Annotated in this window: 101 protein-coding genes and 1 tRNA gene (1 of these 102 only partly in view); 82 read left to right on the forward strand and 20 right to left on the reverse strand. The window is 29.8% G+C overall.

All coding sequences use genetic code 11. The features are described from left to right. The 8 genes from WAO74_RS11175 to WAO74_RS11210 form a co-directional block, all read left to right on the forward strand. Nucleotides 1-867, forward strand: partial view of a transporter gene (locus tag WAO74_RS11175; RefSeq protein ID WP_422162148.1) — the 3' portion only. The gene continues 150 nt to the left of window position 1, outside the view; only the last 867 of its 1017 coding nucleotides appear in the window; its start codon lies beyond the left edge, outside the window; the stop codon is at nt 865-867. Between the two features lie 4 nt (nt 868-871). Next, a complete protein-coding gene (locus tag WAO74_RS11180; RefSeq protein ID WP_422162525.1) occupies nt 872-1993 on the forward strand; it encodes a GTP cyclohydrolase in 1122 nt (373 codons plus the stop codon). 83 nt (nt 1994-2076) lie between these two features. After that, a complete protein-coding gene (locus tag WAO74_RS11185; protein ID WP_422162150.1) occupies nt 2077-2784 on the forward strand; it encodes a 16S rRNA (uracil(1498)-N(3))-methyltransferase in 708 nt (235 codons plus the stop codon). Between the two features lie 133 nt (nt 2785-2917). Then, nucleotides 2918-3952 (forward strand): helix-turn-helix domain-containing protein, encoded by a 1035-nt coding sequence (locus tag WAO74_RS11190; protein ID WP_422162152.1) that lies wholly within the window; start codon nt 2918-2920, stop codon nt 3950-3952. A 104-nt stretch (nt 3953-4056) separates the two neighbouring features. Next, nucleotides 4057-4593, forward strand: coding sequence for a DUF3575 domain-containing protein (locus WAO74_RS11195; RefSeq protein WP_422162154.1), 537 nt, complete (start codon nt 4057-4059; stop codon nt 4591-4593). Nucleotides 4594-4701: 108 nt separating this feature from the next. Next, entirely contained in the window at nt 4702-5343 is a 642-nt protein-coding gene (locus WAO74_RS11200) for a DUF4159 domain-containing protein (protein ID WP_422162156.1), read from the forward strand. Between the two features lie 128 nt (nt 5344-5471). Further along, nucleotides 5472-6401 (forward strand): bile acid:sodium symporter family protein, encoded by a 930-nt coding sequence (locus WAO74_RS11205; RefSeq protein WP_422162157.1) that lies wholly within the window; start codon nt 5472-5474, stop codon nt 6399-6401. Next, nucleotides 6391-7443, forward strand: coding sequence for a lysophospholipid acyltransferase family protein (locus WAO74_RS11210; RefSeq protein WP_422162159.1), 1053 nt, complete (start codon nt 6391-6393; stop codon nt 7441-7443). Before WAO74_RS11205 ends, WAO74_RS11210 begins: the two co-directional genes overlap by 11 nt. Before the next feature lie 126 nt (nt 7444-7569). Here the strand turns inward: WAO74_RS11210 and WAO74_RS11215 are convergent, their stop codons facing one another. The 8 genes from WAO74_RS11215 to WAO74_RS11250 form a co-directional block, all read right to left on the reverse strand. After that, the gene (locus WAO74_RS11215) at nt 7570-10488 is read right to left on the reverse strand and encodes a glycoside hydrolase family 3 N-terminal domain-containing protein (RefSeq protein WP_422162161.1); all 2919 of its coding nucleotides are present in this window, start codon (nt 10486-10488) and stop codon (nt 7570-7572) included. Then, nucleotides 10485-10781: a type II toxin-antitoxin system RelE/ParE family toxin gene (locus WAO74_RS11220; RefSeq protein WP_422162163.1), complete on the reverse strand. Its 297-nt coding sequence runs from the start codon at nt 10779-10781 to the stop codon at nt 10485-10487. Before WAO74_RS11220 ends, WAO74_RS11215 begins: the two co-directional genes overlap by 4 nt. Next, nucleotides 10769-10951 carry a hypothetical protein gene (locus tag WAO74_RS11225; RefSeq protein ID WP_422162165.1) on the reverse strand — a complete coding sequence of 61 codons (183 nt, stop codon included), beginning with the start codon at nt 10949-10951 and terminating at the stop codon, nt 10769-10771. Before WAO74_RS11225 ends, WAO74_RS11220 begins: the two co-directional genes overlap by 13 nt. Nucleotides 10952-10985: 34 nt before the next feature. Continuing rightward, the gene (locus WAO74_RS11230) at nt 10986-11471 is read right to left on the reverse strand and encodes an ABC transporter ATPase (RefSeq protein ID WP_422162167.1); all 486 of its coding nucleotides are present in this window, start codon (nt 11469-11471) and stop codon (nt 10986-10988) included. Nucleotides 11472-11506: 35 nt separating this feature from the next. Further along, nucleotides 11507-12394, reverse strand: a complete 888-nt coding sequence (locus WAO74_RS11235; protein ID WP_422162169.1) for a carboxypeptidase-like regulatory domain-containing protein — start codon at nt 12392-12394, stop codon at nt 11507-11509. Nucleotides 12395-12410: 16 nt separating this feature from the next. Beyond that, nucleotides 12411-13151, reverse strand: a complete 741-nt coding sequence (locus WAO74_RS11240) for a hypothetical protein (RefSeq protein WP_422162170.1) — start codon at nt 13149-13151, stop codon at nt 12411-12413. A 4-nt stretch (nt 13152-13155) separates the two neighbouring features. Then, nucleotides 13156-13983 carry an exonuclease domain-containing protein gene (locus WAO74_RS11245; protein ID WP_422162171.1) on the reverse strand — a complete coding sequence of 276 codons (828 nt, stop codon included), beginning with the start codon at nt 13981-13983 and terminating at the stop codon, nt 13156-13158. Nucleotides 13984-14080: 97 nt separating this feature from the next. Further along, nucleotides 14081-14935 carry a PPK2 family polyphosphate kinase gene (locus WAO74_RS11250; protein ID WP_422162173.1) on the reverse strand — a complete coding sequence of 285 codons (855 nt, stop codon included), beginning with the start codon at nt 14933-14935 and terminating at the stop codon, nt 14081-14083. Between the two features lie 298 nt (nt 14936-15233). Here WAO74_RS11250 and WAO74_RS11255 point away from each other — a divergent pair, with 298 nt between their 5' ends. From WAO74_RS11255 to WAO74_RS11265, 3 genes are read left to right on the forward strand one after another with little or no spacing between them, the layout of a single operon-like run. Then, nucleotides 15234-15386, forward strand: a complete 153-nt coding sequence (locus WAO74_RS11255) for a hypothetical protein (protein WP_422162174.1) — start codon at nt 15234-15236, stop codon at nt 15384-15386. Between the two features lie 5 nt (nt 15387-15391). Further along, on the forward strand, nt 15392-16180 hold the full coding sequence (locus WAO74_RS11260) for an SGNH/GDSL hydrolase family protein (RefSeq protein ID WP_422162175.1): 789 nt from the start codon (nt 15392-15394) through the stop codon (nt 16178-16180). Next, nucleotides 16162-16662 carry a cupin domain-containing protein gene (locus tag WAO74_RS11265; protein ID WP_422162177.1) on the forward strand — a complete coding sequence of 167 codons (501 nt, stop codon included), beginning with the start codon at nt 16162-16164 and terminating at the stop codon, nt 16660-16662. Before WAO74_RS11260 ends, WAO74_RS11265 begins: the two co-directional genes overlap by 19 nt. On the opposite strand, the gene WAO74_RS11270 is transcribed toward WAO74_RS11265, so the two are convergent. After that, complete coding sequence (locus tag WAO74_RS11270; protein WP_422162179.1) at nt 16663-17076, reverse strand: DUF2721 domain-containing protein; 414 nt, start codon at nt 17074-17076, stop codon at nt 16663-16665. 127 nt (nt 17077-17203) lie between these two features. Here WAO74_RS11270 and WAO74_RS11275 point away from each other — a divergent pair, with 127 nt between their 5' ends. The 5 genes from WAO74_RS11275 to WAO74_RS11295 all read left to right on the forward strand — a co-directional run bounded on the left by WAO74_RS11275 (nt 17204) and on the right by WAO74_RS11295 (nt 22094). Continuing rightward, nucleotides 17204-17812 carry a M15 family metallopeptidase gene (locus tag WAO74_RS11275; RefSeq protein WP_422162180.1) on the forward strand — a complete coding sequence of 203 codons (609 nt, stop codon included), beginning with the start codon at nt 17204-17206 and terminating at the stop codon, nt 17810-17812. A gap of 80 nt (nt 17813-17892) precedes the next feature. Continuing rightward, nucleotides 17893-18564: a hypothetical protein gene (locus WAO74_RS11280; RefSeq protein WP_422162182.1), complete on the forward strand. Its 672-nt coding sequence runs from the start codon at nt 17893-17895 to the stop codon at nt 18562-18564. A 128-nt stretch (nt 18565-18692) separates the two neighbouring features. Then, nucleotides 18693-19682, forward strand: a complete 990-nt coding sequence (gene pdhA, locus WAO74_RS11285; RefSeq protein WP_422162183.1) for a pyruvate dehydrogenase (acetyl-transferring) E1 component subunit alpha — start codon at nt 18693-18695, stop codon at nt 19680-19682. Nucleotides 19683-19685: 3 nt separating this feature from the next. After that, nucleotides 19686-21341, forward strand: coding sequence for a 2-oxo acid dehydrogenase subunit E2 (locus WAO74_RS11290; protein ID WP_422162185.1), 1656 nt, complete (start codon nt 19686-19688; stop codon nt 21339-21341). Nucleotides 21342-21407: 66 nt separating this feature from the next. Continuing rightward, nucleotides 21408-22094: a GNAT family N-acetyltransferase gene (locus WAO74_RS11295; RefSeq protein ID WP_422162187.1), complete on the forward strand. Its 687-nt coding sequence runs from the start codon at nt 21408-21410 to the stop codon at nt 22092-22094. 9 nt (nt 22095-22103) lie between these two features. Here WAO74_RS11295 and WAO74_RS11300 read toward each other — a convergent pair whose 3' ends face one another. The 3 genes from WAO74_RS11300 to WAO74_RS11310 all read right to left on the reverse strand — a co-directional run bounded on the left by WAO74_RS11300 (nt 22104) and on the right by WAO74_RS11310 (nt 27637). Next, nucleotides 22104-23075, reverse strand: a complete 972-nt coding sequence (locus WAO74_RS11300) for a Gfo/Idh/MocA family protein (RefSeq protein WP_422162190.1) — start codon at nt 23073-23075, stop codon at nt 22104-22106. 2 nt (nt 23076-23077) lie between these two features. After that, the gene (locus WAO74_RS11305; protein WP_422162191.1) at nt 23078-24802 is read right to left on the reverse strand and encodes a sodium:solute symporter; all 1725 of its coding nucleotides are present in this window, start codon (nt 24800-24802) and stop codon (nt 23078-23080) included. A 342-nt stretch (nt 24803-25144) separates the two neighbouring features. Then, nucleotides 25145-27637, reverse strand: coding sequence for a PIG-L family deacetylase (locus WAO74_RS11310; protein WP_422162192.1), 2493 nt, complete (start codon nt 27635-27637; stop codon nt 25145-25147). Nucleotides 27638-27813: 176 nt separating this feature from the next. On the opposite strand from WAO74_RS11310, the gene dnaN reads away from it, so the two are divergent. From dnaN to WAO74_RS11340, 6 genes are all read left to right on the forward strand, one after another. After that, nucleotides 27814-28932, forward strand: a complete 1119-nt coding sequence (dnaN, locus tag WAO74_RS11315) for a DNA polymerase III subunit beta (RefSeq protein WP_422162194.1) — start codon at nt 27814-27816, stop codon at nt 28930-28932. A 350-nt stretch (nt 28933-29282) separates the two neighbouring features. Then, nucleotides 29283-29879: an ACP phosphodiesterase gene (locus WAO74_RS11320; protein WP_422162196.1), complete on the forward strand. Its 597-nt coding sequence runs from the start codon at nt 29283-29285 to the stop codon at nt 29877-29879. Then, a complete protein-coding gene (gene ggt / locus WAO74_RS11325) occupies nt 29876-31561 on the forward strand; it encodes a gamma-glutamyltransferase (RefSeq protein ID WP_422162198.1) in 1686 nt (561 codons plus the stop codon). Before WAO74_RS11320 ends, ggt begins: the two co-directional genes overlap by 4 nt. A 13-nt stretch (nt 31562-31574) precedes the next feature. After that, nucleotides 31575-32345, forward strand: coding sequence for a hypothetical protein (locus WAO74_RS11330; protein ID WP_422162200.1), 771 nt, complete (start codon nt 31575-31577; stop codon nt 32343-32345). A 30-nt stretch (nt 32346-32375) separates the two neighbouring features. After that, nucleotides 32376-32792 carry a VOC family protein gene (locus WAO74_RS11335; protein WP_422162201.1) on the forward strand — a complete coding sequence of 139 codons (417 nt, stop codon included), beginning with the start codon at nt 32376-32378 and terminating at the stop codon, nt 32790-32792. Nucleotides 32793-32871: 79 nt separating this feature from the next. After that, complete coding sequence (locus WAO74_RS11340; protein ID WP_422162203.1) at nt 32872-36114, forward strand: S41 family peptidase; 3243 nt, start codon at nt 32872-32874, stop codon at nt 36112-36114. A 12-nt stretch (nt 36115-36126) separates the two neighbouring features. Here the strand turns inward: WAO74_RS11340 and WAO74_RS11345 are convergent, their stop codons facing one another. Next, nucleotides 36127-37614 carry a PLP-dependent aminotransferase family protein gene (locus WAO74_RS11345; protein ID WP_422162205.1) on the reverse strand — a complete coding sequence of 496 codons (1488 nt, stop codon included), beginning with the start codon at nt 37612-37614 and terminating at the stop codon, nt 36127-36129. Between the two features lie 81 nt (nt 37615-37695). Here WAO74_RS11345 and WAO74_RS11350 point away from each other — a divergent pair, with 81 nt between their 5' ends. The 14 genes from WAO74_RS11350 (at nt 37696) to WAO74_RS11415 (ending at nt 53413) form a co-directional block, all read left to right on the forward strand. Continuing rightward, entirely contained in the window at nt 37696-38202 is a 507-nt protein-coding gene (locus WAO74_RS11350) for a GNAT family N-acetyltransferase (protein ID WP_422162206.1), read from the forward strand. Next, nucleotides 38202-38492 (forward strand): DUF1272 domain-containing protein, encoded by a 291-nt coding sequence (locus tag WAO74_RS11355; RefSeq protein ID WP_422162208.1) that lies wholly within the window; start codon nt 38202-38204, stop codon nt 38490-38492. The genes WAO74_RS11350 and WAO74_RS11355 overlap by 1 nt, the downstream gene beginning before the upstream one ends. A 1-nt stretch (nt 38493) precedes the next feature. After that, a complete protein-coding gene (locus WAO74_RS11360; RefSeq protein WP_422162209.1) occupies nt 38494-39153 on the forward strand; it encodes a pyridoxamine 5'-phosphate oxidase family protein in 660 nt (219 codons plus the stop codon). 49 nt (nt 39154-39202) lie between these two features. Next, entirely contained in the window at nt 39203-40480 is a 1278-nt protein-coding gene (locus WAO74_RS11365; protein ID WP_422162211.1) for a hypothetical protein, read from the forward strand. Nucleotides 40481-40527: 47 nt separating this feature from the next. Next, the gene (locus tag WAO74_RS11370; RefSeq protein ID WP_422162213.1) at nt 40528-41610 is read left to right on the forward strand and encodes an AI-2E family transporter; all 1083 of its coding nucleotides are present in this window, start codon (nt 40528-40530) and stop codon (nt 41608-41610) included. 6 nt (nt 41611-41616) lie between these two features. Further along, the gene (locus tag WAO74_RS11375; protein WP_422162215.1) at nt 41617-42792 is read left to right on the forward strand and encodes a class I SAM-dependent methyltransferase; all 1176 of its coding nucleotides are present in this window, start codon (nt 41617-41619) and stop codon (nt 42790-42792) included. Nucleotides 42793-42982: 190 nt separating this feature from the next. Continuing rightward, a complete protein-coding gene (gene fdhD / locus WAO74_RS11380) occupies nt 42983-43789 on the forward strand; it encodes a formate dehydrogenase accessory sulfurtransferase FdhD (RefSeq protein WP_422162217.1) in 807 nt (268 codons plus the stop codon). Then, nucleotides 43782-46073 carry an FdhF/YdeP family oxidoreductase gene (locus WAO74_RS11385; protein WP_422162219.1) on the forward strand — a complete coding sequence of 764 codons (2292 nt, stop codon included), beginning with the start codon at nt 43782-43784 and terminating at the stop codon, nt 46071-46073. The genes fdhD and WAO74_RS11385 overlap by 8 nt, the downstream gene beginning before the upstream one ends. Before the next feature lie 7 nt (nt 46074-46080). Then, nucleotides 46081-47604, forward strand: coding sequence for a hypothetical protein (locus WAO74_RS11390; RefSeq protein ID WP_422162221.1), 1524 nt, complete (start codon nt 46081-46083; stop codon nt 47602-47604). Between the two features lie 37 nt (nt 47605-47641). Beyond that, nucleotides 47642-49270 carry a beta-N-acetylhexosaminidase gene (locus WAO74_RS11395; RefSeq protein ID WP_422162223.1) on the forward strand — a complete coding sequence of 543 codons (1629 nt, stop codon included), beginning with the start codon at nt 47642-47644 and terminating at the stop codon, nt 49268-49270. An 8-nt stretch (nt 49271-49278) separates the two neighbouring features. After that, on the forward strand, nt 49279-50373 hold the full coding sequence (locus tag WAO74_RS11400) for a mevalonate kinase family protein (protein WP_422162225.1): 1095 nt from the start codon (nt 49279-49281) through the stop codon (nt 50371-50373). 8 nt (nt 50374-50381) lie between these two features. After that, complete coding sequence (locus tag WAO74_RS11405) at nt 50382-51254, forward strand: sugar phosphate nucleotidyltransferase (protein ID WP_422162227.1); 873 nt, start codon at nt 50382-50384, stop codon at nt 51252-51254. Between the two features lie 52 nt (nt 51255-51306). Then, complete coding sequence (locus WAO74_RS11410) at nt 51307-53115, forward strand: sodium:solute symporter family protein (protein ID WP_422162228.1); 1809 nt, start codon at nt 51307-51309, stop codon at nt 53113-53115. Between the two features lie 85 nt (nt 53116-53200). Continuing rightward, nucleotides 53201-53413, forward strand: coding sequence for a hypothetical protein (locus WAO74_RS11415; RefSeq protein ID WP_422162229.1), 213 nt, complete (start codon nt 53201-53203; stop codon nt 53411-53413). Between the two features lie 143 nt (nt 53414-53556). Here the strand turns inward: WAO74_RS11415 and WAO74_RS11420 are convergent, their stop codons facing one another. Beyond that, the gene (locus WAO74_RS11420) at nt 53557-54807 is read right to left on the reverse strand and encodes a tetratricopeptide repeat protein (RefSeq protein WP_422162230.1); all 1251 of its coding nucleotides are present in this window, start codon (nt 54805-54807) and stop codon (nt 53557-53559) included. A 23-nt stretch (nt 54808-54830) separates the two neighbouring features. Beyond that, entirely contained in the window at nt 54831-57338 is a 2508-nt protein-coding gene (gyrA, locus tag WAO74_RS11425) for a DNA gyrase subunit A (RefSeq protein ID WP_422162232.1), read from the reverse strand. A gap of 264 nt (nt 57339-57602) precedes the next feature. Here gyrA and WAO74_RS11430 point away from each other — a divergent pair, with 264 nt between their 5' ends. The 7 genes from WAO74_RS11430 to WAO74_RS11460 all read left to right on the forward strand — a co-directional run bounded on the left by WAO74_RS11430 (nt 57603) and on the right by WAO74_RS11460 (nt 69279). Then, a complete protein-coding gene (locus WAO74_RS11430) occupies nt 57603-60170 on the forward strand; it encodes an ATP-dependent Clp protease ATP-binding subunit (protein ID WP_422162234.1) in 2568 nt (855 codons plus the stop codon). A 240-nt stretch (nt 60171-60410) separates the two neighbouring features. Continuing rightward, nucleotides 60411-62612 (forward strand): catalase/peroxidase HPI, encoded by a 2202-nt coding sequence (gene katG / locus WAO74_RS11435; protein ID WP_422162235.1) that lies wholly within the window; start codon nt 60411-60413, stop codon nt 62610-62612. 105 nt (nt 62613-62717) lie between these two features. Further along, nucleotides 62718-63065 carry a hypothetical protein gene (locus tag WAO74_RS11440; RefSeq protein ID WP_422162237.1) on the forward strand — a complete coding sequence of 116 codons (348 nt, stop codon included), beginning with the start codon at nt 62718-62720 and terminating at the stop codon, nt 63063-63065. A 186-nt stretch (nt 63066-63251) separates the two neighbouring features. After that, entirely contained in the window at nt 63252-63944 is a 693-nt protein-coding gene (locus WAO74_RS11445) for an ABC transporter ATP-binding protein (RefSeq protein ID WP_422162239.1), read from the forward strand. 30 nt (nt 63945-63974) lie between these two features. After that, the gene (locus WAO74_RS11450) at nt 63975-66479 is read left to right on the forward strand and encodes a TonB-dependent siderophore receptor (RefSeq protein ID WP_422162240.1); all 2505 of its coding nucleotides are present in this window, start codon (nt 63975-63977) and stop codon (nt 66477-66479) included. Nucleotides 66480-66484: 5 nt separating this feature from the next. Then, the gene (locus WAO74_RS11455; RefSeq protein ID WP_422162241.1) at nt 66485-67930 is read left to right on the forward strand and encodes an ABC transporter permease; all 1446 of its coding nucleotides are present in this window, start codon (nt 66485-66487) and stop codon (nt 67928-67930) included. A gap of 2 nt (nt 67931-67932) precedes the next feature. Next, on the forward strand, nt 67933-69279 hold the full coding sequence (locus tag WAO74_RS11460) for a DUF3526 domain-containing protein (protein ID WP_422162243.1): 1347 nt from the start codon (nt 67933-67935) through the stop codon (nt 69277-69279). Nucleotides 69280-69323: 44 nt separating this feature from the next. Here the strand turns inward: WAO74_RS11460 and WAO74_RS11465 are convergent, their stop codons facing one another. The 4 genes from WAO74_RS11465 to WAO74_RS11480 are packed head-to-tail and all read right to left on the reverse strand — an operon-like array spanning nt 69324 to nt 73616. Then, nucleotides 69324-70487, reverse strand: coding sequence for a sigma-54-dependent transcriptional regulator (locus WAO74_RS11465; protein ID WP_422162245.1), 1164 nt, complete (start codon nt 70485-70487; stop codon nt 69324-69326). A gap of 5 nt (nt 70488-70492) precedes the next feature. After that, nucleotides 70493-71356 carry a mechanosensitive ion channel family protein gene (locus tag WAO74_RS11470; RefSeq protein WP_422162247.1) on the reverse strand — a complete coding sequence of 288 codons (864 nt, stop codon included), beginning with the start codon at nt 71354-71356 and terminating at the stop codon, nt 70493-70495. Beyond that, nucleotides 71357-72682, reverse strand: a complete 1326-nt coding sequence (locus tag WAO74_RS11475) for an ABC transporter permease (RefSeq protein ID WP_422162249.1) — start codon at nt 72680-72682, stop codon at nt 71357-71359. It lies immediately after the preceding gene. A gap of 4 nt (nt 72683-72686) precedes the next feature. Then, nucleotides 72687-73616, reverse strand: a complete 930-nt coding sequence (locus WAO74_RS11480; RefSeq protein ID WP_422162251.1) for an ABC transporter ATP-binding protein — start codon at nt 73614-73616, stop codon at nt 72687-72689. Between the two features lie 138 nt (nt 73617-73754). Between WAO74_RS11480 and WAO74_RS11485 the strand changes: the two genes are divergently transcribed. The 8 genes from WAO74_RS11485 to WAO74_RS11520 all read left to right on the forward strand — a co-directional run bounded on the left by WAO74_RS11485 (nt 73755) and on the right by WAO74_RS11520 (nt 83274). Beyond that, complete coding sequence (locus WAO74_RS11485) at nt 73755-74618, forward strand: T9SS type A sorting domain-containing protein (protein WP_422162253.1); 864 nt, start codon at nt 73755-73757, stop codon at nt 74616-74618. Nucleotides 74619-74737: 119 nt separating this feature from the next. Continuing rightward, a complete protein-coding gene (locus WAO74_RS11490; protein WP_422162254.1) occupies nt 74738-75193 on the forward strand; it encodes a MarR family winged helix-turn-helix transcriptional regulator in 456 nt (151 codons plus the stop codon). Between the two features lie 16 nt (nt 75194-75209). After that, nucleotides 75210-77615 (forward strand): 3-hydroxyacyl-CoA dehydrogenase/enoyl-CoA hydratase family protein, encoded by a 2406-nt coding sequence (locus WAO74_RS11495; RefSeq protein ID WP_422162255.1) that lies wholly within the window; start codon nt 75210-75212, stop codon nt 77613-77615. An 84-nt stretch (nt 77616-77699) separates the two neighbouring features. Next, nucleotides 77700-78890, forward strand: coding sequence for an acetyl-CoA C-acyltransferase (locus WAO74_RS11500; protein WP_422162257.1), 1191 nt, complete (start codon nt 77700-77702; stop codon nt 78888-78890). 19 nt (nt 78891-78909) lie between these two features. Next, complete coding sequence (locus WAO74_RS11505; protein WP_422162258.1) at nt 78910-80721, forward strand: acyl-CoA dehydrogenase family protein; 1812 nt, start codon at nt 78910-78912, stop codon at nt 80719-80721. A gap of 92 nt (nt 80722-80813) precedes the next feature. Then, nucleotides 80814-81704 carry a septum formation inhibitor Maf gene (locus WAO74_RS11510; protein ID WP_422162260.1) on the forward strand — a complete coding sequence of 297 codons (891 nt, stop codon included), beginning with the start codon at nt 80814-80816 and terminating at the stop codon, nt 81702-81704. 100 nt (nt 81705-81804) lie between these two features. Further along, nucleotides 81805-82749, forward strand: a complete 945-nt coding sequence (locus WAO74_RS11515; protein WP_422162262.1) for a M28 family peptidase — start codon at nt 81805-81807, stop codon at nt 82747-82749. Between the two features lie 78 nt (nt 82750-82827). Continuing rightward, a complete protein-coding gene (locus tag WAO74_RS11520; RefSeq protein WP_422162264.1) occupies nt 82828-83274 on the forward strand; it encodes a KTSC domain-containing protein in 447 nt (148 codons plus the stop codon). Between the two features lie 94 nt (nt 83275-83368). Here WAO74_RS11520 and trxB read toward each other — a convergent pair whose 3' ends face one another. Then, nucleotides 83369-84316 (reverse strand): thioredoxin-disulfide reductase, encoded by a 948-nt coding sequence (trxB, locus tag WAO74_RS11525; RefSeq protein WP_422162526.1) that lies wholly within the window; start codon nt 84314-84316, stop codon nt 83369-83371. A 188-nt stretch (nt 84317-84504) separates the two neighbouring features. Between trxB and WAO74_RS11530 the strand changes: the two genes are divergently transcribed. The 31 genes from WAO74_RS11530 (at nt 84505) to WAO74_RS11680 (ending at nt 114399) form a co-directional block, all read left to right on the forward strand. After that, a tRNA-Pro gene (locus WAO74_RS11530) sits at nt 84505-84579 on the forward strand. A gap of 203 nt (nt 84580-84782) precedes the next feature. Beyond that, on the forward strand, nt 84783-86060 hold the full coding sequence (locus WAO74_RS11535) for a site-specific integrase (RefSeq protein WP_422162265.1): 1278 nt from the start codon (nt 84783-84785) through the stop codon (nt 86058-86060). 362 nt (nt 86061-86422) lie between these two features. After that, entirely contained in the window at nt 86423-88042 is a 1620-nt protein-coding gene (locus WAO74_RS11540; RefSeq protein WP_422162267.1) for a serine hydrolase domain-containing protein, read from the forward strand. 31 nt (nt 88043-88073) lie between these two features. Further along, complete coding sequence (locus WAO74_RS11545; RefSeq protein WP_422162269.1) at nt 88074-88820, forward strand: hypothetical protein; 747 nt, start codon at nt 88074-88076, stop codon at nt 88818-88820. Between the two features lie 94 nt (nt 88821-88914). After that, nucleotides 88915-89379 carry a DinB family protein gene (locus WAO74_RS11550; RefSeq protein WP_422162271.1) on the forward strand — a complete coding sequence of 155 codons (465 nt, stop codon included), beginning with the start codon at nt 88915-88917 and terminating at the stop codon, nt 89377-89379. Nucleotides 89380-89475: 96 nt separating this feature from the next. Beyond that, nucleotides 89476-90225 (forward strand): hypothetical protein, encoded by a 750-nt coding sequence (locus WAO74_RS11555; protein ID WP_422162273.1) that lies wholly within the window; start codon nt 89476-89478, stop codon nt 90223-90225. Between the two features lie 37 nt (nt 90226-90262). Further along, nucleotides 90263-90772, forward strand: coding sequence for a nuclear transport factor 2 family protein (locus WAO74_RS11560; protein WP_422162274.1), 510 nt, complete (start codon nt 90263-90265; stop codon nt 90770-90772). A 144-nt stretch (nt 90773-90916) separates the two neighbouring features. Beyond that, nucleotides 90917-91777, forward strand: a complete 861-nt coding sequence (locus WAO74_RS11565; protein WP_422162277.1) for an alpha/beta fold hydrolase — start codon at nt 90917-90919, stop codon at nt 91775-91777. Nucleotide 91778: 1 nt separating this feature from the next. Beyond that, nucleotides 91779-92408, forward strand: a complete 630-nt coding sequence (locus WAO74_RS11570) for a GyrI-like domain-containing protein (RefSeq protein WP_422162279.1) — start codon at nt 91779-91781, stop codon at nt 92406-92408. Between the two features lie 10 nt (nt 92409-92418). Continuing rightward, nucleotides 92419-92742: a hypothetical protein gene (locus WAO74_RS11575; RefSeq protein ID WP_422162280.1), complete on the forward strand. Its 324-nt coding sequence runs from the start codon at nt 92419-92421 to the stop codon at nt 92740-92742. Nucleotides 92743-92744: 2 nt separating this feature from the next. After that, nucleotides 92745-93323 (forward strand): hypothetical protein, encoded by a 579-nt coding sequence (locus tag WAO74_RS11580; protein WP_422162282.1) that lies wholly within the window; start codon nt 92745-92747, stop codon nt 93321-93323. Then, nucleotides 93310-94272, forward strand: coding sequence for a hypothetical protein (locus WAO74_RS11585; protein WP_422162283.1), 963 nt, complete (start codon nt 93310-93312; stop codon nt 94270-94272). Before WAO74_RS11580 ends, WAO74_RS11585 begins: the two co-directional genes overlap by 14 nt. 285 nt (nt 94273-94557) lie before the next feature. After that, entirely contained in the window at nt 94558-95004 is a 447-nt protein-coding gene (locus tag WAO74_RS11590; RefSeq protein WP_422162284.1) for a nuclear transport factor 2 family protein, read from the forward strand. Between the two features lie 285 nt (nt 95005-95289). Then, on the forward strand, nt 95290-96408 hold the full coding sequence (locus WAO74_RS11595; RefSeq protein WP_422162286.1) for a T9SS type A sorting domain-containing protein: 1119 nt from the start codon (nt 95290-95292) through the stop codon (nt 96406-96408). A 32-nt stretch (nt 96409-96440) separates the two neighbouring features. Then, nucleotides 96441-97211: a DUF1835 domain-containing protein gene (locus WAO74_RS11600; protein ID WP_422162288.1), complete on the forward strand. Its 771-nt coding sequence runs from the start codon at nt 96441-96443 to the stop codon at nt 97209-97211. Between the two features lie 16 nt (nt 97212-97227). Then, a complete protein-coding gene (locus WAO74_RS11605) occupies nt 97228-97890 on the forward strand; it encodes a hypothetical protein (protein WP_422162289.1) in 663 nt (220 codons plus the stop codon). 41 nt (nt 97891-97931) lie between these two features. After that, the gene (locus WAO74_RS11610; protein WP_422162291.1) at nt 97932-98408 is read left to right on the forward strand and encodes a YybH family protein; all 477 of its coding nucleotides are present in this window, start codon (nt 97932-97934) and stop codon (nt 98406-98408) included. A 35-nt stretch (nt 98409-98443) separates the two neighbouring features. Further along, nucleotides 98444-99292, forward strand: coding sequence for a LytTR family transcriptional regulator DNA-binding domain-containing protein (locus tag WAO74_RS11615; RefSeq protein ID WP_422162292.1), 849 nt, complete (start codon nt 98444-98446; stop codon nt 99290-99292). Between the two features lie 114 nt (nt 99293-99406). Next, nucleotides 99407-100003 carry a hypothetical protein gene (locus WAO74_RS11620; protein WP_422162294.1) on the forward strand — a complete coding sequence of 199 codons (597 nt, stop codon included), beginning with the start codon at nt 99407-99409 and terminating at the stop codon, nt 100001-100003. A 10-nt stretch (nt 100004-100013) separates the two neighbouring features. Beyond that, nucleotides 100014-101153, forward strand: a complete 1140-nt coding sequence (locus WAO74_RS11625) for a serine hydrolase domain-containing protein (RefSeq protein WP_422162296.1) — start codon at nt 100014-100016, stop codon at nt 101151-101153. 27 nt (nt 101154-101180) lie between these two features. Continuing rightward, on the forward strand, nt 101181-102446 hold the full coding sequence (locus WAO74_RS11630; RefSeq protein WP_422162298.1) for a glycosyltransferase: 1266 nt from the start codon (nt 101181-101183) through the stop codon (nt 102444-102446). A 10-nt stretch (nt 102447-102456) separates the two neighbouring features. Beyond that, nucleotides 102457-103164, forward strand: a complete 708-nt coding sequence (locus WAO74_RS11635; protein WP_422162300.1) for a hypothetical protein — start codon at nt 102457-102459, stop codon at nt 103162-103164. A gap of 30 nt (nt 103165-103194) precedes the next feature. Further along, on the forward strand, nt 103195-104040 hold the full coding sequence (locus WAO74_RS11640; protein ID WP_422162302.1) for an RteC domain-containing protein: 846 nt from the start codon (nt 103195-103197) through the stop codon (nt 104038-104040). Nucleotides 104041-104305: 265 nt separating this feature from the next. Continuing rightward, nucleotides 104306-104584, forward strand: coding sequence for a helix-turn-helix domain-containing protein (locus WAO74_RS11645; protein WP_422162304.1), 279 nt, complete (start codon nt 104306-104308; stop codon nt 104582-104584). 33 nt (nt 104585-104617) lie between these two features. Then, the gene (locus WAO74_RS11650) at nt 104618-105154 is read left to right on the forward strand and encodes a hypothetical protein (RefSeq protein WP_422162306.1); all 537 of its coding nucleotides are present in this window, start codon (nt 104618-104620) and stop codon (nt 105152-105154) included. 71 nt (nt 105155-105225) lie between these two features. Beyond that, the gene (locus WAO74_RS11655) at nt 105226-105885 is read left to right on the forward strand and encodes an ATPase (protein ID WP_422162308.1); all 660 of its coding nucleotides are present in this window, start codon (nt 105226-105228) and stop codon (nt 105883-105885) included. Between the two features lie 332 nt (nt 105886-106217). Then, nucleotides 106218-107312 carry a Fic family protein gene (locus tag WAO74_RS11660; RefSeq protein ID WP_422162310.1) on the forward strand — a complete coding sequence of 365 codons (1095 nt, stop codon included), beginning with the start codon at nt 106218-106220 and terminating at the stop codon, nt 107310-107312. Between the two features lie 503 nt (nt 107313-107815). Then, nucleotides 107816-109042 carry a DNA cytosine methyltransferase gene (locus tag WAO74_RS11665; protein ID WP_422162312.1) on the forward strand — a complete coding sequence of 409 codons (1227 nt, stop codon included), beginning with the start codon at nt 107816-107818 and terminating at the stop codon, nt 109040-109042. Beyond that, nucleotides 109035-111239 (forward strand): ATP-binding protein, encoded by a 2205-nt coding sequence (locus WAO74_RS11670; protein WP_422162313.1) that lies wholly within the window; start codon nt 109035-109037, stop codon nt 111237-111239. Before WAO74_RS11665 ends, WAO74_RS11670 begins: the two co-directional genes overlap by 8 nt. A 9-nt stretch (nt 111240-111248) precedes the next feature. Further along, nucleotides 111249-112688 carry a hypothetical protein gene (locus tag WAO74_RS11675; protein ID WP_422162315.1) on the forward strand — a complete coding sequence of 480 codons (1440 nt, stop codon included), beginning with the start codon at nt 111249-111251 and terminating at the stop codon, nt 112686-112688. Nucleotides 112689-112716: 28 nt separating this feature from the next. After that, complete coding sequence (locus WAO74_RS11680) at nt 112717-114399, forward strand: hypothetical protein (RefSeq protein ID WP_422162317.1); 1683 nt, start codon at nt 112717-112719, stop codon at nt 114397-114399. The last annotated feature ends 944 nt before the right edge of the window (nt 114400-115343 follow it).

Raw genomic sequence — 115343 nt, forward strand, 5'->3', positions numbered from 1 at the left:
AGCAATTTTTTTTATAGAAACACATCTATAGAACCCACATTTTCTAGACCACAATCGTTTGGAGCAGATTTACTTTTTAGAACTAGCTTTTTGCTAGAAAGACTTGAGTTGAATGCAAATATTAGTTATCAAAGAGATAAAGTTGCTTTTAAAAATGTTTTTACTTCTCATTATTTTGATAGCGGTTTAAGTGAGTTTACAATTGGGGCTAAATATTTAATTTATCAACAAGAATACGAAGACAAAAGCAAAGAAGTAAGAAGTTGGAAAAATAGATTTGCCTTCGATACAAAAAGATTGATACCTTCTGTTGCCATTTACGCTGGCTTAAATACAGATTTTGTAAATGATGCCTATAAAACAGGAAGCATGTCACCAAAATTGGGTGTTTTATTGCAGAATAATTTAAGTTCGGATTTTAATATCATCACGAATTTCTTTTATGATAAAATAGGAACAGATTTCACAGAATATTCTTACATTATAACAGGAACCTATAACTTTAACGATTATTGGTCAGGTTTTTTAGAAAATCAAGGTATTTTTCAAGAATTTCGAACTAATTCGAATATTGGTGTTGGTTTGGCTTACTTGTATAACAAAAATTTACAAATAAATGCATCTTCTAGGTTTTTGTTGGAAGGCAATGCAGAAGGTTTTTATGCTGGTTTAGGAGTTTCTTACAGAATTGACAAACATAGAGATGGGTATAAAGAATTGGATGAAAATGGTAAAGAAATAAAAGACTCACCAATTTCTAGATATAATAAAGAAAATAAAGGCTTTTTTGGCAGACTTTTTAGTGTTTTTAGCAAAAAAGAGAAGAAGAAAAGTTCTAGAAAAAGAACCAAAAGAAGAAGAAATTAAGAAAATGATTACTTTAAAAAAAGTGAGTTCTAAAAAGGAAATGAAGGCATTTGTACTATTTCCTTTTTCTCTTTACAAAAACAATCCCTATTGGGTTCCTCCAATTATTAAGGATGAAATAGCTAATTTTAATCCCAAAATAAATCCTGTTTTTGAGAATGCTGATGCTCAGTTTTTTTTAGCTTATAGAGATAAAAAAATTATTGGGAGAATTGTAGCAATCATCAATTGGTTTGAAGTTGAAAAGCAACAAATTAAAAAAATGCGTTTTGGTTGGTTTGATGTAATTGATGATATCGAAGTTTCAAAAGCACTTTTAAATAAGGTTAAAGAAATTGGTTTAGAAAATAATTTAGAATTTATAGAAGGTCCAATAGGATTTAATAATCTTGACAAAACTGGCGTTTTAATTGATGGTTTTGATCATATAGGCACCATGATTACTTGGTACAATCATCCTTATTATAAAGAACATTTAGAACAATTAGGTTTTGTAAAAGAGAAAGAATATTTAGAAAACAAGTTCAAATTTAAAAATGTAGATGCTGTTTATTTTGATAGAGTAAGCAATATTATCAAAAAGCGTTTTAAACTAAAAGCACTAGATTTTATCAAAACCAAAGATATACTGCCTTATGTTGATGAAATGTTCGAGGTTTTTAGTGCAACGTATTCTAAGCTTTCCACTTTTGTACCAATTTCTGATGCACAAATTGCCTTTTTTAAGAAAAAATATATCTCGTTTATCAATCCAGAATATATAAAATTTGTGGTGAATGAGCAAAATAAACTAATTGCATTCGCTATTGTAATGCCCTCTTTTTCAGAAGCATTGCAAAAATCTAAAGGAAAATTATTTCCATTTGGAATTTTTCATTTATTACATGCAAGAAAACATGCAAAAGATGTTACTTTTTATTTAATTGGTGTGCATCCAGAGTATCAAAATAAAGGAGTAACTGCTGTTATTTTTGATCAATACACAAAAGTTTTTACTAAAAAAGGAATTGTAAATTGCATTAGAACTCCTGAATTAGAAGAAAATGAAGCCATTCGAAAAATATGGGAAAAATTTAAACCAATAACTCATAAAAGACGAAGAACTTATAGAATTAATATTAGTTAATGGTTGATAGTTTTTGGTTTAAAACTAAAAACTTTGAAACTTTGAAACTTTGAAACTTTGAAACTTTGAAACTAATTTAAAAAATGCAACTATTCTACAATTCTGAAATAAATAAAAATATTAAAGAAATTACTTTTGATAAAATTGAAAGCAAGCATATAGTGCGCGTTTTAAGAAAAAAAGAAGGAGATGTATTACAAATAACAAATGGAAAAGGGTTTTTGTTTGATGCAAAAATTACCATTGCCAGCGATAAAAAATGTATTGCCGAAATTATTTCTTTCGAAGAAAAACCAACACCTTGGAACTACTATTTACACATTGCAATTGCGCCAACAAAGTTAAATGATAGAATGGAATGGTTTTTAGAAAAAGCTACAGAAATTGGTATTGATGAAATTACACCTATTATTTGTTCTAATTCTGAAAGGAAAGTTGTAAAATTAGATCGATTTGAAAAAATAATTCAATCTGCTATGAAACAATCTTTAAAGTTTACGTTGCCAAAATTAAACGAGCCTATTAAATTTAACGATTTTATCAATCAAAATTTTGATGCAAAAGTTTGTATTGCTCATTGTGAGGAAACTGAGAAAAACTTGTTAAAAGATACTGTAAAGCCAGCAGAAAAAGTAATTATTTTAATTGGTCCTGAAGGCGATTTTTCATCACAAGAAATTAAAAAAGCGTTAGATAAAAAATTCATACCTATTTCTTTAGGAGAAAGTAGGTTAAGAACAGAAACTGCTGGTTTGGTTGCTGTAAATTTGGTTTCTTTTATCAATCAGTAATCACTATGTTCGTCCAAAAAGCTAAAATCTGTTTGTGAAAGAAATATTTAACCTCTTCCTATTAATAAGTGCCTTACATGGTTTTTTGTTCTGTTTTATTATTCTTTTTTCTAAAAACGGAAGAGAAAAAAGTATGGTATTTATTAACTTATTAGTTCTTACCATATCTTTAAACAACATACAATCTTGGGGTATAGAAAAAGATTTTTTTATAGAAAATTTCTTTTCAGAATATGTACACATTCCTTGGCACTTTTTAATTGCACCATTTTTTTATATGTTCTTAATTTATTACCTAGAAATTAAAGAAAAAAGTATCAATATTTTAAAATTTATAATTCCTTTATTTATAGTTTTAACAGCTCTTAGAATTAGTTTTGTGTTTGTATATAATGACACAAATAATACAGATTTTGAATACCTACTAGAAAAATACAATACCTTAGAAGAGTTTTTTAGCTTGATTTTTTCTTTAACAATCTTTGGATATTCTTATTACATACTATCAAAAAAAGAACTGCTTTTTACCAAAATTTTATCTTTCGATAATTTAAAATGGATTTATATTTCATTTAAAATTGGTACTTCTGCTTACGTTTTTTGGATTAGCGGAATTATAATTGCCATTGCTCTTGATTATAAAGAGTTCATTTACGCTTATTACCCTTTGCGTATTTTAACTACAATCTTAATTTATTGGGTTGGTTATCAAGCTCTTTTACAATTACGATTGTTAAAAGAAAGAAAAGATTTACGTGAAAAACTTAATTTTCCGTCAATTAATAATAAAGAAGTTGAAATTTCTGAAGCAAAAGATGCTGATAAGAAATTATTATTTGATAAAATTGAAACTTTGCTAACAAAGAAAAAACTATTTACACAACCAAAGCTTACAGTAGAATTCTTAGCAAATGAAGTCGATGTAAATTCGAATAAATTATCGAATTGTATTTATCTGTTTTCAGAAAAAAATTTTAACGATTATATAAACGAATATCGAATTGAACTTGCAAAAAAGTTATTGATAGATAAAACTTATAAAAACTATACAATAACTTCTATAGGTTTAGAATCTGGTTTTAATTCTAAATCTTCTTTTTATCACACTTTTAAAAAGCAAACAGGACTTACGCCTTCAGAATATCAAAAATCGGTTATTCAAAATTAGTCCCAAATTTCACAATTTAGTCCAGAATTCTTTTAAAACAAGGAATTCTGGACTTATTATTTTTAATGATTTCTAAATTTGGCCGAAATTAAAATCACTAAATTATGAAAAAATCAATTGTACTATTTTTACTATTTACCTTAACATTAACTAGTTTTTCACAAGAAAAAACAAATGAAACCAACAAAAAAAATGAACTAAAATTAGACGTATTCGACCTCGCTTTTTTCTCTGCTTTAGATGTAGGTTACGAAAACTTATTCAGAGACGAAATGAGTTTTGGGCTTTCTATGTTTATCAATTTTAAGTCTAGTGAAACTTACTATGAAAAATTTGCACTCACGCCCTTTTACAGATTTTACTTTTTTAACAATCAACAAAAAGGCGGTAAAGGAAATTATGTAGAAGTCTTCTCGAAATTTGCTTCAGGTAATAATTTAGATTTAGAATATTTAAATAATTCTAAGTTAGATGATAGTTATTTTGATGTAAATCTTGGTATTGCAGTTGGAAAAAAGTGGATTAGCAATACTGGTTTTGTTTTAGAAATATCTTTTGGTGGTGGAAGAAATTTAGGCTTTAGTGAAGCCTCACCAGAATATGCTTTTAGAGGTGGTGTTTCTTTTGGATATCGTTTTTAATACATTTTATAAATAAATATCATAAAACGCTATTAAAACTTAATAGCGTTTTTTAGGTATTGAAAATCGAAAATTACTATCTTGCTATCAATTATTTTTAAATAGTTCATGAAACAATTTATAGCAATTTTATTTTTTTGGGTTTCAGTTTTTACAAACGCTCAAGATGTTGCCATTTTAAAATATAATGGTGGTGGAGATTGGTATGCAAACCCCACTGCAATTCCGAATTTAGTGGCGTTTACAAATCAAAATATAAAAACGAATATTTCTGAAAATCCGATAAGTGTTGCAGTAAATAGTGAGGATATTTACAACTATCCTATTTTGTTTATGACAGGTCATGGAAACGTATATTTCTCTGATGAAGATATTACCAATCTAAAAAATTATTTAATTTCTGGCGGATTTTTACATATTTCAGACAATTATGGTTTGGACAAATTTATAAGAGCAGAACTTAAAAAAGTATTTCCGAATTTAGAGTTGCAAGAAATTCCAAGTAATCATCCTATTTACAATCAAACCTTTAAATTCCCTGAAGGGATACCTAAAATTCATGAACATGATAAAAAACCAGCACAAGGTTTTGGTTTATTTTATGAAGGCAGATTAATTGTTTTCTATGATTATGAAACCGATTTAAGTGATGGTTGGGAAGACGAAATAATACACAACAATCCAAAAACAGTTCGTGAAATAGCTTTGAAAATGGGTTCTAATATTATTGAGTACGCTTTTACAAATTAAGAATTTGGTACATGGTTGGTGGTTTTTGGTTTTTAGTTTTTAGTTTTTAGTTTTTAGAAATTCCTATACAAAACAAACTTATCAACTTTGAAACTTATCAACTTTGAAACTTTGAAACAATAAAAAAAATGCAAAACCAAATAGACATAGATTCCATAAAAATAAACTTCGATGCAAGTGGTTTATGGGTTTTAAATATTGCAATTGCAGTAATTATGTTTGGAGTTGCTTTGGCAATAACTGTAGATGATTTTAAACGACTTTTTAAAAACCCTAAAATAGTTTTTGTGGGTGTTTTATCGCAATTTATATTGTTACCTGCTTTTACATTTTTAGCTATTTTAATTATAAAACCTCATCCAAGTTTTGCTTTGGGAATGATGATGATTGCAGCTTGTCCTGGAGGAAATGTTTCTAACTTTTTTAGTAAAATGGCTGGAGGAAATGCTGCTCTTTCAGTGAGTTTAACTGCTTTTGCAACCTTAATTTGTATTTTTATGACGCCTTTTAATTTACAATTTTGGGGAAGTATGTACGAACCCACAAACGAAATATTAAAAACGGTTGAACTAAATTGGGTTGACTTATTAAAACTAGTTTCTCTAATTTTAGGGATTCCATTAATTTTAGGAATGTTGATAAAACATTACCATTCAGAAATGGCAGGTAAAATAGAAAAGGTTTTAAAACCTTTATCTATGTTGGTTTTTATAGCACTTATTTTTGTCGCTTTTTCTCAAAATTTAGACGTATTTATAAACCATATTCATAATGTCTTATTCTTAGTTATTTTCCATAATATTTTTGCTTTTATATTGGGCTTTTATACTTCAAAGCTTTTTAAATTAAACGAAAAAGATTGTAAAACGATTTCCATGGAAACTGGAATTCAAAATGGAGGTTTAGGATTACTACTTATTTTTGGTTTTTTTGATGGTTTAGGAGGTATGGCTTTATTAGCTGCTTTTTGGGGAATTTGGGATGTATTTTCTGGTATGGCTTTGGCCACTTTTTGGGGTAGAAAAACAAATAAATTAGCATTAAAAAATGACCATTAAAAAAGTTTGGTACGAAAGCGTAAAACTTTTTTTAAAAATTAGTTTAGAGTTTTACGCCAAAGAAATAAAGGTTTCTGGCAAAGAAAATATTCCAAAAAAGGGAGCTATTTTATTTGCTATTAATCACCCAAATGCTTTGATGGATCCTTTGTTTGTAACTTCACAAAACCCAAGAGAAAATCATTTTTTAGTAAGAGCAGATGTTTTTAAAAAACCGCTAGTAAAAAAGGCTTTGGCTTCTTTAAATTTAATGCCCATTTATAGAATTAGAGATGGTAGACAACAACTTTCTAACAACGAAGAAGTTTTTGAAAAGTGTTTCGAAATTCTAAAAAACCAAGAAACTTTATTCATTTTTCCTCAAGGTGGGCATTCTAGAGATAGAAATATAAAACCTTTAAGTAAAGGATTTACAAGAATTGTTTTTGGTGCCTTAGAAAAATATCCTGATTTAGAAATTGTTGTTATTCCTGTAGGAATTACTTATCAGAATTCTTCATCTTACCCAAGTAAAGTATCTGTAAAATATGGAACAGCAATTGACTCCAATTCTATTTATAAAGAAAATAATCCTGCAAAAGCCATTAATATTTTAAAGGAAGAAGTTAGCAATCAGCTAAAAAAATTAACGGTTCACATCCCTGAAGATGAAAATTACCAATCGATTTTAAAAAATTTAAATGATGCAAATGTAGATTATACTGATGTTGAAAAAGCAAACAAAATAATTGCTGAAAATAATTTTTCTGAACCTGTAAAAAGGCCTGTTAACTTTTTAAAACCAGTATTTTATATCATTTTACTAAATAGTATTTTCCCATACTTACTTTGGAAAAAAATAGGCAAAAACATTCAAGAAATTGAGTTTGTGGATACCATGAAATATGGCGTAAATGTTTTAAGTTTTCCGTTTTTTTATGCTTTACAAGCATTTGTCATCAGTTTTTTTTGGGGAGGAAAATTAGCAGTAATTTACTTTATCTCTTCTATTTTATTGGTTTTTATGTACACTAAATTTTCTGTTACAAATACTGAAGATTGATAGATTTGCATTTAGCTTGCAAACAAGTTTAGCCATGATTGAAGCAACTGTTTAAGCTCTTTTGAGGAACGAAAAAAGCGAGTGCGATACTGAAACAAGTTCAGCACAGGAAGCAGGAAATAGCTTCTAATCTAAAATAGCATCTTGTATAGTTTGTTGAATTTTAGTACGCATGTTACTTCTTATTAATGCTCTATTATTCATGTTTGGGTAGACTCTGTTAGATAAAAAAACATACACAATTTCACTTTTGGGATCTGCCCAAGTATACGTACCTGTAAAACCTGAATGCCCAAAACTTTCGTCTGAAACACAACCGCAAGTTGCTGTTGCCTTCTCTTTTGGGTCTGTTTGTGGTTTATCGAAACCTAAACCTCTTCTATCATCTTTATAATAACGTGTGTTAAATTTATCTATAGTTTCCGCTTTTAAATAACGTCTACCTCCATAAAAACCTTTTTGCAAATACATTTGCATTATTTTGGCTACATCATTTGCATTCGAAAATAAACCTGCATGGCCTCCAACTCCACCTAACATTGCTGCACCCATATCATGCACATTTCCTTGCAATAATTGATTTCTATAGTAATCGTCTTTTTCTGTTGGCACAATTGCAGATTTATTAAATTTTTCAAGTGGTAAATACGTCATTCTATTTGCGCCCAAAGAACTATAAAATTCGCTATCTACTAGTTTGTTTAGAGGCTTTTTATATTTTTCTTCTAACACTTCTTTAAATAAATAATAGCCTAAATCGCTGTATTTGTAACCTTCTCTATCTCTTTGGTCTGCTTCTTTTATGTATTTGTAAATACTGTCTTTATAGGTCTCTTTGATGTATAAATTTTCGGCGACTTTTATATTGTATTTCTGTGATTTTTTTCGATTGTAAAACTCGTCTGAATTTAAACCAGTTGAACTATCTTGAGTCGCTTTATAAAAAGGAATCCAAGCTTTTAATCTGCCATAATGAGATAGTATTTCTTTTACAGAAACAGATGCTTTATTGGAATTTGCAAAGCTAGGTAAGATGTCTTTTACACTTGCAGATAAAGATATTTTACCTTCCTCTTCTGCTTTCATTATTAAAGGTAAAGAGGCTAATATTTTTGTTAAAGAAGCTACGTCGTAAATATCTGAATTTTTAACTTTTAAAGAGTTTTCATCTGAATGATGACCATAACTTTTCTGAAATATTACTTTACCTTTTCTAGCAACCAACACTTGAAATCCGGGCGCCATTTTTTCTTTTAAAATAGTATCTGCAAAAATGTCTATTTCTGCTAATTTAGTAGAAGACATTTTTACATCTTCTGGTATGCTATATTGCAATCTACTTAAACTAAAAGTGGTTATTCCTGTGCCTACTTTAAATTCATTTTTTATAGAAACTGGCAATTTACCATTTGCTTTAATTGCCCCAAAAATAATTTGAGCAGAAATTTCTTGAGATAATTTACTGTTCTGATAAGAAACAATTATAGACTCGATATTTGTAAAGGTTTTTAATTGTAATAAACTGTAAGGACTTGTAAAAACGTCTAAAATCACATTTTTTTCTCTTGCAATTTCTTGCAACCAAACCAATTCTTTATCAGTGAATTTGTAACTTTTCCAAGGATGATCATTAGACTTATGAAAGCCTATAATTACTTTGTTATAAGGTTTTAACTTTCGCATTAAACCATCTAAATTCGTGTCTGAAATAACATCTACTTTTGTGTAATTTTGAAGCATTTCTAAAAAATAATCACCATAGTCATCTCCTAATTTTACATACGCAATTTTTTGAAATTCCAAATTTGATAAAGGGATATTTTGCTTTTCATCTTTAACCAAAGTTATTGCATTTTTCAGCAATTCTCTATGCAACAATTCGTCTGCTATCGTATTTAAATCTTGCTGTAAATTTTGAATTTTAACAGGCTCATACTTGTTTAAACCCATCCAATATTTTGCCTTTAATATTTTACGTACAGAAAAATCTAAACGATCTTCAGTTAAAGTTTTTAAAAGGATCGCCTGTTTTATTAAGCGAATACTTGCAGGCACATCTTGTGGAATTAATAACAAATCATTCCCAGCTTTTATAGCTTCTAAATCTATTTCTGCAGAAGTTGCATAATTGGTTGCACCTCTCATGTTTAAACCATCTGTAATTATTAAACCATTAAAACCTAATTCTTGTTGCAACAAATTAGTTACCACATTTTTAGATAATGATGTTGGCAAATTTGTGTTCGATTCTAAACTTGGTATGTTTAAGTGCGCTGTCATTACACTTCCAATTCCTGCATCAAAAACCTTTCTGTAAGGGTATAGTTCTATAGAATCTAATCTTGCTTTATCAAAATCTAACAGAGGTAATGTATGATGAGAATCTGATGCAGTATCTCCATGACCTGGAAAATGTTTTGCATTTGCCATGACTCCGTATTTCTGTATACCTTGTGTAAAAGCGATGGCTTTTTTAGTTACGTTTTCTTTGCTTTCGCCAAAAGATCGATTTCCAATAATTGGATTTAATGGATTGATATTGATATCTACAACAGGCGCAAAATTAACATGGATTCCCAAACGCTTGCAATGTTTTCCTAAATGCTCACCAAATTTTCTTACTAAAGAATCGTTCTGAATGGCGCCCAAAGTCATGTTCCAAGGAAATTTATAGGTATTTTGCAAACGCATGTCTAAACCCCATTCACCATCAAAACCAATCATTAAAGGTACTTTAGAAAGCGCTTGATATGTATTGTTTAAAGATGCTTGCTTTTCTGGTGTTCCTTGCATAAAAATTAAATTACCAACTTTGTATTTGGTAATCATTTCTGTAATAAAATCTTCGTGTTTTTTATCGAGATTAGAATAGGCTTGCACCATAAACAACTGACCTATTTTCTCATCAATAGTCATGTTACTTAAAATAGAATCCACCCAAATTTCTTGAGCTTCATAATCTTTAGTTCTTAACGGATCTATGGTTTGCGATTGCATTTTATAAATAAAAGCAATTATAAAAATTAGCAATATTTTTGTTTTCATTTTATTCTTCGTTGTAAATCTCTTGCTCCATGATGCACCATCAAAATATGTATTTTATCAGATGATGTATGCTTATAAATAATTCTATAATTACCTTCTATTATCTCTCTAATTTCAGGTTGATTTATCTCTTGAACAAGTTTACCAATTTGAGGTTTAGTATATAAAATTTTGGTACTATCTTTAATTCTTTCAACTTGTAGACGAGCATATCTTTTGGAGTCAATTGCAATATATTCGTAAATTTCTTTTAAGTCTGTTCTAGCATCCTTTAACCAAACTATTTGAACCATTCCTTCATTTCATTTTCTAGTTCTTCTTCTGAAATAAAATCATTGTTTTCTGAGGCTTTTATTCTCTGTTCTAACTTATCAATAAATACTAGTTTATCAATTAAATCATCAATATGAATTTCATTAGGAAATTTAGAAATGTGTTCTTGAAGTTTTTCTTTCGTAATCATAAAAGATATTTTTATTAAAGGTAATAAACAATTTCTATACCAAGAAACGTTTGTGCCAACTTTGTTTTGCTGGTATTTCCCAGTTATTTTCAAAATCTTCTTTTGTAGTGACCAAATTATTAAAAACAACAGTTTCATTAGTAATTTTATGCTCTTTTGCAAATTTTTGAAAATCGGCTAATTTCACTAAATTAATGTTTTCATGATCCTTAAAAGCGATGTTCATTTTATCCATGAAATCTATTTGTAATTCATTTTCTAAGCTTTGTACAAAACGCACTGAACTATCTATAGAACAACCAGAAACATTGTTAAAACTCTCATCTACTGCTAAAACTAAAAACTGATTGTATTTAATTGTAAAAGAGCCTTTTAAACTATCTCCATGACGTGTCCATTTTTTTATAAATTGCTCGGCTTCTGTAGAAATGTAAACTACTTCTTTTTCAGTGAATTCTCTGTTAGATTGATAAATCCAAACTCGAGAATTGTTGGGTAAATTTTTATATTCTGTAAACATATTCTACGATGTTTATTCGTTTTATTTGGGTTTAATTAATTGGATAAAGTTAATGAAATTGCAGGCGCATATTTTTCCATTTGCTTAATTTTATTTAAGGGCGATAATTGCCAATTTCCTTTTACAAATAAATACATATTATCATTTCTATCTTTCTTATTGTAACTGGTATAGCCAATTATTGGGGCATAATAAAATTCGTTTTCTGTGTCTATTTCGTTTTTGCCATATTCGTTAAAAGGAATAAAGAGTTTTTCAAAAGCGATAAAAAGTCCATTTTTTGGCATTTCTAAATTGTAATTTTTAATATCTACTGTTACTTTTTCTTGTCCATTTTCTATTTCTACAGGTAAATTCACGTTTAAAATATCATCTTTTGGTAAACCTGTTTTTTCATCTTTATTAAAAATACGAATTCTAAATTTTGCCTTTTTTCTATGATTCGATCTTTTTGCAAAATGAATGTCAATGGTTTCTAAATAACTGCAACATTTTACTCTTTTATCGTTTGGGAAATATTTTGCCAACATTCTCATACCAGAAGTATGCACACCTTCTACTCTATTTTTTACTTCACCTAAAACAACTGATTGATCTATTTGTTTGGTTAAAACAATTTCCTTTAAAAGGATATTTAACGATTGTACATACACTATTTTTTGATAAATATCTTTCGCAAAAACAATCGTGTCTTTGTAATTTAAACAAGAGATATGCACTTTAGCCTCTAGATATTTCTTATCTAAATTCATAGAAAATGTTCCATCTTCATTTGTGGAAACACCTTTGTTCGAATTTAAAAAACTAAGATTTGCATACACTACAGGTTCTCTAGTTTCTTCATCTAACAATTTCCCTTTGAACGCAATATTTTGAGAAAAAACAGATGTTGAAATCAATAAAAATAAAAGTAGTTTTTTCATATTTAGATTAAAAAAATTAGTATTCTATATTAACAAAATTTAAAATATCTCTTTTCATCTTAACCATTGGAGTTTGATAAATTGTAGCTATACCATTTTCTGTAACCTCATATTTAATGCTAACTTCATGATTTGATTTTACTTCTATTGAGAAACTAGCTTCAACATTTTCTCCTTTCCATACCAAATAATTATATTCTTGACCATTATATTGGTATGTTTCGTTTTTGTTGCCAAGGTTAATAATTTCAGAAGCATACATAAAAGTACTGTTAGATTCATCCTTATATATGAAATCTAAAATTTCAATTTTATCTAGATTATTTTTATTGCCTATGTTTTTTATATTGATATTTACATTCGTAAGTTTATTTACTTTGATTGTTAATTCATCTTTTTTTAATAACTCTTTAATTGTAGTTTTATTTATATGACCAGTTTCATAAGAACTAAGTGGACTATAACTTACATAAAACTCAAACTTATTAGTTAATTCCTCATAAGGAATTAATATATCAAAAGAATTATTAATCACTTCTATCTCTCCATTAAAACCTTTTTTACATAGTGTTAGATTATATTCACCCTTATATTCAACGCATGTATTATAAGAAATATAAATAAAATTTATTAGTTCATTCGTCTCCTCATCAACTACTTTTGCTTTTAAAGAAAAATATTTTATATTAGAATTAATATCTTCTTCTGATTCACAAGAACATAAAACGAATATTAAAATTAATAGAAAAACCCTCATAATTTTACCTCAAATTAAATTTCTTCTGCAAAGCCGCTAATTTATCAGCATCAGACATGGTTTCTTTTGGCTCAGACATTCTATCTTTTATTTCTCTCAACACTTTTTTTGTGTACAAAGGAAAATCTGCATTTTGTATCCAATTATGATATCCTGGGTTTTCAATTAATACTTCTTCTACAGTTCTCCCTTTGTATTTTCCGAAAGAAAAAATTTCTTGTTTGTCATCATTCATTAAAATAAAACCAGCAAAATCGGCTCTTTCTCCATGAGTGGAATACTCACTTAAAGCATCAACCGTATTTCCAATATCTTCATATTTATCTAATTGTGCTAATAAAATCTCGAAAGTTGCATTGGTATCTGCTTCTGCTCCATGAGCGCCTTCCAATTCTTTTCCACAATAAAATTGATAACCAGCACCCAAAGTTCGTTGTTCTTTTTTATGAAAAATAACTTGCACATCAATGGCTTTTCTGTTTTTCATATCAAAATCGATTCCTGCACGCATTAATTCTTCTGCCAATAAAGGAATATCGAATCTGTTCGAATTAAAACCAGCCAAATCACAATCCATAATCATTTTACTAACTTTTGGAGCTAACTCTTTAAAAGTAGGCTCTGTAACTACTTTTTCGTTTGTAATTCCATGAATATCTGAAGCTTCAACAGGAATTTCTATCTCAGGATTTACCAACCAAGTTTTACTCTCTTTATTCCCATTAGGAAACACTTTTAAAATTGATATTTCTACAATTCTGTCTGTTGCAATGTTTACACCAGTGGTTTCTAAATCGAAAAATACAATGGGTTTTGTTAGTTTTAAATTCATTTCTTGTTTTGTATTTCCTGCAAATGCAGGAATCTATTAATTAAACTTCTTGATTACTTTTTAAAGATTCCTGCTTTCGTAGGAATGACAGTCTACTCTATTCTTTGTTTAATTCCGCTTTAAAATCGTCTATTTGCAGCAAAATTTCTGGTTCTAAAGCCGGTTCTTTAAAATTACATTTTTCCAATTCTTCTAACAAAATTTTGGCTAAAATGATTCTTGCTGAATCTTTATCGTCTGCAGGAATTATAAACCAAGGCGCATTTTCTTTCGATGTTCTGTTTAGTAAATCTTCATAACAAAATTGATATTTATTCCACAATCTGCGTTCTTTCAAATCTGCTTTAGAAAATTTCCAATTTTTCTCTTGAATATTTAAACGCCTTAATAATCTATTTTTTTGTTCGTCTTTAGATAAATTCAAGAAAAACTTTAAAACAACAGTTCCATTTTTAGTTAAATGATTTTCAAAATCATTGATTCTCTCCATTCTATTTTGATAAAATGCATCATCTAAATCTTCTAAACTCGTAACTGCAGGAATATTCTCACCAAAAATATATTCAGGATGCACTCTTGTAACCAAAACATTTTCATAATGTGTTCTATTAAAAACACCTATTTTACCTTTTGGTGGCAAAGCAATATAATGTCTCCACATAAAATCGTGTTTCAACTCTAATTCTGTAGGCACTTTAAAACTATGCACTTGCACACCCCTGGCGTTTACATCCTTAAAAACCTCCCTAATAAGGCTGTCTTTGCCAGAAGTATCCATGCCTTGCAAACAAATTAGCACACCATATTTACCCTCTGCATACATGGTGTCTTGCAATTCACTTATTTTTTTTCTACATTTTTTCAGTTTTTTCTTTGCATCATCAATTACTTCTTTTGTAGAAAAATCGGTTAGTTTTATTTGAGAAGAAACTTTGTATTTATGTAAATTCATTTGCTATCTAATTAAGGCTTAAAGATAGAAAAAATAGTGGTTTTAGCATCAGTTTTACCCTATCATTTATAAACTAAGAGATAAACTTATTTGTTAAATCTTGGTCAAAAAAAAGCAATTTTATAAAATGAAAAATAGAATTATTTAGGAATTTACTATTGGGATAATTTTTAAAATTATCTTTCTACTGATAAAATTGTTGATAAATTCAAAATTAAACTCGAAATAATAAGGGAATGATTTAGCTTGTCTGTTAACTTAAAATCTGATAACTTAGCTGAATAACCCTTTCTAAAAAATGCCAAAAAAAGGAAAAGCAAAAAACACTGTTAATAAAGTGAAACATACCAAATTAATGAATAGAAAAATTAATAAGGTAAAGTTAGAAAAACAGCAAAATAAGGAACGTTTAAAGGCAATTATTAAAAAAGCAAACGAACAAAATAATTAACCACTGTGAGTTTAAAATATTATTTAGGCTGTATAATTTCTTTTCCGCTTTTGCCTATTATGTATTTTCAAGGCAAAAAAATTAGACAAAATGTTCCCAAACTACCTGAAGCCAGGGAGCCTACAGGTTATTTAAAAACAACATCTGAAAAAACCTTAAAAATTTTAGCTATAGGAGAAAGTACCATTGCTGGTGTTGGTGTAGATTTTCATGAAAATGGTTTCATTGGTTCTTTGGCTAAAGAAATATCTGTAGAAAAAAATATCTCCATTTTATGGCGAGTTTATGCCAAAAGCGGTTATACTGCAAAATTAGTTCGCAAAAAAATAATTCCGGAAATTGAAGATTCTAACGCAGATATTATTGTAATTGGTTTGGGTGGAAATGATGCTTTTAAACTAAACTCTCCAGATTTATGGATGCTTCAAATTAATCAATTAATAAAATCTTTAAAAAGAAAATTCCCAAAAACGCCTATTTATTTTACAAATATGCCACCCATAAAGGAGTTCCCTGCGTTTACAAAAACCATCAAATTCGTAATCGGAAATTTGGTAGAGATTTTAGGTGAGCGCCTAAAAAGAAAAACAGAAAATAAAGAAAATGTATATTTTAACGATGAAACTATAACCTTAGAAAATTGGCAAGAACGTTATAATTTGGGAGATGATATTTCCATTTTTTTTAGTGATGGAGTACATCCTTCTAAATTAACGTATCAAATTTGGGGAAAAGACATGGCTAAATTTATCATAAATTCGAATAGTTTTAAACAATGGATGCAAAAGAAATAATAGCTTTTTTTGACTTGACCTCACATCCTGAAGGTGGTTATTTTAGAGAAACCTATAGAAGTGAAGGCGAAATTTTATCAGAAAATTTAGGTGATGAGTTTAAAGGAAATAGAAATTATTGTACCAGTATTTATTTTCTATTAACATCCCATAAATCCTCTGCTTTTCATAAAATAAAACAAGATGAAATTTGGCATTTTTATACAGGCACCACTTTAAAATTACATTTAATTTCACCAGAAGGAAAATACTCTTTTGTACTTATTGGAAATGATTTTAAAAACAATGAAATTCCACAGTTTACAGTTCCAGCAAATTATTATTTTGGGGCAGAAGTTGTAAAAGAAAATTCATTTTCTTTTGTAGGTTGTACAGTTTCTCCAGGTTTCGATTTTAGAGATTTTGTATTACCAAGTTGCAAAGAATTAACTTCAGAATTCCCTAATCATTCTGCCATTATTCAAAAACTTACACATCATTAATTACAGTTTCTTTTTATTTAAATGCTCTTCGATATCTGCAATATGATGTTTTAAAGCTTCTGCAGATATTTGTATTTCTCTAATCAATAAAATTAAGGAAAGCAACAATAAAATCAAACCAAAACCAAAAGCCCAAACTGCAATTAATTGATAACCCACGTAAATTAAAAACATCGTTAACACACAGAATAACAGACTTGTAATTCCGAAAATTTGCATCCATCTTGTTAAATTTAAACGAAGTTTTAAGTTTTGAATTTGTCTTAACAAAGAATCGTCTTTCTTCTCTAAATATTTATCGTGCAAATTTCTAATTACAGAAGCGTAGGCTAAAAATCGATTTGTATAGGCAAGCATTATTAATGAAATTGCAGAAAATAATAATGCTGGTGTTGTTAAAGTGAGTTGTTCCATATAAAATCAAAATTAAAGAATATTTTCAAATTAATAATTACTTTATATTTTTCTTTATTTTTGATGCATGAAAACATTGATTTATATTCTACTTTTTAGTTTTTATCAGATTTTTACTGCTCAACAAATGCCAAAAGAATTTGTTTATTTAGAGGATATAGAAAGTTCTATTCAAAAAGATTTAAGATATTTAAGTGATAAAAATTTTATAGGAAAACCAATTGATGGTTATCAAAATAATTGTGTTATTGTTAGTAAAGAAACTGCTATTGCTTTAAAGAAAGTACAAACTATACTTTTAGAAAAAGGTTATTCTTTAAAAGTATTTGATACTTACAGACCTCAACAGGCTGTAGATCATTTTGTTAGATGGGCAAAAGTATTGAATGACACCTTAATGAAATCTGAATATTACCCAAATGTACCAAAATCGGAATTATTTAATCAAGGTTATATTGCTTCAAAATCTGGACATACAAGAGGTAGCACAGTCGATTTAACAATTGTTGATGTACAAACTCAAAAAGAATTAGATATGGGAAGTCCTTATGATTTTTTTGGAGTTGAATCCCATCCTTTTTATTCAAAAATATCAAAAAATCAAAAAGAAAATAGAATGTTGCTTCGAAAAGTAATGCTAGAAAACGGCTTTAAACCTTACGAAAACGAATGGTGGCATTTTACTTTAAGAAACGAACCTTTTCCTAATACCTATTTCAATTTTGTAGTTGAATAAGTAGTTTTAACAAAACTGAAACGATATCTTTAAAAATCGGCATTATCTTTGCAGTTAAGTTATTATAAATTTTATTTAGAATGAACTCTTTTTTTAAACCTTCCACCTTTATCATCTTTCTTTTATTGACCTTAAATTTATCTGCACAAATGGATACGAATAAAGGAAGTAAAGAAAAAGGAAAAATAAAAGCTGTTATAGAAACAAATTCTAAAGAAGCTGTAAGACCAAAATCCATAGAATTAAATGGTTCTGGTGGTTTTGAAAAAGCGTTTGATGCAGAAAAAGAAAAGTTAAAAAAGCAGCAAGAAGAGGATAAATTAAATAATAAAGATATACTTACCCAAGCAAAATTAAATGAGCAACGTTTTTTAAAGACTTTCCAAAAAATTAATGGGCAATATATTATTCCGAAAATAGACCAAGATTTGGGAAGTATTAGAACCAATTCTACAAGTGTAAATATTATTTGCAGAGATTATCAATATCCAGATGGAGATCGAGTTACTATTTATGTAAATGATATTCCAGTTATTTACAATATTACACTTACTACAAGTTACCAAAAATTTAATATTCCATTAGAAGTAGGTGTCAACAAAATTGTGATTGAAGCTTTAAATCAAGGCACCTCTGGGCCAAACACAGCCGCCTTTAAAGTGTTTAATGACGCAGGAATCCTCATATCTTCTAACGAATGGAATTTAGCTACAGGTGCTAAAGCTACGTTACTGGTAGCAAAAGACAAATAAAAAGCTAACGAAATCGTTTGCGAAAAATTTAAAAACTCAAGTTTTTTTATTCCTTATAAAACCATTATTTTTGTAGTTAAGTTCTTACGTTAAGAATTTAATTCACAAACAAACAACAATTTCTAAGAATGAAAAAAATCACCAAACAAACCTATTTAGATTGGTACAAAGACATGCTTTTCTGGCGTAAGTTCGAAGACAAATTAGCATCTGTCTACATTCAGCAAAAAGTTAGAGGTTTCTTGCATCTTTACAATGGGCAAGAAGCAATTTTAGCTGGTGCATTGCATGCAATGGACTTAACCAAAGATAAAATGATTACTGCTTACAGAAATCACGTTCAACCAATTGGTATGGGTGAAGATCCTAAAAAAGTAATGGCAGAATTGTATGGTAAAGTTACTGGTACCTCAAAAGGAATGGGTGGTTCTATGCATATTTTTTCTAAAGAATTCCGTTTTTATGGAGGTCATGGAATTGTTGGTGGTCAAATTCCATTAGGTGCAGGACTTGCTTTTGCAGATAAATATTTTGGAAGTGGTGGAGTCACTTTAACGTGTTTTGGCGATGGTGCTGCAAGACAAGGTTCTTTGCATGAGGCCTTTAACTTAGCAATGCTATGGAAATTACCTGTAATTTTTATTTGTGAAAACAATGGTTATGCAATGGGTACTTCTGTAGAAAGAACTGCAAATCATACAGATATTTGGAAACTTGGTTTAGGTTATGAAATGCCTTGTGGTCCTGTAGATGCCATGAACCCTATTAAAGTTGCAGAAGCTGTAGACGAAGCTTTGGAAAGAGCAAGACGTGGAGATGGACCTACATTTTTAGAAATGAAAACATACAGATATAGAGGTCACTCAATGTCTGATGCACAACATTATAGAACGAAAGATGAAGTTGAAGAATACAAGAAAATTGACCCCATAACCCAAGTAAAAGATATTATTTTAGAAAAAGGGTATGCTACAGAAGAAGAAATTTCTGTAATAGATAAAGAAGTGAAAAGAATGGTGAAAGAATGCGAAAAATTCGCAGAAGATTCTCCTTATCCAGAAACTCAGCAATTATATGATATGGTATACGAACAAGAAGATTATCCTTTTATAAGTTAAAATATGGCTACAGTTGTAAATATGCCGCGTTTAAGTGATACCATGGAAGAAGGTGTTGTGGCAAAATGGTTAAAAAAAGTTGGAGATAAAATAGAAGAAGGAGATATTTTAGCAGAAATCGAAACTGATAAAGCTACAATGGAGTTCGAATCTTTTCACGAAGGAACTCTCTTACATATTGGTATTCAAGAAGGTGAAACTTCTCCTGTTGATAAGTTATTGGCTATTATTGGTAAAGAAGGTGAAGATATTTCTGGTCTTTTAAAGGGTGATGTTCATCAGAAGAAAGAAGATTCTAAAGATGATAACAAAGAAAAAAATTCTTCAGATGATAAAAGCATTGCAGATACCTCAAGTTCTAACGAAGTTGAAATACCAAAAGGGGTAAATGTAGTTACTATGCCACGTTTAAGTGATACCATGACAGATGGTACTGTAGCTTCTTGGTTAAAAAAAGTAGGTGATAAAGTTGAAGAAGGAGATATTTTAGCAGAAATTGAAACAGACAAAGCTACTATGGAATTTGAATGTTTCTACGAAGGAACCATATTACATATTGGTGTTCAAGAAGGAGAAACTGCACCTGTAGATAGTTTACTAACTATAATTGGCCCTAAAGGAACAGATATTTCTGCAATTATTAAAAATGGAGGAGCAGTCTCAATTTTAGAAAAATCTTCATCAACTGAAAAAGTTGAGGAAAAAGCTGAATCTAAAAAAGAAGAGAAACCATCTAATGAATCTGAAAAACCTCAATCTTCTAGTAACAATGCTGGAGGTAGAATTTTTGCATCTCCATTAGCAAAAAAAATTGCTGCTGATAAAGATATTAATTTATCGGATGTACAAGGTTCTGGAGAAAATGGAAGGATTATTAAAAAAGATATAGAAAATTACACACCTTCTGCAGCAGTTAAAATAGAAACTCCTGCTCCTGCTTCTTCAATTACAGCTGCTAGTGTTTCTATTTCTGGAGAAGAAAAATCTGAAGAAGTTAAAAATTCGCAAATGCGTAAAGCAATTGCAAAATCTTTAGGAAATTCTAAGTTCACATCACCAGATTTCAGTTTAAATATTGAAGTGGATATGGATAATGCTATGGCTTCTAGAACAACTATAAACTCAATACCAGATACCAAAGTATCTTTTAATGATATGGTTGTAAAAGCTTGTGCAATGGCATTAAAAAAACATCCACAAGTAAATACATCTTGGACAGATGCCCACACAATTTATCACAGACATATTCATGTTGGTGTTGCTGTTGCTGTAGAAGATGGTTTGTTAGTACCAGTTATAAAACACACAGATCAATTGAGTTTAACTCAAATTGGAGCAAGTGTTAGAGATTTAGCTGGTAAAGCAAGAAACAAGAAAATTTCTCCAGCAGAAATGCAAGGAAGTACATTTACAGTTTCTAATTTAGGAATGTTTGGTATCGATAATTTTACATCAATTATCAATCAGCCAAATTCTGCTATTTTATCTGTAGGTGCAATTGTTGAAAAACCTGTGATTAAAAACGGACAGATAGTTGTTGGAAATACAATGAAATTAACATTAACCTGCGATCACAGAACTGTTGATGGCGCAGTTGGTGCTCAGTTTTTACAAACTTTAAAAACATTTATAGAAAATCCTGTTACAATGTTAGCATAGATTTTTAAAAAATTATTTCAATAAAAGGCTCGCCAATTGCGAGCTTTTTTTATACATTTATTTCTGATGAAAAACTTGGATAAAAAACTTCAAAATCCTGTTTGGTATTCTCTAAAAGAAACTCATAAAAAGTTTTTAATAGAGTTTGAAGGTGTACAATTTTATAATCCTGACATTTGCAATTTTGGCGCATTTTTTAATGAGTGCGATACAGAGAACGCACTAAATGAATATGCGAAAATTGCTAACAACTTTTTTATAGTATCTGAAAATCAAAAAGCAATCATAGACAACAATACTATTATTTTAGTGAAAAAAATTAATGGTTGTCAAATGGTTTTGACAAATTTAATAGAGGTAGATATTACAGAAAAAATTGTTAGATTATCAGAAAAAAACATTGATGAAGTTTATGATTTAATATGGTTAGTGATGCCTGGTTATTATCAAAAAAAAGGAGTTTTAATGGGTAATTTCTTTGGTATTTTTAAAGATAATAAACTAGTTGCTATTACAGGACAGAGAATGCAAACTGATGATTTTATAGAAATTAGTTCTGTAGTAACACATCCTAATTACACAAAAAGAGGGTATGCAAAACAACTAATATATTATACAACTAAAGAAATTTTAAAAGAAAAAAAGTTGCCAATTTTACATACGAATAAAGGAAATTTTGCAATACTTCTTTATGAAAAATTAGGGTATAAAATAACAAGAGATATGAATTGGTGGCATTATAGAAAAAAATAATTTTTTTTATCAATATTCCAAACCGATAATTTTTCGAACATCATCTAAAGTACGCATCAACTTTTTAGAAAATTCAAAAGTCATAATATTACTTTCTTTTTTATCATCTCTTAATAATTGATTAAAATGTGCTGTTTCAAAATTATAACCAATAGTTTTGTAATTAAAATCGATAATTTCTTCCTTATTATCTTTGATAATAGTTACTGTAGAGGGTTCATGAAAACGACTATTTATAATAATTTTAGCATCACTAAAAGTAAAAATTGCTTCGGTTTTGGTTTCTTCTAACAATGTACTTTTTAAATATGCTTTTGCATTTTTATAATCAAAAATCATTGAACAACTTGAATCTGCTCCATTTTTAAAAAAAGTAGCATTTGCGTTGATTTTAGTTGGAGTTCCTAAAGCAGACAATGCAGCAAAAATGGGATAAATACCAATATCTAACAAAGAACCTCCACCAACCTCTTTTTTAAAAACTCGGCTATCTGTGTTATAAGGTGTATAAAAACCAAAATCGGCTTCTAGTTTATTTAATTTTCCAAATTTTTCATTCTTAACAATCTCCAAAACATACTTATAATGAGGCAGAAAATAGGTCCATAAAGCTTCCATTAAAAGTGTATTATTTGCTTTAGCAATAGCAATCATTTCTTCAACTTCTTGTAAATTCATGGCAAAAGGTTTTTCGCATAAAACAGCTTTTTTATTTTGCAAACAAAGTATAGCATGTTCTTTATGAAAACTATGTGGAGTTGCAATATAAATGGCATCAACCTCTATGTCTTTTGCTAAAGCTTCATAAGAATTGTAGGCATTTTTTGCATTGAATTTCTGAGCAAATTCATCAGCATTTTCTTGACTTCTAGAAGCTACTGCAAAAAACTCAGTGTTTTCTATAGTTGCTAAATCTGTGGCAAATTTATTGGCTATTTTTCCACAACCAATAATTCCCCATTTTATGGTTTTATTTTTCATAGTTATTGAGTTCCTAATGTTTCTAAGTCATCTACTTTAGGTTTAGAAGGAATAAAATTTTGAAGTATAATTGCAATTCCCATTACTAAAACACAACCTAATAAATTTAACCATAAATAAGGCAACCAATCTAAAAAGTAAACACAAATAATAATTATTTGTGTAATTAAAGCAGCAATAAATACAGCATTTCCTCTTACATATTTAATAAAAAATGCCAATAAGAAAATACCTAAAACATTCCCATAAAAAATAGAACCAATAATATTTACCAACTGAATTAAATTATCGAATAAATTGGCAATACAAGCTACTGAAATGGCGATTATTCCCCAAAGCAACGTAAACCATTTAGACGCTTTTACAAAATGCTCATCGCTTTTTTCTTCTTTAACATTTCGTTTATACAAATCCATAGCAGTTGTGCTGGCTAAAGCATTTAATTCTGATGCGGTTGAGGACATTGCTGCAGATAAAATTACAGCTAGTAGAAGGCCAATTAATCCTCTTGGTAAATTGTTTAAAATGAAATGAATAAAGACGTAATCTTTATCATTCGATTCAATTTTTTTATAATCTTTTCGTTCATTTAATTTATCTATAATCTTTTTAGCAGATTCTTTTACAGCCAAATCAGCTTTGTTTAATTCCTGAACAGTCTGTTTTTCATTGACTTGAAAACCATCAGCAAAAATAACTTTTTTAGTATTTTCTATTTCGATGTGTTTGGCTTCTAAATCTTTGTAATCTTGTGCATAGATCGATTTTTGAACTTCTTCATTGGCACTTGGATTAAAGTTTAAAGGAGCAGGATTAAATTGATAAAAAACAAAAACCATTACACCAATTAACAGAATAAAAAATTGCATTGGCACCTTTAACAATCCATTAAATATTAAACCTAACTGACTTTCTCTTACAGATTTTCCAGACAAATAACGTTGAACTTGACTTTGATCTGTCCCAAAGTAAGAAAGCATCAAAAAAGTTCCTCCTAAAATTCCTGTCCAAACTGTGTATCTGTTACTTAAATCAAACGAAAAATCGAGCACTTTCATTTTATCACTTGCGCCTGCAATTTCCAACGCTTTTGTAAAAGTAATATCTTGTGGAAGCTGACTCATAATCATATAAAATGCAATCAGCATTCCTATAAAAATGATAATCATTTGTTGCTTTTGAGTAACATTTACAGCTTTTGTACCTCCAGAAACTGTGTAAATAATCACCAAAAATCCGATGATAATATTTAGCATTAACAAATCCCAACCCAAAACTGCAGATAAAATAATTGCAGGCGCAAAAATGGTAATTCCAGCAGCTAAACCTCTTTGAATTAAAAATAAAATAGCAGCTAAACTTCTTGTTTTTAAATCGAATCTACCTTCTAAAAACTCATAAGCTGTGTAGACTTTTAGCTTATGATAAATTGGGATAAAAACCACACAAATAATAACCATTGCAATTGGCAGCCCAAAGTAAAATTGCACAAAACCCATTCCACTGTGAAACGCTTGTCCTGGTGTAGATAAAAACGTAATTGCACTTGCTTGAGTAGCCATAACAGACAAACCAATGGTCCACCATTTCGAATCACTTCCACCTTTAATATAATCTGTTACATTACTGTTTTTTCTGGTAACATATGTACCATAAGCCACAATAAAAATGAGTGTAATTGATAGAATTATCCAATCTAAACTATGTAATTTACTTTCTATTTCCATCAATTAAACAGTAAAATAATTGGTAATTAAATAAAATACAAGAATGTAAATTACGTTGGCAATTAAAACCAATGAATATTCTTTTTTCCAAACGTATTTTTCGTCGTTCATTTCTTATTTTTTTTTGAAGCTATTTCCAGCTTTCCACTATATCTTTTTGCGAAAAGCAAAAAGGATGTCGTTTCAATCTGGGCTAAACTAATTTGCCAACTTTTTGTCATTCCTACAAAATTGAAAGTTTATTAAACACCAAATTTTAGATTACTGCCTAAGCAGGAATGACAAACTTTCAAAATTTTTAACTTTCTAACTTTCTAACTTTCTAACTTTCTAACTTTTAAACTAATTTTTGCCAACAGATAACATATTTGCAAATAATTTATAAGCTCCAGAAACACCTGCAGGCATTTCTCTAAAGAAGCTTAAACCTGTATACATATAATTTCCTTTACCATATTTCGCAATTAGTAAACTTCCATTTTTGGGTGTTTCTCCTTTATCATTCATAGATAAAATAGGAGTATATTCTGCACTCCATTCCTCAGGAAAATACAAACCTCTTTCTTGCACCCAACCTTTAAAATCGTTTTGAGTTATTTTGTTTGGATAGTTTAAAATTGGGTTGTTTTCATTTAAAATTCGAACCTCTGAAAACTCATCTGTAACTCTATCTCTGCCTAACTTTAAATTAAAAGGAGCTCCAATATCAACACCTCTATTTGTATTGTATTGCACAATCATATTTCCTCCCTTTGCTACATATTCTAATAGAAATTTTTGCTTAAATTTTAACTCATCAACTACATTATAAGCTCTAATTCCAAGAACAATTGCATCGTATTTTAATAAATTTTTCGCATTAATTTCTTCAGGATTTATCTCTTCTACAGAATACCCAATTTGCTGTAAACTTTCTGGAATAGCATCGCCTGCTCCCTGAATATAGCCAATATTTGTGCCTGAAGTTTTAATATTTAAACGAACTATTTTAGCTTCAGAATTTAATAAAACCGATTGTTTTGAAATATGATTGTAATTGATTTCAACCAACTCTTTTTGGTAAGCTTTACCATTTGAAGTTGCAACAACTTCCAGTTTTCCTTCAGATTGATTTTTTGGAGGAGTTACTAAAAACTCAACCACTTTTTTATCATTTTTTTGCTGAATTACAAAGTCAATTTCTTTAGGCGAAACTGTCCACAATTCTGGAACTTTCAAACTTACTTTTCCTGAAACTTTGTTTGCTCCTGCTCTGACTTCTACAGCAACCTTTTTTGCATTATCATTAGAAAAAATAAGGACTTTGTCTTTTAGTTTTGTGGTAACCAAAGGTAGAATTTCAAAGGGCTCATAAATTTCTCCCTTATCACTTTCTGCATATTTTCTAATCACATCTTTGATAAATGAAATAGGCGTATTTTCAATCAAAAAATTGAACTTTACTTTTATATTTCTTGGAGTTTCTGGCAAGCCAATTAATTGCTGTTTTTCCACTTTATACATCCCCAAAGTTCCTTCTGAATTTAACCAATAAGGACTCGTATAATTTTCATCCGAAGAAATAAAAACAGACTGTTTTATATTCGCTTCTTTGTTGTTTGCCAAAGGAATCTCTTTAATTTCTTTTTTTCCTGAATGAGAAGTTTCATAAGAAATAAGCTGAACATCAACATCGCTTCTATTTATGAGTTCAAAATCAACATTTATGTTACTATTTGGAGTTGCTGATGAACTTTCTGCAGATGCTTCTAAATACAAACCTAAACAAGCTTCTATAATTTCTTTGAGTTCTTTTTCTTTAATTTCTCGCCAATGATTGTCTTCTAAATTTTGAATCATTTTGTAAGCTTCCATCAATTTTAAAATGTGCTTTGACGGATTTACAAAATCGAAATTATCTTCAATATCATATAAAATTTCACCAATTTCTCCTCCACCTTTTAAACGATTCCAAGTAGTATTAATTCCAGAAAAAATATCGTTTTTATCTTTTAACTCATCCCCTTTCAAAAACTCAACATATTCATTTTGTTCTCCTCTAGAAGTTAACCTTCCAAAACCTTGACACAAATGCTGACTGCTTGCCATAGATGCTAATTCGTTGTTAGACAAACCTTTTAAAGGATAATAAACACCTACATCAAGAGTTGTTAACTTACCTTTTGTGTCTTTTTCAAAATCTTCTTGATTTCTATAAAACCATGAAGATGTGTTAAAAAACAAACGTTTTGGTTGCCAAACATTGGTGAATTTTAATTGTTCTGGAAACTTAGTTTTATCGTTTACCAAATCAAAAGCTTCTATACTTAACATTGCAGAAGTCGTATGATGACCATGTGTAGAACCTGGAGTTCTATGGTTAAATCTATTGATAATTACATCTGGCTTAAAGGTTCTAATTGCCCAAACTACATCACTTAAAACTTCCTTTTTATTCCAAATTTCTAAAGTTTCATCTGGATGTTTCGAATATCCAAAATCGTTGGCTCTTGTAAAAAACTGTTCTCCACCATCAATACTTCTAGCTGCTAATAATTCCTGAGTTCTAATAACGCCCAACAATTCTCTAATTTCTGGACCAATTAAATTCTGTCCTCCATCTCCTCTAGTTAAAGATAAATAACCAGTTCTGGCTTTTACATTATTTGCTAAATAGGCAATTAAACGTGTGTTTTCATCATCTGGATGCGCAGCAATGTACAAAGCTGTTCCTAAAAAATTTAGTTTTTGAATTTTCTCGTAAATCTGATTTGTGGTTAATTTTTCTGGTTTTTGAGCAAAAACAGCTATAGAAATCAGTAAAAATACTGAAATTGAAAGTAAAGTTTTCTTCATTTTAAATAGTTGATAACAAGCAAATGTAGGTTTTTAATGAGTAAAAAATAAGCTCTTAACATAATTATAACGTTTTACAATGCATAGAGGAAAATGCTCATAACCTGTTAATAAAATAATTTTTAAAGTCGCTTATTAAGGTTATATTTGTATTTCTAAAATTAAGAAAAAAATCAATGAAATTTATTGTATCAAGTTCACAACTTCTAAAACAATTACAGGTTTTAGGTGGCGTAATTAATAGCAACAACACTTTGCCAATTTTAGATAATTTCTTATTTGAATTGTCTGAAAACAAATTAAAAGTTTCAGCATCAGATTTGGAAACTACCATGAGTTCTGTGGTAGATGTAGAAACAGATAGCAGAGGTTCTATAGCAGTTTCTGCTCGTTTATTATTAGATACTTTAAAGACTTTTCCTGATCAACCTTTAACGTTTAAAACTGAAGGTGATAGTAAAATTGAAATTATTTCTGACCAAGGAAAATATGACATGGCTTATTTTGGTGGTGACGAATTCCCAAAAGCGGTTTCTTTGCCTTCGCCAAGTAAAACTGTTATTCCTGCTCATATTTTAGGAACTGCAATTTCGAAAACTATTTTTGCTGCTGGAAATGATGATTTACGTCCAGTAATGAGTGGCGTTTTCTTTCAGTTTAGCTCTCAAAGTTTAACGTTTGTTGCTACTGATGCTCATAAATTGGTAAAATATTCTAGAACAGATGTTACTGCAGATCAAACTGCAGAATTTATTATGCCAAAGAAACCTTTAAATTTATTAAAAGGTATTTTGGGTGGTTCTGAAACTGATGTTACTATTGAATATAATGATGCCAACGCAAAATTCACTTTTGATAATGTGGTTTTAGTTTGTAGATTAATTGATGGAAAATATCCTAATTACGAGGCTGTAATTCCGAAAGAAAATCCAAACAAATTAACTGTTGACAGAGCTTCTTTCTTAAACTCTGTAAGACGTGTTTCTATTTTCTCTAGCAAAACTACACACCAAATTCGTTTAAAAATGGCAGGAACAGAATTAAATATTTCTGCTGAAGATTTAGATTTTTCTAACAAAGCAGATGAACGTTTAAGTTGCGATTACCAAGGAGATGATATGCAAATTGGTTTCAACTCTCGTTTTTTAAGTGAAATGTTAAATAACTTGAATTCGAACGAGGTTTTAATTGAAATGTCTTTACCAAACAGAGCTGGAATTTTAACACCTATTGATGGGACTGACGAAGGCGAACAAGTTACAATGTTGGTAATGCCAGTGATGTTAAATAACTAGATTAGATTATTAGAATCTTAGATTTATAGATATTTAGAAAACCACAACTTAATTGTTGTGGTTTTTTCTTTATTTTTAAAAAGTGGATAAATTAAGTTTGATAAAGAAAGTATTTGGTTATTCATTGATGTTTCTTGGTTTATTATGCTTTATAATAATTGGAGGAGGTTCAATGAGATTCAGGGGTAAAACTAGAAGCATACATGGCTCTATGAATGAAGACTTAATATTAATAGGAGTTTATTTATTAATCCCCATTTTAGGTTTTATATTAATGAAGATTGGTTATAACATCGTAACTAAAAATGATAAAAAAAAATAGCTAAATTAGTATAACTTATCTTTATCAAATGAATTTCCTAGCACACCTCTACTTATCTCAAAATAACACCAACATTATGATTGGTAATTTTATTGCAGATCATGTTCGAGGAAATAATTTTACTCATTTTAATGCTGAAATTCAGCAAGGAATTTTTCTCCACAGAGAAATTGATACTTTTACAGATGCACACAAAATCGTAAGAAAAAGTAAACGACGTTTACACAAACGTTACAGACATTATGATGGCGTAATTATCGATATTTTTTATGATTATTTTTTAGCAAAAAACTGGATCAAATACTCAGCCATTCCTTTAGATATTTATACAAAATCTATCTATGATTTGTTTGATAGAAAATCATCAGAATTACCTTTAAAATCTCAACAATTTATTAAATATATGATCGAATATAACATCTTATTCAATTATCAATTTAAAGATGGAATTGCCAAAGTTTTAAATGGAATGAACAACAGAACAAAAGGCAAATCGCAAATGGATTTGGCCATTGAAGATTTAACAGAATTACAATCAGAATTTGAAGAAGATTTTATACTTTTCTTTCCAAATTTAATTGAATTTTCAAATCAGAAATTAAAAGAAATTCAGTCAGTAATATGAAAAAAAAATACACACTTTTAGTCATCCTTTTTTTATCAATATTTTATTCTTGTAAAAAAGAAAAAACCTTAGGCTTAATTGCAGAAAAAGCAATGGTTGTTTCTGCTAGAGTCGAAGCCTCCAAAATTGGTTCAGAGATCCTAAAAAAAGGCGGAAATGCTTATGATGCAATGATTGCAACTCATTTAGCATTGGCAGTTGTGTATCCTGTTGCTGGGAATATTGGAGGTGGAGGTTTTATGGTTTATAGAAATAATGATGGTACAAAAGGCGCTCTAGATTTTAGAGAAAAAGCACCTATTTCTGCTCATAAAGATATGTATTTAGATTCGCTAGGAAATGTGATCGAAAATAAAAGTGTTTTAGGGGCACATGCAGTTGGTATTCCAGGTTCTGTAGCTGGTATTTTTGAAGTTTATAAAAAATTCGGGAGTTTGCCTTTTAAAGATTTAATTCAACCTTCTATTGATTTGGCAAGAAACGGTTTCAGTATCACAAAATTAGATGCAGAAGATTTAAACAGCGACAAAGCCGAATTTAAAGCTGCTAATAATTACCAAACTATTTTTGAAAAAGATTGGGTAGAAGGCGATGTTTTTAAACAAGAAGAATTAGCAAAAACCTTGGAAAGAATTCGAGATTTTGGAAAAGACGGATTTTACAAAGGCGAAACTGCTAATTTATTAGTGAATTACGTTACAGAATTAGGTGGAATTATAACACACGAAGATTTAGAAAAATACCAAGCTATTTGGAGAAAACCAATTGAGTTTTCTTACAAAGATTACAACATTACTTCTATGACTTTACCTGCAAGTGGAGGCGTTTGTTTGGCACAAATTTTAAAATCTATAGCATCTTATGACTTGTCTGAAATTGAGCATAATTCCACAAAATACATTCAATTAATAACAGAAGCTGAAAGACGAAGTTATGCAGACAGAGCTCATTATTTAGGTGATATTGATTTTGTAAAAGTCCCTTTAGATAGTTTAACAAGCACAGATTACATCAACAAAAGAATGGGCAATTTTTCTTGGGATAAAGCCACACCTTCATCAGAAGTTTCTCAAGGTAAAATCTTAGGCTATGAAAGTGATGAAACCACTCATTATTCAATTGTAGATCAATTTGGAAATGCAGTTTCTGTAACCACTACTTTAAACACTGGGTATGGTTCAAAAGTTTTGGTAAAAGGTGCTGGTTTTTTCTTAAATAACGAAATGGACGATTTTTCTAGCAAACCTGGAGTGCCTAATGTGTATGGTTTGGTTGGCTCAAAAGCAAACGCAATTGAAGCAGAAAAAAGGATGTTGAGTTCAATGACACCAACTATAGTAGAAAAAGATGGAAAACTTAAAATGGTTTTAGGAACTCCTGGAGGTTCCACAATTATCACTTCTGTTTTGCAAAATATTTTAAATGTGGTAGATTATAATATGGGCATGCAAGAATCTGTAAATCAGCCACGTTTTCACCATCAATGGTTACCAGACCAAATAACAATGGAACCCAATGGATTTGATGAAAAAACAAAAGCAAAACTAGAATCTTTAGGCTATCAAATACTAGAAAGAAACTCTTTAATTATTGGAAGAGTTGATGCAATTTTAGTTTTACCAAATGGAAAATTAGAAGCTGGAGCAGATAAAAGAGGTGATGATGCAGCTGTTGGGTTTTAAATTAAAATTGGAAATGAAGTTAATCATAATATCTATTTTATTATTTTTAATAGGCTGTAAAAGCCAGGAAATAAAAAAATTTTCTATTAAAACAATAAATGAAATAAATACAAAATTTTCTAATAATCAATATCAATTTCCAATATTGGAGGGTAAAAACGAAATATCAGTTAAAATAAACTCTCAAATTATTAATGATTTATTAGATTTAGATATTAACAAACCTCATCAAAGTATTTTTGAAAATAAATGGAGTACTGAGGAAAATCGAATGCCATCACTTTCTTTCTTAGAATATAAAATTAATATTTTAAATTCTAAATTATATTCAGTCACATTTGATACAGAAGGTTGTGGAGCTTATTGTGAAGAATATTCAATTTCTTATAATTTTGATTTGTTAAATGGAAATAAGATTGTTTTAGATTCTATATTAACTGAAAATGGGAAAAAATTATTTTTAGAAAAATTAAATATTCAAAAAAAGAATATTCTAAAAACAACTATTGGAAAATTAAAAAAAGAGCAGATTTCAAGTACTTTAGAAAATGATATAGAGGATAGGATAGAACTTTTGGAGAATTGTTTGAAAAATACTTTTATGTCTTCTTTTGAATATCTAGATTTTAAATTTAAAAAAGAACATATAATTTTATTTTCTGATAGATGCTCTAATCATGCAATGAGAGCTTTGGATGAAATTGGTGAATTTGAATATACTTTTAAAGTTGATGAAATAAATAATCTTTTAAATGAATATGGTAAGCAAATTTTAGTTTATTAAATTTTTAAATTATAATAATAAAATCAAACAATGACACAACCATTCCACTTGGCAATTCCAGTACAAAATTTAGAAAAATGCAAAACCTTTTATAGAGATATTTTAAACTGCGAAGAAGGCAGAAGTTCTGATCATTGGGTAGATTTTAATTTCTTTGGTCATCAATTAGTTATTCATCAAAAAGATGATTTTAAAGCAAACAGAATTTCAAATCCTGTGGATGGGCATGATGTTCCTGTTCCACATTTTGGAGTTGTTTTAACTTGGGAAGATTGGCATACTCTATCAGAAAGATTAAAAGCTGCAAATACTAAATTTGTGATTGAACCTGGAATTCGTTTTCAAGGAAAAGTAGGTGAACAAGCCACCATGTTTTTTAACGACCCAGAAAATAATGCTCTAGAATTCAAAGCATTTAAAGATATGAGTCAGTTATTTGCAAAGTAATTCATCAATAAATTTTTAAAAATCAATAATGTAAAATTGATTTTTTATCTTTAAAATTCGAAACTCAAACTTTATCATCATGAAAAAAATACTCATTTTATTAACAGTTTTCATTTCATATACAAGTCTTTCACAAAACACTCGTTTATTAAGGCAACCAACTCTTTCTAAATCAGATATTGTATTTGTTTATGGCGCAGATTTATGGAAAGTACCTCTAAATGGTGGTGATGCAATTCGTTTAACAAGCGATACTGGAAATGAATCTGATCCGCATTTTTCAAAAGAAGGCCAATGGGTTGCTTTTACAGCAGAATATGATGGAAATACAGATGTATTTTTAGTTTCTATAAATGGTGGTGAGCCTAAAAGATTAACTTATCATCCAGCTAGAGATTATGTGCAAGGCTGGACACCTGATGGAAAAATTTTATTTCGTTCAGACAGAGAATCCAGACCAACAGAAACCAATAAATTTTATACAATTTCCACAAAAGGTGGCATGCCAGAAGCTTTTGAAATTCCAAGAGCTGCTTACGGACAAATTTCTGATGACAATAAATACATTGCGTATACACCCATTACTAGTTGGGATGCAGAGTGGAGAAATTATAGAGGTGGACAAGCAATGCCCATTTGGATTGTGGATTTAAAAACCAAAGAATTGATGAAAACACCGCAATTAGATGGCGAAAGACATGTAAATCCTGTTTGGTTTAAAGGTGATGTTTTTTACATTTCTGAAAGAGATTACACTGCCAATATTTGGTCGTACAACATCCAAACAAAAGAAGAAAAACAAATTACGTTTCATAAAAAATTTGATGTTAAAAATATAGATGCCAATGAAAATGGAATCGTTTATGAACAAGGGGGTTATTTACACATGTTAAACCCAGAAACCAAAGTTTCCAATCAAATGAACATTACTGTTCAAGGAGATTTAAACTATTCTAGAGTAAGATGGATGAACGTTTCAGGTAGAGATTTAACAAACCCAAATGTTTCTCCAAATGGGCAAAGAGCTATTTTTGAATATCGAGGAGAAATTTTTACAATTCCTAAAGAAAATGGTACTTGGCGAAATTTAACCAACTCTTCTGGAGTGGCAGATCGTTCTCCAATTTGGTCTCCAAAAGGAAATAAAGTAGCTTGGTTTTCTGACAAAAATGGTGAGTATGAATTGGTAATTGCAAATCAAGATGGCGAAAACCAAGAGTTTATAAAATTACCAAATCCTACTTTTTATTTTCAACCAGATTGGTCTTCAGACGAAAAACATATAGCATATACTGATACCAATTTTGTGATTTGGCTCATCAATACAGAAACCAAAAAAATTACAAAAGTTGATGCTGATAGCTATGCGCATCCAAACAGAACAATGAATCCGAAATTTTCTCCTGATGGAGATTGGATTGCCTATGCTAAGCAAAATGCTTCCAATTTTAAATCAATTTTTGCATACCAATTAAGTACCCAAAAAATTGTGCAAATTACAGACCCAATTGCAGATGCAATTTCGCCTGTTTGGGATGTTTCTGGTAAATATATTTACACTTTAGCAAGCACAGATTATGGTTTACAAACAGGTTGGTTAGACATGAGTTCTTACGACCCAAGTGTAACAAGAGCTTTATATGCTGTGGTTTTAAGTGCCAATGATAAAGCACCGATTTTACCAAAAACAGACGAAGAAGAATTAAAAAAAGAGGAAGAAAATAAAGACGATAAAAAATCGGAAAAAGAAAAAACAGACAACAAAACAGTTATAGATGAAAACGGTTTGTTTAATAGAGCTGTTCCTTTAAAGCTACCTTTAAGAAATTATGTGGCTTTACTGGAAGGTCCAAAAGCCAAAATATTTATTGCAGAATCGATTCCAAATACTCCTGGTTTAACCGTTCATAGTTATGATATCGAAAAAGAAAAAGCATCAGAATTTGCAACAGGTGTTTCTTCTATGAACGCTTCTTTCGATAGAAATTCAATCTTACTTTCTAAAAGAGGCAATTGGAGTTTGTCTAGTACAAAAGGCGAAAAAGAAGGAAAAGAATCGTTAAAAACAGACCTAAAAATTCAAGTAGATCCGAAAGCTGAAGCCCATCAAATTTTTAAAGAAGGTTGGCGTTTTATGCGCGATTTTTTATATGTAGACAATGTTCATGGAGCTCCTTGGGATGATATTTATGAATGGTATTCACCTTGGATTGATGATGTAAAACACAGATCTGACCTTAATTATGTGGTAGATATTATGAGTGGTGAAGTTGCAATTGGACATTCGTATGTTTCTGGTGGAGATTATCCTGATGTAAGCAGAGTTCCTGTTGGTTTGTTAGGGGCAGATTTAGAAAAAAAAGACGGTTTTTATCAATTTAAAAAAATATACAAAGGAGAACGTTGGAATCCGAATATTGATGCTCCTCTTGGTTTGCCAGGAATCAATGTAAATGAAGGCGATTATTTAATTTCAATCAATGGTGTTTTGTTAAAAGAAAACATGAATCCTTATCAATTATTAGAACAAACTGCAGGTAGAGAAATTTACATAAAAGTGAATGGCAAACCATTAGAAAAAGATGCAAGAACCATTTTAATAACACCAACTTCAAGTGAAAGAGATTTACGTTCTGTTGATTGGGTAGAAGGTAACAGACGAAAAGTCGATCAACTTTCTGGAGGAGAATTAGCCTATGTGTATGTTCCGAATACAAGCAATCCTGGTTTTACTTCTTTTAATAGATATTATTTTTCTCAACAAGATAAAAAAGGAGTTGTCATTGATGAGAGAAATAATGGTGGTGGTTCTGCTGCAGATTATATGATTGATATCATGTCTAGAGAAGTAGTGGGTTATTTTAATTCTAAATCTGAAAGCAGAAGACCTTGGACAACACCAATGGCTGGAATTTGGGGACCAAAAGTGATGATTATAAACGAAAGAGCAGGTTCAGGTGGAGATTTACTACCTTATATGTTTAAGGAGAAAAAATTAGGGCCTTTAGTAGGTACAAAAACTTGGGGAGGTTTGGTTGGAACTTGGGATACTCCACGTTTTATTGATGGTGGAAGAATGGTTGCTCCAAGAGGTGGTTTTTACGATGTTGATGGCAATTGGGCTGTTGAAGGTGAAGGAGTTGCTCCAGATATTGAAGTGCACCAAACTCCAAAAGAAGTGTTGGAAGGAAAAGACCCACAGTTAGAAAGAGCAATTGAAGAAGCTTTGCGTTTATTAAAAACAAATGAGTTTTTCCCTAAACCCGAACCAAAAGCACCTATTCGTTCTAAAAGACCAAAAGGGTATAAAAAAGATAACTAATAAAATAAATATTTACAGAACTTTAGATGAAAGTTCTGTAAATATTTTTTTCATTCTGTTAATCAACTCATAAATTTCTTCCTCATTGTAAGTGGCAAAACCAACTCTTATGGAATTATGACCAATGTTCGCATTGTCATAACGTTGCCATTCACCTATTTCCAATTGATGATTTTTAGCAATTTCTGAAACCGTTTTCCAAGAATATTCTTTGTATAATGCTACCCAAACAGCCATTCCTCCTTTCGGAATTTCGAAAGATAAAATATTTGTAAAGTTTTCAATTAAAAGTTTGCAAAACAAATCTCTTCTTGTTTTATACACTTTCATTACTTTTTTAATATGCCTGTCTAAATCACCATTTTTTATAAACTCTTCGAAAGTTAATTCTAACAAGGCATCTCCTTGCCTATCTATAAATCTTCTTTGATTTGCAGCTTCATTTACAAATTCTTTTGCGGCAATTAAGTAGCCAATTCTAAAAACTGGAGCAACAGTTTTACAAACAGAACCAATATAAATTACATTTCCATTCGTATCATGGCTTGCAAGAGGTAAAATTGGAGAATGATTGTAATTAAAATCATAATCGTAATCATCCTCAATAATGGCAAAATTGTATTTCTGAGCTAAATTTAATAAATGAATTCTTCTTTCTGCTGATAAAGTTACAGTTGTTGGATGATGATGATGAGAAGTTACATAAACCCCTTTTATTGATTTTTTCTTACAAATTTCCTCAATTTCATCTGTAACCAATCCATTTTCATCCACAGAAACTCGTAATAAATTTACTTTTTGCTGCAAAAAAGAAGTGTCTGCAGATGCATAATTTGTTTCGCCAACTATTAAATTATCATCCTCTTTTAATAATAACTTAGCAGCTAAATGAATGCCCATTTGACTGCCTCTTGTAATTAGTATATTTTCTTTATCAATGTTTAATCCACGAGTTTTATTTAAGTAATTAGCCAACGTTATTCGCAACTTTTCATTTCCAAAAAGTGATCCATAAGACATGTCTTTGTAGATATTTTTTCTGCTACAAATACGTCTATAAATTCTTGCTAAATCTTCTGTAGGGGTTAATCTTGCATCAGAAATGCCATCATTCAAATACATAAAACCCTCTTGAGGTATAAAATATTTTCGATTTAAACTAGCATCTTTATAAAATTGAAATCCTGATTTTTTTAGATTTAAAATAACATTGTTTTCTAGAAAATCTTGTTGCTGTAATTCTGGCAAATTTCCATGTACAAAAGTTCCTTTTTTAGGAACACTCTCAACCCAACCTTGTAAATGCAGTTCTTCATAACAAGCTACTATGGTTTTTCTATGTACTTCTAACAGTTCAGACAATGTTCTACTACCAGGTAATTTGGTTTTGGGCAACAACTTTCTTTCTTTTATCAAGTTGATAAATTGATTTGCCAATTGCAAATATAAAGCTTGTTCTTTTTTTCTATTTAGTTGAATGCTTGTTTTATAAGGAAACATAAACTGGACTATTATTTATTTTTATTCTGGACGATTCTAGAAGTCCATAAATATACTACTTTTAACTCATAAACAACTCATATGATTCGACTTGAACCTTTTGAAAACTCAGATTTTTCTAGATTAATAAATTGGGTTCAAACCGAAGAAGAAATGATAATTTTTAGCGCAGACCTTTTTACATTTCCTATTACAAATAATCAGTTAAGCCATTATTTAAATGCATCAAACAGAATTATTTATAAAGTTTTAAATGTAGAAACAGGAGAAATTATTGGACATGCAGAATTAAATAATATTAATTTTAAAAGTAAAAATTCAAGAATTTGTAGAGTACTCATTGGTGATAAAAAATATAGAAATCATGGTTTTGGAACTCACATAATTAATGAACTTATAAAAATTGCATTTAACAAACTAAAATTACATCGGTTAGATTTGGGTGTATATGACTTTAATCTGCAAGCCATAAAATGCTATAAAAATTGTGGTTTCGAAATTGAAGGATTATTAAAAGAAAACGTAAAATTTGAAGATGCCTATTGGTCGACTTACAACATGAGTATTTTAAATAAAAACCATTTATAATGTTACAAATTAAGCCCAATTGCGAACATTGCAATAAAGATTTACCAAATAAATCTAATGAAGCAATGATTTGCTCTTTCGAATGTACTTATTGTAAAAGTTGCGCAATCGAAATTTTTGAAAACGTTTGTCCAAGTTGTTTTGGTAATTTTGTTCCACGTCCAATTCGTCCATCAAAAATGATTGAGAAATATCCAGCATCAACAAAAAAAGTTTACAAACCTAAAGATTTAGAATTAGCTAAAATAAAATCAGAAAAATATAAAAACTGTAACCCTCAAAATCGATAAAATGAAAGAATACAAACAATCAAAATTAAACAGAATAAAAAGAGGTGCAAACAGAGCAACTTACGATGTAGAAAAAATAAATTCCATTTTAGATGCAAGTTTTATTGGCTATGTGGGTTATGTTTTTGAAGGTAAAGCAATTACAATTCCTATGGCTTATGGCAGAATGGATAACAAAATTATTTTGCATGGCTCTAATGCCAACAGAATGTTAATATCACTTTTAAAAGCTGGTGAAATGAGCATAACAGTAATGCATTTAGATGCTTTGGTTTTGGCAAGATCTGGCTTTCATCATTCAGTAAATTATAGATCTGCAACATTATTTGGGTCTGTAAGAAAATTAGAAGAAAAAAAGGAAAAAGATGACGCGCTTTTTTGTTTTATGGAACACATGATGAAAGGAAGGTGGAATGGAATCAGAGAAATGAACCAAGCTGAATTCGATAGAACTTTAACCATTGAAATGACTATAGAAACTGCCTCAGCAAAAATTAGAGATGTGGGTGTTGCAGATGAACCAGATGATTATGACTTAAATGTTTGGGCGGGTTTAGTGCCTATAAAACAAGTGGCAGAATACCCAATTCCTGATAAAGGAAAACCGGAACAGATGGAAATTCCAAAACACGTTTTAGATTATTATCATCAAAATAAATAAAGGAATCGTTAAAAAGTGATAAATTAGCTATTTAAATTATCATTTTTTTATGAAGACGTTTTTAAAGATTTTGGGAGTTATCATCCTTTTAATTATAGGTTTTGTTACTGTTTATTATTTCATAAATAATGAAGATGTACCAAAGGGCAAAAAAGGAATAGAAGCAGATGGTTTAGCAATTAAAATGTTTAATGCAATAAACCACGAATCTTTTGAAAACACAGAGGTTATAGAGTGGAGTTTTAGAAATGTACATTTTTATAAGTGGTATAAACAAAAAAATATTGTTGAAGTTTCTTGGGATGAAAACAAGGTAATTTTAAACACGAAAGACACCTCAAAATCAGAAGTTTTTATCAACAATAAAAAAACTGAAAACAAAGAAATAGTTCAAAAAGCATTCAATTTTTTTAACAACGACTCTTTTTGGCTAGTGGCTCCATATAAAATTTTTGATGCTGGAACAGAAAGAAGCATTGTAAATTACCAAGGCAAAGATGCTTTAATGGTTACTTATACTTCTGGTGGCTCAACTCCTGGAGATTCTTATCTTTGGATTTTAGACGAAAACTACTTCCCTACTTCTTATAAAATGTGGACATCCATTATTCCTATTGGTGGAGTTTCTGCAACTTGGTCTGGATGGAAAAACACTGAAGCTGGTTTAAAATTACCTACAAAGCATACCCTCTCATTATTTGGAATGGAAATTCCTATGGGAAATATAAAAGCCTATAATGAAGAGGCTAATATTCTTGCTAACAATATTTTAAAAGCCATAAACCATGAAGCTTACCAAAAAACAAAGGTTTTAGAATGGAGTTTTGCAGGCAGAAGATCTTTTAAATGGAACAAAGAAAAACATATTGTAGATGTTTCTTGGGATTCAATTCGTGTAAATTTATATCCGCAAGAAATAGAAAAAAGCATGGTGTTTTTTAACGAAAATCAATCTGAAAAAGCAGATTCTATTATTGTAAAAAAAGCATGGGATATTTTTAATAACGACTCTTTTTGGTTGGTTGCACCTCATAAATTATTTGATGATGGTGTTCTAAGAAATATAGAAATTGTAGATGAAAAGCAAGCTTTAAGAGTTACTTACACAACTGGAGGCACAACTCCTGGAGATAGTTATGTTTGGCTTTTAGATGAAAATTATGTTCCTAAAAGTTACAAAATGTATCTAAAAAATGGCAGAATGAATGGAACTCCTGCAACTTGGGAAGATTGGATTACAACAGAAAGTGGTGCTTTATTGCCAACAAACCACACATTTGAAAATGGAGGTAAATTAAGTATGGGAGAAGTAAAAGGATACAATTAATCTATGAACAACGATTTACTTATTTAAATTTTAGTGGATAATAAAATATGACATCAAAAACAATAGCAAACGGAATTTTAAGAGCAATCGCAATTATTCTAGGAGTATTTCTACTTGGCTACTTTTTAATAAAAATTCAGTCTGTAATTATTTATATTATTATTGCTGCAATATTATCTTTAATTGCAAGACCAATTATTTACTTTTTAAGAAAAAAATTCAGGTTTCCAAATACGATGGCAGTGGTAACTACTATGTTCTTAATGCTTAGCTTATTAACTGGAATTATTTTACTCTTTATACCTTTAATAACAGAACAAGGTAAAAGTTTATCTCTTTTAGACGTAGAAGAATTACAAAATAACATGCAAGACATTTTTAATCAAATAACGGATTACTTTTCTGCAAAAGGATTTGATATTTTAAAGGAAATGAAAAAAATAAAATTCTTAAAGCAATTTGAAGCTATTCCAAATTTATTAAATGATATTTTATCTACACTAGGCTCTATAAGTGTTGGGTTATTTTCTATTTTATTTATTACTTTTTTCTTCATGAAAGATCGCCAATTATTAAAGAATGGATTATTAACATTAATACCAGATAAATCTGAAAATCGGTTTTCAAAGTCTTTAGAGGTTATTAATCATCTTTTATCTCGATATTTTCTGGGTCTTGTATTTCAAATCACCATACTCTTTGTTATTTACACAATTATCTTACTAATTTTCGGCATTAAAAATGCTGTTGTAATTGCCTTTCTCTGTGCTTTGTTAAATTTAATACCTTATATAGGCCCATTAATTGGGGCTATTTTAATGAGCGTTTTATCTATGACTAGTAATATTGAGTTAGACTTTCAATCGCAAATATTACCAACAACAATATATATTATGATAGGTTATTTTATAGCTCAATTAATAGATAATTTTGTGAGCCAGCCGATAATTTTTTCCAAAACTACAAAATCACATCCTTTAGAAATTTTTCTAGTTATAATTATTGGTGGTCTTTTGTTTGGAATTGTTGGTATGATCACTGCTGTGCCAACGTACACTGCTTTAAAAGTTATTTTAAAAGAATTTTTATCGGAAAACAAGATTGTAAAATCATTAACCAAAGACATTTAATTTCTTTTGAATAAAGCAGTTTTACAACCAGAAGTTCAACAATTTATCAACGATAACTTAAAATCTGATATTACAAAACTGATTTTAAAAGGCAGTCCTTTTGATGCTATTTCTGTGCAAGAATTGGCAAATCAAATCATAGCAAAGCAAAAATCTGAGCAAAAACTTCCTACTTGGTTTTGTACTGAAAATATTTATTATCCTGCTAAAATTAGCATTGAGCAAACATCTTCTGAAATTGCTGCAGCATACAAATCGAAAATCGTTTCAGGAAACTCAATTATTGATATTACCGGAGGTTTTGGCATAGATGCGTTTTACTTTTCAAAACAATTTACCAATGTACTTCATTGCGAAATAAATAGTGAGTTATCAACAATTGTAAGGCACAATTATCAACAATTAGGTGCAGAAAACATTGATACTTTTTCTGGTAATGGATTTGATTTTTTAAAAAATACTGAGAATAGTTTCGATTGCATTTATATAGATCCATCTAGAAGAAATGATGCAAAAGGAAAAGTATTTTTATTAAAAGATTGCCAACCAAACATCACCCCAAAAATTGATTTTTTCTTTTCTAAAGCGTCTAAAATTCTTATTAAAGTTTCTCCCATTTTAGACATTACAAACACTATAAACGACTTAAAAAATGTAAAGGAAATTCATATTGTTGCTATAGATAATGAGGTGAAAGAACTCCTATTTTTATTAGAAAAAGAGTATAAAAAAAGTATCGAAATAAAAACAATAAACTTTAAAAAGCATTTATCAGAAACCTTTGACTTTCCTTATTTAGAAGAGGTAATATCTGAGTATTCAGAGCCTCTCTCCTATTTGTACGAACCAAATTCGGCCATTTTAAAATCTGGTGGTTTTTATCAAATATCAAAAAAATTAAATCTCTATAAACTTCATCAACATTCTCATTTATACACATCAGAAAAAATGATAGATTTTCCAGGTAGAATTTTTAAAATTTTAAATGTTATTTCTTACGATAAAAAAAACCTGAAAAATTTATTCTTGGATAAAAAAGCAAACATTACCACAAGAAATTTCCCTAAAACTGTAGCACAAATTAGAAAAGAAACAAACCTGAAAGAAGGTGGTTTTAACTACTTATTTTTTACAACTAATCTTAAAAATATTTTGAAAGTAATTGTATGCGAAAAAATATAAATTGTTAATAAAATTCTTTAGTTTAATTTTTTCTTTACTAAAATATTTAGTTATATTTGCTCAAGCTTTATGTGTTTTATTTTTAGGGGTATAAGACGCTAAAGAGTAAAGTCTCGATTCTATATCGAGACTTTTTTTATTCTACAAGTTTTTTGATTAAGTTTGTAAAGAAAGTTTTACAAAATATTTCATGCAATCTACAAGCTATCAAGGGTTAAAAATTACTGATAATCAACAATTATTAATTGATGATTCTTTAGTTTTAGAAGCTCCTTTGCAAATAAATATTAATAGCGAAGCCTATACTATTGTAATGAGAACTCCTGGAAACGATTTCGAATTAATTAGAGGTTTGCTATTTGCAGAAGATATTTATAAAAAAGAGAAACCACTTATTCTAAAAATTATTAAAAGTGATGCTCAGGTTAATCTAATCATAAATGCAGAAATTCTAGAGACAGACTTAGGAAAAGGGTATCTTAACAAAAGAACATTGCTTTCAGTTTCTTCTTGTGGAATTTGTGGTAAAAAAGAAATAAAAGATATACATGTTGATGGTGAAAAACTATCAAAAGAAATAAACTTTAATGCAGAAGAAATTCATGAAATGTTCATGGAAATGAAAAAATTTCAGGATACTTTTAAATTAACTGGTGGAAGTCATGCAGCTGCTATTTTTGATAAGAAAAAACAATTGCTAAGTATTAAAGAAGACATAGGAAGACACAATGCTGTAGACAAAACAATCGGAAATTTACTTATAGAAAATAACTTAGAAAAAGCGAACTTTTTAATTGTAAGTGGCAGAGTTTCATACGAAATTGTAACCAAAGCTTTTATAGCTAAAATTCCGATAATTGTTGCTGTTTCTGCCTGTTCTTCTTTAGCCGTAGATTTTGCTAAAGAGTTTGGAATTTGCTTAATAGGTTTTACTAGAGAAAGAAAAATGACAATTTATTCTAATCCTAATTATATGAATACTTTAATAAATGTCTAAAAAAACGAATGCTCAGCCACCAGAAAATTTAACAGAAATAGAATTAAAAGAGATTCCTAAATCTTCTGTTGGTTTTAAAGCAATTTTATCTTCTTTCAATCATATTAAAAACGAAATAGGCATCGTAAAAGGTATTGGTTTATTAAAAAAACTAAATCAAAAAGATGGTTTCGACTGTCCAGGTTGTGCTTGGCCAGATCCAGATGAAAAACGTGCTTTTTTAGCAGAATACTGTGAAAATGGTGCAAAAGCAGTTGCAGAAGAAGCTACTAAAAATAGAGTTTCTCCATTATTTTTTTCAACTTATTCAGTAAGTAATCTTTCAAAACTATCAGATTACGAAATTGGCAAAAAAGGTAGAATTACGCATCCTGTATATTTGCCTGAAGGTGCAAATTATTACAAACAAATTTCTTGGGAAGAAGCTTTTAAAATGATTGGAGAAGAGTTAAACTCTTTAAACTCTCCTGATGAAGCCATTTTTTATACTTCTGGTAGAACCAGTAATGAAGCCGCTTTTTTGTATCAACTTTTTGTAAGACAATTTGGAACAAACAATTTGCCAGATTGCTCTAACATGTGTCACGAATCTAGTGGAGCTGCTCTTTCAGAAACTTTAGGTATTGGCAAAGGCTCTGTTACTTTAGACGATTTTAACCATACAGATTTAATAATTGTTATTGGGCAAAATCCAGGCACAAATCATCCTAGAATGTTAAATGCTTTGAGTGATGCAAAGAAAAAAGGAAGTAAAATAATTACGATAAATCCACTGCCAGAAGTAGGTTTAATGAACTATAAAGACCCACAAAACCCATTAAAATGGATTGGTTCTGGGCAAAAGTTAACCGATTTGTTTTTACAAGTTAAAATTAATGGGGATGTTGCTTTGTTAAAAATCATTTTAAAATTGATGGTGAAACACGAAGAAGATTTTCCTTACACTGTTTTCGATTACGATTTTATTACAAAAAAAACTTACGGAATTGAAGATTTATTAAACGATTTAGAAACTTATTCTATCGATTATTTATTACCTCAAACTGGCTTATCATTAGAACAAATTAATGAAGCTGCAAACTTAATTATTAACAACAAAAAGATAATTATTTGTTGGGCTATGGGTTTAACACAACATAAAAACTCAGTCGATAATATTAGAGAAATCGTAAATATTTTACTCCTAAAAGGTAGTATTGGAAAAAAAGGTGCTGGCACTTGTCCAGTTCGTGGTCATTCTAATGTTCAAGGAGATAGAACTATGGGAATTTGGGAAAAACCACAACACGAATTTTTAGATAGTTTAGAAAAAGAATTTCGTTTTAAAGCACCAAGAAAACATGGTTTAGATGTAGTAGATTCAATTAAGGCTATGCACAATAAAAAGGCGAAAGTGTTTATTGGTATGGGTGGAAATTTTGTTTCAGCAACTCCAGATACAGAATACACAGCAGATGCTTTACGCAACTGTAATTTAACCGTTCATGTATCAACAAAACTAAACAGAAGCCATTTAATTCATGGAAAAAAAGCACTTATTTTACCTTGTTTAGGACGTTCTGAAAAAGATTATCAAAATGGTGGAGAACAGTTTGTTTCTGTAGAAAATTCTATGGGAGTTGTACATTCTTCGAAAGGGCATTTAAAACCTTTGTCTGAAGATTTGTTAAGCGAACCTGCAATTGTAGCTGGTTTAGCAAATGCAACTTTAAAAAACTCCACCACTAATTGGACAAAATTAGTTTCTAATTACGATTTTATTCGTGATAAAATTGAAGCTACAATTCCTGGTTTTGAAAATTATAACCAAAAAGTAAGGCAAAAAGGTGGTTTTTATTTACCCAATAATGTAAGAGATAATAATTATGATGATACTTCTAATGGAAAAGCAAATTTTAGCGTTAATTTACCTTCAGATATTGTTTTAGAAAACAATCAATTTATAATGATGACGATTAGAACTCACGATCAATACAACACGACTATTTACGGTTTAAATGATAGATATAGAGGAGTTTTAAATGAAAGAAGAGTTATTTTTATGAATCCTGAGGATATGAAAAATCTAAAAATTGATAAATTAGATTTGGTAGATTTAACTAGCCATTTTAACAATGAAACTAGAGAAGCAAAAGGATTTTTAGCAATTCCTTACAGTATTCCAAAACAATGCACAGCAACTTATTTCCCAGAAGCAAACGTGTTAGTTCCTATAAAAAGCACTGCAAATATTAGCAATACTCCAACTTCTAAAACTGTAATTATTACAATTCAAAAAAGATAACTTCAATATGAAAAAGTTTTTATTATTACTCGTAATCGTACTTTGTATTCAAAGTTTAGTCGCTCAAGTTGATAAAATTCCAAAGAAAAAAACTCAAGAAGCTTTCGGAAAATTAGATTTCTTGTCTATTGATATGCCAGAAACTGATATTCCCAATGAAAAAAATATGGGTTTTACAGGTATTCATTATAACTTAATGTTAAACGATTGGGCTTATGCTGGTTTAGGAATTTATGGAGCAGTTTCAGGTAATAGAGGTGGCTTTTTTACTTTGGGAGTAAATGCAGGAATAAAAAAATATTTAGGCGAAAGTTTTTATATAGATTCTGGTTTCCATTTTGGTGGTGGTGGTGGTGCAGGAGCTCCAGATGGTGGTGGAGCTTTTATTTTGCCTCACTTTAATTTAGGTTATAATTTTAAACATTTCTCTGTAAATTCTGGCTGGAGTTATGTAAACTTTTTTGATGGTGGAGAGATAAAAAGTCATCAATTTAATGTTGCTTTAGAGATTCCTTTGGATTATGATTACGCTGATTTTGAGGCATCAGAAAATGAATTTGAAATAATTGATTTAAAGAAATCAGATTGGAATGTAAATTCCAAAAGAACATCCTTAATGCTTCATTTGAATACGTTAAAAATAAATGGAAATACCCAAGGTATTAATAACGGAAAAACAATAAAATTAGCTGGTTTTGAAATAGCTAATTATTTTGCGAAAAACTGGTTTGCTTTCGTAAAAGTAGATGGTGCTTTTGATGGCATAAAAGCAGGTTATATGGATGTTTTTTTAGGAGGTGGTTATCATTTATCACTCAACAAAAACAGCACAAATATTTTAGCGAAATTTGGAGCTGGTGCAGGTGGTGGAGGTGGTGTTGATACACAAGGTGGTTTTTTAATTTATCCAGACTTATCAATTGAACAAAGAATTTTTAATGATATTTTTATCTCTGTAAATAAAGGTTTTGTGATGTCTCCTAATTCACATTTTTACACGTCTTCTTTTGGAGTTGGTCTAAAATATTACGTGGAAAGAAATGGAGTAATTAATGATCATTCTTACTCTGAAGGAAAGTTTAAAGGTTTAGACGTGATTGTAAAACAAGATGTCTATTTTAATGCAAAAAGAGATGGACAGCCCACAGAAGATTTACACCAAATATCACTTCAAGTTAATTTAAATCTTAATAAAAACATATACTTAGCTGGTCAAACATCGTTTGCAAATTTTGGAAATGCAGGTGCTTATGCAGAAGGAATTGTTGGTTTGGGTGCTAATACAAATCCTTTTTTAAATGATAAAATGACCATTTTTGCACAAGCTTTAGCAGGTGCAGCTGGTGGTGGAGATATTAGTACTGGTGAAGGTTTAATTCTAAAACCAAGTGCTGGCTTTAATTACAAACTAAATAATAGCTTAGATTTTAGAGCTGCAGGAGGTTATGTAAAAGCTAAAGGAGGTAGTTTAAGTAGCACTTTTATCAACTTCGGAATTAATTATCATATATCATTTTTAAAATTAAATTGATTAAAACACTATTTTTAAAAATTAAATTTTTGTTCAAATGAAACTCACAAAAACCCTAACCATCTTTTTTGTAATAATCTTAAATTTTAAATCCATTCAATCGCAAGAAATTCATATTGTACCTCGTCCACAAGAAATTATTTTTTCTGGAAATACTTTTAAAATTGATAAAGAAACGCAAATTGTATTTTTAGAAAACACTAAAAAAATTGCTAATGACTTTCAAGAATATTTAAAAAGCGATTTTAATTTAACAACATCGACAACCAATTTTCAGGAATTAAAAAAGAATTATATTCAATTTAAACAAGATGAAAGTTTATCTGATGAAGGTTATGAACTAACCGTTTCTGAAAATGAAATTCTAATCTGTGCGCAAAATAATACAGGTTGGTTTTATGGTTTACAAACCTTAAAACAATTAATTTCTTATAACTCACAATATTCTAAATACGAGAATACCATCGAACTAAAAACTTTAAAAATTAAAGATTCTCCTAGGTTTAAATGGAGAGCTTTTATGCTTGATGAAGCTAGATATTTTAAAGGTATGGAACAAGTAAAATTGCTTTTAGATGAAATGGCATTTTTAAAAATGAATATATTTCACTGGCATTTGGTAGATGACCAAGGTTGGAGAATAGAAATAAAAAAATATCCCAAATTAACAGAAATAGGTTCTAAAAGAAAGAGCACTCAAATTGGTCCCTTAGAATGGGAAAGTCCAATTCAATCTGCAGAACCGCATGAAGGTTTTTACACACAAGAACAGATTAAAGAAATTATTTTGTATGCAAAAGAAAGGCATATTACTGTTGTTCCAGAAATAGAAATGCCTGGACATTCTACAGCTGCAATTGCTTCTTATTCTTGGTTAGGAACTTCTAAAAAAGAACTTGAAGTGCCCATTAAATTCGGCGTTGATAAAGATGTTTACGATGTTACTGAGCCAAGAGTAATTCAGTTTTTAAAAGATGTTTTAGACGAAGTTATGGAATTATTCCCGTCAAAAGTTATTCATATTGGTGGTGATGAAGTAAAATATAACCATTGGAAATCTTCCAGTTCTGTTCAAAAATATATGGCAGAAAATAACTTAAAAACTCCTGCAGATTTACAAGTATATTTTACCAATAATATTTCGAATTACTTGCAAAGTAAAGGAAAAAGAATGATGGGTTGGAATGAAATTATGGGACATAATTTACATTTTTATCAAAATAAAAATGATACAGAAACTACTCAGAAACTAGCAAAAGAAAGCATAGTGCATTTTTGGAAAGGAGATGTAGAATTAGCAAAAACAGCCGCAAGTAATGGATATGAAATTGTAAATTCTCTGCATAATTACACTTATTTAGATTATCAATATAAAAACCTACCACTTTCAAAAGCCTATTCTTTTGATCCAATTCCAGAAAAATTAGAGGCAAAATATCATAACAAAATAATTGGATTGGGTTGCCAAATGTGGGGTGAATGGATTCCAACAAATGGCAATATGCATTATCAAACTTTTCCAAGAATTGCTGCTTATGCAGAAATTGGATGGACACAAAAAGAGAATAAAAAATTTAATACTTTTAAATTAGCTCTAAAAAAATTACAAGAAAGATGGACTGAGAAAGAAATATATTTTGCTCCTGATGAATTTGTAGAAAAATAATAAACAGTTTGAAAAAATTTACCTCCATTGCTCCAGGAAGAACATGCTTGTTTGGAGATCATCAAGATTATTTAGGCTTACCAATTATTGCATGTGCAATTAACAGACATATTACCTTAAATGCCGTTCAGAATAACACTCGTTTTTTTCAGATTGATTTACCAGACATCCATAAAAAAAGAAACATTAAAATTGATGAAGAAATTTTGGAACTAGAAAAGGAAGATTATTTTCAATCGGCTTTAAATGTTTTAAAAAGATACAATTGCATACCAACTTCTGGTTATGATGTTTTAATAACAGGCACAATTCCCATAAATGCTGGCACCTCAAGTTCATCTGCAGTGATTGTAGCATGGGTTCAGTTTTTAATAAAAGCTTTTGGAACAGCAGATTTACTAACCTCAGAAAAAATAGCTCAAATTGCTTATGAAGCTGAAGTTTTAGAATTTAATGCTCCAGGTGGAAAAATGGATCAATACAGTATTGGTTTAGGAAACATCATCTATTTAGAAACTGGAGAAAAATTTTCTTATCAAGTTTTAAAAGCACCTTTAACTGGTTTAATTATGGCAGAATCTGGAGTTCCAAAAGAAACTTTAGGTTTGCTAAAAAGATTAAAAACCAATTCTTGGGATGCCATTAATGAAGTAAAAAGTAATTTTCCAAATTTTAAATTAGAGGATTCAAAACTAGAAGATTTACAAAAATATTTAGCTGTTCTAAATGATAATTTAAAACCATATTTCGAGGCTGCTGTTGGTAATTTCGAAGTAACTAAAAAAGCTCTTATAGAGTTTAAAAAAGAAGAATTAAATATGATAAAAATTGGTGAGTTAATGAATCAGCATCATCATTATTTAAAAAATCTTTTAAAAATAACGGTTCCTAAAATTGATGCTATGATTAATACTGCTTTAAAAGCAGGAGCTTTAGGAGCAAAAATTGTTGGTTCTGGTGGTGGTGGAAGTATCGCTGTTTTATCTCCTAAAAATAAAGAAAAAGAAATTATGGAAGCCATTTTAAAAGCTAGTGCTAAAGATGTTTACCATGTTTCTGTTGATGAAGGAGCAAGAATTTTTGAAACAAACGAATCTCTATAAATTAAAAAATGCACGATAATCTAATTATTTTGGCTGGTGGAATTTCTTCGAGGATGAAAAAACCTTCGACTTCTAACTTAGTAAATGATGATGAAAATAATCAGGCAAACGAACGAAGTAAAAGCCTGATTAGTGTTGGAAATGAAGGAAGACCTTTAATGGATTATCTGTTATACAATGCAAAAAAAGCGGGTTATAAAAACATTTATATTGTGATAAATGAAAAAGGAAATTTGTTTAAAGAGTTTTATGGAAAAGAAAAGAAAAATAACCATTTTAATGGATTAAATATATCATTTCCAATTCAATACATACCAAAAAACAGAATAAAACCTCTTGGAACAGCAGATGCTGTTTTTCAAGCAGTTGAGCAGTTTTCAGAATTAAATAAGCAACAATACACAGTTTGTAATAGCGATAATTTATATTCAGAAAAATCTCTAAAATTGATGAGAGAAACTGAAAATTTAAATGCCTTTATTTCTTATGATAGGGATGCTTTAGAATTCTCTCTGGAAAAAATTTATTCTTTTGCTATTTTAAATTTAGACTCCGAGAAAAATTTAAAATCAATTATTGAAAAACCAAGTTTTGAAGAAGCTGAGGAGTATAAAGATAAAGATGGAAAAATAAGAGTGAGCATGAATATTTTTAAATTTGATGGAAAAATAATATATCCATATTTAAAAAATTGTCCTGTACATAGGGTTAGAAATGAAAAGGAAATTCCTACAGTTGTTTTGAATTGTGTTGCAGATTTTCCAAAGGCTTTTAAAGGAATTCCATTGTCAGAACACGTACCAGATTTAACTGCTAAAGACGATATTTTTATCATTAAAGAATACCTTAAAAAGCACTATCCTGCAAAATTAATTTGGTAATTATTAAATAATTATATTGCATATTTACATTTAGAAAATAAAACCAAACTCGATGATAACCTTAAGTACTTTAGATTATATTTTAGTCATTAGTTTTTTCGCAATCACCTTATTTATTGGAATTTATGTTTCTAAAAAATCAGGAAAAGACTCTACAGAATATTTTTTATCAGGTAGAACAATGCCTTGGTGGTTATTGGGTGTTTCTATGGTTGCCACAACTTTTTCTACAGATACTCCGAATTTTGTTACAGATATTGTTAGAAAAGATGGTGTATCAGCAAATTGGATGTGGTGGGCTTTTTTAATAACAGGATTATTAACCGTTTTTGTGTATGCAAAATTATGGCGCAAATCGAATGTAAAAACCGATATTGAATTTTACGAATTACGTTATGGAGGAAAACCTGCAAAGTTTCTAAGAGGATTTAGAGCCTTATATTTAGGATTACTTTTTAATGTTTTTGCAATGGCTGGTGTAACTTTGGCTGCCATAAAAATAGGAAGTATTATGTTAGGGCTTCAACCTTGGGAAACCATAGTTTATGCAGGTACAATTACAGTTGTTTTTAGTGCTTTAGGTGGTTTTAAAGGAGTCGTTTACACTGATTTTTTATTGTTTTTTACGGCAATGGCTGGAGCAATTGGAGCTGCCTATTATTTGGTAAATCTACCAGAAATTGGAGGAATTCAAGCTCTAATTACGCACGAAAATGTTGTAGATAAATTATCGATTCTACCCGATTTTTCCAATACTGAAGCTGTTATGACTTTATTGATAATCCCTTTGTCTGTTCAGTGGTGGAGTTCTTGGTATCCTGGAGCAGAACCTGGAGGAGGTGGTTATATAGCACAAAGAATGTTAGCGGCTAAAGATGAAAACCATGCAATAGGTGCTACTTTTTTCTTTAACATAATGCACTATGCTTTACGTCCTTGGCCTTGGATTTTGGTTGCTTTAGCATCTCTAATTATCTATCCAGATATTGCAAGTATCCAAGAGGCCTTTCCTAATATTTCAGAAGATAAATTAGGTCATGATTTAGCGTATTCTGCCATGTTAACTAAATTACCAAGTGGCTTATTAGGTTTAGTTTTAGCCTCGTTAGTAGCTGCATATATGTCTACAATTTCTACACATCTAAATTGGGGATCATCTTATATTGTAAATGATTTTTACAAACAACATATTGATAAGAATGCTGATGAAAAGAAGCAAGTTTTAGTCGGAAAAATATCAACAATTATTTTAATGATTTTTAGTGCATTGTTTGCTTTGTATCTTCAGAATGCAAAACAACTTTTTGATATTATAATTATGTTTGGAGCAGGTACAGGTTTAATTTTTATTTTAAGATGGTTTTGGTGGAGAATTAATGCCTGGAGTGAAATATCTGCAATGATTGTTTCTGGAATAATTTCATTAATTTTCTCTACTGATTACATAAGTACTACTTTTTTTGGTATTGAAGGATATTTTCCTAGTTGGGCAAAATTTCCAATCATAGTTTTAATAACAACAATTATTTGGCTGGTAGTAACATTTTTAACAAAACCAGAAAATCAAATTGTTTTAGAAAATTTTTATCTGAGAACAAATCCTGGTGGTCCTGGATGGAAAAAAGTACTCAATGATTCTTTTTCTAAAGATTTAAAACAAAAAAGTAATGATAATTGGAGCGTTCCCTCTGGTATTTTGGCAATGCTTTTAGGTTGTGTACTTATTTATAGTTGCCTTTTTGCTACTGGTTACTTTATTTATGGCAACTATTTTAATGCAATTTTTATCTCTTTAATAGCTGTATTTGCTGCTTTTTTACTCATAAAAACTTGGAAAAAAATAAAATCAGATATTTTGTAAATTAAAAATAAATAGAATTTCTTTTTGAAGTTTAAAAAAATATACTACTTTAGCAAAACTTTTAACCCCTTAAACCCCCAAAATTATGGATAAAGATACCATAAGACAGCTATTTGTTCTATTAATTACATCAGTTATTTTGTATTTCTCTGGAAATCACTTAATGAGTATTGGAAATTTAAATTCTATTTTCGACGGATTAGTAGTCATGATTTTCTTTTTTGCATTTTTTCCTTTTTTAAGCCTTTCATTAGTTTTTATTGGAAGATTATTTAGAGTTGTTTTAAGTCCAAGATAGTCTTAGGATTTCAAACGAACAGTTTAGTACAACTAAAAAATGCAGTTTATTAAGGTACTTGTTATTCTTAATAAAGTAAAAAAAACAGGCAACCTTAAGGTTGCCTGTTTTTTTTACTTTATTAAGAACTTTTTTCTATAAAATTAATCTTGTCCTATCATTTTTTTATAAACTGGTCTTAAAGCATCTGCTTTCTCTGTCATTAAAAGATTGTCATATATATTTAATAGAGATTTTACAGTATCTTCAGACCTTTTTATTTCATCTGCTTTTTCTAAATATGGCAATGCTTTCTTGTATAATTCTTTTTGTTTTTTCTCTAACTCATCATATTTTTTAAAGTTAGATAAACTTTTATTCATTTCGTCAACAATTTGTTGTTCCTCAGATAAAATTGCTATTGCTAAATTCATGTAAGCATCTCCATAATCAGACTTTAACTCAATTGCTTTTTTATAATATTTTATTGCATCATCAATTTTATTTTCGTTTTGATTTACAACACCTAGATTAAAATATAATATTGGATTATTTGGGTCTAGTGCGATTGCTTCTTCCATCAACTTACCAAACTTATCCATTTTTTCAAGCTTAATATATAATTGAGCTTCATTCAATATTAAATTTAAATCTTTAGGATTTGATTTTCTAGCTTCTTGGATCGCAACAATAGCCTCGTCTGTTCTATCTAAAGCAATTAATACAAAACCAATGTTTTTCACAATATCAGCTTGTTTAGATTCAGAGTTTTGCTCTGTTGGATTTGAATATTGCCCAAACTTAACAACAGCATCTCTATTTTCTTTAGTGCCTAAATTTTCTTCTTCTCCAGTTTCTTTATTAACTGCGAAATACTCAGTGGTAATACCTGTATAGCCTAAATCTTGTAAATTTTTATAGTATTCCAAAGACTTGTCATATTCTTTAGCTAATGATGCACTCACTGCTGCATTATATAAAAAAGAGGTATCATTAGGGCTTAACTGGTACGTTAAATAAAAATTCTCAGCAGCATTTTTATAATCCTTGTCATTATTATAGAAATCTATGGCTCTTTTAGAAACTGTTTGAATTAATTGATTTAAAACTGGTTCTGCCTCTGAAGTATACTTAGCTTTTCCAGAAGCTTTTTCAACTTCAAATAATTTATTATAGGCCTCTGCTGCTTTTTTTACATCAGATTTACTGTAAACTGACCCCTTTAAAAAGTAATACCAAGCTTCATATTTTTCTTCAACATTTGCTTCTGCTGCTTCCAAAGTTGCAAGTGTTTGTTTAGCAAGCTTATAGTCTTCCTTTTTAATTGCTTTTTCTATGGTTTTTAATTCGTCTTTTTGTGCAAAAACTCCAATTGTCATTAAACCTAAAGAAATCGCTAGTATTTGTTTTTTCATTTTGTTTATGTATTAATTAATTTTTATTCCTGATTTTCGTTTGTATCATTTTCAATTTCCGTGCCATTTTCGTTTTCATCATCTTCTTCTTCATCTTCATTCACAACTTTAGCAACTGCTGCAATACTATCATCTGCTTTAATATTTATTAAACGTACACCCTGTGTTGCACGTCCCATAACTCTTAAATCTTCTACAGCCATTCTAATAATGATTCCAGATTTGTTAATAATCATCAAATCATTAGAATCATCCACATTCTTAATAGCTACTAAATTACCAGTTTTTTCAGAAATATTTAAAGTTTTAACTCCTTTACCTCCTCTGTTTGTAATTCTATATTCGTCTACACTAGAACGTTTTCCATATCCTTTTTCTGAAACTACAAGGATATCAGTTTCTGTATCATTAACAGCAACCATACCAATTACTTCATCTTGATCATGTTGTAAAGTAATTCCTCTTACACCTGAGGCAGTTCTTCCCATTGGTCTCGTTTTTGCTTCTTCGAAACGAATAGCTTTACCAGATTTTAGGGCTAGCATAACTTGGCTGTCTCCTGTTGTTAATTTTGCTTCTAATAACTCATCACCATCTTTAATAGTAATTGCATTAATACCATTTGTTCTTGGTCTAGAGTATTGCTCTAAAGAAGTCTTTTTAACTTGACCTTTTTTGGTAGCCATAATTACATAATGACTATTTACATAGTCTTCATCTTTTAAATCTTCTGTTACCAAAAATGCTTTTACGCTATCATCTTGTTCAATATTGATAAGGTTTTGCATTGCTCTACCTTTGGTGTTTTTACCACCTTCTGGTATTTCATAAACACGCATCCAGAATACTTTTCCTTTTTGTGTAAAAAACATCATATATTGATGATTAGTACCTACAAATAAGTGTTCTAAAAAATCTTCATTTCTAGTTGTTGCTCCTTTTTGACCTCTTCCTCCTCTATTCTGAACTTTATATTCTTCAAGATTTGTTCTTTTTAAATATCCAGCATTAGAAATTGTTACAACAACACTTGTATCAGGAATCATGTCTTCGATTCGCATATCTCCTCCTGCATATTCTATTACAGATCTGCGTTCATCACCATATTTATCTTTTATGTGAAGTAATTCATCTTTTATAATTTGATAACGTCTTGGCTCATTTATCAAAATGTCTTTTAAATCTGAAATCGTTAGCATAATTTCGTCATATTCAGAACGCAACTTGTCTTGTTCTAAACCTGTTAACTGTCGCAAGCGCATTTCTACAATTGCTTTGGCTTGAATTTCTGTTAATTCGAAACGCTCCATTAACTTTTCTCTAGCTTCATCTGCATTAGAAGATGCTCTAATAATTGCAATTACCTCATCAATATTGTCTGATGCAATAATTAATCCTTCTAAAATATGTGCTCTTGCTTCTGCTTTCTTTAATTCATATTCAGTTCTACGAACGATTACTTCATGTCTGTGTTCTACAAAATAATGAATTAACTGTTTTAAATTTAATTGCTCTGGTCTACCTTTTACTAAAGCAATATTATTTACACTAAAAGAAGATTGTAATTGGGTGTATTTAAATAATTTATTTAAAACGATATTTGGAATTGCATCACGTTTTAAAACGTAAACCACACGCATTCCATTTCTATCAGATTCGTCTCTAATATTAGCAATGCCTTCAATCTTCTTATCATTTACCAATTCAGCAGTTTTTTTAATCATTTCTGCTTTGTTAACTTGGTAAGGTATTTCTGTTACAATAATGCACTCACGCCCTTTAACCTCTTCTATATTAGCTTTAGCACGCATTACAATTCGCCCACGACCTGTATGAAAAGCATCTCTTACACCATCATAACCATAAATAATTCCACCTGTTGGAAAATCTGGCGCTTTTACATGCTGCATTAACTCATCAATCTCAATATCGTTATTATCTATGTAAGCAACTGTTCCGTTAATTACTTCCGTTAAATTATGAGGCGCCATATTTGTTGCCATTCCAACTGCAATTCCAGAAGCACCATTTACTAATAAATTTGGAATTCTGGTTGGTAAAACTGTAGGCTCTTGTAAAGTATCATCGAAGTTCAAACGATGATCTACTGTTTCTTTTTCGATATCAGCTAACATTTCTTCTGATATTTTTTGCATTCTTACCTCAGTATAACGCATTGCAGCAGGAGAATCTCCATCTACAGAACCAAAGTTTCCTTGTCCATCTACCATCATGTAACGAACACTCCAACTTTGAGCCATCCTTACCATAGAATCATACACAGATGTATCTCCATGAGGATGATATTTACCTAATACTTCCCCAACAATTCTTGCTGATTTTTTATAAGCTCCTGTAGCTTTAATCCCTAACTCGTGCATACCATACAAAACCCTTCTATGAACTGGCTTTAAACCATCTCTCACATCTGGTAATGCTCTAGACACAATAACTGACATTGAATAGTCTATATAAGCAGATTTCATCTGCTCTTCAATGTTAATTGGAATTAATTTTTCACCCTCTGCCATATATATTTCTGATTACAATTAATTGATTTTTTTAAAACAAGGCAAGATACTACTTCTTCTAATATTTACAAAGGTTTTGAGCCAATGAAAGCTTTATAGTTATCAACATTTTTTAATAATTTTTAACTATATTTTATTTGCTTGATTTCTAAGAGTTTTCTATCTTGTGGATATGAAGTCAAAGTGTCAGTTTTTAATATTGGCATCTTTTTTGTAATTATTTTGCAAAAAAAAGGACTAAATTTACATCAATAAGAAAAGAATATGGACGATAATTTTTCACCAAAAGTAAGAGATGTAATTACCTTCAGCAAAGAAGAGGCATTACGTTTAGGTCACGAATTTATAGGAACTGAACACTTACTATTAGGTTTAATAAGAAAAGGAGAAGGAAAGGCAATAGAAATATTAACTGCATTTGATGTAGACTTAAATCTTTTGCGAAAAAAACTAGAACAATTAAACCCTCCAAATCCTGCCTTGCAAGAAGGTACAGAAAAGAGGAGCTTGCATTTAACAAGACAAGCCGAAAAAGCACTGAAAACAACTTTTTTAGAAGCAAAACTTTACCAAAGCGATTCTATAGATACTGCCCATTTATTGTTGTGTATTCTTAGAAATGAAAATGACCCAACAACGAAGTTAATTCAAAAATATAGAGTTAATTATGATGAAGCAAAAGCCCTATATAAAGAGTTGCATGTTGATGACAAGATTGTAGATGTAGATTTGCCTTTGAACCCAATTGCAGAAACTCCTTCAGATGATGAATATGCTTCTGAGAAATCGAATCCTTTTGAGCAAAAAAAACCTACCACAGCTAAAAAATCTAAAACTCCTGTATTAGATAATTTTGGTAGAGATTTAACATTCCTGGCAGAAAATGGGAAATTAGACCCAGTAGTTGGTAGACAAAAAGAAATTGAAAGAGTTTCACAAATTTTAAGTAGAAGAAAGAAAAACAATCCAATGTTAATTGGAGAGCCAGGAGTTGGTAAATCTGCAATAGCAGAGGGTTTAGCTTTAAGAATTGTAGAAAGAAAAGTATCTCGTATTTTATTTGATAAGCGAATTGTTTCTTTAGATTTGGCAAGCCTAGTTGCTGGCACAAAATATAGAGGTCAGTTTGAAGAAAGAATGAAAGCTTTAATGAACGAGCTTGAAAAAAATGATGATATTATTCTTTTTATTGATGAAATTCATACCATAGTTGGTGCAGGTGGTGCAACTGGTTCTTTAGATGCATCTAACATGTTAAAACCAGCTTTGGCAAGAGGAGAAATACAATGTATTGGAGCAACCACTTTAGACGAATTTAGAACAAATATAGAAAAAGACGGCGCTTTAGAACGTCGTTTTCAAAAAGTGATTGTAGATCCTACATCTGTAGAAGAAACAATTCAAATATTACAAAATATTAAAGGCAAATACGAAGAGCACCATCATGTAAATTATACAGAAGAAGCCCTTGAAGCATGTGTAAAACTTACACATAGATACATGACAGACAGGTACTTACCTGATAAAGCAATTGACGCTTTAGATGAAGCAGGTTCTAGAATTCATATTACAAATATTGTAGTTCCTAAACAGGTTTTAGAATTAGAGGCACAATTAGAGATAATAAGAGACAAAAAAACAAAAGCGGTTAATGGTCAGAAATATGAGGAAGCTGCAAAGTTAAGGGATGATGAAAAAAATATTGAACTGGCTTTAAATTCAGCTCAAAAACAATGGGAAGAAGATTCTAAATTAAACAGAGAAATTGTTACAGAAGACAATGTTGCAGAAGTAGTTTCTATGATGACAGGAATTCCTGTAAATAGAGTTGCTGAAGCAGAAAGCCATAGATTGCACGAATTACCTCAATTAATAAAAGGAAAGGTAATTGGACAAAATGAGGCTGTAACTAAAGTTGTAAAAGCAATTCAAAGAAATAGAGTGGGTTTAAAAGACCCTAATAAACCAATTGGTTCTTTTATTTTCTTAGGGCAAACTGGAGTTGGTAAAACACAATTAGCTAAAGTTTTAGCGCGTGAATTATTCGATTCAGACGATTCTTTAATTAGAATTGACATGAGCGAATACATGGAAAAATTTGCTATTTCACGTTTAATTGGAGCACCTCCAGGTTACGTTGGTTATGAAGAAGGTGGTCAATTAACCGAAAAAGTTCGCAGAAAACCTTATTCTGTAGTTCTTTTAGACGAAATAGAAAAAGCGCATCCAGATGTATTTAATATGTTGTTACAAATTTTAGATGATGGTTTTATAACGGATAGTTTAGGTAGAAAAATTGATTTTAGAAATACCATAATTATCATGACATCTAACATTGGTGCGCGTCAATTAAAAGATTTTGGTGGTGGAGTTGGTTTTGGAACATCATCTAAAACAGAACAAGCAGACGCAAATGCAAAAGCTGTAATTGAAGGAGCTTTAAAGAAATCTTTTGCACCAGAATTTTTAAATAGAATAGACGATGTAATTGTCTTTAACGCTTTAGAAAGAGAAGATATTCATTCTATTATAGATATTGAATTAGAGAAACTGTTAAGAAGAATTTCTGATTTAGGCTATACTTTAGAGCTGAGTGAAAAGGCAAAAGATTATATTGCTGATAAAGGGTTTGACAAAAAATATGGTGCAAGACCTTTAAATAGAGCCATTCAAAAATACATAGAAGACGCTTTGGCAGAAGAAATTGTAAATTCTAAACTCACTGAAGGTGATACTATTTCTATGGATTTAGATGAAACTAAAAACGAACTTACAATCAATATTAAAAAAGGTTTTAAAAAACCAGAGACAAACTCAGAAACTAAGGCTTAAGTAAAAAGTTCTTTAGGATAGCAAAATACCTCAAAAATGTTGGACCATTTTTGAGGTATTTTTTTGTTTATTTCATTTGGCAGAATTTCTATGTATCTATAGATACCTAAAAAAAATTAATTTCCATTATCACATATTTACCACAAAGACTATCAGTTTTACTTATTTTAAAATAAGAATTATAGATAAAAATTATTTAAAATTTTATTGTAATTTTGAGTCCAATAAAAATCGCAATCAATGAGCAATAATGGAAATTATAACATAAATGGAGACACAGCCAAGTGTCCATTTATGAGTGGAAGTCAAAAAAAATCAGCTGGTGGAGGAACTAGTAATAGAGATTGGTGGCCCAATGAATTAAAATTAAATATTTTACGTCAAAACGCACCAAAATCTAATCCTATGGGAGAAGATTTTGATTATGCAGCCGCTTTTAATAGCATAAATTATGATGAACTTAAACAAGATGTTATTCATTTAATGACAGATTCTCAAGATTGGTGGCCAGCAGATTATGGGCATTATGGAGGCTTTATGATACGAATGGCTTGGCACAGTGCAGGAACTTATAGAGTTGGTGATGGACGAGGAGGAGCTGGTTCAGGAACGCATCGTTTTGCACCTTTAAATAGCTGGCCTGATAATGGAAATTTAGACAAGGCTCGTTTATTATTATGGCCCATTAAAAAGAAATATGGCAATAAAATTTCTTGGGCAGATTTAATGATTTTAGCGGGTAACTGCGCTTTAGAATCTATGGGCTTTCCTACTTTTGGTTTTGCAGGAGGAAGAGAAGACGTTTGGGAACCAGAACAAGATATTTATTGGGGAAGTGAAACAGGATGGTTAGATAATGATGAAAGATATGATACTTCTGATGGAGATTTAGAAGGACATCTTGGAGCTGTACATATGGGATTAATTTATGTGAACCCTGAAGGACCAAATGGAGAACCAGATCCTTTAAAATCTGCACATGATATTAAAATAACGTTTGGTAGAATGGCCATGAATGATGAAGAAACTGTAGCTTTAGTTGCAGGTGGCCATACTTTTGGTAAGGCGCATGGTGCTGCAGACCCAGAAAAATATGTGGGTGCTGAACCACATGGAGCATCTATCGAAGAAATGAGTACTGGTTGGAAAAACACTTTTAAATCTGGTGTTTTAGATGATACCATTACAAGTGGAATTGAAGGGGCTTGGACACCAAACCCAATACAATGGGATGCTGATTATTTTGATGTACTTTTAAATTACGACTGGGAATTAACGAAAAGTCCTGCAGGTGCTCATCAATGGACACCAAGTAATGCTGATGCCAAACAAGCACCAGCTGCTGGAGGAAATGGCACTCAAGCCTTGATGATGACTACTGCAGATATGGCTTTAAAAATGGATCCTACTTATAGAGAAATCTCAGAACGTTTTCATAAAGATCATAAGGCATTTGAAGATGCTTTTGCTCGTGCTTGGTATAAATTAACACACAGAGATATGGGACCTATAGATAGATATTTAGGTCCAGAAGTACCAAAAGAAGAATTAATTTGGCAAGACCCAATTCCTAAAGTAAATTACACTTTAAGCGATGCTGATATTGATGCTTTAAAGAAAATGATTTTAGCTTCTGATTTATCTACTTCAGAATTAGTTAAAACCGCTTGGGCTTCGGCTTCTACTTATAGAGGTTCAGATAAACGCGGTGGTGCAAACGGAGGAAGAATAAGATTAGAGCCACAAAGAAGTTGGGCAGTAAATAATCCGAATGAACTAAACAAAGTCTTAACTGTTTTAGAAGGAATTCAAAAAGAATTTAACGGAACAGTTTCTATGGCAGATTTAATTGTTTTAGGTGGAACAGTAGCTGTAGAGGATGCCGCAAAAAAAGCAGGCTACTCAATTTCAGCTAACTTTACTCAAGGAAGAGGAGATGCTTCTCAAGAACAAACAGATTTAGAATCTTTTGGCTATTTAGAGCCAATAGCAGACGGTTTTAGAAACTATATGAATCCTAAATTAGATGTTGCTGCTGAAGATTTATTAGTAGATAGAGCTAATTTACTAACACTTTCTATTCCAGAAATGACTGCTTTAGTTGGTGGATTAAGAGTTTTAGGAGCAAATTTTGATGGTTCTAAAAACGGAGTTTTCACGGATAAGGTAGGTATTTTAACCAACGATTTCTTCGTTAATGTTTTAGATTTCTCTTTAACTTGGAAAGCTGCAAACGCAGATGAAAAAGAATTTATTGGTAGAGATAGAGCTACAGGTGCTATGAAATTTCACGGAACTCGTGCAGATTTAATTTTTGGTTCTAATACAGAATTAAGAGCTGTTGCTGAAGTTTATGGTGCAAATGATGGTGAAGAGCGTTTTGTAAATGATTTTGTAAAAGCTTGGACTAAAGTGATGAACTTAGATCGTTTTGATTTATAAGAACTTACCCACTTACAAATTTAAAAAATCGGATTAATTTCCGATTTTTTTTGGTTTTGCACCAAAATAATTTAGAAAAATTAAAAATAATTTTATATTTGCTCCGTGAAAAATATTAAAGGAACAATAAGTACTTTTTTAGTGATTGTCATTTTTATGACACATCTTGTTGCTCTTCTGCATAATTTTAATCATATAGACAAACATCATTTTGATGAAAAATCAGAAAAATCTTCTTTAGTTTTTAAAACTGATGATAAATCAAATTCAAATGAATTATGTGATATTTGTAATATTTATTTGGATATGGATTTAAAGGAATCCAAAATTGTTAATTATGTAATAATAACACCCCAGTTTATTACAAATAAAATTTCACAACAAGAAGAACATTTTATTCCTCTTATACTCTATCAAAAACAATCTAGAGCACCACCTTATCAAATTTCTTAATACAAAAAAAACGATCCAGTTTTAATTTCTAGACTATAATTACGCTTTTTTTCAAAAAGCTTATTATTGAGTTCAGTTGTTACATTTGGTTTGTTTCTTTGTATGTAGTATTTATTCTAAAATGCTAAAAAATACTGTTCTTCATTTTAAAGAACACAATCCACAATTTTATAAAACAACATCTTTATGTTAGAAGCTAAAATGCTTTCTATGCACTATAATGAAAAAATAGCGCTGAATGAATTAAGTTTTTCTGTAGCTCCAGGTGAAATTTTTTGCTTATTAGGGCAAAATGGAGCAGGTAAAACTACGACTATTAATATTTTTTTAGGTTTATTAAAACCAAGTTCTGGCAAGGCATTAATAAATAATATTTCTGTAACAGAAAATAATGCTACTAAAAACTCCATTGCTTACATACCAGAAATTGTGCAGTTATATGGCAATCTATCTGGTTTAGAAAATTTAGATTTTTTTAGTCGATTAGCAGGTTTTAAATACGGTCAACAAGAACTTGAAAAGTATTTAGCTAAAGCTAATTTGCAAACAAATGCATTTAAAGAAAAGCTGAGCACCTACTCTAAAGGAATGCGTCAAAAAGTAGGTATTGCAATTGCTTTGGCTAAAAATGCTTCTTATATTTTAATGGATGAACCAACATCTGGTTTAGATCCTAAAGCATCAGTAGAATTTGCAAAAGTATGTAAAGAATTATCCGCAGATGGTGTTGGTATTCTTATGGCTACTCATGATATTTTTAATGCTGTAAATATAGGGTCAAAAATTGGGATAATGAGAGAAGGCAGTTTAGTTCACGTAACTGAAACCTCAAAAATATCTGCTCAAGAACTTCAAGATTTATACATAAAAACAATTTAATTAAACTCAAACAATAATAAATAACAAATAATGAAATTTAAAAACATCATATTTGCAATACTATTTTTAGCAGTACAAATCACTTTTGCTCAATCCAAAATTGCAGGAAAAGTTTTAGATAAAAATAATAATCCAATTTTAGGAGCAAACATCACAATAAAAAAGAACAATTCAATACAACAAGGAACATCAACAGATATTGATGGAAACTTTAGTATACAATTAAAAGAAAAAGGAGCTTATAATTTAAAAATAACATTTATTGGTTTTAATACCTATACAAAATCTGTTGATATTAAAACAAATGAAGATTTCAATTTAGGTAGTATAACACTTTCAGAATCTTCAGAATCTTTACAATCTATAGAAATTGTTGGTAGAACTCGAAAAGATTACAATAGTGATTATTCTTTTTCCGCTACCAAAATAGCTATTAAAAATAAAGAATTACCACAAGCAGTGAGTACTGTAACTAAAGAACTTATTGATGATCGTTTAGCATTTCAATTAGTAGATGCAGTAAAAACAGTAAGTAATGTTACAGCTACTGGATTATATAACCATTATAATATTCGTGGAATTACTCAAGCTGATGATGGACAGGTAGTAAATGGTATGCGTACGCGTCAGTATTATTTTTTACAACCAATCACCTCTCATTTAGAGCGTGTAGAAGTTATCAAAGGACCTTCTTCTATTACTTTTTCTAGTGCAGATCCTGGAGGAACAGTAAATATGGTAACAAAAAAACCTTTAGCTAAAAAAAGAAGTTCTATCAGTTTTACTACTGGAAGTTTTGGAACTTTAAGAACAACTGCAGATTTTACAGGCCCTCTGAATGAGGAAAAAACTTTATTATATCGTTTTAATGCTGCTTATCAAGATGCTGATTCTTTTAGAGATGTTGTAAATAACAATGCTATTTTATTTGCGCCTTCTTTAAGTTATATACCTAATGAATCTACTTCACTTAACGTTGAAATGATTTATAATAATTCTGAAGGTAATCTAGATAGAGGACAACCTATTTTTGGCTCTATTAATGGTGAATATGATCTCAATAGCACTCCAATAACAATGAATGTTGGTGCATCAAGCGATCATTACAAAACCAAAGAACTTACGTTTATGGCTAGCTTCAGCAAAAAGTTTAGCGACAACTTTGGTTTTAATGCCCAGTATATGAAACAAACTTGGGATGAAGATTTGGCAGAACATAGAGTTGGAGGATCAATGGTTGATATTGATGGTAATGTAATTACTACTCTTGCAAGATTGAGATATGATGAAAGACAACAATTTTGGGAAACAAATAATTTTAGCGCCTATTTTAACTACGATATCATTAACGAAAATTTCACTAATAAACTCTTAATAGGTTACGATGCAACACGTTGGGAAAGAAAAAAAGGTGCTGGTTGGTTTAGAGCTAGAAGATATTTAACCGTAAGTGGAGGGCAAGCAAATTATGACCCTACGAATCCAGGTAATTATGTTCAAACAACCATAGGTGGTGTTACAGTGCCAATGCCAGCAGGAGCTTATTTTGATTTAGAAAACCCATTTAATGGAGCTAGAGATACCAGTAACTATGCACTTTCTAATCTATCACAATATTTACCTGCAAATTTAACTACGTCTGATGGTATTTATCTTCAAAATCAATTTAAAATTGGTAAATTTTCTGCATTATTAAATTTAAGGTATGAGTGGTTTACAGATATATTTAATTATGAAGGTGATGAACAAAAGTTTAAAACAAGTGCATTTGTTCCAAGACTAGGTTTAACTTATGAAATTACAGACGAAATAAGTGCTTATGCGACCTATTTAGAAGGTTTTCAACCACATACAAATACGGTATCATTATCTCCAACTGCAGAAGGTTTCTTTTGGGCTGCATCTCCAGGAAGATTTGATCCATTAGAAAGTACTTTAAAAGAGATTGGTGCTAAAGGTGAATTTATGAATGGTAAAATATTTGCAAATTTTGCTTTGTTTGATATCACTCAGAAAAATATTTTATTAGGAGATACTTATGATTTAGACAACTTAACAACCAGAGGTGAACAAAGAAGTAGAGGTTTTGAAATGGATGTATCTGGGTATATTTCATCAAACTTTCAGTTAACAGCTTCTTATGGATTTACAGATGCAGAAATAGTAGAAGATGCAATAACAGAGTTTATTGGACAAAGAATTGGTGGTGCACCAAAACATAATGCCAATTTTTGGGGTCGTTATGATTTTATAACCAAAGCCTTAAAAGGAATTGGAATAGGTTTAGGTACACAGTTTATAGGTGACAGATACACTTGGTACAACCCAACATATGCAACTGATAGAGTATTATTACCTTCTTATACCGTATTTGATGCTGCAATTTATTACAAACCTAGCAATACTGGTATGCAATTAACACTTAAAGTAAATAATTTATTTGATGAAACGTATTGGTTAGGAGGTTTAAATCCATCAAGATTAGGCCCTGGAGCACCAAGAAATTTCTTATTAAATGCTACTTATAATTTTTAAAGTTTATGAAAAAAACAGTTGTTTTTTTAATAGCAAAACAATTTTCTAAAAAGACCTTTAGCAATAAAGGTCTTTTAATACTGTTGTTTATTTTTTTAGGAGTTTTAGCATACGTAACAACAAATAGTTGGGTTGCTTTTGAGAAACATCATCATACTGTAGAACATCATCAAGAAGAATCTAGAAAAAGTTGGGATGATAATCCAGACAAGCATCCTCACAGAATGGCGCATTTTGGGTCTTTTACGTTTCGCTTACAACATCCATTAAGTATTTTTGATTCTGGAATTGAAAGTTACACAGGAAATGCTATTTTTTTAGAAGCTCACAAACAGCATACTGCCAATTTTTCTGAAGCAAGTCTATCAACAGGTTTAGTTCGTTTTGGAGATTTAAATGTTACAATGTTGTTGCAATTAATTTTACCTCTAATTATATTTTTCTTGGGATATGCTTCTATAACATCAGAAAAAGAAAATGGAACTTTAAAAATAATGCATATTCAAGGAGCAAAAATTAAAGAGGTTCTTTTAGGCAAATCTTTGGGCTTATTTCTTATTTCGGCAATTTTCTTTTTACCCGCTTTTTTGTCTTTATGGAGTATTTCTTTTTTAGAAAACGAAGCTACAAATGGCGCAACTATTATTAGATCTTTACTAATTACGTTTAGTTATATTGTGTTTTATATGGTTTTATGTTGCATAACTGTAATTATTTCTGGCAAAAGTCAAAATTCTAATAAAGCATTATTGAGTCTATTAAGTATTTGGTTGTTGTTTTTTATTATTGTTCCAAAAATGGCACAAGTTGTTGGAAATTCAATGTATCCCAATCTTTCTAAAATAGCATTTAAAGCTGCTATTGAAGAAGAAATTTCTAAAACTGGAGATAGTCATAATCCTGATGATCCATATTTTAATAGTTTGCGAGATTCCATTTTAAAAGTCTATAATGTTACTGATGTAAAAGATTTACCCATAAATTATAGTGGTTTTGTAATGAGTAAAGGCGAAGAACAATCTGCAAAAATATACAACAAACAACATACTATTTTAATTGACACCTATCAAAAACAAAATAGTATTACCAATGGGTTGGTTTTTTTAAATCCTTATTTGGCTATTAAAAATGTATCGATGGGTTTTTCTGGGACAGATTTTGATACGTATGTTAATTTCTTATCACAAACTGAAAATTACAGATACAAACAATCGCAATATATGAATGAATTGCAAATGAAATTTATAAGCAATAAAGCCACAAGTAGCGAAGGTAAAGTTAATGTAATTGACAAATCGTATTGGAAATCTGCACCAAAATTTAGTTACAACTATATTTCTATAGGTAAAACAATTCAAAATCAGCTTACAGCAATTGTAACGCTTGTAGTCTGGTTGCTGTGCACATTATTATTTATGGTTAAATTTTCTAACCGATTTAAAATTTTTTAGTTATGTATTTTATATTAATCAAACAATTTTTTAGATCTAAAACGGTTTTATTGGCTTTTGGAATTTTAATAATTCTAGGCATTTTAAGTATTGGAACAGGGAAACAATATTTGAACCAAAAACAAGCAGCAATTGCAAAAACAAAAGTACAGCAAGAAAAACATATAGAAACCCAAACAAGTTTACATAATGATGATTTAGGACTTTTATTATATTACTTAAAATTCTCATTTATAAATCCAGTAAACACTTTAGCAGGCTTTTCAATTGGGCAAAGTGATTTGAACTCTCACATACAAAATGTAACTATTTTAAATCTTGAAGGTCAAAAATACGATACAGACTTGGTAAACCCAATGCGTTTGCACGTTGGGAATTTAGACATTAGTTTTTTGATTATTTTTCTTTTTCCTTTGCTCATAATCGCTTTAAATTTTAATATTTTATCAGAAGAAATAGAAAAAGGAACTTGGAAATTAGTTACCATTCAAGGTAAATCTTCTTTTAAATATTTATTGAAAAAAATATCTATCAGAGTAGTTTTTATATCGATTGTTTTAGGACTCATATTTTTAGTCTCAAAACTTATGTTAGGAATTCCATTAAATATTGGTTTTTTACAAATCGTAATTATTAGTTATTTGTACATTTTATTTTGGTTTGCTATTTGCTTTTTTGTAATTCTGTTGAGAAAATCATCAAACACAAATGCTATTGCATTATTAAGTAGTTGGTTAATTTTAGTAGTTTTTTTGCCAGTTTTTGTAAATAATTATATTAGCAATACTTATCCTGTTGAAGAAGCTTTTACAATGACAATTAAGCAAAGAGATGAATATCATAAAAAATGGGATACAGATAAAAAAGAGACTTTAGATAAGTTCTATGCACATTATCCACAATTTTCTAATTACGAATTACAAGAAGAAGGTTTTTCTTGGCTTTGGTATTATGCAATGCAGCAAATGGGTGATGATGAATCGAAACAAGAAAAAGATGCTATGTATGCTAAAATTGAAAAGAGAGAATTGTTGAGTAAAAAGATTGCTCAATTTTTTCCGCCTTTACAAATGCAATTGGCAATGAATGAAATTGCAAATACAAGTTTAACAGATCAAGTAAATTTTTTAAATGCAACTACCCAATTTCACGAAGATTTACGTTTGCAATTTTATCCTAAAATATTTGATGAAAAACCAGCAAATTCTATCAATTGGAATAATTATAAACCACAATATTTTGAATCAAATACTAATTTTAATCTGATTGATAATATTCTTTATATGTCTTTAATTACTTTATTTTTAATAATTTTTGGCATTATTAAAAATGTGAAATATTTCCGATAGTGTAACGTCCCAAAATAAGTATTTGTATGTAGCTGATTTTTCAACTACTTACTCGCAAATAATTTCACATCATTTCCAGAAACTTGTTTTTCGCCTAAAATAATTAATCGCTCCACAACATTTCTTAGTTCACGAATATTTCCTGTCCAATCATATTTTTTTAGTAATTCAATGGCTTCATCAGAAAATGCTTTTCTAGGTGTTCCTTGAGCTTCAGATATCTTTTTTGTAAAAAAATCTACTAACAAGGGAATATCATCTCTTCTATCGTTTAAGGCAGGAACTTTTATTAAAATAACTGCTAATCTGTGGTACAAATCCTCTCTAAAACGTCCTTCAGCAATTTCTAGTTTTAAATCTTTATTTGTAGCTGCAACAATTCTAACATTTACTTTTATGTCTTTATCAGAACCTACTCTTTGAATTTTATTTTCTTGCAAAGCACGTAATACTTTTGCTTGTGCAGATAGGCTCATATCACCTATTTCATCTAAAAAAATAGTGCCTCCATTTGCTGCTTCAAACTTCCCTGCTCTGTCTTTATTTGCTCCAGTAAAAGATCCTTTAACGTGACCAAATAACTCACTTTCTATCAGCTCTGACGGAATTGCAGCACAATTTACCTCTATCATTGGCGCTTTTACACGATCTGATTTTTCATGCAACCAATGTGCAACTAATTCTTTCCCTGTTCCATTTGGCCCTGTAATTAATACTCTTGCATCTGTTGCTGCAACTTTTTCTATAATATCTTTTATGTGAGAAATAGCCTGACTATCTCCTATCATTTCGTAGTTTTTGCTTACTTTTTTCTTTAAACGTGTATTTTCTACAATTAGCACTTTTCTGTCTAAAGCATTTCTAACTGTATTTAGCAATCGGTTTAAATCTGGTGGTTTCGAAATGTAGTCGAAAGCTCCTAAGCGCATTGTATTTACTGCTGTGTCTAAATCTCCATGACCAGAAATCATTACAATTGGCACTTCTGGTTTAATTTTTTTTGCTTTTTCTAATACCTCAACACCATCCATTTTTGGCATTTTAATATCACACAAAACCAAATCATAGTCGTTGTTTTTTATCATTTCTATTCCAAGCAACCCATCTTCTGCTTCTTCTACATTATATGCTTCGTTTTCTTCTGATATTATTTTTTTTAATACTCTTCTAATGGCAGCTTCATCTTCTATGATTAGTATTTTACTCATGGTTTTTATTCTTGTTTTATAAGGTGAACATCTCTTTGTGGAAAAGGAATTCTAATATTATTCTCTCTAAAAGCTTGATCTATTGCAAATCGAATATCACTTTGAATAAAGCGTACATCAAAACTATCATTAATAGTAAAAGCAAGTCTAAAATTTAAAGAACTGTCTGCAAAATCTGTGAACAAAACTTTAGGTGCAGGTGTGTCTAAAATTAATTTTTGCGATTTAGCCACTTCTAATAAAATTTTTTCTACCAGTTTTACATCACTTCCATATGCAACACCAACATTAACAAATTCTCTAGTTTGCGTTCCATTTTCGGTCCAATTAAATAAGGTATTTGTTAAGTAAAAATGGTTGGGTATCACCATTACTTTATTATCTATAGTTACTGCTCTTGTGGTTCTTAACCTAATATCTACAACTCTACCTACTTTTCCATCAATTTCTATAATATCGCCCACATGTACAGACTGATCTACCAAAATAAAAATTCCAGAAATAATATCTTGAAAAAGGGTTTGTAATGCCAAACCTACACCAATTAATAAGGCTGCAGATGCTGCAAAAACAGCAGTAACATTTACACCAGAGGTGTGCATTGCTATTAAAAAAATAACCAAAAACACAAACCATCGTATATAACTAAAAACGCCTACAAATTTCGCTTTGTCATTTTCAGGCATATTTCTGGTAACAAATCTTCTTATAATCTTAAGAAAAAATGATGTTACAAGTAAAGCTAAAATTATAAATATTACGCCTTTAATTGTAATACTTATTTCTTTGCTAAAAGTTAGAGAATAATCTAAAACAGATTTCACTTCTTCTAAGATAGTTTTTTTAACCATATTAATTTTATCCTGCATTTATCCTTTGTATTTTAACCATTTATACAAATCTTTATAAGTTGGTTTTTTGCCATACATTAAAATACCTACTCTATAAATTTTAGCAGCCAACCAAACCATAAAAATAAAGGTAACTAGCAACAATGTCATAGAAATTAACAATTCATACCAAGAAACTCCAAATGGCACACGCATTAACATTACAATAGGACTTGTGAAAGGGATATAAGAAAACAGTACAGCTATAGATCCATGAGGATCACTAATTACTGTTGCAAAACCAACATAAACGCCCAAAATTAAAGGAAACATAATTGGCAACATAAATTGTTGGGTATCTGTTTCATTATCTACTGCTGCACCCACTGCAGCAAACAAAGAGCTATATAACATGTAACCGCCTAAAAAGTAAAAAATAAATAATAAAAACATTTTTAAAATTGGTAATCTTAAGATTTCCTGAACTATCAACTGCATCTTATCTCCACCTGCAGCTTGTTTTGCTGCTTCTAATTGTTCTGCTGGCAACCTAGAAGTTTGCATTTCTACCATATCTATCCCAAAAATAGACGAGGCTACTGTAGTAATTATAAAAATGATAATTCCCCAAATTAAAAATTGTAATAACCCAGCAGAAGCATTCCCTATAATTTTACCCAACATTAACTGAAAAGGTTTTACAGATGATACAATAATTTCTATAATTCTACTCGTTTTTTCTTCGATGACACTTCGCATTACAGAAGTACCATAAACCATTACAAAAACCATTAACATATAACCAGCAATGGCGCCAACCCCAATTTTTAAACCGTTTATTAATTTTGATGATTCTTCGCCTGAAAAATTATACATTTTAATATCCGATTGAATTCTAGAGGCATTTATCTTAGCAATATCAATTCCGAAATTATTTAATTTTTCGTTTCTAATTTTAGATTCTATTTTGCTTTCTAAAGAATTCATAATAGACATTCCTGGAGAATCTTTAGAATAGAATTCAATAGATGTTGCTAAAATTTCTAAGCTATCTTGTTTAGGTATTATTAAAGCTCCATAATAATCTCCTTCTTCTACTTTCTTTTTGGTTTCTTCAATACCTAAAGCAGTAAAATCTTGATAGTGAATGGTTTTTGTATCCGAAAAATCATCTCTTGAAAACAGCCCTGATTCATCTACATAAACAATTTCCTTAACTTTTTCGTCGTTTTTTTTCATCAAAAAATAAACCAAAGCACCCATTCCTACAATAATTAACGGACTCAGAAACGTCATTACTATAAACGATTTATTACGAACCTTTGCAATAAATTCTCTCTGTATAATTAGTTTTAGCTTGCTCATTTTCTTACTTATTTTTGCTTACTGCCTGAATAAAAATATCGTTTGCACTTGGTATTAATTCCACAAAATGCTGCACTTCTCCTCTACTAGTTAAAAAAGATAGCAATTCGTTTGCAGAATTATTTTCCCCTAATTTCACATTCATTGTCAACTCATTTCCCAACAATTTAAAATCTGCAGGCAAAACTTGAAAACTTTGTTTTAAAGTGGCTTCCACTTCTTTAGGATTGGTAGTATGCAATCCTACCTGAAAGGTATTGGTTCTAAACTGGCGTTTAATATCATTTAATTTTCCGTCTAAAATTTTATTAGATTTATCTATCAACGCAATTTCATCACACAATTCTTCTACAGATTCCATTCTGTGTGTAGAAAAAATAATGGTAGCACCTTCATCTCTTAATTGTAAAATTTCTTTGGCTATTAATTGAGCATTTATAGGATCGAAACCAGAGAAAGGCTCATCAAAAATTAATAATTTAGGATTGTGCATTACAGTAACTATAAACTGTACTTTTTGCGCCATTCCTTTAGAAAGTTCCTCTATTTTTTTTCCCCACCAAGCAGAAATATCAAATTTATCGAACCAATATTTTAAACGTTTTTTTGCTTCAGCTTTACTTAAACCTTTTAATTGGGCAAGGTACAAAGCTTGCTCACCAACTTTCATAGATTTATACAAACCACGTTCTTCTGGCATATAACCAATATCAGCAGTGTGTTTTGGTGCTAGTGGCTCTCCATCTAAAAAAACAGAACCAGAATCTGCCATGGTTATTTGGTTAATGATTCTAATTAAGGATGTTTTTCCTGCACCATTTGGCCCTAATAAACCATAGACGCTACCTTTAGGGATGTGGATAGACACATCATTCAATGCTCTAAAATCTCCATAATTTTTAACAACATTGTTTATTTCTAGTAGATTCTTCATTTTAATTTTAAAGATTTCGATAATTACAAACTTACATATTTTCTCTGTATTAGTATAGGAAGTCATTGCTTTGTTACAGACAACTTTTTATTACTTTTAAAACTTAAAAATAATTAGTAATTTTATAAAAATTTTGCTTTGAAACTCACGTATCTTTCTTTATTTATATTTACAGTTTTTACTCTTCAATTATCTTCTCAAGAGTATGACCCAATTATTAAAGAAGGTTCTTTTTGGGATATTGAAACTGAATTTTGGGCAACTGGCTCTAAAGAATATCAAAGAATTCAGGTTGATGGAGAAATTGAAATAAATAATACAATTTATACTAAATTAAAGAAAGCAATAATTCAAGTTTCAGATGATGCTGGGGAACCTCAATTTATTATTGATAATTCAAAATTTATTCAAATAACTGATCTTTATTTAAGAGAAAATATTGATGAGAAAAAATTATACATTTTTGATAACGATAAAAACAAAGAATTTGTTCTTTGTGATTTCAATTTGAATATTGGAGATTCTATTGAAAATTATTACGGATATCAAGCAGAAGATATTTCAGTAGAAATCACAGATATTACTATAAATAATGATAACAAAAAAGTTTTTCATACTGATCAAGGAGTAAAGTATACAGAAGGAATTGGTAAAAGCGATAACAATTTAACTTCTTACATTAATACTGTAGATGGTTTTTTTGAAACTGTTGTTTGTAATGGCAATGCACAAAACCAAAACGATTGTGCAACAGTATTAAGCACAGAAGAAAACGAATTATTATCAATAAAAATATTTCCAAACCCAGTTAATGATATTTTATCAATAAAAAATGTAGAAAATATTACTATTAAAATATATTCAGTTAATGGCTCACTTTTAAAAAACATCAAATCTAAAACCAATTTAGATGTCGATATTTCTTCATTTAAGAGTGGCGTTTATATTCTCGAAATTTCAAGTTTAAAAGGGAAAAAACTACAAAAAATCCTTAAATTATAATTCCAACCATCTTTCTCTTTTGATTTAGTAAATAAAAGTTTTGTTAAAATTTACTATGCATGCATAACTTTTTTGCAATTTACTATGCGTGCATAGTAAATTTTTATATATTTGTTCCAATGGATAAAAATAAATCAATAGATCATCAATTACGCGCAACTTGGCAAGCTGTAGCAAAGATGTACAATGAGCAGGCTACCAATTATAATAGCACAATGGCTATGGCATTCGTATTATTAACCATTGATAAAGAAACAGGAACTCCAAGTACAGCTTTAGGGCCTTTAATGGGTATGGAACCTACAAGTCTTTCTAGAATTTTAAAATCTATGGAAGAAAAAGGTGCCATTTCTAGAGAAAAAAATCCAGATGATGGTAGAAGTGTTATTATAAAATTGACAGATTATGGCATGGAAATGCGTAAGTTTTCTAAAAGCCATGTGTATCAATTTAATAATGTGGTAAGAGAATATGTTACAGAAGATGAATTAGAATCTTTCTTTAAAGTGATGATTACAATCAATAAATTAATTGCAGAAAAGAAAATTTTTGAAACTGCAAACCAAGATAAATAAAACAAACTATAAACAAATGACAAGAAGAATTAAAAAAGTAGCAATTATAGGTTCTGGAATTATGGGATCTGGCATTGCATGTCACTTTGCAAATATTGGTGTAGAAGTTCTTTTATTGGACATCGTTCCAAGAGAATTAACAGATAAAGAAAAAGCAATGGGACTTACATTAGAAGATAAAGTAGTTCGCAATCGTTTGGTAAATGATGCTTTAATGACGTCTCTAAAATCGAAACCTTCTCCTATTTATGCTACAAAATTTGCAGATAGAATTACAACAGGAAATATCGATGATGATTTGCACTTAATTAAAAATGTAGATTGGGTAATGGAAGTTGTTGTTGAACGTTTAGATATTAAAAAATCTGTGTTCGAAAAAATTGAAAAATTCAGAACACCTGGCACTCTAATTACTTCCAATACCTCAGGAATTCCTATTAAATTTATGAATGAAGGGAGAAGCGAAGATTTTCAACAGCATTTTGCGGTTACTCACTTTTTTAATCCACCACGTTATTTAAAACTTTTTGAAGTGGTTCCAGGACCAAAATGTAAGCAAGAGGTTACAGATTTCTTAATGATATATGGCGATAAGTTTTTAGGTAAAACATCAGTTTTAGCAAAAGATACTCCAGCATTTATTGGTAATAGAATCGGAATTTTTGGCATCATGAGTTTGTTTCATGTGGTAAAAGAAATGGGCTTAACCATAGAAGAAGTAGATAAATTAACAGGTCCAGTTATTGGTCGCCCAAAATCGGCAACCTTTAGAACTATTGATGTTGTTGGTTTAGACACACTGGTTCACACAGCAAATGGCGTAAAAGATAATTGTCCAAATGATGAAGCAAGAGAACAATTTGTAATTCCAGATTTTGTAAATCATATGATGGAAAACAAAATGTTAGGTAGCAAAACTGGCCAAGGGTTTTATAAAATGACAAAAGACGCTAAAGGAAACAGAAATATCCTTTCTTTAGATTTAAATACTTTAGAATACAGAGAAAAAAAATCAGCAAAATTTGCCACTTTAGAATTAACAAAAACAATTGATAATGTTGCTGATAGATTTAAAGTTTTAGTTGCAGGTAAAGACAAAGCAGGTGAATTTTATAGAAAATCATTTGCAGCAATGTTTGCTTATGTACAGAATAGAATTCCAGAAATTTCTGATGAATTGTATAGAATTGATGATGGGCTAAGAGCAGGATTTGGTTGGGAACATGGACCATTCCAAATTTGGGATGCTGTTGGTGTTGCTAAAGGTGTGGAAATGATGAAAGCAGAAGGTCATGAAATTGCTTCTTGGGTAACAGAAATGTTAGCAAAAGGACAAACTTCTTTCTATACTGTAAAAGAAGGCGCAACTCATTATTATGATATTCCTTCAAAAGCACAAGTTAAAAAACCAGGTCAAGATTCATTTATCATTTTAGATAATATCAGAAAATCGAACCAAGTTTGGAAAAACTCTGGTGCAGTAATCGAAGATTTAGGAGATGGAATTTTAAATATAGAATTCCAATCTAAAATGAACACCATTGGTGGTGATGTTTTAGCAGCTATTAATAAAGGAATTGATTTAGCAGAGAAAGATTTTCAAGGTTTGGTTGTTGGTAATCAAGCAGCAAACTTTTCTGTAGGTGCCAATATTGGAATGATTTTCATGATGGCTGCAGAGCAAGAATATGATGAGTTAAATATGGCAATTAAATATTTCCAAGACACAATGATGCGTATGCGTTACTCATCAATACCAACTATTTCTGCTCCTCATGGAATGGCTTTAGGTGGTGGATGTGAAATATCATTGCATGCAGATAAAGTAGTTGCAGCAGCAGAAACTTACATGGGACTTGTAGAATTTGGAGTTGGTGTAATACCTGGTGGTGGAGGTTCGAAAGAAATGGCTTTAAGAGCATCCGATTTATTCCATAAAGGTGATGTACAGCTAAACGTTTTACAAGAACATTTTTTAACTATTGGTATGGCTAAAGTAGCAACATCAGCTTACGAAGCTTTCGATTTAGGTTTATTACAAAAAGGAAAAGACGTAGTTGTTGTAAATAAAGACAGACAAATTGCAGAAGCAAAAAAACATGCTTTATTAATGGCAGAAGCTGGTTACACGCAACCTGTTCACAGAAAAGATGTTTTGGTTTTAGGTAAACAAGCTTTAGGAATGTTCTTAGTAGGCACAGATTCTATGCAAGACAGCAAATACATTTCTGCTCATGATCAGAAAATAGCAAATAAATTAGCATATGTAATGGCTGGAGGTGATTTATCAGAACCAACTAAAGTATCAGAACAATACTTATTAGACATAGAGCGTGAAGCTTTTTTAAGTTTATGCACAGAGCGTAAAACTTTAGAGCGTATTCAACACATGTTAAAAACGGGTAAACCATTACGCAATTAAAAATTGCGAGTTATTAGTTGTGAGTTCTAAGTTATTAGTCAGACTCACTAACAACTAAAAACTAAGCACTAAAAACTAAATATTATGAAAACAGCATATATAGTAAAAGCATACAGAACAGCAGTTGGAAAAGCACCAAAAGGATTGTTCAGATTTAAAAGAGCAGATGAATTAGCAGCAGAAACCATTCAGTATATGATGAAGGAACTGCCTGATTTTGATAAAAAAAGAATTGATGATGTAATTGTAGGTAATGCAATGCCAGAAGGTTCTCAAGGTTTAAATATGGCTCGTTTAATCTCTTTAATGGGATTAGATATTGTAGATGTTCCAGGTGTAACTGTAAATCGTTTCTGTTCATCAGGATTAGAAACTATTGGAATGGCAGTTGCAAAAATTCAATCTGGAATGGCAGAATGTATTATTGCAGGTGGTGCAGAAAGCATGAGTTCTGTTCCTATGACAGGTTTTAAACCCGAGTTAAATTATGATACAGTTGCTGCTGGTCATGAAGAATATTATTGGGGAATGGGAAATACAGCAGAAGCTGTTGCAAATGAATTTAAAATATCTAGAGAAGATCAAGATGAATTTGCTTTAAACTCTCATTTAAAAGCATTAAAAGCGCAGGCAGAAGGCCGTTTTCAATCTCAAATTGTTCCAATTAATGTTGAGCAAACTTATGTAGATGCAAATGGAAAAAAGGCAACAAAAAAATACACAGTTTCCAAAGATGAAGGACCAAGAGCAGGCTCTAATTTAGCTGGTTTAGCTGGTTTACGCCCTGTTTTTGCTGCAAATGGAAGTGTTACTGCTGGTAACTCATCTCAAATGAGTGATGGGGCTGCTTTTGTAATGGTAATGAGTGAAGACATGGTTAAAGAATTAAATCTTGAGCCAATTGCAAGAATGGTTAGCTATGCAGCAGCAGGTGTACCTCCAAGAATTATGGGAATTGGTCCTGTGGCTGCAATTCCAAAAGCTTTAAAACAAGCTGGTTTGCAACAAAATGATGTGAGTTTAATTGAATTAAATGAGGCTTTTGCTTCACAATCTTTAGCTGTAATTCGTGAGTTAGGCTTAAATCCAGACATCATCAACGTTAATGGTGGCGCAATTGCCTTAGGACATCCTTTAGGTTGTACAGGCGCAAAATTATCTGTTCAATTATTTGATGAAATGCGCAAAAGAGAAATGAAAAATAAATACGGAATGGTAACCATGTGTGTGGGCACAGGACAAGGTGCTGCAGGTATTTTCGAATTTTTAAATTAAGAAATAAAAGTTTTATAAGATGGAAACAATAGAAAAAAAAGAAATTCTTAGAGGAGGACAATTCCTTGTTAAAGAATCTAAATGTGAAGACATATTTACTCCAGAAGATTTTTCTGAAGAACAATTAATGATGAAAGAGGCTGTAAAGGAATTTACAGATAGAGAAATAGTTGCGAACAGAAATCGTTTTGAAGCAAAGGATTACGCTTTAACAGAAGAAGTAATGAAAAAAGCGGGAGAATTAGGCTTTTTAGGGGTTGCTGTTCCTGAAGAATATGGAGGAATGGGAATGGGCTTTGTATCAACAATGATTACTTGTGAATATATTTCTAGTGGAAATGGTTCTTTAAGCACTGCATTTGGCGCACACACAGGTATTGGAACCATGCCAATTACATTGTATGGAACAGAAGAGCAAAAACAAAAATATGTTCCAAAATTAGCTTCTGGAGAATGGATGGGTGCATATTGCTTAACAGAACCAGGTGCTGGATCCGATGCAAATTCTGGAAAAACAACTGCAGAACTTTCTGCTGATGGAAAATCATACAAAATTAACGGACAAAAAATGTGGATCTCAAATGCAGGTTTCTGTAATTTGATGATTGTTTTTGCACGTATAGAAAATGATAAAAATATTACTGGATTTATAGTGGAATATGATGCTGCAAATTCTAATGGAATTACTTTAGGCGAAGAAGAACACAAATTAGGTATTCGTGCTTCATCAACAAGACAAGTGTTTTTTAATGATACAATTGTACCCGCTGAAAATATGTTATCAGTAAGAGGTGGTGGATTTAAAATTGCGGTAAATGCATTAAATGTTGGTCGTATTAAATTAGCTGCAGCTTGTTTAGACTCTCAAAGAAGAGTGTTAACTACTGCTTTACAGTATGCTACAGAGCGAAAACAATTTAAAACTCCTATTGCAGATTTTGGTGCTATTAAAGCAAAATTAGCAGAAATGGCAACCAATACGTATGCAGGTGAATCTGCAAGTTATAGAGCTGCTAAAGATATTGAAGATAGAATTGAAATGAGAATTGCTGCTGGAAATTCGCATCAAGATGCAGAATTAAAAGGAGTTGAAGAATACGCAATCGAGTGTTCTATTTTAAAGGTAACCGTTTCTGAAGATGTGCAAGCTTGTGCGGATGAAGGAATTCAAATTTTTGGAGGAATGGGCTTTTCTGAAGAAACTCCTATGGAAGCAGCTTGGAGAGATGCAAGAATTGCTCGTATTTACGAAGGAACCAACGAAATTAACAGAATGCTTTCTGTGGGTATGTTAATTAAAAAAGCAATGAAAGGTCAAGTAGACCTTTTAGGCCCAGCAACTGCTGTTGGAAACGAATTAATGGGAATTCCTTCTTTTGATACTCCAGATTATTCTGAATTATTTGCCGAAGAAAAAGAAATGATTGCTAAAATTAAAAAAGTATTCTTAATGGTTGCAGGATCTGCAATTCAGAAATTCGGAACAGAACTTGAGCAAAATCAGCAATTATTATTGGCTTCTGCAAATATTTTAAATGAAATATACATGGCAGAATCTACACTTTTAAGAACTGAAAAAAATGCAAAACGTTTTGGTGAAGAGGCACAAGAAGGACAAATTGCCATGGCTAGATTGTACTTATACAATGCTGTAGAAATTATCGAAAAAAATGCGAAAGAAGGTATTATTTCTTTTGCTGAAGGCGATGAACAACGCATGCTATTAATGGGTTTAAAGCGTTTCACGAAATACGCTAACTATCCTAATGTTATCGGTTTAAGAAACCTTATTGCAGAAAAATTGAAAGCAGAAAATAAATACTGCTTCTAAAATTTATAGAAACTTTGAACATTTCTTTAAAAGACCATCATTTTTTGATGGTCTTTTTTAATTGATTAATTTCGTAACCTTAAAAAGAAAATATGAAATACTATAGTTTACTGCTTGCATCCTTTCTATTGATTTTTTGTTCCGATAACAAATCTTCAAAAGAAAATAAAAAGGTTGCAAAAGAGATTTTTAAAACCTCGAAAGAATTTAATGATTATTGGTATGATGGAACTGCAGAAATTACATCTTATAAATTAACCCAAGCTAGATATGGAGAATTACACGAAGGCACAGCAGTAACTATTTTTGTTACCGAAGATTTTTTACCAGAAAAACAAGTAAAAGCCGATTATAAAAATGAAAAAAATATTCCCATTTTAAAATTAAATAAAACCAAGAAATTTTTTACAGGTATTTATCCCTATTCAATAATGACGAGTACTTTTTCTCCTATCAATATTGATAAAAAATCATTAAAAATATCTTTCTCTAGCCAAGAATGGTGTGGAAATACTTTTGTTCAGTTGAATAATAAAGAAAAATTTGAAGTCGATTTTCATTCTTATTTTGAAAATAATTCTGATGAAAAAATTTCTTTAGAAAAAGATTATTTAGAGGATGAACTTTGGAATATCATTAGAATATCACAAGAAAAATTGCCTGTTGGTGAGTTTATGATTATTCCATCATTTGAATATTTAAGTTTAAATCATCAAACTATGAAATCATATAAAGCAATAACTTCATTTACCGAAAATGGAAACTTTGTAATTTATAACATTGATTATCCTTCTTTACGAAGAACTTTAAACATTGTAATTTCTAAAAATTTTCCACACAATATTGAATCTTGGGAAGAAACAATTAATAGCAGAGGAAAAAAACTTAGCACAAAAGCAGAAAAAATGAAAACATTAAAATTAAAATATTGGAATAAAAACAGCCCTGAAGATAAGAAATTAAGAGAGTTTTTAAATATTTAATTTTATTCTCATAAGTTTAATCCTTTATATATTTTTTTTATATTTGTCGCTTACCCTCAGCTTGTCAAACCAAATTAGAATGAAAAATTTTTGCTTTTCAATGGTCCTCTGCATTTTTATATTTGCAAGTTGTAATCCGCCAAAACCAATTGAAATTGATAGTGCTAAATTGCTTAAAAATGTTCAAATTCTTTCTCATGATTCTTTAGAGGGAAGAGCTTTTTCTAGAATAGGAAATCAAAAAACACAAAAATTCATTATAGACCAATTTAATGAAATAGGCTTGCAAACTGTTGTGGGTAGCAGTTATACTCAAGAATTTCCCTACACTTTTACTGGTAAAAAGAGACAAGAAGTGTTTCCTATGGATAATGCTAAAAAAGATTTCTCTAATGTTACAGATACAATTGCGATTGGCGCAAATATTTTAGGAATGTTAAAAGGAAGCACCAATAAAACAATTGTTATTTCTGCCCATTTTGATCATTTAGGCATTAGAAATGAAAGAATTTATAATGGTGCAGATGACAACGCTTCTGGAACTGCAGCCTTATTTGCCATAGCTACCTACTTTAAAAAGTTGCCAACTAAACACAATTTAATTTTTGCAGCAGTAGATGCTGAAGAAATTGGTTCTTTAGGTGCTGAATACTTTTTAAATAACTACAGTAAAAAAGAAGACATTGTTTTAAATGTAAATTTAGACATGATAGCGCATAGCGATTATGATCCTGAACTTTTTGCTTGCGGTCTATATCACTTCCCTGATTTGAGAAAACCTTTAGAAAAAACAAAATCAGACAAACTTGCTTTATTATTTGGACATGATGACCCAGAAAACAGAGAGCAATCTGATTGGACATTTTCATCTGATCATAGAGTGTTCTACAGAGAAAACATTCCATTTATTTACTTTGGTGTAGAAGACCATAAAGATTATCACAGAGATTCGGATACTTATGATACAATAAATACAGATTTTTATATTGAAGCTGTAAAAGTTATTATAAGAGCGATAGAAAATTTAGATGAGTTTTTAGATTAGTAAAAGAAACTTATGTAAAATAAAATGACTTTATCCTTTTTTTATTGATACTTTTGCACGCAATTTGAAAATTTAGAAATGAAGCGCATAAAAGAATACAAAAAGCTTTTTAATGTTGAAAACCAAATCGACTTAAAAGAATTAAAAACTACCTATAGAAACTTAGTAAAGCAATGGCATCCAGATAAATTTTTAGAGGATGACAAAAAATTAGAAGCAGAAGAAATTAGCACTAAAATTATTGATGGTTACCATTTTTTGGTGAGTATTGCTCCAGAAACAAAAGCAGCAAATTTAGAAGATTACAAAACTACAATTACCGAGTTTAAAGTTGCAGACTGGCATCATAAAAGTATGCTTTTAGAAGTTACTTTTACGGATGGAAATACTTATGAATATTTTGGAGTTAGTAAGATACTTTTCGGAAAATTCGTGAATGCAAAATCTATGAATAATTTTGGAAAAAGAAATATTTTTAACTCTTTCTTATATAGAAAATCTAAAAAAGCAGCTGTAATGGCTTAAAATTTTTCTGTTTTACAGAAAATAAATCAATCATAAAAAAAGAGATTACTTATAAAAGTAATCTCTTTTTTTATTTTAAAATTAAATTAAAAAATTATTTTAAAGCACCTAAATAACGCTCTGCATCTAATGCTGCCATACAACCAGTACCAGCAGCAGTTACAGCCTGTCTATATTCTTTATCTTGAATATCACCAGCAGCAAAAACGCCAGGTAAATTAGTTTTCGTTGTTTTTCCTTTCGTAATTAAATACCCTGTTTCATCCATATCTAAAACACCTTTAAATAAATCTGAATTCGGAGTGTGACCAATTGCAATAAAAACTCCAGTTACTGGCATCTCAAAAGTTTCTTTTGTTTGATTATTGATAGCTCTTACACCAGTTACAACATTATCGCCTAAAACTTCTTCAATTTCAGTATTGTACAAGACCTCAATATTTTTAGTTTTGTTTACTCTATGTTGCATTGCTTTTGAAGCTCTCATAAAATCCTTACGAACTAAAATCGTTACTTTTTTACAAATATTTGCCAAATATGTTGCCTCCTCTGCAGCAGTATCTCCTGCTCCAACAACCACAACATCTTGACCTTTGTAGAAAAAACCATCACAAGTTGCACAAGCAGAAACTCCACCTCCAATTAAACGTTGTTCACTTTCTATACCTAAATACTTAGCAGTTGCTCCTGTACAAATAATAATAGTTTCTGCTTCTATTTGTTTAGATTCATCTACGACTACTTTATGTATTCCTCCAATTTCTTTAGATAATTCTACATTTGTTATCAATCCAAAACGCACTTCTGTCCCAAATCTTTCTGCTTGATGTTTTAAATCCATCATCATAGCAGTGCCATCAGTTCCATCTTTATAACCTGGAAAATTATCAACTTCTGTTGTTGTTGTTAATTGCCCCCCCATTTGCATTCCAGTATACATAATTGGTTTCATATCGGCTCTTGCAGCATAAATAGCGGCAGTATAACCTGCAGGCCCTGAACCAATGATTAAACATTTAATTTTTTCTATATTTTCAGAAATCATAAATACTCATTTTTTAGGCTGTAAATGTATCATTTTTTACATCTAAGAAAAACCAATGTTTATAAGTTTTAATAATGAAAATATAAAATTTAATAATTAAAGAAGAAAAATAATATTGTAGGTTTAAAAATTGTTCTTTTCATAAAAGAATGTATCTTTGCAATCCTTAAATGAGTAATCATTTTCGGGGTGTAGCGTAGCCCGGTTATCGCGCCTCGTTTGGGACGAGGAGGTCGCAGGTTCGAATCCTGCCACCCCGACAAATTTAATAACCAATTAATATCAAAACCTTGGTAATCGTAAGATTATCGAGGTTTTATGGTTTTTAGGCAATCATAAGATTTGATATTATTTAGTTAAATAAGTGACCTATTCGGTTACCATTTAAGAGCAAATAAAAAGGTAACCGAATTATTGATTTGACTTTCGTGAGTAAACAAATGTTTAATTAAAGACGAAAGACATGAAAACTTCTACAACGTTTAGTATTCTGTTCTGGCTTAAACTTTCAAAAGCCAAAAATGGAAAAGCACCACTTTATGCACGTATTACAGTAAATGGTAAAAGAGCAGAAATTAGCCTCAAAAGAAAAATCAAAATGGAATATTGGAGCTCGGCCAAGAACAAGGTTAAAGGAACCAATCAAGAAGCTCGAATTATAAATGAGTTTTTAGACCAGGTATCTTCAGAGCTTCATAACTCAAAGAACGAATTAAAATCTGAAGGCAAAATAATTTCGGCTCAAACGATCAAAGCTAGATATTTAAAAGAAGATGAACAAAACTATTCTTTAAATGATATTATAAAATATCACAATGAGGATATGGTAGGCAAACTAAAATGGGGTACTCAAAAAAACTACTTCACAACACAAGGTTATATTGCGGATTTTATTTTTATAAAATATAAAGTCACCGATATGTATTTAAAGCAGTTGGACTATAATTTCATATTAAAGTTTGAGAAGTATTTAAGAAGCTATACACCAACAGACCATCAAAAACCAATGGGTAATAACACAGTAATGAAGCATATTGAACGCTTTAGAAAAATGATTACTCTAGCTTATAAATTAGAATGGCTAGACAGAGACCCTTTTATTAATTTCCAATCTAAATTTGAAAAAGCAGAAAGAGGATTTTTAACTGAATCAGAATTATTCAAAATTGAAGAAAAAGATTATTCAATCGAAAGGCTACAATTGGTAAAGGACTTATTCATATTCGCTTGCTATACGGGTTTGAGTTATATTGATGTAATTAATTTAACTGCTAGTGATATTAATTATGGAATCGATGGTGAACTATGGTTAATCATGAAAAGGGAGAAAACCAATAATGCCCTACGAATTCCAATTTTACCTAAAGCTTTAACATTAATTGACAAATATAAAAAGAATCCAAAATCATTAGCTAATGGTACAATCTTTCCAAGAATGTCAAATCAAAAACTAAACTCATATCTCAAAGAAATTGCCGATTTATGTAAAATCCAAAAAAACTTAACGTTCCATTTGGCTCGTCATACTTTTGCAACTACTGTAACATTAAGTAATGGAGTTCCTATTGAAACGGTTTCAAAATTATTGGGACATTCAAGGATTTCAACAACACAAATCTATGCCAAAGTAATTGAAAGGAAAGTTAGTGATGATATGACATCATTAAAAGAAAAATTAAAGTTTAAGATTAGTAGTAAAGATTGTATAGTTAATAATTTTGAAGCTAAAGGTGCACTTTAATTTTGCCTAATAATTAACAAATTCATTACAAAGAGATTAGCTTATTTATTACTAATGATATTAATCTTTATATAATCATTTGAAAAATATTATTAGTATAATTAAATCAGTGGCTAAACATTTTAATTATGGTCTGTTAGAATTTATTAGGAAAACATTGTACAATAAAAAATAAAAACTTCGTAACATTAAACACATACTATCCAACATTTAAAACAACACCATTCAACTTATTCATCATAAAAAAAATAAAAGGCTAGATTTAAGTTGTGTTTTTTTACAGTGATTAATAAAAAAGTGAAGTTTAGCAAGCAATGATAGCACATCTAAAATCAAAGAGAATAATCAATATATTAATTTTTATGTCAATTTCATATATATTAAATGGTCAAATTAATGAAAAGGCAATTGATAGTATTTTTAATCAATGGAGTTCACCTGATTCTCCTGGAGGCAGTATTGGAGTTATAAAAAACAATGAGCTAATATTTGCTAAAGGATATGGATTGGCAAATTTGGAATATAATATTCAAAATTCAATAAATTCTGTTTTTAGGATTGGCTCAACATCGAAGCAATTTACAGCAGCTTGTATAATTGTATTAATTCAACAAGGCAAACTGACTTTGGAAGACACTTTGCATTCATTTTTCCCTGAATTCCCTTATTATGCCAAAGAAATAAAAATCAAACACCTCCTAAACCATACAAGTGGTATTAGAGATTACCTTATGATTGCCTACTTAAAAGGGCTTACAGATGCAGATTATTATCAAGATAAAGATGTCATGAATTGGCTTGTCAACCAAAATGAACTCAACTTTTCTCCTGGAGAAGAGTATTTGTATAGTAATTCTGGGTATTGGTTACTTGGTCAAATAATAAATAGAATATCTGGTATGGATATGAATCGTTTTGCTGAAAAAGAAATTTTTGAACCTTTGCAAATGAATAGCACTCATTTTCATAATGATTATACTCGAATTGTAAAGAATAGAGTATCAGGCTATGTTCCATATAACGATACTTATAAAATAAGCATGTCGAATTTAGAAATGATTGGAGATGGAGGAATTTTTACAACAATTGAAGATATCAAGAAATGGGATGATGCATTTTATACAACCAAAGTGTTCGATAAAGAATTTTGGGAGTTTATGACTAAACAAGGTGTATTAAACAATGGCGAAACAATTGAATATGCTTCTGGTTTGGTAATAGACAAATATAAAGGGTATAAAACAATTAGCCATAGTGGAGCCTTTGTTGGTTATCGTGCTGATTTAATTCGTTTTCCTGATCATCGCTTTTCAGTTGTCATATTTGCTAATAGAGGAGATGCAAATCCTACTGAAATGGCATACAAAATTGCAGATTTATTTCTTGCACATGAATTTCATGATAAAGTTAAACCACTTAAACAAGAAGTAAAAACTAAAAACAATTTAACTGTTAGTCTTAATATTAATCAGTTAGTTGGTACATATGAATTAGAACCTGGGGCAAACTTGATAATAAGTATTGAGAATGATGCGCTTCTGGTAAATCAAAGTTGGAATTTGGTTACATATCCAATAGTTAATTCACATGGAAATACTTATCAAATAGAAAATAATACTGACATAGATTTTACTTTTTCAGAGGTAAAAAATGAATTATGTCAAACTTTAACGATTAATCAAAAGGGAAAAACAACAATTGGTAAAAGAAAGAAAAATATAGATAGTTTAAATTTAGACGTAAAAGAATATTTCGGAGAGTATTATAGTGAAGAGTTAGATATTACGTATTATTTGACAAACGATAAAAATATAATAAAATTAACTATAGGAAATAGTTTTCCAATTGAGTTATTACTTATTGATAAAGACCAATATTCTTGGTACGGAACTTTATTAAAATTTAATAGAACTAATGGACATATAACAGGTTTTAATATAGATGCAGGAAGAATTAAGAATATAAAGTTTATAAAGAAATAGTTTAATCTAATTACAGATATAGAAGTAACAAATGAGTAATAGAAGCAGGTATTATTATCATCATGTAGGAATCCCAACAAATATTAAGAGAGAAGATGAAGAGTACAATAAAGAATGGAAATTTTATGCAAACGGGTATTTTGAAAGTAAATTTGGTGCTGAATGGTTGCGAATAGAGGAAGATTCTCTTCTTCACCCATTAATTAAATCATTCCCTCATGTTGCTTTTGTAGTAGATGACTTTAACAAGGCAATTAAAGGTAAAAATATAATTTATGGACCAAACAATCCAGCTAAAGGAGTAACTGTTTGTTTTATTGAAGAAAAAGGACTTCCAATAGAGTTATTGAAGTTTGATAAGTCTGAAAATGAAATTTGGCCAAATGATAACAAACTAACAAATCCTATTTTTTTACAAGAAAAAAAAGAAGTTTTATTTAATTATAAATATCACCATTTGGGAATTTATTCTGAATTGGGATCTCAAAACGTACAGCATATTGAGAATTTACTTATTAATAATGTAAATATTGAGAAAGGGGATTTTGGTATACGATTTTTTAATTTTAAAAAACTTGAAAGGTACACGCTTCCAAAAATCATCAAAGATATTCCACATATTGCATTTATGGTTAGGAATTTAGAAGAAGTAATAAAAGATAAAAATATTGTAATAGAGCCAATTGAATTAAACAGTAATAAGCTAGTAGCATTTGTTGAAGAAAATGGAGTTCCAATAATGTTAATAGAAGAAAGGTCTGCTATAGGTTTCAATTGATAAGTAGTTCCATTTTATAAAATTAATAGAAAGTTTAACCTATTATTTTGTTTTACTTATAACAATAAGTCAAAACAGTTAAAAAATATAATTTATGATACAACAATTAATTGAGACTTGGCAAATTCATAACAGAATTAATCTATACCTTTTAGATTCTATTGAAGAAGATAGTACACTATTAAATACAGCAAGTTCAAAAGGCAGAAATATTGGTGAGCAATTTGCACATATTCATAATGTAAGATTGATGTGGTTTAGAGAATCTGCACCAGAATTATTGGATAGTTTAGTTAAAATCGAAAAAGATGAAGCACTTACAGTTGAGTCATTAAAATACAATTTAGTTGCCTCAGGTAAAGCCGTTGAAAGTCTTTTAGAAAAGGGGTTCAAAGAAAATAGAATTAAAGGATTTAAACCACATCCAATCGCATATTTAGGATATTTAGTATCACATGAATCGCATCATAGAGGTCAAATTATTCTTTCTCTTAAACAATCAAATAAACCAGTTAGCAGAAAAACAGGCTTTGGAATGTGGGAATGGGGTACAAGGTAATTATAACAAAGGCATATTTTTTAATTAAATACATGGTTAAATTTTAATCAAGTTGTCTTGATAATAAAACAATCATACATTATTAATTACCAAGAAATGAAAATAAAACATCAAATATTAATTGTAATTTATTTATTGAATAATCTTCTTTTATTCAGTCAGAATGATACAATAAATATATCAAATAACGATCGAATTGTTAATCAATTAAAGGAGGGTATTAATAAATACTTAGTTTATGTTGAAACAAAAGATAGTACATTAGTAGATATTGGAATATATGAACGTAAAGTAGAATTTGAAAAAATAAATGGCGAAGAAGTAGTTAGGATAACTCAAAATATAAAAAATCAAAACCCCGAAAAATCTATTTTTTCTTATTCGATTAGTAAACGTAAAAATTTTGAGCCTATAAGTCATTTTACAAAAAACGGAAAAGGAGTAATTATAGATTCAATTAATTTCATTCATGAAAATATTTATCGAAGCAAAAATCAAACAAAAGACTCAAAAAAAATCTTTCTCAAAAAATACAAAGGAAAGGGTGTAAATTTTGAATTAGACTTAGAAGTTCTTCAAATTTTACCTTATCAACTTGGTAAATCCTTTATTATTAATTTTTATTTCTCAAAAGGAGAAAAACTACCAATTTATAGAGAATATAAAGTTATAGGTGAAAATCAATTACTAACGGTAAACAAAATAAAGATAGATTGTTGGATTTTGAAAGTTAACTATACAAAATTTAATAGTGCTATTTTTTGGGTAGATAAAAAATCGAATCAAGTCTTAAAAATGGTTGAAGTATTTCATGATGTAAAGAGATACAAAATTAAAATGCCCTAATTAATTTTTAAATCATAATTCCATAATAATTAAAAAAGTGAAGTTAAAAATAACTTTTTATAAGAAACTATTAATAGTAATCTGTGTTTTTCAAATAATTGGCTGTTCAAAAAAGGACAAGACTATTCAAAAAGACGTAAATAATTATTATTCAATATATAAAGAGCGTAAAGATTTAGATGCCTTTCTAAACTATTATAACGAAAACATTGTTTTGGAAGACATCGTCAATGGTGATAAAATTATTGGCAAAGAAAAATTGACTGCTTTTTTTAATTGGAATGTTGAAGGATTAAAAATGCTTTCAAAGCAATCATTAGTAATTACAGAGCAAATAATTGAAAATAAAAAAGTGGTTACGAAAGGATACTTTACTCCTTTTGAATGGAGTGGTGTGAAATTTGAAGCGATGCACTTTACAACGATACTCATTTTTAATGATAAAAATAAAATCATTAAACACATAGATTGGATTAATTACCCATCTACCTTAATTAATTATCATAACAGAAACGACTCCAATAAGTGGCTAATAGATAGTCACTAAATATAACAACCAATCAATTAAAACAATAACCATTTACTAAAAATTAACATTATAAAAAATATTAAATTATTATATATAAAATAATTAAATAAAACTAATAAAAAGTTATAAAACACTAATTCACAATAAAGTATATATATTATTTTGGATATTACTCAAATCAATATTAAAGTAAAGGACGGCTATAATTTAGTTGCTACTTTACGCGAGCCATTAAAATACAAGAAAAGGGTTTTTGTTCAAATACATTGCGGAACTGGAATCCCTCAAAAATTATATGCCAATTTTGCAAAGTATTTAACTGAAAACGGTTTTACCACTTTGACTTTTGATTATCGAGGAATTGGAAAATCAAAGCCAGCATCCTTAAAAAATTTTGACGCTAAAATTCGAGATTGGGGACAAAAAGATATGGTTGGTGTTTTTGATTGGGTAATCGATAATTTTCCAGATTACAAAAAAGTTATTGTTGCTCATAGTTTGGGTGGTCAAATGGTTGGATTGATGAGAAATAATAATAAAATTAATCAACTTTACCTAATAGCATCTTCCACCGGTTATTGGCGAGATATGAATAGCCCATATAAATGGATTCTTCCTCCTATTTGGTTTTTGTTTATTCCTTTATCAATTAAAATTTATGGTTTTGCAAATGCTAAAAAAATTAAACAAGGAGAAAACTTACCAAAAGGTGTAGCTCTTGAATGGAGGAACTGGTGCATAAATCCAACATACTTTGAAAATGAGTTTGACAAAACTTTAAGCCCATTATATTTTAATAAGCTTAAAGCACCTATTAAATCAATTCAGATTTTAGATGACCCAATTGCCAATGAAGTAACTATTGGTAAACTATTAGACTACTATTCTAATGCTAAAATCACAAAAGAGAAAATAAATCCTCGTGATTTAGGAGCAAGAAAAATAGGGCATGTTGGTTATTTTTCAAGAAAATTCAAGAATACATTATGGAGTAACTTAGTAAAAGATATAAATAATAATTAATATGAAAAAATACGAATGGCGTAAAAAAGAGCAAAAAATCTATTTACCAAAAACTAATCCTGTGATAGTTGACATCCCTGAATATAAGTATCTCACTATAAATGGAGAAGGAAATCCAAATAATGATTTCTTTAGTGAACATATAGCTGTATTATATTCAATTTCATACACCCTTAAAATGGGCTTAAAAAAGAATCATAACCAGCCAAATGATTATACCGATTATACAGTATATCCTTTGGAGGGTAATTGGGATTTAAAATCAAACTCTAAAAAAAACGCAAATAATACAATCAACAAAAATGATTTAACTTATAAATTAATGATTAGACAACCAGATTTTATAGATGCCACTTTATTCGAGGAATCATTAGAAATTGTGAAAAGAAAAAAGCCTCATGAATTATTAACTAAGGTGAATTTTGAAAAAATCACAGAAGGTAAATGTATACAAATGTTACATGTTGGTAGTTTTGACGATGAACCAAAAACCTTTAAAGTCATGGAAGAGTTTGCTAAAAAGGAAAACTTACTAAGAGTATCAAAAGCACATAAAGAAATTTACATTTCTGACTTTAGAAAAGTAACTGAAGAAAAACTAAAAACTGTTTTAAGATTTAAAGTAATATAATAATTTACATATGAATAATTATCAATACATATACATCATCCTATCTGTCATTATATGGATTCTAGGATATTTTCACACTGGAAAATATGTACGCCCAAAATGGAAAATTCCTGGTAAGTTTATTTTCTATCTAGGTATATCAACATTACTGGTACTATGGATTAATCATTATAGCCTTATTTTTATTTTTGGTCATCAACTTTTAGGGTTATATTTTCATACAAAGGTTTGTAAAAAGCACAATATCAATTGGTTTAGTTGTGAGCCAAAAGAAAAGTATTTAAAATTACAAGAAAAATGGGCTAAAGGAGATTTTTCTAAACTTGAAGAATAGATATGAATAATACAATAATCAATAAACTAATAGCAGTCATAGCAATAATAAGTGGAGTATTATTATTCATTGGATGGACATTAAATATAAATAGAGATTCATTGGTTGGTGCAATGCTTTTAATTCCTGCATATATATTATCAATGTTTGCATTTCTAGGAATTTACTCAAAGCAAAAAGAACAACTATTGAGCCTAATAGGATTCTCTTTAATAATAATTGCCACAACATTATTTATTCCTTGGGTAGTGTTAGATATTGCTAGGTTAGCAGAAATAATACCTGCATTTGAATGGAAAAAACCAGAAGAGGTATATCCTACTCGAATAATAGGAATCATTGGTGGTGTTAGTTATGTACTAGGCTTTATAATATTTGGTATTGCAATTATTAAAGGCAAAGTCTTTAAATGGTGGATTGGTGCTTTATTAATTTTAGCATCTGTCGTGCCTTTATTCCATTCAATATTGGGAATAGGAAAATTACTAGTAAGAATTGAAGCATTAACATTAATTGCTTTTGGATGGAACATATTAAGCTCAGCAAGAATAAATAAAAAACAAAAAAATGAACAAATTTAAAATTATAATATTTTTATTAGTCGGCATAAACGTATATGGACAAGGTACTGTAGAAGCCGAATTCGACACTATATTTAAGTATCAATTTGAACCCTTAAAAGTCAAACACAACAAACGTATCTTAATTGATGCTTCACATAATACCATTTACTCTTTATCGTATGGAAAAGAAACGGCAAGAGAAATGTTAAGAATTATGGATGTAGATGGGTATGAAATACAGTTTACAGAGCAAGTATTGGATTCTGTTACTTTAAGTTCAGATAATACAGATTTGCTTATTATACATGGTATGCCTAACGATAAGATTATTTTAGGTGAAGGGAGTAATAAAGAAATTTTATACAAATCGCCCTTAAAAGATAATGAGACTATCAACATTGGTAAGTTTGTTTATAATGGAGGCAGTTTACTATTATTTTTAAGCCATTTTCCTGGAGGAAGCGGTGCGCAACCAATACTAGAATCTTTTAATGTGAAGTTTAGAGATGGTTATGCATATCATCCAAACCATTCTGGTCACAAAGGCAGCTTGTGTAGTCAATTTAATATGACAAAAGAGAACAATTTATTAAATACTAATCATCCAATTATAAAATCTGCTAAATCAACTAAATTAATACCAAAAAACGTTAAGTTTCTTTGCGGTGCAGCAATTTTTAGAAACCCAGAAGACAATATCTTACCTTTTCCAAATAATTCTATAAACTATACACCAACTTCAGATGGAAAATCAAATGACGTTGAAGAATCTTCAGATAGTTATTCCGGAATGATTGGATTTAATTTTGGTAAAGGCAGAGTTGTAATTTGTACTGACCAAGGCATTTTTAGAAGCTTAGATTTATTAATTGATGATGAAAAAATTCCAGTAACAATTCATGACCCTAATTGTGAAAATGCAGCTCTATTTGTAAATACGATACGTTGGCTAACAAAAATGCAATAATTTTTTAACTCTAAAATTATTAAGACAATAAAACATGTTTAATAATTTATAAAAGCTATACTCTTAAAAAATCATATAGTATAGTCAGAGACATCTAATATTTAGAATATAATAAAATTCATAAAATAATTTATAACTCAAAACTAAGACTTTAAAACATATGGCAATTTGGTCTGTTATTAATAGAATAGAAGAAACTGTTAAATTCTTAGAATGAATTGAATAGCGCCTAATAAATGTCACATATACAAACAAAAACAATTAATAATCTAAAAATAAACATCAATGAAAAAAGCAATTATCATCATTACCTTATTAATTTCTGCAGCTGATTCTTATGCTCAATTAAAAACTATTGAAACCACAGCAATAGAAAAAACTATTAATAATTATATAGAAAACTTCTTTGAAAACAACTTTGATTTAATGAATGAATCATTACACCCCAGGCTTGCGAAAAGAGGATTAAATCTTGACAGTACTTTAAGCGATGATTTTCCCCCTGAAAAATTAAAAGAACTTATGATGACGAAACAAAAGTTTGAAGTAAAACATCAAAATAATGTTGTTGAAGATATTATCATTTATGGGGATATGGCCAGTGCAAGCCTAAGAACAGGCTATCCAAATCTAAGATGGACTGAGTATATTCATCTTGTAAAACAGGATGGGGATTGGAAAATAATTAATGTGTTTTGGGAATATGAAAAAGTAGAAAACAAGAAACATTAATGTCTAAATATTACACCATATAAAATTAGTTGCTTGAGTCTGTTAAATGCTTGTCGAAATAGCCTCCGCATACTCCTTAGGTTATTCCTTTTGCAATATTAGTGCTTATGCAACTAATCTTATACAAACACGATATAAATACAACATGCATGTATCATAATTATTGATAAAAATACCACTAACAATATACATAACCTTTATTGCAAAAATGCTGCTTTGTAAGTAAATACTATACGTTGGCTTACAAAAACGCAATAATTTATTCAACCCCAAAACCACCATAATATGATTAAACCAATAATAAAAGTATGCTTAATAATTTTCTTTCTAAAAACCTCTTTTTGCTCTTCTCAAACTCAGGACACCTATTTCATTGGTCATAGCCTTATAGGTCATGCTATCCCAACAATGCTAGATCAGATGGCAAATGCATCTGGTGTAAACTATACGGGTAGTAGACAAATAATAAATGGGGCTCCGTTGCAATTTAATTGGAATAACCCCACTTTAGGCGAAGTAGGAAATTATGAAATTGATTTGGCAACGGGAAATTATAATACTTTAGTAATAACTGAAGCGATTCCATTAAAAAATCATTTAGAATGGTCTGATACATTTAATGTTTCTAATAATTTCTACAACTATTTTTATAATTATATTACTAACGGTCAAGTTTATATTTATGAAACATGGCATTGTATAAATAGTGGTACACCTGCAGGATGTGCTTACGACGGCGAAGATCATATTAATTGGAGACAACGCTTAGATGAGGACTTAGATGATTGGGAAAGTATTGTTATAAATCTAAATAATCTACATCCAAATACCGAAGTTTTAGTTGTTCCTGGTGGGCAAGCAGTTGCCGCACTTTATGATGCTGTTTTAAATAATGAAATTACTGGTGTTAATAATATATCCTATTTTTTTGCAGATGATATTCATTTAAACGACATAGGAAGCTACTATATGGCATGTGTTATGTATGCAACTCTATTTAGACAATCTCCAATAGGTCTAATATTTAATACTGAAGACCCATGGGGAACAGCATATAACTCTCCGGGAGAAGTTTTAGGAACTAAATTACAAGAGCTCGCATTTGAAACAGTATGTAATTATTCCAGAAGCGGTTTTGATTGTTCAACATTAAGTGTTCCAAATACAAACGAAAATTCTAATTTTTTAGTCACACAAAATAATAATGAAGTTAACATAGAAATGTTTTCAGACGATATTGCGAAGATAAATTTATATGATTTGCAAGGCAGAACTATAATTTCAAAAAATGTAAATAACCAAAAGCAATGCAGTTTTAAAATAAATAATTTTAGCAAGACTATGTACATCCTAAATGTTCAAACGTCAAAAGGTATAAGAATGCAAAAAAAAATAATACTTTAAAATTTTATACAGAATAATTAAATGGCTTTAAAATGAAAACTTATCATATTTTAAACGGGGAAGCGTTAAAAAATCAATTACCTAATAGTATTAAAGGAGAGATTATTGTTGCAAGAGAGTGCTTAGTTGATGGCGACGTAGATGGCAGTAATTTAGTAGATCTATATAAAACCAGAGCATCATTTATTGCCAATAACTATCCAGGTTATAAAGAAGGTGACTACTATGAAAAAACAGTTTCAGAATTTGAAAGAATAATGAAAATCCCTAATGAATCTGAAATAAACCTTTGGTTTGAAGATGATTTATTTTGTCAGGTAAATTTTTGGTTCATTGCTCATTTACTAAATATAAAAGGATATAATGGTTCTATTTTCTTAATTCGTCCATACTCCAATATACAATTTGGCTTTGGTGGGATGGATGAAAAGGACTTTTCTAAAGCATATAAAGAAAAGGTCAATATTAACCTTTTCGAGTTGCATGTCATATCAAAATTATGGACTTGTTATCAGAAAAAAAATCATAAGAGTATGTTCTCTTTTGGTAAAGGGCTAGAAAATAAATACCCATTTATTTTAAATGCAATTAAAGTAAATCATGAAAGGCAACCAATTAATAATACTTTAGGAAGACCTATGGAATCAATTATTAAGATAATGAACAACCTAAAAAGTGATGATTTTGATACTGTTTTTAAATATTTTAATAAAGAAGAAAGTATTTATGGTTTTGGAGATTTACAAGTAAAAAGGCTATTTAACAAAGTTAAAAAGAATTATATTTACCGTTTAACATTTTAACTGTTTGACAAAGAGCATGATGAAGTTTAAATTTATAAAAAAGCTAGATTGGAAATATATAATTAGAGAGGTGTTATTAATTTTTATAGGTATCAATCTTGCAATATGGTTTAACAACTGGAATTCTCAAAAAAAATCAAATGAAGATAAGAGTATTGTAATCGAAAAAATAGAGTTCGAAATATCTAATAACCTTAATGAATTAAAGAAAACATTAGAATCCAATCATAATATAACTGAGGCATTTTCAGAATACTCAGAGTTATTTGAAACTAATACCTCACGTATAAAAACATCTCCAAATAAGTTAAAGGAGTTACAACAAAAATTCCCAAATTTCTATAGAGTAAAAGACTCAACAAAACTAGCAGAAAATTTATATATATATACGGGTGGTACATTTGTTGAGCTTGAGATTCCTCAATTAACAAAAATTGCTTGGGAAACAGCAAAAACCATAAACATTATAAATGAGTTTAAATACAACTGTTTATATGAATTAGAAAGTTTGTATGGACTACAAGAAAGAGTTCAGAAAGAAATAAACAAATCTTCTGATGCTTTACAAAAAGGAGATATTAAAGAACTTTTGCAGATTTTACGTTTTGAAACTCAGTTGAATAATCAATTAGAAAAGAGTTACTATGAAATGCTAAAGAATGTTAAAAATTGTTATTAATGAATAATAAATATTATCTAATTGAAATTTAAGTATTTACAATGAAGACAACCTATAAAAAGTATTTTTTTACTATTGCTGCATTACTTATAAATATGCTTTCTTTTTCCCAAACTTATATTGGTGATAAAACTGAAATAAATAAAATACTAGACAATGCTGAAAAATTCTCAAAAGAGTACATTCTAGGAAACCATGAAGCAATAGCAAATTTATACACCGAAAACGCAAAACTATTGCCCGCGGGTACAGAAATTATTTACGGTAAAAATAAAATTTCTGTTTTCTGGACAAGACCTGAAAGCGTTAAAATATTTTCTCATAAAATAACTCCTGTAGAGATAAAAATTATTGGAGCATATGCTTTTGATTATGGATATTATGAAGGGGTATCTTTAAATAATACCACGGGTGAAAAAGAGCGTTGGAAAGGCAAGTACACCATAATTTGGAAAAAGCAAAAAGATACGTGGCTAATGGATTTAGACATATGGAATGATGTTGAGATTATTGAGTAATTGCAGATATTTCAACTACAATAAAATGTTATTACGTGAGTTTAAAAAAATCCATATCGCCAAAGTCAATATTTTTATTTGCCAAGAGGAATAAATTATATTTAGAATTTATTCTCATTTTAATATCCAGTTATTACTTCTTTGCAATTGGTAAAGGTGGTGCTTTCTTATTTCATTGGAAAACAGAATATACTACGAATATAATATACACACTTTTTATGGTTGTGTCTAGTTGGTATTTGTTTAAGAAATTAAATAGAGTTTTAAAAAAGAAAGAGCATAGTTCTTTAACAGTGCTTCAAGTTATAACATCTATTGGGGTTTTGATTGTATACTCACAATTATTTAACTGGATTTATATCGAAATTATATTGCGTGTTAATCTAACGAGTACTGTTTTTTTTGCACTCATCTTACCACCCGCTCTAATAACTTTTTCAGTTTGGCATATTATTTATTTTGTGTATTGTGAATTTAGCAATAGCCTCATTCAAGTTGATAAAAAGTTAAATGAAAAAGAGGCAATCAATCAATCAAAAATCAAACAACAACTAATATCGTCTATTGGTAAAAAAAAGAAATTAATACCAATAGATCAAATTGCATTTATTTGTACACAAGACGCATGTGTATATGCTTGCTCATTTAATGATCAAAGTTTTTTATTAGATGATTACTTAAATAATATTGAAAAACAACTTGATGAGGCACTATTTTTTAGGTTAAATAGACAAATAATCATTGCTAAAAAAGCAATTACGCATTTTCAATCAGAATCAAATCAAAAAATTAAAGTTTTTTTTTGTAAAGTAAATGGTTTTGAAGACAGTGCAATTGTAAGTAGATATAAATCTCCACAGTTCAAGGCTTGGATGAAAACTTAAAATATAGTTATTCACCCATTTAATTAATACTATTCAACTTTTTGATTTAATATATAAAAACGTATTTATGTTTATAATTGTTTTTTTGGTGTGAAAATATCAAAATAGATAATTGTGAAAAAAGTATTAATGATACTATTGTTAATGGTATCAATAGGAGTTAAATCTCAAGTTCATAATAATAACAAAGTTGAGTTTGTAGAAGCTGGTATTTTTATACATTCAATTAGTTTACCATTTAAGGCAAGTAATGGGTTTCTTAAGCTTAATAGGTGGCCAGGATTTAAAATAGGAACCAGTATTCCAATAAATCATAATAATTTAGGTTTATCATATAGGCCTTCTTTGTCTTTTTACCATCAAAAAAAGCTACATTATGGCTTTCATTTTAACAACCAATTTGCTTTAAGTTATCCAAAAGATAAAACAATAAGCACTGAATTACTTGGGGGTATTGGTTATCTACACACCTTTGAAGATGCTCCATTGTATAAAATCGAACAAGGTATTGCAAGTAAAAAAAAAGACTGGGGTCGCTCTCAATTTACAATATCTCTAGGTATTGGCTTTGGAGTCAATATTTTGAAAAATTCGGGCTTAAAGGCTTTTGTACAACAAGAAATTATTTTACAACTACCATTTGCATCAAAAGCAGGTGTAAGCACAATTATGCATAACAGAATACATTTAAGTGTTAGAAAATATTTTTAATCATATAGACATGAAATTTTTAAACAAATATATCATCATAATTTGCCTATCAGGTTTGTCTTGCTCAACAGAAGTAAGTCAAGAATTAGTTTCTGCAGGCTGCAGTGTAAATAGCATTGTTAATACACATAATAATAGTGATTTTTTTCAAGAATTATTAAATGAAACTACTTATAATGGGCTAACAGGAGTAAGTCTAATGCTAGAAGACGCAAATGGTCAGTTTTTTGGCACTTCTGGTTTTGCAGATTTAGAAAATAATGATGCCATTAGTAATTGTCAAAAATTTAGAGTGGCAAGTCTTACTAAAGTATTTACAGCTGCAGCAATTATGATGTTAGTAGAACAAAATACACTTTCCTTAGAAACACCTATTAATCAAATTCTATCTGAAGAAACTCTTAAAGATATTAAAAGGTCTGATGAGGCTACAGTAAAAACACTTTTAAATCATACGAGCGGTTTGGCAAATTATGACGACAATCCTAATTTCCCTGCAATGATTTTAAACGAACCAGGCAAGAGGATTAGTATAGAAGAAAAACTCGACTTAATTCGTGGTCAAAATGCAGCACCTGCTTGGGTGGTTGAAGACTTTGGCTTTATGTACTCCAATACAAACTATTTATTATTACAATTAATCCTAGAGAAAATTTCAGATATTAAATATGAAGACTTCGTAAGAGTAAATATTTTTAATCATTTGAATTTAATGGATACGGAAATAAGTACAGAGAATCCATACCCAATAAACCTAGCAAGAGGTTATATAGATTTTTATGACAAAGGTACAATTAGAGACGTAACAGAATGGGATGCAAAAAGATTTGATGGTGAAGGTGCTATAATATCAACATCCAAAGATATTTTTACTTTCTACAAAGCACTGTTAACGGGTCAGTTGTTAAACCAAGAAACAGTTGAATTAATGAGAGAAAACCGTTTAGGGCTATTAAAAGAAATATATAATAATCAAGAGTTTGTAGGTCATGATGGAGAAGCTATTGGGTATTCTGCCGAAATGTGGTATTTAGAAGAAAAAGAACTGATTATAGTGCTATTATCCAATCAGGGACGTGTTAGTAATGAACAACCATCCATTCAGAAATATGAAAACCTTTTAAGAGATATTGTCAATGTATTAGAATAGAAAGGTTATAAACTGAATTTTTATGATATGAAAATAGTCCTAATATCTATTGGCACTCGTGGTGATATGGAACCTTTCTTAGCAATAGGAGAACTATTAAAGAAGAAAGGACATGAAATACTTTGTGTCTTCCCAGAACAGTTTAGAGAATTAACGCAAGAATCAAAGCTTGAATTTAAGGGTCTTACGTCTAAATTTATTAAACTATTAGAAAGTGATGATGCAAAAGTTACCATGGATGGAAAAGGAATCTCATATAAGAAACTCAAGGCATATATCAGTTTATATAAAAAATCAAATACTGTAAATAAGCTATTAGTAAAGCAACAGCATGATATTTTAGAAAAAGAAAAACCAGATAAAGTAATTTACAGTATAAAAGCAACGTATCCTGTAATTTGGGGCATAAAAAACCCTAATAAATCATATTTAATAAGTCCCATTCCCTGTTTAATTCATGCAGTTAAAAACCATGCGGCAATCGGGTTTAAAGGAAACTACGGCACACTAATTAATAACTTTACTTATTTCATTACAAACATTGCTATAGTCAGCAATATAGTAAGCTCAACAAAAAAGTATATGAATATATACAACATATCTAAAAAGAAAATTAAGAAAGAATTAATAGAAAAAAGAATCATATACACTGTATCTCCTTCAATTTTTAAAAAACCTCAGTATTGGAAAACGGACAGCCATGTATTAGGCTACCACTCTAGAAAAATAAATAATGATTGGAAAGCAGATAATGATTTAATACAGTTTATGAATATGCATAATAAAATACTATTCATAACATTTGGTAGTATGACAAATCCTAACCCAAGGGAAACTATGAATATAATTTTAGAAATTCTTGAAGAACAAAATATAAAAGCGATAATTAATACCGCTTCTGGAGGGTTGATCAAGCCTCTAAAATACAATACTAATTCAATATATTTCACAGAAAACATACCATATGCATGGATATTTCCCAAAGTATATGCCGTTATGCATCATGGTGGTTCTGGTACTACACACATGGGGCTAAAATATAGTTGTGCAACATTAATTATACCTCATATTTTAGACCAATTTTTATGGAATGATTTAATTTCTAGTTTAAATGTAGGGCCAAAAGGAATTCCAATTAACAAATTAAAAAAAGAAATATTATCCTCAAAAATAGTAGCAATGATGCACAACAAAAGTTATAAAGGAAATGCAATACAGTTGGGTAAACAAATGAGAAAAGAAAATTATAAAAAAGTACTTTATCAAACTTTAGTAGAAAAAAAATTAACGTAAAGAATCCAGTATGAATATAAAAGTAACTCTACTTATCATTTTAGTATCAATTAATTCAATAAAATCTCAAAACAATATGGCAATTAAAGATAAGTATTGGCAAGTAGGCATTGGATTGGGTGAAATTCCTATGAAGAATAGTTTTAAGCCAAGTTTTACTATTGGTTATCATTTCAATGCCAATCTTTATGCAGGTATTATATATCAATTTAAGGATAAAATTAGCAGAAATAATAGTTCATTTAATGTTGCTTCATCAGAATTAGAAGGTCTAGTTAGGTCTTCAGAAAATGTTGGTAATAGGTTTATGTTTCAGTTAAGAATAACACCACTTAAATACTTACCCTATATTTCTACTGGTTTCGTATTTAACGGTCAAGATAAAGAGTTAATGCATTTTGGCACAATGAATCGCATTATTAATAATGAAAACTATAGTGGAGATATAAGTATTGAGCAAGAGAGGCTTAAAGGTTGGGGCTTTGCATTAGGCTTAGGATATCAATATGATTTTAAAAATAGATTCTCTTTAAATTTTGAATGGACTCCTGCTTGGTTTCAAGGATATCCAAAAGTCAAATACAAATTTAGTGGGACTTCAAACTTATCCAATGAGGCTAAAGAAAACATCAAGCAAAAAATGGACGAAGGTTTTTCTTCAACAATTACAAACTATTATAAGGTGTTCCATTTTGGATTAGCATATCGTTTTCCGTAAAAAAAAAAGCAATGAAAAAGAAATATTATAATGAAGATTCATTTAGAAATCATCAAAGAATTTGAAATTAATATAAAAAACCTTGAAGCTGATGTAGAAGGGATTTTGAGAGTTGCAGAAGATGGTATTAAAATTTCTAAAAAAGCATTATTAAAATTAAGGAAAGAAGTAGTTAGTAAAAAAATAACAACCAATGAACAAGAAATAACCATTTTTAAAACTATAAAACCCAAAATATATAGTAAACTCATTTATTATGTAAAACTATTTAATATAGAAAGTAAACGCCCAAGAGGCAGCTCTAAATCTCAAAAGAAATACCTAGACTATGAAATTAAGAAATTACAAGATTATTTTAATGATAACCTTGAGTTTTACCAGTATTATAGAAGAAGTGAAACATCTTTAGATAATCAATATTTTATTAGAGGAAAAGAAGATATTAGATTGCATTCAGATAATTTTCATTTTTTTATAGACGAAAAATTCTCAACAAGTCATGATTCTACTGTAGCAACAATAATCGCTTATGATATGTTAATTGTGTACCTGCAAAAAGAAATTGAATTAATTGAAAATAAAAACGGAATGGAAACAAATATCAATGCTTTTCAAAAGCAATCAAAATTATTTTGGACTGCTAATAAAACTGATTTAATAGAACTCATTTATGCGCTTCATAGCGCTGGCGTTATTAATAGCGGCACTGCAGATATTAAAGAAGTAGCATCAGTTTGCGAACAAATGTTTAATGTAAGTTTAGGCGATTATTATAGATCGTTTTTAGAAATCCGTTCAAGAAAAATTAATCAAACTAAATTTATAGACAAATTAAAAGAATCCCTTACAAATAAGATGTTAGAATCAGATGAGTAAACACCCAACTTGGGCATTTGTAAACGGTAAGTTATTATCATACAATTTACACTTTTTTAGTATTCTATTTTTTATTTAAAAAACCAAAAAGTATTAATGTAACTCATTAAAAATGAACACAAAAAAACACCCAACTTGGTAATAGCTTGTGAATAAACCCAAATAATTCACTTCATATTTGCCAAACGAAAGTCAAATCACATTAATAGCTACTGCTGCGAATGTAAGTTCAAGGCGGTAGCTTTTTAATCTAAAATCGTTTATTATGGCGGCAACAATTATTACAACAGAAGATCTTCGAGAATTCAAAGAAGAATTATTAGAGGGCATCAAAGCAATCATCAATCATCAATCAGGTTTTGTACCAAAAAAATGGCTCAAATCGCCAGAGGTTCGAGACCTTTTAAGTATCTCACCAGGAACATTACAAAATCTTCGAATCAATGGCACACTACCCTACACAAAAGTAGGTGGTGTTATCTACTATGATTACGAAGAAATTCAAAAAGTAATGGTCGAAAACCGTATTCATAATAAGTTTTAGTGTCATTTCGTGCATAGCGAAGCAATCTCATGTATGAAAGAAATAAACTATATAAAGCATCTTAATAGTGTATTCCAACAATTCTCTAAGGACAACAGATTAAATCCAACACACATAAGCCTATATATGGCACTATTTCAGATATGGAACAGTGCACGATTTGCTGATGAATTTTATGTGATAAGAAATGAGGTGATGAAGTATTCTAAAATTGGTTCAAAATCTACCTATCACAGATGTGTAAAGGAATTAAATCATTGGAATTACATCATGTATTTTCCATCACACAATCCATATCATGGTAGTAAGATTAAGATGCTCAAATTTGAGACCAGATATGGACAAGCACAAGTACACAACCGTTCCAAAAACGAGACAAGCAGTGGACAAGCATTGGTACCTATATATAAACATATACAAACTATAGTAAACAAAAACATTTATAAACAGGAAAATTTTAAAAAATCAAATTTTAATGATTCTGAAAACCATTCAAATCATAACAGCAGTGTCCCAAATCAGGACAACCTAAAGACAACTAAAAACAAAAATTACAACGAGCCTCTTTAAGCGTCGGATTCATAACCCAGAGTTCTATTGTCACTTCGAGCGCAGTAGAGAAGTCTCAAATTTTAAATAAAATGAATACTCAACCACACATCATAATCGAAAAAGGCGTCCAATACCACCTTGGTGAGCTCAAAGACAATCATATTCTTTACGATTTCCAGAAAATATTGATTTATCTTGGTGCTAAAGGAAAATTGCTATTCGGTAAAAACTTCAAAATTTATGAAGAAGATGAGGTGGTATTGTACAAGCTGTGTATCTATTTCATTCGTGATTTTGAAGCTTGTAAAAAATTAGATATAGATCCAAACAAAGGAATTCTATTATCGGGTCCTGTGGGTTGTGGTAAAACTAGTTTAATGAAATTATTGCGTCACATTGTGCCTCATCAAAAATCGTATGAAGTAATTCCAGCAAGAAACATCACATTTGCATTTAACAACCTCGGTTACAAAACCATAGAAGAATATGGCAATAGTAGTTTCTACTGTTTTGATGATTTAGGTGTAGAAACAACCGGAAGACATTTCGGTAAAGATTGCAACGTTATGGGCGAAATCCTCTTATCACGTTATGATTTATTTCTGCAACGAAAAATTAGAACCCATGCCACAACAAATTTAAACGCACATGAATTAGAAGATCTCTATGGCAACCGTGTCCGTTCCAGAATGCGACAGCTCTTTAATTTAATAGCTTTTGACGAAAAGAGTAAGGATAAAAGAGTATAATCTGCACAATATTTGATCGAGCGAAAAAAAACATCCAGTGGATGTTTTTAGTGATGGGGTCAGTTGGCGTGTTGGCTATAACATTTCATTTACGAACAACTGCACAATTTGTAGTAAATCGTAAATTAAACTTTGGCAAAAAACTCAAAATTTGCCAAAACTTAATCGCTCCTTGAACAAACCAATTTTTAGAAACGAAAGTAAGTTTTACCCACGTATTTAAAACAGGGGCAATTATTGCCCTTGAATATTAAACAAGAGTAATTTTTTACTATATTTACACTCGTATTAATATCGAAGGTGTTTTACGCCCTCGTTCAAAATTCAAGATAATGGAAGATAAAACAACCTATAATCCAGAAATACCATATAACAATCTACCTATTCTACCACCAAAAAAAGAGATAGAAAGCACAACCATACTCAAAAAAACAATCACGGCAAGTAGGGCCTTATCAGAATTAAAAGGGGCAATTACCAATCTGCCCAATCCCATATTATTTATTGATACCATCAATTTACAGGAAGCCAGAGCCAGTTCTGCAATAGAAAACATCATAACCACCCAAGACGAGCTATTTAAAGCCTCAATTGCAGATAAAAAAAACGACAATCCAGCCACTAAAGAAGTGATACACTACAAGGATGCCTTATGGTTTGGTGTTGATGAAATAAAGAAAAGACCAATACTTACAACCAACCTCTTTATAGCCATTATGCGAATTATTAAAGAGAATGATTCTGGTATAAGAAATGCTCCAGGAACACAGTTAAAAAACCCAGCTACAAATAAAGTGATTTATACACCACCTGAAGGCGAAAACGTAATTAGGGAAAAACTAAAAAATCTGGAAGATTTTATCCACGCTGAAGACAATATGGATCCATTAATAAAAATGGCAATCATTCATTATCAGTTTGAAGCCATACATCCATTCTTTGACGGAAATGGACGTACAGGAAGAATCATTCTTTTATTGTACCTAAAATTCACAGAGTTATTGGATTTGCCAGCATTGTATTTAAGTAGTTACATCATTGAGCATAAAAATGACTACTACACCAATCTTCGCAAAGTCACAGAAGAAGGTAATTGGGAGGATTGGATACTATATATGCTCGATATGGTAGAACAAACAGCCTTAAAAGGAAGGCAACAAATCGCAGAAATCGAAAAGCTGATGAATACAATGGGAATCGAAATTCAAGAAAAACTCCCAAGGGTTTATTCAAAAGATTTAATGGAAGAACTATTTAGATTGCCATACACCAAACGAAACCAATTGGAAAAAGCAGGATTGGGCAATTTAAAAACGGTTGGAAATTACCTCAAGGATTTAGAAAACGAAGGCTTTTTAAAAAGCGAACAAGTGGGTAAAGAAAAACTATACTTAAATTTTAGACTTTTAGAGGTTTTGAAAGGATAGAAAATGGATGTTTTATTTAGTAAAAGAAGGGTAATAAGTGGGTAGAAAACCTAGCAGATGATAGAGTTAAAATTAATAAAACTATTCATAAAAACAGTAAGGTTTCTAAAAGAGAACTTGAAGAAAAAGTGGGCTTAAGTGCTACTGCTATTGATAATAATCTAGATGCTCTAAAAAAAATTAGGTCTTATAGAAAGAGTTGGTAGAGCTAAAGGAGGTCATTGGAAAATTAATTACATACGTCCTTAAAGTGGGTAGAAAGGTGGGTGGTAAACACTACCCCAAGCAAACCTAAATACACAAGAGTTAGGAAGAAAGATAAGATAATAGAGTGCGTTCCAGAATGCGCCAACTGTTTAATTTAATAACGTTTGATAAAGAAGCTATTGATAAGAGGGTATAACAATTTCTGCATGTCTTATGTTATTTCATAAAAATTTTGTATGGAAGTACCAGGTTATTCCATGCAAATAATATATTTTTGAGTATTTTAAAGATTTTTTATGAATTTTATAGATTTATTTTCTGGAGCAGGTGGTTTATCTGAAGGTTTTATTAAGGCTGGTTTTAATCCTATAGCACACGTAGAAATTGATTCTAATGCTTGTCAAACTTTAGAGACAAGATTAATATTCCATAAACTTCAAAGAGAGAATCAATTAAATTTTTATTATGATTATTTATTAGAGAAAATTTCGAGAGAAGACTTTCTGTTGAAATATAGTAGTAAAGAAATTTCTAATTCAGTAATTAATACAGCAATCGGAGGTGAAAATAATAAAGATATTTTTGATACCATAAACAAGTTAGCTGATAATCGTAATATTGATTTAATAGTTGGTGGCCCACCATGTCAGGCTTACTCATTAATTGGTAGAGCTAGAGACAAAAATAAAATGAAAGATGATTCAAGAAATTATCTTTACAAAGAATATGCAAAGTTTTTAAAAGAATATAGACCTAAAGTATTTGTATTCGAAAATGTCCTAGGTTTAATTACTGCAAATGAGGGTAAGTTCTTTAAAAATATGAAATCATATTTTAAAAGAATAGGTTATGAGTTGGATTATTCAATAGAAACATCATCAGACTATGGTGTGCTTCAAAAAAGAAAAAGAATAATTCTTATAGGTTGGAGAAAAGACGTTGATTTTGAATTCCCTACTTTTGATAAGGTTACGAATGATTGGACAGTTGCTGATTTACTAACTGACCTTAAAAAGCTTAAACCAGGAGAGCAAAATAATATTACAAAGTATAAATCAGATATTACGGATTATTTATCAAAATTTGATTTACGAAATGGTGTTGATTTTGTTACACAACATATTGCAAGACCACATAATAATAGAGATTTAGAAATATATAAGATTGCTATTAAAAAATTTAAAAAGGGAGAAAGGCTAAAGTATCCTGATTTACCTGAAAATTTAAAGACCCATAAAAATCAAAAATCCTTTGTCGACAGATATAAAGTAGTCGATTCTGAAGGCTTATCTCACACTATGGTCGCTCATATTGCAAAAGATGGCCATCATTATATTTATCCTGATAAAAAGCAAATTCGCTCATTATCAGTAAGAGAGGCAGCTAGAATTCAATCATTTCCTGATGATTTCTTTTTTGAAGGAGGAAGAACGGCTGCATTTAAACAAATAGGTAATGCAGTACCACCACTTATGGCTAAAGAGATTGCTAATAAAATACATGAACAATTAATTAATGAGTGAAATAATTAATCATAACGATGGAGATAGAATAATAGAGAAGCCTTTCAAGGCTAGGGCTCGTCTATTGCCTCAATTAGGGGATATGCTTATCAAGAGTGAAGATGTTGCTTTTCTTGAGTTAATTAAGAACTCATATGATGCTGATGCAGATGAGGTTAAAGTTTTGATGGAGAAAATCACTAATCCAAAGGAAGGCATAATTATAATTGAAGATAATGGTGTTGGTATGGATTTAGATTTGATTCTAAATGTATGGTTAGAATTGGCAAGTGATTTTAAAACAAAACAAGTTAAAGATTCTCTTCCAACACCAAAAGGTAGGATGCCTATAGGTGAAAAAGGGATTGGTAGACTGGGTGTTCATAAATTGGGAAATAAAATTGAGCTAATTACTAAAAAGCTTAATAGTAAAGAGGTTCACGTAAATATAGACTGGCGCGAGTTTGAAAAGGGAGGTTATTTAGAGGACGTTCCTGTCAAAGTTATTGAGAAACACACACCCGAACATTTTTTGAACGGAAACAAAGGGACTTATATTGCAATAACTGATTTTCAAGAAAAAACTAAATGGACTCGTGGGAAATTCAGAGATATTTTAAGAACTGTAACATCATTTACTAGCCCATTTGAAGAAACCAATGAAAGCTTTAAACCAACTATCGAAATTTTAGATAATCCAGAGTGGAAAGATGATATAATCACTTGGGAAGATGTAAAAGATTATTCTATAATTCAATTTGAAATTGAAATATCAGGAGAGGAGATTACAAAATTTTATTACAAGTATGAACCATATTCGGTTTTTGAAAAAGCCAAAGAGAGAACTATAAGGTATGGAGAGTTTAAAGATGAAAATGGTGATTTGAAATTTTTTGAAGATAAATTAGTTTCTGCAAATAAAACCGTTTTAGAAGATACAAAAAAAGCTGAACCTATTGATGTGTCTGGTTTAGGTACTATTAAGTTTAAAGGTTATATATTTAATTTAGAAGCTTTTGTTATAAAAGATACTGTTAGTGATAAAAAAGGACTAAAATCTTATCTGTCAGAAAGTAGTGGTGTCAAAGTATATCGTGGTACAGAGCCAAATGAAAATAATGAAGCTAGTTTTGTTAGAGTTTATAATTATGGTGAGCCTGGTAATGATTGGTTAGGGTTAAATTTAAAGAGAGTGAATTTTTCTTCCAGTATTAGTAACAACTTGATTGTTGGAGGTGTTTTTTTAGATAGGGAAAGCACAAAAGAATTACAAGAAAAAACAGATAGACAAGGGTTTATAGAAGATGAGAATTATAAAAATTTTAGAGATGCAATCAATCATAGTGTAAGTGTCATAGATATATTTAGAAGGGCAGATGTTAAAGCTTTAAGAGATTTGTATGGTCCTAAAGGAGGCGAAGAACCAGTAATATCATCAATTAATAAACTTCGTACTTTAGTAAATGAAAAGATAAAAAGTGATAAACCTTTAAATATTGCCTTAAACAAATATATTAATGACATTGAGTCAAGTTATAATACTATTCAAAGTCAGTTAATAAAAACAGCAAGTGCAGGTTTGAGTTTAGGTATAGTATTGCATGAAATAGAAAAAGTCATTGGTGAACTTCTACATATAATAAAAAATGAAGATTCAAATAATGTAGCAGAACTGATTAAAAGGCTAAACAAACTAGTAAAAGGTTATGCGGAGATTTTTAAAAAATCAAACAGAAATAACATAGATGTAAAAGATGTAATTGAAGATGCATTATTTTCAGTTGAATTTAGATTGAGAGCACATGAAGTTGAAGTTATAAAGGAATATGAAAAATCAAATACTAATATTAATTTAGCTAAAGGTCTTATAGAAGGAGTATTAATAAATTTAATTGATAATTCAATTTATTGGTTAGAAATTGCTAAAAAAGAGCATAAAACTATAACTCAAAAGAGAATATTTATAAATATAGAGGAAACAGAAAAAAATATTCATTTGATAATTGCTGATAACGGTACGGGTTTCTTATTAAGTAAAGAGCAGATAATTCAACCATTTGTTACAGGTAAAAAGTCAGGAATGGGTCTAGGTTTGCACATAGCTAATGAAATAATGTTATCTCATAAAGGTAAATTAGATTTTCCAGATTTCGGAGATTATGCCATACCTGAAGAATTCAGAAAAGGAGCAATTATAAGCCTGATTTTTCCAAAATAATTTTACTAAATGATTCAACAATACTTTAAAACTGGCAAAACAATTGTCATCGATGATCAATATGAAGAAGCAAAACCTCTTTTGGATGCTCTAACCAGATTACACATACCTTTTATTTATTCTCAAGGTAAACCTAATTCTGATTTCCCATTGCCAGATAGAAAGAATCCATTTCATTATAATTTGGTCTTTATGGATTTAAATTTAGATTTTAAATTTACTGGTGGTTTAAGCACAGAAGGAAATCAAAAAACCTTTAAAGGCCTGCATTCACAAATATTAAATAATCTATTAAAAAATAATAACAGAAGTTTTATCTTGATTATTTGGAGTAATGAAGAAGAAGAATACAAAGATCATTATTTAAATATATTCGAGGATGAAGAGAAATACAGCACAGAAAAAAGACCTTATAAAATAATTTCATTATCAAAACCAGATTTTTTTCAAGAACAAGAAGATGGTACGTTTAAGTTTTTAGAGGAAAAAGAAACAGAACTTAAAGAAAAAATTGATGAAGAGCTTTCAAAATTAGAAGCATTTAATCTTTTATGTGAATGGGATAAAGTAGTATCTCAATCTGCTGGCGATACTATTGATGATATCATGGGGTTAGTAAATCACATCAGTGATGAAAACCAAAGGGAGGTACATCTAGCAAAGATTTTAACCGCAATGTCAATAGCTTATTCTGGTGTTGAAGGTTATTTGTCCTATCCTGATGACCAAATAAGAACTGATTCTGTTTTATTAACATTAACACAATTATTGAATGATGATATTGATAGGAATGTATTAAATAAAAGACAACAAGAATTTACAGCTTGGAGAGCTAGTAATATATCAGATATAAAACAGATTAGGAGTGACATAAACCCTTCTCTTTTAAATAATAAGCTTTTAATATTTCAACCTAACAAAGTTGATTTAACAGGTTCTGTTTATAAACAAGCATCTGACATATCTGGTTTTGAACAAATATTTTTTGATTCTTATGATGTTTCAAAAGCTAGTAAAGAATATATAAAAGGCTATAAAAAGGAAAATGATTTAAAAACTATTCCATATGATGACCAGAGAAAATTAGAGAATGATTATTGTATAAATGAAGTGTTTTCAAAGGCTATAATTATTGAATTAAATCTCTCACCTTTATGTGACATTGTTCAAGATAAAATTGTATACCATAGACTTGTTTCTGGTTTTATTATGCCTGCGGAGTTTTATAATGTGACTAAAAACGATTTAGCTTACTTTGTAAAAAGTCCTGTTTTTAATTTTGAAGACAAAGATGTTTTTATAGGCCTCGATTTAAGATACTTTACATCATGCACTAAATCTCAAATCGAGACAAAATATTATTTATTTACCTTAAGAACAAACTTGGTTAATGATATTCAAACTAAATTGGCCTCTCATGTTTCGAGATTAGGTGTGTTAAACCTATAAATGAAGATGTATAAGTAAACCTTTATTTATGACACCTTCAGAATCATTAAAAATTATATTGGAAGAAGAATCAAAAAAACTCAAAGAACTTTTTGATTACCAAAGCTATTTAGCAATTCATAATTTAGTTAGGAGAATGGATGTTGTCATTCCTCTCTCCTCTAGAGCCTCTAGTAGCCCTCAAGATGATTATGCAGAATTTAGAGCTTTTTTCGATTATGGCTGGTTACCACTACTTAAATTCTATTATTCAAAAATCAATTTAAGCGATAAGCTTCCTTTTACATTAATGACTAAAGAAATATTATCAATTTGTGATACAAGTATTTCGTATAGTGGAAAAATAGAATTTTGCAAGCAATTGTTGAATTTTGAAAAAGCAGATTTAATTAAAATCAATCAAGTAAGTGACAAAGAATTTTCATTTACATACTTGCATAAAGATTCAGGTATTGAACAATTTGACAATATAAGTTTGAATTTTTATAAAGATCGTATTGTTGAAAAAATAATTGACGCGAAGAAAAAAGAGAAATCGTTTGATGAAAATTACATTAAAGAAGAAGTTAAAAGAATAGTCAGTAGTCCTGATGGTAATATGATTGTTTATCATACTACAGAAGAAATTGATAATTTTTATAATCAACAAGGTCATTTCCATATGTTACGAACACAGGGATATGATGAATTTGATACTAAAGATATTTTCGGTGGTATAGAATATTGGAGATATGTTGATTTTATTGAAATTCTTATGGGAACTGCTTTAATGAGGATAGATGCTTGTATAGAATTACAAAAAAAAGTAGAATCAATTGATTTGCACAATGTACTTTCCTATACATATTATAAAGATAAAATAGTTGCTAATTTTTCTAATTATTTAGGTTTAGATAAAGGTGTTGTTAAACAAATAATGTCCTGTCTAACTCTTACAAAAGATAATTATGAATATTATCTTGATTATCCTTCGGCGCCACCACCGATTTTTTTTCAAGTGGCAGATAATTTATTAATTACTTCAATTGCTGGATCTTTAACAAATCCAATAGTTTTATTGAATAAAGAGCTAAAAAGAAAGTATAAAAAAGATTATGATAAAGCTGTAAACAATAGAGAAGATAGATTTCGCAATGAATTGTTTATGCTCTTTCAAAACAACCGGATTGTAAAAATCCCTAGAGGAATAAATATTTCATTTAATAGTATACATACAGATATCGATGCTGTAGTTTATGATGCAAAAACAAAAACATTAGGATTATTTCAATTAAAATGGCAAGATAGGTATCATCACTCAATGAAAGAGAGATACAGTCGTATTAGTAATTTATTTGATAAGGCTAATGAATGGATAGGTAAAATTAAATATTGGATAGAAAATAATTCTGCTAAATCAATTATTAGTTCATTACAAATTAACAACCAACATAAAGCTTCAACTGAAATAGATGAAATTTTTATATTTGTTATTTCTCGAAATCAGATGAATTTCACAGGTGTAGAATTAGATAGTACAGTAGCTTGGAGTTCCTGGTATCAATTAATAGAATCACAAGCGAATATTGGTTCTAACATAGACAATCCAATTAAAGAAATGTTTGTTAAAATTAAAGCACTAGAACCTCAAAATAGAATGCAAAGAGGAGAGATACCAAAGCAAACCACATTAGTAGTTGGTATAGGAGATTACAAAATTTACAATAGTTAATTCCCCACAAACCAAAACCCAGTTTTCTCGTTCCTCAAAATCCTCTGCCTTTTGGTTTGTTCCGCTTCCCCTGCTCATGTAGTGTTTAAATTGCCAATGCTTATGCAGCACATTACAGCTTGCTTACTCGTACCTCGTTCACAACTGTAAAGAGCTACACTTTGCCAAAAGCTAATAATTTAAACACTACCCAAAGCTATGTTTACATAACGGGTAGTTATAGCCCTCTTCCTAAACTACAGGGTCTATAACGCCATTATGTAAAATAGCGGCTCATCCAACGCTCATATCCCTATTAATATTAAAATTTAGTTGTTCAAATTACATTTCGTCCATGTTGCATTGTTTTATAAGTGCTTGTTTGAAATGGTAAACCAACATTAATAAATGCATTAAAATTCAGTTTTTAAAGAAAATTACAAAGCACCTATAAAATCAAAAAAATCCAATAAGAGTATAACTTTTTATTTGCAAAAAAATGAAGATAGTTGGTTTCACTAAAAGTAAATGCAAATTTATAGTCAATAAAACCATTTCGTTAAATTCAATAATCTTGCAATAGTTCATGATTTTCAAAACATTCACTTTTAACAAAACCAATCAAAAAAATAAGCACAAGCAAATAAAAAGTCATACACTTATTTTCGCTGCTGCCAGCGCACTACGTACGTTTATTATTTTTCCATTCAATCGCCATTGGGCTAACATTTTTAAAGATTGATAAACTCTACGCTCAAACCTGCCTCTGTTTCTCAATCTTTAAAAACGATAGTATCCACTGATATTTTTTCCTTACCTCATTCATCTGCACAAAAATTCTACTAAACCTGTGCTGAACTTGATTCAGTATTCATTTAATTTCTTTATCAAAATTCTTTGTTTGTCTCATTTCGTTAAGTAAAAAATAATTTGCATGCATAAAAAAGGACACTTAAAATATAAAT

The organism is Polaribacter sp., from assembly GCF_049276715.1.
In the GTDB taxonomy this organism is placed as follows: Bacteria; Bacteroidota; Bacteroidia; order Flavobacteriales; family Flavobacteriaceae; genus Polaribacter.

Bases quoted from the DNA above. Each gene is read 5' to 3' on its own strand.
- WAO74_RS11180 (WP_422162525.1), top strand. From the start codon at position 872: ATGATTACTTTAAAAAAAGTGAGTTCTAAAAAGGAAATGAAGGCATTT.
- WAO74_RS11185 (WP_422162150.1), top strand. From the start codon at position 2,077: ATGCAACTATTCTACAATTCTGAAATAAATAAAAATATTAAAGAAATT.
- WAO74_RS11190 (WP_422162152.1), top strand. From the start codon at position 2,918: ATGGTATTTATTAACTTATTAGTTCTTACCATATCTTTAAACAACATA.
- WAO74_RS11195 (WP_422162154.1), top strand. From the start codon at position 4,057: ATGAAAAAATCAATTGTACTATTTTTACTATTTACCTTAACATTAACT.
- WAO74_RS11200 (WP_422162156.1), top strand. From the start codon at position 4,702: ATGAAACAATTTATAGCAATTTTATTTTTTTGGGTTTCAGTTTTTACA.
- WAO74_RS11205 (WP_422162157.1), top strand. From the start codon at position 5,472: ATGCAAAACCAAATAGACATAGATTCCATAAAAATAAACTTCGATGCA.
- WAO74_RS11210 (WP_422162159.1), top strand. From the start codon at position 6,391: ATGACCATTAAAAAAGTTTGGTACGAAAGCGTAAAACTTTTTTTAAAA.
- WAO74_RS11215 (WP_422162161.1), bottom strand. From the start codon at position 10,488: ATGAAAACAAAAATATTGCTAATTTTTATAATTGCTTTTATTTATAAA.
- WAO74_RS11220 (WP_422162163.1), bottom strand. From the start codon at position 10,781: ATGGTTCAAATAGTTTGGTTAAAGGATGCTAGAACAGACTTAAAAGAA.
- WAO74_RS11225 (WP_422162165.1), bottom strand. From the start codon at position 10,951: ATGATTACGAAAGAAAAACTTCAAGAACACATTTCTAAATTTCCTAAT.
- WAO74_RS11230 (WP_422162167.1), bottom strand. From the start codon at position 11,471: ATGTTTACAGAATATAAAAATTTACCCAACAATTCTCGAGTTTGGATT.
- WAO74_RS11235 (WP_422162169.1), bottom strand. From the start codon at position 12,394: ATGAAAAAACTACTTTTATTTTTATTGATTTCAACATCTGTTTTTTCT.
- WAO74_RS11240 (WP_422162170.1), bottom strand. From the start codon at position 13,151: ATGAGGGTTTTTCTATTAATTTTAATATTCGTTTTATGTTCTTGTGAA.
- WAO74_RS11245 (WP_422162171.1), bottom strand. From the start codon at position 13,983: ATGAATTTAAAACTAACAAAACCCATTGTATTTTTCGATTTAGAAACC.
- WAO74_RS11250 (WP_422162173.1), bottom strand. From the start codon at position 14,935: ATGAATTTACATAAATACAAAGTTTCTTCTCAAATAAAACTAACCGAT.
- WAO74_RS11255 (WP_422162174.1), top strand. From the start codon at position 15,234: ATGCCAAAAAAAGGAAAAGCAAAAAACACTGTTAATAAAGTGAAACAT.
- WAO74_RS11265 (WP_422162177.1), top strand. From the start codon at position 16,162: ATGGATGCAAAAGAAATAATAGCTTTTTTTGACTTGACCTCACATCCT.
- WAO74_RS11270 (WP_422162179.1), bottom strand. From the start codon at position 17,076: ATGGAACAACTCACTTTAACAACACCAGCATTATTATTTTCTGCAATT.
- WAO74_RS11275 (WP_422162180.1), top strand. From the start codon at position 17,204: ATGCCAAAAGAATTTGTTTATTTAGAGGATATAGAAAGTTCTATTCAA.
- WAO74_RS11280 (WP_422162182.1), top strand. From the start codon at position 17,893: ATGAACTCTTTTTTTAAACCTTCCACCTTTATCATCTTTCTTTTATTG.
- pdhA (WP_422162183.1), top strand. From the start codon at position 18,693: ATGAAAAAAATCACCAAACAAACCTATTTAGATTGGTACAAAGACATG.
- WAO74_RS11290 (WP_422162185.1), top strand. From the start codon at position 19,686: ATGGCTACAGTTGTAAATATGCCGCGTTTAAGTGATACCATGGAAGAA.
- WAO74_RS11295 (WP_422162187.1), top strand. From the start codon at position 21,408: ATGAAAAACTTGGATAAAAAACTTCAAAATCCTGTTTGGTATTCTCTA.
- WAO74_RS11300 (WP_422162190.1), bottom strand. From the start codon at position 23,075: ATGAAAAATAAAACCATAAAATGGGGAATTATTGGTTGTGGAAAAATA.
- WAO74_RS11305 (WP_422162191.1), bottom strand. From the start codon at position 24,802: ATGGAAATAGAAAGTAAATTACATAGTTTAGATTGGATAATTCTATCA.
- WAO74_RS11310 (WP_422162192.1), bottom strand. From the start codon at position 27,637: ATGAAGAAAACTTTACTTTCAATTTCAGTATTTTTACTGATTTCTATA.
- dnaN (WP_422162194.1), top strand. From the start codon at position 27,814: ATGAAATTTATTGTATCAAGTTCACAACTTCTAAAACAATTACAGGTT.
- WAO74_RS11320 (WP_422162196.1), top strand. From the start codon at position 29,283: ATGAATTTCCTAGCACACCTCTACTTATCTCAAAATAACACCAACATT.
- ggt (WP_422162198.1), top strand. From the start codon at position 29,876: ATGAAAAAAAAATACACACTTTTAGTCATCCTTTTTTTATCAATATTT.
- WAO74_RS11330 (WP_422162200.1), top strand. From the start codon at position 31,575: ATGAAGTTAATCATAATATCTATTTTATTATTTTTAATAGGCTGTAAA.
- WAO74_RS11335 (WP_422162201.1), top strand. From the start codon at position 32,376: ATGACACAACCATTCCACTTGGCAATTCCAGTACAAAATTTAGAAAAA.
- WAO74_RS11340 (WP_422162203.1), top strand. From the start codon at position 32,872: ATGAAAAAAATACTCATTTTATTAACAGTTTTCATTTCATATACAAGT.
- WAO74_RS11345 (WP_422162205.1), bottom strand. From the start codon at position 37,614: ATGTTTCCTTATAAAACAAGCATTCAACTAAATAGAAAAAAAGAACAA.
- WAO74_RS11350 (WP_422162206.1), top strand. From the start codon at position 37,696: ATGATTCGACTTGAACCTTTTGAAAACTCAGATTTTTCTAGATTAATA.
- WAO74_RS11355 (WP_422162208.1), top strand. From the start codon at position 38,202: ATGTTACAAATTAAGCCCAATTGCGAACATTGCAATAAAGATTTACCA.
- WAO74_RS11360 (WP_422162209.1), top strand. From the start codon at position 38,494: ATGAAAGAATACAAACAATCAAAATTAAACAGAATAAAAAGAGGTGCA.
- WAO74_RS11365 (WP_422162211.1), top strand. From the start codon at position 39,203: ATGAAGACGTTTTTAAAGATTTTGGGAGTTATCATCCTTTTAATTATA.
- WAO74_RS11370 (WP_422162213.1), top strand. From the start codon at position 40,528: ATGACATCAAAAACAATAGCAAACGGAATTTTAAGAGCAATCGCAATT.
- fdhD (WP_422162217.1), top strand. From the start codon at position 42,983: ATGCAATCTACAAGCTATCAAGGGTTAAAAATTACTGATAATCAACAA.
- WAO74_RS11385 (WP_422162219.1), top strand. From the start codon at position 43,782: ATGTCTAAAAAAACGAATGCTCAGCCACCAGAAAATTTAACAGAAATA.
- WAO74_RS11390 (WP_422162221.1), top strand. From the start codon at position 46,081: ATGAAAAAGTTTTTATTATTACTCGTAATCGTACTTTGTATTCAAAGT.
- WAO74_RS11395 (WP_422162223.1), top strand. From the start codon at position 47,642: ATGAAACTCACAAAAACCCTAACCATCTTTTTTGTAATAATCTTAAAT.
- WAO74_RS11405 (WP_422162227.1), top strand. From the start codon at position 50,382: ATGCACGATAATCTAATTATTTTGGCTGGTGGAATTTCTTCGAGGATG.
- WAO74_RS11410 (WP_422162228.1), top strand. From the start codon at position 51,307: ATGATAACCTTAAGTACTTTAGATTATATTTTAGTCATTAGTTTTTTC.
- WAO74_RS11415 (WP_422162229.1), top strand. From the start codon at position 53,201: ATGGATAAAGATACCATAAGACAGCTATTTGTTCTATTAATTACATCA.
- WAO74_RS11420 (WP_422162230.1), bottom strand. From the start codon at position 54,807: ATGAAAAAACAAATACTAGCGATTTCTTTAGGTTTAATGACAATTGGA.
- gyrA (WP_422162232.1), bottom strand. From the start codon at position 57,338: ATGGCAGAGGGTGAAAAATTAATTCCAATTAACATTGAAGAGCAGATG.
- WAO74_RS11430 (WP_422162234.1), top strand. From the start codon at position 57,603: ATGGACGATAATTTTTCACCAAAAGTAAGAGATGTAATTACCTTCAGC.
- katG (WP_422162235.1), top strand. From the start codon at position 60,411: ATGAGCAATAATGGAAATTATAACATAAATGGAGACACAGCCAAGTGT.
- WAO74_RS11445 (WP_422162239.1), top strand. From the start codon at position 63,252: ATGTTAGAAGCTAAAATGCTTTCTATGCACTATAATGAAAAAATAGCG.
- WAO74_RS11450 (WP_422162240.1), top strand. From the start codon at position 63,975: ATGAAATTTAAAAACATCATATTTGCAATACTATTTTTAGCAGTACAA.
- WAO74_RS11455 (WP_422162241.1), top strand. From the start codon at position 66,485: ATGAAAAAAACAGTTGTTTTTTTAATAGCAAAACAATTTTCTAAAAAG.
- WAO74_RS11460 (WP_422162243.1), top strand. From the start codon at position 67,933: ATGTATTTTATATTAATCAAACAATTTTTTAGATCTAAAACGGTTTTA.
- WAO74_RS11465 (WP_422162245.1), bottom strand. From the start codon at position 70,487: ATGAGTAAAATACTAATCATAGAAGATGAAGCTGCCATTAGAAGAGTA.
- WAO74_RS11470 (WP_422162247.1), bottom strand. From the start codon at position 71,356: ATGCAGGATAAAATTAATATGGTTAAAAAAACTATCTTAGAAGAAGTG.
- WAO74_RS11475 (WP_422162249.1), bottom strand. From the start codon at position 72,682: ATGAGCAAGCTAAAACTAATTATACAGAGAGAATTTATTGCAAAGGTT.
- WAO74_RS11480 (WP_422162251.1), bottom strand. From the start codon at position 73,616: ATGAAGAATCTACTAGAAATAAACAATGTTGTTAAAAATTATGGAGAT.
- WAO74_RS11490 (WP_422162254.1), top strand. From the start codon at position 74,738: ATGGATAAAAATAAATCAATAGATCATCAATTACGCGCAACTTGGCAA.
- WAO74_RS11495 (WP_422162255.1), top strand. From the start codon at position 75,210: ATGACAAGAAGAATTAAAAAAGTAGCAATTATAGGTTCTGGAATTATG.
- WAO74_RS11500 (WP_422162257.1), top strand. From the start codon at position 77,700: ATGAAAACAGCATATATAGTAAAAGCATACAGAACAGCAGTTGGAAAA.
- WAO74_RS11505 (WP_422162258.1), top strand. From the start codon at position 78,910: ATGGAAACAATAGAAAAAAAAGAAATTCTTAGAGGAGGACAATTCCTT.
- WAO74_RS11510 (WP_422162260.1), top strand. From the start codon at position 80,814: ATGAAATACTATAGTTTACTGCTTGCATCCTTTCTATTGATTTTTTGT.
- WAO74_RS11515 (WP_422162262.1), top strand. From the start codon at position 81,805: ATGGTCCTCTGCATTTTTATATTTGCAAGTTGTAATCCGCCAAAACCA.
- WAO74_RS11520 (WP_422162264.1), top strand. From the start codon at position 82,828: ATGAAGCGCATAAAAGAATACAAAAAGCTTTTTAATGTTGAAAACCAA.
- WAO74_RS11535 (WP_422162265.1), top strand. From the start codon at position 84,783: ATGAAAACTTCTACAACGTTTAGTATTCTGTTCTGGCTTAAACTTTCA.
- WAO74_RS11540 (WP_422162267.1), top strand. From the start codon at position 86,423: ATGTCAATTTCATATATATTAAATGGTCAAATTAATGAAAAGGCAATT.
- WAO74_RS11545 (WP_422162269.1), top strand. From the start codon at position 88,074: ATGAGTAATAGAAGCAGGTATTATTATCATCATGTAGGAATCCCAACA.
- WAO74_RS11550 (WP_422162271.1), top strand. From the start codon at position 88,915: ATGATACAACAATTAATTGAGACTTGGCAAATTCATAACAGAATTAAT.
- WAO74_RS11555 (WP_422162273.1), top strand. From the start codon at position 89,476: ATGAAAATAAAACATCAAATATTAATTGTAATTTATTTATTGAATAAT.
- WAO74_RS11570 (WP_422162279.1), top strand. From the start codon at position 91,779: ATGAAAAAATACGAATGGCGTAAAAAAGAGCAAAAAATCTATTTACCA.
- WAO74_RS11575 (WP_422162280.1), top strand. From the start codon at position 92,419: ATGAATAATTATCAATACATATACATCATCCTATCTGTCATTATATGG.
- WAO74_RS11580 (WP_422162282.1), top strand. From the start codon at position 92,745: ATGAATAATACAATAATCAATAAACTAATAGCAGTCATAGCAATAATA.
- WAO74_RS11585 (WP_422162283.1), top strand. From the start codon at position 93,310: ATGAACAAATTTAAAATTATAATATTTTTATTAGTCGGCATAAACGTA.
- WAO74_RS11590 (WP_422162284.1), top strand. From the start codon at position 94,558: ATGAAAAAAGCAATTATCATCATTACCTTATTAATTTCTGCAGCTGAT.
- WAO74_RS11595 (WP_422162286.1), top strand. From the start codon at position 95,290: ATGATTAAACCAATAATAAAAGTATGCTTAATAATTTTCTTTCTAAAA.
- WAO74_RS11600 (WP_422162288.1), top strand. From the start codon at position 96,441: ATGAAAACTTATCATATTTTAAACGGGGAAGCGTTAAAAAATCAATTA.
- WAO74_RS11605 (WP_422162289.1), top strand. From the start codon at position 97,228: ATGATGAAGTTTAAATTTATAAAAAAGCTAGATTGGAAATATATAATT.
- WAO74_RS11610 (WP_422162291.1), top strand. From the start codon at position 97,932: ATGAAGACAACCTATAAAAAGTATTTTTTTACTATTGCTGCATTACTT.
- WAO74_RS11625 (WP_422162296.1), top strand. From the start codon at position 100,014: ATGAAATTTTTAAACAAATATATCATCATAATTTGCCTATCAGGTTTG.
- WAO74_RS11630 (WP_422162298.1), top strand. From the start codon at position 101,181: ATGAAAATAGTCCTAATATCTATTGGCACTCGTGGTGATATGGAACCT.
- WAO74_RS11635 (WP_422162300.1), top strand. From the start codon at position 102,457: ATGAATATAAAAGTAACTCTACTTATCATTTTAGTATCAATTAATTCA.
- WAO74_RS11640 (WP_422162302.1), top strand. From the start codon at position 103,195: ATGAAGATTCATTTAGAAATCATCAAAGAATTTGAAATTAATATAAAA.
- WAO74_RS11645 (WP_422162304.1), top strand. From the start codon at position 104,306: ATGGCGGCAACAATTATTACAACAGAAGATCTTCGAGAATTCAAAGAA.
- WAO74_RS11650 (WP_422162306.1), top strand. From the start codon at position 104,618: ATGAAAGAAATAAACTATATAAAGCATCTTAATAGTGTATTCCAACAA.
- WAO74_RS11655 (WP_422162308.1), top strand. From the start codon at position 105,226: ATGAATACTCAACCACACATCATAATCGAAAAAGGCGTCCAATACCAC.
- WAO74_RS11660 (WP_422162310.1), top strand. From the start codon at position 106,218: ATGGAAGATAAAACAACCTATAATCCAGAAATACCATATAACAATCTA.
- WAO74_RS11665 (WP_422162312.1), top strand. From the start codon at position 107,816: ATGAATTTTATAGATTTATTTTCTGGAGCAGGTGGTTTATCTGAAGGT.
- WAO74_RS11670 (WP_422162313.1), top strand. From the start codon at position 109,035: ATGAGTGAAATAATTAATCATAACGATGGAGATAGAATAATAGAGAAG.
- WAO74_RS11675 (WP_422162315.1), top strand. From the start codon at position 111,249: ATGATTCAACAATACTTTAAAACTGGCAAAACAATTGTCATCGATGAT.
- WAO74_RS11680 (WP_422162317.1), top strand. From the start codon at position 112,717: ATGACACCTTCAGAATCATTAAAAATTATATTGGAAGAAGAATCAAAA.